The sequence below is a fragment of the Enterococcus sp. M190262 genome (assembly GCF_005843965.1).
Lineage (GTDB): Bacteria > Bacillota > Bacilli > Lactobacillales > Enterococcaceae > Enterococcus_D > Enterococcus_D gallinarum.
Genome location: NZ_CP040461.1, coordinates 1,562,672 through 1,678,014, shown reverse-complemented (window position 1 = coordinate 1,678,014; position 115,343 = coordinate 1,562,672). Strand labels below are relative to the sequence as shown.

114 protein-coding genes, 1 tRNA gene and 1 pseudogene (2 of these 116 running past the window's edge) are annotated in these 115,343 nt (G+C 40.1%); 31 read left to right on the top strand and 85 right to left on the bottom strand.

The annotated features are described in order from the left end of the window. Positions 1 to 483 carry the beginning of a vWA domain-containing protein gene (locus FE005_RS07910; RefSeq protein WP_138371606.1) on the bottom strand. It extends 2,979 nt beyond the left edge of the window, so 483 of the gene's 3,462 nt are visible here — the first part of the coding sequence; the start codon lies at positions 481 to 483; its stop codon lies beyond the left edge, outside the window. A gap of 353 nt (positions 484 to 836) precedes the next feature. On the opposite strand from FE005_RS07910, the gene FE005_RS07905 reads away from it, so the two are divergent. Next, positions 837 to 2,333 (top strand): helix-turn-helix domain-containing protein, encoded by a 1,497-nt coding sequence (locus FE005_RS07905; RefSeq protein WP_003127500.1) that lies wholly within the window; start codon positions 837 to 839, stop codon positions 2,331 to 2,333. Positions 2,334 to 2,463: 130 nt separating this feature from the next. Here FE005_RS07905 and FE005_RS07900 read toward each other — a convergent pair whose 3' ends face one another. The 5 genes from FE005_RS07900 to FE005_RS07880 all read right to left on the bottom strand — a co-directional run bounded on the left by FE005_RS07900 (position 2,464) and on the right by FE005_RS07880 (position 5,433). Then, the gene (locus FE005_RS07900; protein WP_003127498.1) at positions 2,464 to 2,790 is read right to left on the bottom strand and encodes a DUF1292 domain-containing protein; all 327 of its coding nucleotides are present in this window, start codon (positions 2,788 to 2,790) and stop codon (positions 2,464 to 2,466) included. A 22-nt stretch (positions 2,791 to 2,812) separates the two neighbouring features. After that, positions 2,813 to 3,244, bottom strand: a complete 432-nt coding sequence (ruvX, locus tag FE005_RS07895; protein ID WP_005471772.1) for a Holliday junction resolvase RuvX — start codon at positions 3,242 to 3,244, stop codon at positions 2,813 to 2,815. Beyond that, positions 3,244 to 3,510 carry an IreB family regulatory phosphoprotein gene (locus tag FE005_RS07890; protein ID WP_003127496.1) on the bottom strand — a complete coding sequence of 89 codons (267 nt, stop codon included), beginning with the start codon at positions 3,508 to 3,510 and terminating at the stop codon, positions 3,244 to 3,246. Before FE005_RS07890 ends, ruvX begins: the two co-directional genes overlap by 1 nt. A gap of 165 nt (positions 3,511 to 3,675) precedes the next feature. Next, positions 3,676 to 4,503 carry a TIGR03943 family protein gene (locus FE005_RS07885; RefSeq protein WP_029487208.1) on the bottom strand — a complete coding sequence of 276 codons (828 nt, stop codon included), beginning with the start codon at positions 4,501 to 4,503 and terminating at the stop codon, positions 3,676 to 3,678. Positions 4,504 to 4,506: 3 nt separating this feature from the next. Next, positions 4,507 to 5,433: a permease gene (locus tag FE005_RS07880; RefSeq protein ID WP_138371605.1), complete on the bottom strand. Its 927-nt coding sequence runs from the start codon at positions 5,431 to 5,433 to the stop codon at positions 4,507 to 4,509. Between the two features lie 195 nt (positions 5,434 to 5,628). On the opposite strand from FE005_RS07880, the gene FE005_RS07875 reads away from it, so the two are divergent. After that, positions 5,629 to 5,997 carry a thioredoxin family protein gene (locus tag FE005_RS07875; RefSeq protein WP_086269477.1) on the top strand — a complete coding sequence of 123 codons (369 nt, stop codon included), beginning with the start codon at positions 5,629 to 5,631 and terminating at the stop codon, positions 5,995 to 5,997. Between the two features lie 65 nt (positions 5,998 to 6,062). On the opposite strand, the gene FE005_RS07870 is transcribed toward FE005_RS07875, so the two are convergent. Beyond that, positions 6,063 to 6,740: a redox-sensing transcriptional repressor Rex gene (locus FE005_RS07870; RefSeq protein ID WP_060813607.1), complete on the bottom strand. Its 678-nt coding sequence runs from the start codon at positions 6,738 to 6,740 to the stop codon at positions 6,063 to 6,065. A gap of 215 nt (positions 6,741 to 6,955) precedes the next feature. On the opposite strand from FE005_RS07870, the gene FE005_RS07865 reads away from it, so the two are divergent. The 4 genes from FE005_RS07865 (at position 6,956) to add (ending at position 12,285) form a co-directional block, all read left to right on the top strand. Beyond that, on the top strand, positions 6,956 to 8,914 hold the full coding sequence (locus tag FE005_RS07865; RefSeq protein ID WP_138371604.1) for an ABC-F family ATP-binding cassette domain-containing protein: 1,959 nt from the start codon (positions 6,956 to 6,958) through the stop codon (positions 8,912 to 8,914). 67 nt (positions 8,915 to 8,981) lie between these two features. After that, on the top strand, positions 8,982 to 9,698 hold the full coding sequence (locus tag FE005_RS07860; protein WP_138371603.1) for a C39 family peptidase: 717 nt from the start codon (positions 8,982 to 8,984) through the stop codon (positions 9,696 to 9,698). 207 nt (positions 9,699 to 9,905) lie between these two features. Beyond that, complete coding sequence (ald, locus tag FE005_RS07855) at positions 9,906 to 11,015, top strand: alanine dehydrogenase (protein ID WP_138371602.1); 1,110 nt, start codon at positions 9,906 to 9,908, stop codon at positions 11,013 to 11,015. 253 nt (positions 11,016 to 11,268) lie between these two features. Continuing rightward, positions 11,269 to 12,285 carry an adenosine deaminase gene (gene add / locus FE005_RS07850; RefSeq protein ID WP_138371601.1) on the top strand — a complete coding sequence of 339 codons (1,017 nt, stop codon included), beginning with the start codon at positions 11,269 to 11,271 and terminating at the stop codon, positions 12,283 to 12,285. A 265-nt stretch (positions 12,286 to 12,550) separates the two neighbouring features. Here add and FE005_RS07845 read toward each other — a convergent pair whose 3' ends face one another. From FE005_RS07845 to FE005_RS07810, 8 genes are all read right to left on the bottom strand, one after another. Beyond that, on the bottom strand, positions 12,551 to 13,381 hold the full coding sequence (locus tag FE005_RS07845; protein WP_103300615.1) for a sugar phosphate isomerase/epimerase: 831 nt from the start codon (positions 13,379 to 13,381) through the stop codon (positions 12,551 to 12,553). A 70-nt stretch (positions 13,382 to 13,451) separates the two neighbouring features. Then, a complete protein-coding gene (locus FE005_RS07840; RefSeq protein ID WP_138371600.1) occupies positions 13,452 to 14,261 on the bottom strand; it encodes a restriction endonuclease in 810 nt (269 codons plus the stop codon). 335 nt (positions 14,262 to 14,596) lie between these two features. Next, positions 14,597 to 14,890 (bottom strand): hypothetical protein, encoded by a 294-nt coding sequence (locus FE005_RS07835; RefSeq protein WP_005471757.1) that lies wholly within the window; start codon positions 14,888 to 14,890, stop codon positions 14,597 to 14,599. A gap of 683 nt (positions 14,891 to 15,573) precedes the next feature. Continuing rightward, positions 15,574 to 16,647 (bottom strand): PotD/PotF family extracellular solute-binding protein, encoded by a 1,074-nt coding sequence (locus FE005_RS07830; RefSeq protein ID WP_138371599.1) that lies wholly within the window; start codon positions 16,645 to 16,647, stop codon positions 15,574 to 15,576. Continuing rightward, positions 16,644 to 17,480, bottom strand: coding sequence for an ABC transporter permease (locus FE005_RS07825; RefSeq protein ID WP_003127479.1), 837 nt, complete (start codon positions 17,478 to 17,480; stop codon positions 16,644 to 16,646). The genes FE005_RS07830 and FE005_RS07825 overlap by 4 nt, the downstream gene beginning before the upstream one ends. After that, positions 17,477 to 18,286, bottom strand: coding sequence for an ABC transporter permease (locus FE005_RS07820; RefSeq protein WP_138371598.1), 810 nt, complete (start codon positions 18,284 to 18,286; stop codon positions 17,477 to 17,479). The genes FE005_RS07825 and FE005_RS07820 overlap by 4 nt, the downstream gene beginning before the upstream one ends. A gap of 10 nt (positions 18,287 to 18,296) precedes the next feature. Then, positions 18,297 to 19,385, bottom strand: a complete 1,089-nt coding sequence (locus FE005_RS07815; RefSeq protein WP_003127477.1) for an ABC transporter ATP-binding protein — start codon at positions 19,383 to 19,385, stop codon at positions 18,297 to 18,299. Between the two features lie 16 nt (positions 19,386 to 19,401). Beyond that, positions 19,402 to 19,944 (bottom strand): helix-turn-helix domain-containing protein, encoded by a 543-nt coding sequence (locus FE005_RS07810; RefSeq protein WP_003127476.1) that lies wholly within the window; start codon positions 19,942 to 19,944, stop codon positions 19,402 to 19,404. Positions 19,945 to 20,305: 361 nt separating this feature from the next. Here FE005_RS07810 and FE005_RS07805 point away from each other — a divergent pair, with 361 nt between their 5' ends. Genes FE005_RS07805 through FE005_RS07790 form a run of 4 tightly spaced genes read left to right on the top strand, consistent with a single transcriptional unit; the run spans position 20,306 to position 23,251 of the window. Further along, on the top strand, positions 20,306 to 21,295 hold the full coding sequence (locus tag FE005_RS07805; protein ID WP_005471747.1) for an acryloyl-CoA reductase: 990 nt from the start codon (positions 20,306 to 20,308) through the stop codon (positions 21,293 to 21,295). Next, positions 21,292 to 22,044, top strand: coding sequence for a phosphopantothenate--cysteine ligase (locus FE005_RS07800; protein WP_138371597.1), 753 nt, complete (start codon positions 21,292 to 21,294; stop codon positions 22,042 to 22,044). Before FE005_RS07805 ends, FE005_RS07800 begins: the two co-directional genes overlap by 4 nt. A gap of 12 nt (positions 22,045 to 22,056) precedes the next feature. Then, on the top strand, positions 22,057 to 22,614 hold the full coding sequence (coaC, locus tag FE005_RS07795) for a phosphopantothenoylcysteine decarboxylase (protein WP_003127471.1): 558 nt from the start codon (positions 22,057 to 22,059) through the stop codon (positions 22,612 to 22,614). A gap of 1 nt (position 22,615) precedes the next feature. Then, a complete protein-coding gene (locus tag FE005_RS07790; protein ID WP_003127470.1) occupies positions 22,616 to 23,251 on the top strand; it encodes an ECF transporter S component in 636 nt (211 codons plus the stop codon). Positions 23,252 to 23,343: 92 nt separating this feature from the next. On the opposite strand, the gene FE005_RS07785 is transcribed toward FE005_RS07790, so the two are convergent. The 3 genes from FE005_RS07785 to FE005_RS07775 all read right to left on the bottom strand — a co-directional run bounded on the left by FE005_RS07785 (position 23,344) and on the right by FE005_RS07775 (position 26,651). Then, a complete protein-coding gene (locus FE005_RS07785; RefSeq protein ID WP_230321068.1) occupies positions 23,344 to 24,504 on the bottom strand; it encodes a hypothetical protein in 1,161 nt (386 codons plus the stop codon). A 251-nt stretch (positions 24,505 to 24,755) separates the two neighbouring features. After that, complete coding sequence (gene murB, locus FE005_RS07780; RefSeq protein WP_003127468.1) at positions 24,756 to 25,661, bottom strand: UDP-N-acetylmuramate dehydrogenase; 906 nt, start codon at positions 25,659 to 25,661, stop codon at positions 24,756 to 24,758. A 60-nt stretch (positions 25,662 to 25,721) separates the two neighbouring features. Then, a complete protein-coding gene (locus tag FE005_RS07775) occupies positions 25,722 to 26,651 on the bottom strand; it encodes a Gfo/Idh/MocA family protein (RefSeq protein WP_103300610.1) in 930 nt (309 codons plus the stop codon). Between the two features lie 90 nt (positions 26,652 to 26,741). On the opposite strand from FE005_RS07775, the gene FE005_RS07770 reads away from it, so the two are divergent. Continuing rightward, complete coding sequence (locus FE005_RS07770; protein ID WP_138371595.1) at positions 26,742 to 27,494, top strand: exodeoxyribonuclease III; 753 nt, start codon at positions 26,742 to 26,744, stop codon at positions 27,492 to 27,494. 106 nt (positions 27,495 to 27,600) lie between these two features. Beyond that, a complete protein-coding gene (locus FE005_RS07765; RefSeq protein WP_005471732.1) occupies positions 27,601 to 28,134 on the top strand; it encodes a 3'-5' exonuclease in 534 nt (177 codons plus the stop codon). 46 nt (positions 28,135 to 28,180) lie between these two features. On the opposite strand, the gene FE005_RS07760 is transcribed toward FE005_RS07765, so the two are convergent. From FE005_RS07760 to FE005_RS07740, 5 genes are all read right to left on the bottom strand, one after another. Then, entirely contained in the window at positions 28,181 to 28,702 is a 522-nt protein-coding gene (locus FE005_RS07760) for a GNAT family N-acetyltransferase (RefSeq protein WP_138371594.1), read from the bottom strand. Positions 28,703 to 28,707: 5 nt separating this feature from the next. After that, the gene (locus FE005_RS07755) at positions 28,708 to 29,235 is read right to left on the bottom strand and encodes a GNAT family N-acetyltransferase (RefSeq protein WP_138371593.1); all 528 of its coding nucleotides are present in this window, start codon (positions 29,233 to 29,235) and stop codon (positions 28,708 to 28,710) included. After that, entirely contained in the window at positions 29,228 to 29,701 is a 474-nt protein-coding gene (gene tsaE, locus FE005_RS07750; protein ID WP_003127460.1) for a tRNA (adenosine(37)-N6)-threonylcarbamoyltransferase complex ATPase subunit type 1 TsaE, read from the bottom strand. Before tsaE ends, FE005_RS07755 begins: the two co-directional genes overlap by 8 nt. Positions 29,702 to 30,476: 775 nt before the next feature. Further along, positions 30,477 to 31,460, bottom strand: a complete 984-nt coding sequence (gene pta, locus FE005_RS07745; protein ID WP_003127459.1) for a phosphate acetyltransferase — start codon at positions 31,458 to 31,460, stop codon at positions 30,477 to 30,479. Between the two features lie 141 nt (positions 31,461 to 31,601). After that, positions 31,602 to 32,291 (bottom strand): uracil-DNA glycosylase, encoded by a 690-nt coding sequence (locus tag FE005_RS07740; RefSeq protein WP_029487220.1) that lies wholly within the window; start codon positions 32,289 to 32,291, stop codon positions 31,602 to 31,604. A gap of 128 nt (positions 32,292 to 32,419) precedes the next feature. Here FE005_RS07740 and FE005_RS07735 point away from each other — a divergent pair, with 128 nt between their 5' ends. Together FE005_RS07735 and FE005_RS07730 are read left to right on the top strand one after the other, a co-directional pair. Then, positions 32,420 to 33,289, top strand: coding sequence for a Cof-type HAD-IIB family hydrolase (locus FE005_RS07735; protein ID WP_005471720.1), 870 nt, complete (start codon positions 32,420 to 32,422; stop codon positions 33,287 to 33,289). 38 nt (positions 33,290 to 33,327) lie between these two features. Then, entirely contained in the window at positions 33,328 to 33,849 is a 522-nt protein-coding gene (locus tag FE005_RS07730; RefSeq protein WP_003127456.1) for an LURP-one-related/scramblase family protein, read from the top strand. A gap of 5 nt (positions 33,850 to 33,854) precedes the next feature. Here FE005_RS07730 and FE005_RS07725 read toward each other — a convergent pair whose 3' ends face one another. Then, positions 33,855 to 34,421, bottom strand: a complete 567-nt coding sequence (locus FE005_RS07725) for an N-acetyltransferase (protein WP_005471718.1) — start codon at positions 34,419 to 34,421, stop codon at positions 33,855 to 33,857. A 93-nt stretch (positions 34,422 to 34,514) separates the two neighbouring features. Beyond that, positions 34,515 to 34,892, bottom strand: coding sequence for a VOC family protein (locus FE005_RS07720; protein WP_060813623.1), 378 nt, complete (start codon positions 34,890 to 34,892; stop codon positions 34,515 to 34,517). A 112-nt stretch (positions 34,893 to 35,004) separates the two neighbouring features. On the opposite strand from FE005_RS07720, the gene nrdI reads away from it, so the two are divergent. Together nrdI and FE005_RS07710 are read left to right on the top strand one after the other, a co-directional pair. Continuing rightward, positions 35,005 to 35,442 carry a class Ib ribonucleoside-diphosphate reductase assembly flavoprotein NrdI gene (nrdI, locus tag FE005_RS07715; protein ID WP_005471716.1) on the top strand — a complete coding sequence of 146 codons (438 nt, stop codon included), beginning with the start codon at positions 35,005 to 35,007 and terminating at the stop codon, positions 35,440 to 35,442. 54 nt (positions 35,443 to 35,496) lie between these two features. Next, a complete protein-coding gene (locus FE005_RS07710; RefSeq protein WP_138371592.1) occupies positions 35,497 to 37,143 on the top strand; it encodes a DNA mismatch repair protein MutS in 1,647 nt (548 codons plus the stop codon). A gap of 192 nt (positions 37,144 to 37,335) precedes the next feature. Here the strand turns inward: FE005_RS07710 and FE005_RS07705 are convergent, their stop codons facing one another. The 5 genes from FE005_RS07705 to FE005_RS07685 all read right to left on the bottom strand — a co-directional run bounded on the left by FE005_RS07705 (position 37,336) and on the right by FE005_RS07685 (position 43,200). Next, positions 37,336 to 39,165 (bottom strand): LTA synthase family protein, encoded by a 1,830-nt coding sequence (locus FE005_RS07705; protein WP_254697007.1) that lies wholly within the window; start codon positions 39,163 to 39,165, stop codon positions 37,336 to 37,338. 276 nt (positions 39,166 to 39,441) lie between these two features. After that, positions 39,442 to 40,266, bottom strand: coding sequence for an ammonia-dependent NAD(+) synthetase (nadE, locus tag FE005_RS07700; RefSeq protein ID WP_060813626.1), 825 nt, complete (start codon positions 40,264 to 40,266; stop codon positions 39,442 to 39,444). Between the two features lie 51 nt (positions 40,267 to 40,317). Next, complete coding sequence (locus FE005_RS07695) at positions 40,318 to 41,784, bottom strand: nicotinate phosphoribosyltransferase (protein WP_003127448.1); 1,467 nt, start codon at positions 41,782 to 41,784, stop codon at positions 40,318 to 40,320. Positions 41,785 to 41,984: 200 nt separating this feature from the next. Beyond that, complete coding sequence (locus tag FE005_RS07690; RefSeq protein WP_005471710.1) at positions 41,985 to 42,335, bottom strand: DUF1827 family protein; 351 nt, start codon at positions 42,333 to 42,335, stop codon at positions 41,985 to 41,987. Further along, positions 42,322 to 43,200, bottom strand: a complete 879-nt coding sequence (locus FE005_RS07685) for an HAD-IIB family hydrolase (RefSeq protein WP_029487224.1) — start codon at positions 43,198 to 43,200, stop codon at positions 42,322 to 42,324. Before FE005_RS07685 ends, FE005_RS07690 begins: the two co-directional genes overlap by 14 nt. Before the next feature lie 112 nt (positions 43,201 to 43,312). Between FE005_RS07685 and FE005_RS07680 the strand changes: the two genes are divergently transcribed. Beyond that, entirely contained in the window at positions 43,313 to 44,074 is a 762-nt protein-coding gene (locus tag FE005_RS07680) for a MerR family transcriptional regulator (protein WP_060813627.1), read from the top strand. A gap of 27 nt (positions 44,075 to 44,101) precedes the next feature. Here the strand turns inward: FE005_RS07680 and FE005_RS07675 are convergent, their stop codons facing one another. Both FE005_RS07675 and FE005_RS07670 read right to left on the bottom strand, forming a co-directional pair. After that, a complete protein-coding gene (locus FE005_RS07675; RefSeq protein WP_005471706.1) occupies positions 44,102 to 45,037 on the bottom strand; it encodes a LacI family DNA-binding transcriptional regulator in 936 nt (311 codons plus the stop codon). Positions 45,038 to 45,047: 10 nt separating this feature from the next. Then, positions 45,048 to 45,320, bottom strand: coding sequence for a hypothetical protein (locus FE005_RS07670; RefSeq protein ID WP_003127443.1), 273 nt, complete (start codon positions 45,318 to 45,320; stop codon positions 45,048 to 45,050). 187 nt (positions 45,321 to 45,507) lie between these two features. On the opposite strand from FE005_RS07670, the gene FE005_RS07665 reads away from it, so the two are divergent. Then, complete coding sequence (locus FE005_RS07665) at positions 45,508 to 45,759, top strand: helix-turn-helix domain-containing protein (protein ID WP_060813628.1); 252 nt, start codon at positions 45,508 to 45,510, stop codon at positions 45,757 to 45,759. Positions 45,760 to 46,153: 394 nt separating this feature from the next. On the opposite strand, the gene groL is transcribed toward FE005_RS07665, so the two are convergent. Together groL and groES are read right to left on the bottom strand one after the other, a co-directional pair. Continuing rightward, entirely contained in the window at positions 46,154 to 47,782 is a 1,629-nt protein-coding gene (gene groL / locus FE005_RS07660; protein WP_060813629.1) for a chaperonin GroEL, read from the bottom strand. A gap of 28 nt (positions 47,783 to 47,810) precedes the next feature. Then, a complete protein-coding gene (groES, locus tag FE005_RS07655; protein WP_003127440.1) occupies positions 47,811 to 48,095 on the bottom strand; it encodes a co-chaperone GroES in 285 nt (94 codons plus the stop codon). A gap of 232 nt (positions 48,096 to 48,327) precedes the next feature. On the opposite strand from groES, the gene FE005_RS07650 reads away from it, so the two are divergent. Next, a complete protein-coding gene (locus FE005_RS07650) occupies positions 48,328 to 48,972 on the top strand; it encodes a CPBP family intramembrane glutamic endopeptidase (RefSeq protein WP_103300600.1) in 645 nt (214 codons plus the stop codon). A gap of 133 nt (positions 48,973 to 49,105) precedes the next feature. Here the strand turns inward: FE005_RS07650 and FE005_RS07645 are convergent, their stop codons facing one another. From FE005_RS07645 to FE005_RS07610, 8 genes are all read right to left on the bottom strand, one after another. Continuing rightward, entirely contained in the window at positions 49,106 to 49,912 is an 807-nt protein-coding gene (locus tag FE005_RS07645) for an MBL fold metallo-hydrolase (RefSeq protein WP_003127437.1), read from the bottom strand. A gap of 53 nt (positions 49,913 to 49,965) precedes the next feature. Then, positions 49,966 to 50,820, bottom strand: coding sequence for a two-component system regulatory protein YycI (locus FE005_RS07640; protein WP_060813631.1), 855 nt, complete (start codon positions 50,818 to 50,820; stop codon positions 49,966 to 49,968). Next, complete coding sequence (yycH, locus tag FE005_RS07635) at positions 50,821 to 52,125, bottom strand: YycH family regulatory protein (protein ID WP_138371590.1); 1,305 nt, start codon at positions 52,123 to 52,125, stop codon at positions 50,821 to 50,823. It lies immediately after the preceding gene. Continuing rightward, positions 52,122 to 53,963: a cell wall metabolism sensor histidine kinase WalK gene (gene walK, locus FE005_RS07630; RefSeq protein ID WP_003127434.1), complete on the bottom strand. Its 1,842-nt coding sequence runs from the start codon at positions 53,961 to 53,963 to the stop codon at positions 52,122 to 52,124. The genes yycH and walK overlap by 4 nt, the downstream gene beginning before the upstream one ends. A 3-nt stretch (positions 53,964 to 53,966) precedes the next feature. Continuing rightward, positions 53,967 to 54,671, bottom strand: a complete 705-nt coding sequence (gene yycF / locus FE005_RS07625; RefSeq protein ID WP_005471699.1) for a response regulator YycF — start codon at positions 54,669 to 54,671, stop codon at positions 53,967 to 53,969. 156 nt (positions 54,672 to 54,827) lie between these two features. Next, positions 54,828 to 55,115 (bottom strand): DUF1905 domain-containing protein, encoded by a 288-nt coding sequence (locus tag FE005_RS07620; RefSeq protein WP_003127432.1) that lies wholly within the window; start codon positions 55,113 to 55,115, stop codon positions 54,828 to 54,830. A 379-nt stretch (positions 55,116 to 55,494) separates the two neighbouring features. Then, positions 55,495 to 56,364 carry a DegV family protein gene (locus FE005_RS07615; RefSeq protein ID WP_138371589.1) on the bottom strand — a complete coding sequence of 290 codons (870 nt, stop codon included), beginning with the start codon at positions 56,362 to 56,364 and terminating at the stop codon, positions 55,495 to 55,497. After that, positions 56,357 to 56,923: a DUF1836 domain-containing protein gene (locus FE005_RS07610; RefSeq protein WP_138371588.1), complete on the bottom strand. Its 567-nt coding sequence runs from the start codon at positions 56,921 to 56,923 to the stop codon at positions 56,357 to 56,359. Before FE005_RS07610 ends, FE005_RS07615 begins: the two co-directional genes overlap by 8 nt. Before the next feature lie 283 nt (positions 56,924 to 57,206). On the opposite strand from FE005_RS07610, the gene FE005_RS07605 reads away from it, so the two are divergent. Further along, positions 57,207 to 57,279 (top strand) — tRNA-Lys (locus tag FE005_RS07605). Positions 57,280 to 57,876: 597 nt separating this feature from the next. Here FE005_RS07605 and FE005_RS07600 read toward each other — a convergent pair. The 16 genes from FE005_RS07600 to FE005_RS07525 form a co-directional block, all read right to left on the bottom strand. Beyond that, positions 57,877 to 58,992, bottom strand: a complete 1,116-nt coding sequence (locus FE005_RS07600) for an AI-2E family transporter (RefSeq protein WP_138371587.1) — start codon at positions 58,990 to 58,992, stop codon at positions 57,877 to 57,879. A gap of 626 nt (positions 58,993 to 59,618) precedes the next feature. After that, positions 59,619 to 59,894 carry an LPXTG cell wall anchor domain-containing protein gene (locus tag FE005_RS07595; RefSeq protein ID WP_138371586.1) on the bottom strand — a complete coding sequence of 92 codons (276 nt, stop codon included), beginning with the start codon at positions 59,892 to 59,894 and terminating at the stop codon, positions 59,619 to 59,621. After that, positions 59,891 to 61,648, bottom strand: a complete 1,758-nt coding sequence (locus tag FE005_RS07590; RefSeq protein ID WP_138371585.1) for a WxL domain-containing protein — start codon at positions 61,646 to 61,648, stop codon at positions 59,891 to 59,893. Before FE005_RS07590 ends, FE005_RS07595 begins: the two co-directional genes overlap by 4 nt. Before the next feature lie 48 nt (positions 61,649 to 61,696). Further along, positions 61,697 to 62,437: a WxL domain-containing protein gene (locus FE005_RS07585; RefSeq protein WP_138371584.1), complete on the bottom strand. Its 741-nt coding sequence runs from the start codon at positions 62,435 to 62,437 to the stop codon at positions 61,697 to 61,699. Between the two features lie 142 nt (positions 62,438 to 62,579). Next, complete coding sequence (locus FE005_RS07580; protein WP_254697006.1) at positions 62,580 to 63,623, bottom strand: DUF916 and DUF3324 domain-containing protein; 1,044 nt, start codon at positions 63,621 to 63,623, stop codon at positions 62,580 to 62,582. A 517-nt stretch (positions 63,624 to 64,140) separates the two neighbouring features. After that, on the bottom strand, positions 64,141 to 66,237 hold the full coding sequence (locus FE005_RS07575) for a BglG family transcription antiterminator (RefSeq protein ID WP_138371583.1): 2,097 nt from the start codon (positions 66,235 to 66,237) through the stop codon (positions 64,141 to 64,143). A gap of 20 nt (positions 66,238 to 66,257) precedes the next feature. Next, complete coding sequence (locus FE005_RS07570) at positions 66,258 to 66,890, bottom strand: ketohydroxyglutarate aldolase (RefSeq protein WP_103300590.1); 633 nt, start codon at positions 66,888 to 66,890, stop codon at positions 66,258 to 66,260. After that, positions 66,883 to 67,776, bottom strand: a complete 894-nt coding sequence (gene dapA, locus FE005_RS07565) for a 4-hydroxy-tetrahydrodipicolinate synthase (protein ID WP_060815091.1) — start codon at positions 67,774 to 67,776, stop codon at positions 66,883 to 66,885. Before dapA ends, FE005_RS07570 begins: the two co-directional genes overlap by 8 nt. Beyond that, positions 67,773 to 68,387, bottom strand: coding sequence for an SIS domain-containing protein (locus FE005_RS07560; protein WP_003127416.1), 615 nt, complete (start codon positions 68,385 to 68,387; stop codon positions 67,773 to 67,775). The genes dapA and FE005_RS07560 overlap by 4 nt, the downstream gene beginning before the upstream one ends. 116 nt (positions 68,388 to 68,503) lie before the next feature. Next, positions 68,504 to 69,766 carry a PTS ascorbate transporter subunit IIC gene (locus tag FE005_RS07555; RefSeq protein ID WP_060815090.1) on the bottom strand — a complete coding sequence of 421 codons (1,263 nt, stop codon included), beginning with the start codon at positions 69,764 to 69,766 and terminating at the stop codon, positions 68,504 to 68,506. A gap of 23 nt (positions 69,767 to 69,789) precedes the next feature. Continuing rightward, positions 69,790 to 70,065, bottom strand: a complete 276-nt coding sequence (locus FE005_RS07550) for a PTS sugar transporter subunit IIB (protein WP_005471675.1) — start codon at positions 70,063 to 70,065, stop codon at positions 69,790 to 69,792. Beyond that, positions 70,058 to 70,522: a PTS sugar transporter subunit IIA gene (locus tag FE005_RS07545; RefSeq protein ID WP_060815089.1), complete on the bottom strand. Its 465-nt coding sequence runs from the start codon at positions 70,520 to 70,522 to the stop codon at positions 70,058 to 70,060. The genes FE005_RS07550 and FE005_RS07545 overlap by 8 nt, the downstream gene beginning before the upstream one ends. A gap of 367 nt (positions 70,523 to 70,889) precedes the next feature. Further along, positions 70,890 to 72,146 (bottom strand): CapA family protein, encoded by a 1,257-nt coding sequence (locus FE005_RS07540; RefSeq protein ID WP_138371582.1) that lies wholly within the window; start codon positions 72,144 to 72,146, stop codon positions 70,890 to 70,892. 299 nt (positions 72,147 to 72,445) lie between these two features. Then, on the bottom strand, positions 72,446 to 72,577 hold the full coding sequence (locus FE005_RS07535) for a FeoB-associated Cys-rich membrane protein (RefSeq protein WP_071870149.1): 132 nt from the start codon (positions 72,575 to 72,577) through the stop codon (positions 72,446 to 72,448). Beyond that, on the bottom strand, positions 72,574 to 74,721 hold the full coding sequence (feoB, locus tag FE005_RS07530; protein WP_138371581.1) for a ferrous iron transport protein B: 2,148 nt from the start codon (positions 74,719 to 74,721) through the stop codon (positions 72,574 to 72,576). The genes FE005_RS07535 and feoB overlap by 4 nt, the downstream gene beginning before the upstream one ends. After that, the gene (locus FE005_RS07525) at positions 74,718 to 75,185 is read right to left on the bottom strand and encodes a ferrous iron transport protein A (RefSeq protein ID WP_138371580.1); all 468 of its coding nucleotides are present in this window, start codon (positions 75,183 to 75,185) and stop codon (positions 74,718 to 74,720) included. Before FE005_RS07525 ends, feoB begins: the two co-directional genes overlap by 4 nt. A 357-nt stretch (positions 75,186 to 75,542) precedes the next feature. On the opposite strand from FE005_RS07525, the gene nrdH reads away from it, so the two are divergent. The 3 genes from nrdH to nrdF all read left to right on the top strand — a co-directional run bounded on the left by nrdH (position 75,543) and on the right by nrdF (position 79,184). After that, positions 75,543 to 75,767 (top strand): glutaredoxin-like protein NrdH, encoded by a 225-nt coding sequence (gene nrdH / locus FE005_RS07520; RefSeq protein ID WP_003127409.1) that lies wholly within the window; start codon positions 75,543 to 75,545, stop codon positions 75,765 to 75,767. Between the two features lie 98 nt (positions 75,768 to 75,865). Next, positions 75,866 to 78,025, top strand: a complete 2,160-nt coding sequence (nrdE, locus tag FE005_RS07515; protein ID WP_103300584.1) for a class 1b ribonucleoside-diphosphate reductase subunit alpha — start codon at positions 75,866 to 75,868, stop codon at positions 78,023 to 78,025. Positions 78,026 to 78,215: 190 nt separating this feature from the next. Further along, a complete protein-coding gene (gene nrdF / locus FE005_RS07510; RefSeq protein WP_003127406.1) occupies positions 78,216 to 79,184 on the top strand; it encodes a class 1b ribonucleoside-diphosphate reductase subunit beta in 969 nt (322 codons plus the stop codon). Between the two features lie 49 nt (positions 79,185 to 79,233). On the opposite strand, the gene FE005_RS07505 is transcribed toward nrdF, so the two are convergent. The 6 genes from FE005_RS07505 to FE005_RS07480 form a co-directional block, all read right to left on the bottom strand. Then, entirely contained in the window at positions 79,234 to 80,250 is a 1,017-nt protein-coding gene (locus FE005_RS07505; RefSeq protein WP_040013700.1) for an alpha/beta hydrolase, read from the bottom strand. A 157-nt stretch (positions 80,251 to 80,407) separates the two neighbouring features. Further along, on the bottom strand, positions 80,408 to 81,124 hold the full coding sequence (locus FE005_RS07500) for an MIP/aquaporin family protein (RefSeq protein ID WP_138371579.1): 717 nt from the start codon (positions 81,122 to 81,124) through the stop codon (positions 80,408 to 80,410). A 1-nt stretch (position 81,125) separates the two neighbouring features. Then, on the bottom strand, positions 81,126 to 82,946 hold the full coding sequence (glpO, locus tag FE005_RS07495; RefSeq protein ID WP_138371578.1) for a type 1 glycerol-3-phosphate oxidase: 1,821 nt from the start codon (positions 82,944 to 82,946) through the stop codon (positions 81,126 to 81,128). A gap of 3 nt (positions 82,947 to 82,949) precedes the next feature. Continuing rightward, positions 82,950 to 84,470: a glycerol kinase GlpK gene (glpK, locus tag FE005_RS07490; RefSeq protein WP_003127402.1), complete on the bottom strand. Its 1,521-nt coding sequence runs from the start codon at positions 84,468 to 84,470 to the stop codon at positions 82,950 to 82,952. A 138-nt stretch (positions 84,471 to 84,608) separates the two neighbouring features. Then, positions 84,609 to 86,048, bottom strand: a complete 1,440-nt coding sequence (locus FE005_RS07485) for a helix-turn-helix domain-containing protein (RefSeq protein WP_138371577.1) — start codon at positions 86,046 to 86,048, stop codon at positions 84,609 to 84,611. Beyond that, on the bottom strand, positions 86,038 to 87,348 hold the full coding sequence (locus FE005_RS07480) for an FAD/NAD(P)-binding oxidoreductase (RefSeq protein WP_138371576.1): 1,311 nt from the start codon (positions 87,346 to 87,348) through the stop codon (positions 86,038 to 86,040). Before FE005_RS07480 ends, FE005_RS07485 begins: the two co-directional genes overlap by 11 nt. Before the next feature lie 129 nt (positions 87,349 to 87,477). Here FE005_RS07480 and FE005_RS07475 point away from each other — a divergent pair, with 129 nt between their 5' ends. Continuing rightward, on the top strand, positions 87,478 to 88,275 hold the full coding sequence (locus FE005_RS07475) for a DUF92 domain-containing protein (RefSeq protein ID WP_103300579.1): 798 nt from the start codon (positions 87,478 to 87,480) through the stop codon (positions 88,273 to 88,275). Positions 88,276 to 88,314: 39 nt separating this feature from the next. On the opposite strand, the gene FE005_RS07470 is transcribed toward FE005_RS07475, so the two are convergent. The 3 genes from FE005_RS07470 to FE005_RS07460 all read right to left on the bottom strand — a co-directional run bounded on the left by FE005_RS07470 (position 88,315) and on the right by FE005_RS07460 (position 90,691). After that, positions 88,315 to 89,025: an MgtC/SapB family protein gene (locus FE005_RS07470; RefSeq protein WP_005471648.1), complete on the bottom strand. Its 711-nt coding sequence runs from the start codon at positions 89,023 to 89,025 to the stop codon at positions 88,315 to 88,317. A gap of 227 nt (positions 89,026 to 89,252) precedes the next feature. After that, positions 89,253 to 89,954: a glucosamine-6-phosphate deaminase gene (nagB, locus tag FE005_RS07465; RefSeq protein ID WP_003127396.1), complete on the bottom strand. Its 702-nt coding sequence runs from the start codon at positions 89,952 to 89,954 to the stop codon at positions 89,253 to 89,255. A 122-nt stretch (positions 89,955 to 90,076) separates the two neighbouring features. Further along, the gene (locus FE005_RS07460; RefSeq protein ID WP_138371575.1) at positions 90,077 to 90,691 is read right to left on the bottom strand and encodes a LysM domain-containing protein; all 615 of its coding nucleotides are present in this window, start codon (positions 90,689 to 90,691) and stop codon (positions 90,077 to 90,079) included. A 242-nt stretch (positions 90,692 to 90,933) separates the two neighbouring features. On the opposite strand from FE005_RS07460, the gene FE005_RS07455 reads away from it, so the two are divergent. The 3 genes from FE005_RS07455 (at position 90,934) to FE005_RS07445 (ending at position 92,663) form a co-directional block, all read left to right on the top strand. Then, positions 90,934 to 91,320 (top strand): YxeA family protein, encoded by a 387-nt coding sequence (locus FE005_RS07455; RefSeq protein ID WP_003127394.1) that lies wholly within the window; start codon positions 90,934 to 90,936, stop codon positions 91,318 to 91,320. Between the two features lie 352 nt (positions 91,321 to 91,672). Further along, entirely contained in the window at positions 91,673 to 92,044 is a 372-nt protein-coding gene (locus FE005_RS16995; protein ID WP_138371574.1) for a hypothetical protein, read from the top strand. A gap of 436 nt (positions 92,045 to 92,480) precedes the next feature. Next, positions 92,481 to 92,663: a hypothetical protein gene (locus FE005_RS07445; RefSeq protein WP_103300576.1), complete on the top strand. Its 183-nt coding sequence runs from the start codon at positions 92,481 to 92,483 to the stop codon at positions 92,661 to 92,663. A gap of 1,122 nt (positions 92,664 to 93,785) precedes the next feature. Here FE005_RS07445 and FE005_RS07440 read toward each other — a convergent pair. The 9 genes from FE005_RS07440 to FE005_RS07400 form a co-directional block, all read right to left on the bottom strand. Next, entirely contained in the window at positions 93,786 to 94,538 is a 753-nt protein-coding gene (locus FE005_RS07440; protein ID WP_138371573.1) for an ABC transporter permease, read from the bottom strand. Further along, on the bottom strand, positions 94,535 to 95,422 hold the full coding sequence (locus tag FE005_RS07435) for an ABC transporter ATP-binding protein (RefSeq protein ID WP_138371572.1): 888 nt from the start codon (positions 95,420 to 95,422) through the stop codon (positions 94,535 to 94,537). The genes FE005_RS07440 and FE005_RS07435 overlap by 4 nt, the downstream gene beginning before the upstream one ends. 15 nt (positions 95,423 to 95,437) lie before the next feature. After that, on the bottom strand, positions 95,438 to 97,102 hold the full coding sequence (locus FE005_RS07430; protein WP_138371571.1) for an ABC transporter ATP-binding protein: 1,665 nt from the start codon (positions 97,100 to 97,102) through the stop codon (positions 95,438 to 95,440). Positions 97,103 to 97,123: 21 nt separating this feature from the next. Next, positions 97,124 to 98,353 carry a radical SAM protein gene (locus FE005_RS07425; RefSeq protein ID WP_138371570.1) on the bottom strand — a complete coding sequence of 410 codons (1,230 nt, stop codon included), beginning with the start codon at positions 98,351 to 98,353 and terminating at the stop codon, positions 97,124 to 97,126. Positions 98,354 to 98,355: 2 nt separating this feature from the next. Further along, positions 98,356 to 98,601, bottom strand: coding sequence for a hypothetical protein (locus FE005_RS07420; protein ID WP_138371569.1), 246 nt, complete (start codon positions 98,599 to 98,601; stop codon positions 98,356 to 98,358). A 236-nt stretch (positions 98,602 to 98,837) separates the two neighbouring features. Next, entirely contained in the window at positions 98,838 to 99,314 is a 477-nt protein-coding gene (locus FE005_RS07415; protein WP_138371568.1) for a CPBP family intramembrane glutamic endopeptidase, read from the bottom strand. A gap of 651 nt (positions 99,315 to 99,965) precedes the next feature. Further along, positions 99,966 to 101,231, bottom strand: coding sequence for a sensor histidine kinase (locus FE005_RS07410; RefSeq protein WP_138371567.1), 1,266 nt, complete (start codon positions 101,229 to 101,231; stop codon positions 99,966 to 99,968). After that, positions 101,228 to 101,959, bottom strand: coding sequence for a LytTR family DNA-binding domain-containing protein (locus FE005_RS07405; protein WP_138371566.1), 732 nt, complete (start codon positions 101,957 to 101,959; stop codon positions 101,228 to 101,230). The genes FE005_RS07410 and FE005_RS07405 overlap by 4 nt, the downstream gene beginning before the upstream one ends. Positions 101,960 to 101,982: 23 nt before the next feature. Further along, on the bottom strand, positions 101,983 to 102,843 hold the full coding sequence (locus FE005_RS07400; RefSeq protein ID WP_138371565.1) for a helix-turn-helix domain-containing protein: 861 nt from the start codon (positions 102,841 to 102,843) through the stop codon (positions 101,983 to 101,985). A 181-nt stretch (positions 102,844 to 103,024) separates the two neighbouring features. Here FE005_RS07400 and FE005_RS07395 point away from each other — a divergent pair, with 181 nt between their 5' ends. The 3 genes and pseudogenes from FE005_RS07395 to FE005_RS07380 all read left to right on the top strand — a co-directional run bounded on the left by FE005_RS07395 (position 103,025) and on the right by FE005_RS07380 (position 106,037). Then, positions 103,025 to 103,375: a hypothetical protein gene (locus FE005_RS07395; protein ID WP_138371564.1), complete on the top strand. Its 351-nt coding sequence runs from the start codon at positions 103,025 to 103,027 to the stop codon at positions 103,373 to 103,375. Between the two features lie 204 nt (positions 103,376 to 103,579). After that, a pseudogene (locus FE005_RS07390) lies at positions 103,580 to 104,422 on the top strand (Rep protein); the annotation flags it as partial. Between the two features lie 391 nt (positions 104,423 to 104,813). Next, positions 104,814 to 106,037, top strand: coding sequence for a site-specific integrase (locus tag FE005_RS07380; protein ID WP_254697004.1), 1,224 nt, complete (start codon positions 104,814 to 104,816; stop codon positions 106,035 to 106,037). A gap of 31 nt (positions 106,038 to 106,068) precedes the next feature. On the opposite strand, the gene FE005_RS07375 is transcribed toward FE005_RS07380, so the two are convergent. From FE005_RS07375 to FE005_RS07360, 4 genes are all read right to left on the bottom strand, one after another. Then, positions 106,069 to 106,332 (bottom strand): type B 50S ribosomal protein L31, encoded by a 264-nt coding sequence (locus FE005_RS07375; RefSeq protein WP_138371563.1) that lies wholly within the window; start codon positions 106,330 to 106,332, stop codon positions 106,069 to 106,071. 99 nt (positions 106,333 to 106,431) lie between these two features. Next, entirely contained in the window at positions 106,432 to 107,727 is a 1,296-nt protein-coding gene (gene rho, locus FE005_RS07370) for a transcription termination factor Rho (RefSeq protein WP_003127377.1), read from the bottom strand. Between the two features lie 2 nt (positions 107,728 to 107,729). After that, positions 107,730 to 108,989: a UDP-N-acetylglucosamine 1-carboxyvinyltransferase gene (locus tag FE005_RS07365; protein WP_138371562.1), complete on the bottom strand. Its 1,260-nt coding sequence runs from the start codon at positions 108,987 to 108,989 to the stop codon at positions 107,730 to 107,732. Between the two features lie 130 nt (positions 108,990 to 109,119). After that, positions 109,120 to 109,989 carry a class II fructose-bisphosphate aldolase gene (locus FE005_RS07360; RefSeq protein WP_003127374.1) on the bottom strand — a complete coding sequence of 290 codons (870 nt, stop codon included), beginning with the start codon at positions 109,987 to 109,989 and terminating at the stop codon, positions 109,120 to 109,122. A gap of 390 nt (positions 109,990 to 110,379) precedes the next feature. Between FE005_RS07360 and FE005_RS07355 the strand changes: the two genes are divergently transcribed. Then, a complete protein-coding gene (locus FE005_RS07355; protein WP_003127373.1) occupies positions 110,380 to 110,838 on the top strand; it encodes a YehR family lipoprotein in 459 nt (152 codons plus the stop codon). Positions 110,839 to 111,215: 377 nt separating this feature from the next. Here FE005_RS07355 and FE005_RS07350 read toward each other — a convergent pair whose 3' ends face one another. The 5 genes in view from FE005_RS07350 to FE005_RS07330 are tightly spaced (at most 45 nt apart) and all read right to left on the bottom strand, a layout consistent with a single transcriptional unit that may run on beyond the window. Next, on the bottom strand, positions 111,216 to 111,575 hold the full coding sequence (locus FE005_RS07350) for a PTS lactose/cellobiose transporter subunit IIA (protein WP_003127372.1): 360 nt from the start codon (positions 111,573 to 111,575) through the stop codon (positions 111,216 to 111,218). Position 111,576: 1 nt separating this feature from the next. Further along, positions 111,577 to 111,876, bottom strand: coding sequence for a PTS sugar transporter subunit IIB (locus FE005_RS07345; RefSeq protein WP_003127371.1), 300 nt, complete (start codon positions 111,874 to 111,876; stop codon positions 111,577 to 111,579). A 45-nt stretch (positions 111,877 to 111,921) separates the two neighbouring features. Further along, a complete protein-coding gene (locus FE005_RS07340) occupies positions 111,922 to 113,172 on the bottom strand; it encodes a PTS sugar transporter subunit IIC (RefSeq protein ID WP_138371561.1) in 1,251 nt (416 codons plus the stop codon). A gap of 15 nt (positions 113,173 to 113,187) precedes the next feature. Next, positions 113,188 to 113,973 (bottom strand): tyrosine-protein phosphatase, encoded by a 786-nt coding sequence (locus FE005_RS07335; RefSeq protein WP_138371560.1) that lies wholly within the window; start codon positions 113,971 to 113,973, stop codon positions 113,188 to 113,190. A gap of 3 nt (positions 113,974 to 113,976) precedes the next feature. Further along, a protein-coding gene (locus FE005_RS07330) for a BglG family transcription antiterminator (RefSeq protein WP_138371559.1) crosses the window boundary here: on the bottom strand, positions 113,977 to 115,343 show its 3' portion. Its footprint extends 511 nt past the window's final position; 1,367 of the gene's 1,878 nt are visible here — the last part of the coding sequence; the start codon falls outside the window, past its right edge; its stop codon occupies positions 113,977 to 113,979.

Below are 115,343 nucleotides of genomic sequence, written 5' to 3'. Positions count from 1 at the left end.
CTCATTAGCGATAGAGAATGGATAAGAAGCGGCTTCTGATAAAAGTAACTTTCCTGCTTTTTCTTCAATCTGAATATTGAGTTGAAACTCTTTATTAGTATTTGGCAATGCGACATTCCATTCTTTTTCGACACCTCCCTGCGAAAAATCACTGCCTATCCATTTCTGTTGCTTCTCATCTGTATATTCTTGGTATTCCTGAGAAGTGTAAGAAGCAAGCAAATTGTTTTCAGCTGCATCCTTGGGATGCAGCTGAAATAAAAATCGTCTTTCTTGTGTTGACTCATTTAAGCGATAAAAGAGGATCAAATGATCATCTGTTTGCTTGATAGTCACTTCTCCATAATCATTTTTCAGCACCTCTACTACATCAACAACATCTTCATCATTTGCTACTACCTTGTTTATGTGTTGAGAATATAAGTAAGCGATGAAAAAGATGGCCAACAAACTAAGAAGGACAAGATGCTTTCCCATTTTCATTTTTAGTGCCTCCTTCGAAATTTTTTTAAAATTCAAATAGATAATAAAAAAAAAAGAAAAGATTCACTAATATTTCTAATTCTTTCCCCTTCAGCTTCTAAATATTCAATTATAGTTATTTATATCCATTCAACACACTAACAAGGAAGCAAAAAAAAATAGATATCGTTATTTAAAATCATGGATTATTTCTTTTCTCTCAAAAAGCATACTCGCTGAACGCTATTTTTGAGACAAGTGAAATAGAAATATTTCTAAACCTTGTATAGACTTGTTAGAAATCTGAGACACGTATTTATAAGAGAAGTTAAATACGCTAATAATAATAATTACAAAAAAAGGAAGGTGATCAATTGATTGAAAAAATTTTGTTAGATGATCATGCCAGAACGAAATTGAGTGTCTACGGCAAGTTGATGACACTCTCACCCGGGGAATACAGCATAGATCAGGTGCGGGAAAACTTGGATTTTTATTACGGCCCTGCACGCTTCAAAAAAATCTTGAGCGCAATCCAAGATGATTTAGAAAAATTTACTACCATCAAGCTATTACATAGTAAAAATAAGTTAACCGTCAATGAACAACTTGTTCAATACACCCAATACCAACATTACCTTTCAACTGAAAGTGTTCCTTATAAATTGTTGCTCAGTATGCTAATAGAAGAGGACGACGATCTCGCTGCTTTTTGTAACCGGCACTATATCAGTCGCTCGACCTGTTTTCGTCAAACAAAAAAGCTGGTTGAATATTTGAAGGAATACAATATCAACTTGAATTTATCGAATCTGACCTTGTCAGGTTCCGAAATGTTGATTCGTATCCTCTTTTTTAATTTCTTTTGGTTTGTATCATTAGGTGAAAGTTTGGACATAGTTCCTTATAGCCAAGAAGTGAGAGCATTGATTTATAAACATGAAGAAGCACAGCATAAGAACAAGTTTGACTTAGGAAAAAAACAAGCCAGTCTCCATTGTCTGATTTGTTTGCTGAGGATCAAAAACAGCCACTTTACTGATATCTATCACTTATCAAGGGATTCTTTCATTCCAAGTGGTACAGACCTCAACTTCTTTTACGATTTCTTCAAGATCGCCAATCTGCGTTTAGACCTCTTGGAGGTAAACTCTTTGTTCTATTTGTTTTATTATTGGCCGTTTCTGACTTCCAACCAAGACATTCGTCTGCCGATCATCCAACATTCTTATCAGCAACCAAGTAATGACCCCAAGGAGATTTTGGACGAATTCCAAGACCATTGTCAGACGTTTATCGGTACGTTTCATTTTGAAAATGAGCCAGCTCTATATTTGAACATCTACCTATCGATTGGTAACTTTAGCTTGTTCAAACAAAAAATCCCTTTGACCACATTGTTTATTTCTTCGTATATCAAAGAAAAGTACCCACTCTTACATATCTTGACAATCAAAATCGAAGGCTTCTGGAAAAAATTTTCCCAACGGAAAAATTATACGTGGCTGAAATCTTGTGTAAGTGAATTAGCTTTCATCCAAGCTTGTTTGCTTTATCCGTATTATTCAGAAATCGACGAAAACTATAAGTTGAAAGTTGGTTTTGTCAATGTTTCTGAGCATCTGATTTCCGCTGAGATCTTAAACCTAGGCAAAAAGATCCCATTTGTTGCTATCGAACAGCTGACACTTCCAATCACTGAAGAATATGACTTTATCATCTTAGGGTCACCTTTGCTGATTCCGAAGGGCCTAGATCCTTTTAAATATACGGTCCTTGATTATTGCCATTACAGTGATTTCGAAACTGATTTATATCAACGCCTTCTAGAAGTCCATCATCAAAAACTACAAACTTTGTTTTCTAGTTAACTGATTTATGTAAAACTGGCTGTGGTAAAATTCAAAAAAAAAACCGTCAGAAATGAGCTATTTCATTTCTGACGGTTTTTTAGATAAAAAAGCTGAACCCTTGACTATCAAAGGTTCAGCCATCAATTCTTTATTCAGATTCTTCTTCAGCCATGAATGTGTTAAAGACTTCTTCGATCATGTCCCATTCAGCTTCTGTTTCAATTTGTTCTAATTCGCCTTCTGTACCATCTTCGTTTTCAACGTAGGCATAGGCTTGTAATTCGACATCTTCTTCTTCTGGTACTCCAGCTGGATAAAGCAACACGTAGTTGCGTCCAAATTCTTCTTGTCCATCTACTGTCAAAAGAATTTCGTATAATGTTTCATTGCCTTGATCATCGACCAATGTAATGTGTTCGTGACCTTCATGGTCGTGGTTGTGATCATGATTGTGATCATGCGTATGTTCTGACATTTTTTTTCCTCTTTTCTGTAAACTAAAACAGTTGTTTTCCAGCACCATCTAAATAATTCTGCAAAATCATTACTGCTGCTAATTTGTCAATGACTTTCTTACGTTTGGCACGAGATGTGTTGGCTTGTTCAACTAGCATTCGTTCTGCTTGAACAGTCGTCAAGCGTTCGTCTTGGTAGTCAACAGGCAAATCAAAACGTTCTTCGATGGCCTTGCCGTAAGCTAGTGAAGCCTCTGCTCTTGGACCAATGGTGTTATTCATATTCTTGGGCAGTCCCACCACAAAACGAGTCACTTCATACTCTTTGACTAATTCTCCAAGACGATCATAGCCAAAGTCATTTTCATCTTCGTTGATTCGAATGATCTCGATCCCTTGCGCAGTCCATCCCATAGGATCACTAACAGCTACACCAACTGTTCGTGAACCGACATCTAAACCCATGACTCTCATTATAGGTTGATCCCGTGATTTCCTAAGTAATAACGAATCAAAACTTCCAAAATCTCATCGCGTTCATGACGACGAATCAAGTTCCGGGCATCCCGATAACGAGGAATGTAAGCCGGGTCGCCAGAAAGGAGATAACCGACGATTTGATTGATTGGATTATAACCTTTTTCTTCTAATGCACGATACACGATAGCCAGTGTTTCACTGATTTCTTTCTTGCGGCTATCATCAAAATCAAACCGTACTGTTTCATCTGTAAAACCCATTTCACGACACCTCTCTTTATATTGTTTTTTAGCACATTGTACGTTTCTATTGTACTCGACGTTTTGTAAAACTACAAACATCTGCACTAGTTTATCTTTATTATAACAAAGCTTTATGATATTTTTGTGAACTTTTTCAAAAAAACCGATATTTCTCTCATTTCGCTAGAATGATCGATAAACATATTGGTTAGCCGGTGCCTCGATGGTTTGTTCTTGGTCAACGACTACCATTGGCAAATCTCGTTTAAAGGGTTGATAGTATTGCGACTGGATGGTTCCTTCAATGTGCAGCCATTGGTCATTCTCGGTAACCGTTTGTTCAGGTAACTCAACACGTAATCCAAAAACACCTGAATCCGCTACACAGTGAATGATCCCAAAACGAAACAGAAAGATTTCATTACGATCATCTTGCGCTGCATGATAAACAAAACCGTCATAGCTGATTTTTTTCCCGATAAATTCACTTGGATACGTATAGATCAATTCCATGAGTTCCAAATAATTCTCGTCGGTGACAGCAATCGTTTGTTTATCGGCATACTTCGCTAACGAAGTCGTCATTTGCTCGTCATAATCATCTTTATTGTAATAAAGACTAGTATCTGGTTTAAGGTATTGGGTATTCATTTCGGGATCGCCGACAGACTCTTCACTCAGCGGGAAATTAAACCCTTTTGCTTCAACAATGGTCGTATCCAGACTGACTGTTGGGAAAAACAAACCAACAATGATTGGCAATGCTAATAAGAAATACGCAATGATGCGCTGAGATTTTTTTTCGAGTCCATGGTGATGCTCATCTTCATGTTCATCAGGCGTTTGTTTGACCCAAAAATACAACTGGACTAATGCCAAAAATAAAGCGACAATCATCGAAAGAATCGCTAGATAACGATAGTGGACATTGATGAACTGATTCAGTTTTCCTGATACCTGCAAGTACATCATCAACTCAAAATATCCAGATAAAATCAAAAAACGGATCATTGTTTACACCACCCATGCATAAATTGAGACTACAACAGCAATTAATCCCACCAATGTTGCAATAAAACGACCGGTAAAATATCGTTTCATCATCAGAAGATTCTTGATGTCCACCATAGGACCAAAGACCAGAAAACCCACGACTGGACCGGCGCCGAACAGACTAAGCAGCGAAGAACCGATAAACGCATCTGCTTCAGAGCACAGCGACATCGTCAATGCCAAAACAAGCATGACCAATACCGCCAAGAATTTCGTAGAACCCAAAGTCAACATCATTCCCGTTGGCAAATACGTCTGCATCGCTGCTGCAATCAATCCGCCAATGATCAAATACCGACCAGTATCGAAGAATTCATCAATACTGTGTTGCAACAAATGCCGTATTTGATGGGACCATTTTCGTTTCTCAGAACCTGTATCATGAGCATGCCCATGGTGATGTCCTTGATGGGTATCCTCTGAAGCTGTGATCAATTGGGTTTTCAAAATCTCTCGCTTACTGAAATAAGCCAGCCAAACACCTACCACCATTGCCACCAACAAGCTGCCAAGTACTCGCAAAAAGGCAAACTTCGCTGAATTGCCAAATGCGATGAATGTCGAAAAAATTACAATGGGATTCACAATAGGGGCTGTCAGCATAAAAGCAAAAGCCGTGTAGACTGGTACGTCTTTTTTGACGAATTGATTGACGATCGGAACGATTCCACATTCACAAGACGGGAAGAAAACGCCTAAACCACACCCCATTGCAATGGAGGCCAATTTATTCTTTGGCAGGATTTTTGTCACTCGTTCTGGCGTCAGAAAAACTTGCAGCGCCCCTGAAATCAAGCAGCCTAATAAGACAAAAGGCAAGGCTTCAATGACGATGGAGAGAAAGATCACGCTCATCTGCAAAACAGAATTAGGTAAGCTTTGTAACATATATTCAACCTTCTTTATAAAAAAATAATTGCGCTGGAACTACTATACGTTTTTTTGCCTCAATGCACAATGTTTTTTACAGTCTTTGCTGGCACCTTAAAGCTTGCTTTAGTTTTTATTCTTTTCCAGCAGTTTCTTTGACAAGTTGTCCCTCAAAACGTACATTAGACAGAGAATCTGCTTGGAGGAATTTGCATGATACAAATGAATACATTAGATGAACTGCTGACGAAGATAAAAGAAACCCCATTGGCACTTATTTATCTCTCACAGCCGGCTTGCAGTGTCTGCTTAGCAGACAAACCTCGTCTTAATAAATTAGCTTTAGAAAAGCATGTTCCACTTTATGCTGTCAATGTAGCGGAAGTCCCAGAGGCGGCTGGCCAATTTTCAGCATTGACTGCTCCTGTCGTCCTTCTTTATTTTCAAGGAGATGAACGCCACAGAGAAGCACGAATCATTGATTTTAATAGGCTGGCTGCTATTATTGATCGCTATAGGACTGCCTTGACCAAAACCGAGACCATCTCTTATGACGATCTTTTTGATCAACTGATGGAATAAAAAAACACTGTCTTTCCATCACCTACTAGACGCGAAGGTTGATGGAAAGACAGTGTTTTTGGGTTTTATTCTGATTCAGTCGTTTCGTGGTTTTCCGGTTCATCTGTCGTTAAGACGTTGCCAGAATGCAAGAAATAAATCAGTGTTTGTAATTCATTGGTCAAATCAACATTTTGGATCAGCACACCTTTTGGTGCAGTGATGCGTGCAGGCGTAAAGTTCAAGATTCCTTTGATCCCTGCTTTCACAAGCTCATTGACTAAGTCTTGCGAATGTTGTGCGGGAACCGTCAAGATCGCGACATCGATCTGTTGGATCTTCACTTGTTCTTTCATATCGCTCATTGGATAGACAGGAACGCCATCCACGATTCGTCCTACGATATCTTCATTCACATCAAATGCAGCACTGATCCGAATGCTATTGCTCTGATGGAATTTATATTTTAACAGTGCGCTACCTAGATTACCAACACCTACTAGCGCGACATTTGTCATATGGTCTTCATTCAACGTTTTAGCAAAAAACTGCATCAGGCTTTCCACGTCATAGCCATAGCCGCGTTTTCCCAATTCCCCAAAATAAGAGAAGTCGCGACGAATCGTTGCGCTATCCACTTGGACAGCTTCGCTTAATTCAGTAGATGAAACCTTCAACTTTCCAGCATTGTGCAAGATGCGTAAATAGCGGTAATACAAAGGCAAACGTTTCGCTGTTGCCTTTGGAATTTGATGATCTTTCAAGAAATACTCCCCCATTGTGAAAAATTCACGTGTGATGTAGCTATCATATCAAATAGTTTGCTCAAAAATCAATTTGATTGCTCACAATTTGAAATTTTTTTTATTTAATGATACAATCATTCTTTTTTCATAATCGCTGTTTATCACAAAATGTGATAGACTGATAGTATTGCAACCAAGGAGACAAGTGACTTCAAGAATAGGAATGAATACATATGATACTATTACAAGCAAATCAAATCGCCAGACTATTTGGCGCTGAAGTTTTATTTGAGAATATCAACCTAGAGATTGCCAGCCATTCCCGGATCGCGCTTGTGGGAAGAAATGGCGCCGGAAAATCGACCCTGTTAAAAATCATTGCCGGGATCGAAAGCCCCGATAAAGGAACGATCGCCAAAAATAAAACTGCGACACTAGGTTATCTTGCCCAAGACACTGGTTTAAACAGTACTGCTACAGTCTGGGAAGAAATGTTGACGGCTTTTGCCGGCATTCGACAGATGGAACAGCGGATGCGCTCATTAGAAGTCGCCATTTCAGAAACAGACCCGACAGCAGTCAATTATGATGGTCTATTAAAAGAATATGACCAGCTACAACATGAATTTGCCGAAAAAAACGGCTACGGATATGAAAATGAGATCCGTTCTGTTCTACACGGCTTTAAGTTCGACGGCACTTTTTATGAGCAATCCATTGAAACATTGTCTGGTGGTCAAAAAACTCGTCTAGCACTAGCAAAGATGCTGTTGCAAAAGCCAGATATTTTGATTTTGGATGAACCGACTAACCACCTGGATATTGAGACATTGTCTTGGCTTGAAAACTATCTTCAAGGGTATGCCGGTGCTCTTTTGATTGTATCTCATGACCGTTATTTCTTAGATAAAGTCGTCAATGAGGTCTATGAGCTTAGCCGACGGAAAATGCACCATTACAAAGGGAATTACAGTCGTTATCTGGTTTTGAAAGCCGAGCAGCTGCAAAGTGAATGGAAAGCTTTCGAAAAACAACAAGAAGAAATCAATAAATTAGAAGACTTTGTAGCGCGTAATTTAGTTCGTGCCTCCACAACTAAACGGGCGCAAAGCCGGCGCAAACAATTAGAAAAAATGGAGCGGCTCGATCGGCCTCAAGGAGATGAAAAATCCGCAAATTTCCTTTTTTCAATCAGTAAACCTTCTGGCAATGTGGTAATGCAAGTAGCCAACGCAGCCATCGGTTATCAAGAGACTGTTCTATCCGAGCCGATCGATTTGGATGTTCGCCGGAAAGATGCCATTGCATTAGTCGGCCCTAATGGAATTGGCAAATCGACATTATTAAAATCACTGATCCACAAGATTCCTTTGATTCGCGGTGACGTTCATCTAGGTGCCAATGTCTCAATTGGGTATTATGATCAAACCCAATCAGATCTCCATTCAACAAAAACAATCTTGAAAGAATTATGGGATGAGCACCCCACTACGCCAGAAGTAGAGATCCGCACAATTTTAGGAAGTTTCCTTTTTTCTGGTGAAGATGTTGAAAAACCAATCACATTGCTCAGTGGCGGCGAAAAGGCACGGGTCGCTTTAGCAAAACTTGCGATGGATCATGACAACTTCCTGATCTTAGATGAACCGACTAACCACTTGGACATCGACAGCAAAGAAGTACTCGAAAATGCCTTGATTGATTATGAAGGCACATTGCTTTTTGTTTCTCATGACCGCTACTTTATCAATCGAATCGCGACCAAAGTCATTGAATTATCTGAAACTGGCAGCAAATTGTATTTAGGGGACTATGATTATTACGTGGAGAAAAAACTGGAAGAAACAGAACTAGCTGCGATGCAGCAATCTGATGTTCAAGAGAAAACCATCTCACAAGGCAAACAATCTTTCTTCCAGAGCAAAGAACAACAAAAAGCCATTCGCTCATTGCAGCGTAAAGTCACTCAAATTGAAGCAGACCTAGCCAAAACCGAAGCAGAGCTTGAAGAAATCGAACAAGCGATGACTCGTCCTGACGCATTGAACGACCACGTCCGTTTGTCTTCGCTGAATCAAGCAATGGAGACTGTCCAAGCCACGCAAGAACAGCTGATGGAAGCTTGGGAAAACACGAGTCTGGAATTGGAAGAACTAGAAACAACTGACACGAATCAGTCCACAGGCGGATGACAACCTTCATTCCCTCTGCTTTACTTGAAGTAAGGCAAAAAAGGCACGATACTTCAGGAGGGAAGCTATGAAGAAAAAAGGGAAACAAAGAAAGCGTTATGTTTTTCTTGTTTTGTTGGGTTTATTATTGATTTTTGCTGCATTTATCCGACTTTCTCATGTGAGCTATTCCAGCCAAGATTATGAAAAATATCCCATGATGGATGACATGGATTTTGATCAAGCAGCTTACAATGAACAAGCGAACGAGTATTTACAAGAAAATGGAGTGACTACGCCTCTTTACCTACAAACAAATGAAGAATGGGCTGATTATTCCTATGGTTCAGATGGTACGCAAACTTTAAGCGATAACGGCTGTGCCCTGCTCTCTCTTTCAATGGTACTCGCTTATTTGCGAGAGGATAACGTTTCGCCGCTTGAAGTTTTGGATTGGGCACAAGATAGCTACTATGTCGATGGGCAAGGAACCGATTGGCGGATTTTCTCTGATTTTGCGGATTCCTTTGGTTACTCGTATCACGATTTGGGCATAGACACAGTGCAAGTAGCCAATTATCTGGCAGTTGGACAGCCAGTGATCGTCTCTGTGACCAGTGGAGATTTCACAGATACTGGTCATATCATGGTGCTGGCTGCTATGCAAGACGAAAATGTGGTTGTTTTAGATCCAAACGATACGCCGGAAAAAAAACATTATTTAACGTCCTATTCATTGGAAGAAATCGCTGCTCAAAGTTTACATTTTTGGACATTTACAGAGGACAAAAGTACCAATTTATAAAAAAGAAACTACCTATAAGTTGTCAGGAAGGAGCAAGCACGATTACCTCTTTCTTGACACTCTATAGGTAGTTTTTTTATAAATAGTCCTCATCAATGCATGTTGATAATGACCGCGCCTCTTGACAGCTACCTTGAGAAATCTTCGCTTTCTCCTTACAATGGATCCGCTTTCCTTTATAATAGAAGAAAGAAAGGTGTGACGCATATGAAAATCGGAATTCCTAAAGAAATCAAGAACAATGAAAATCGTGTAGCTTTGCCGCCAGCTGGCGTCTATGAATTGGTTCAAGAAGGGCACGAGGTCTTGGTTGAAGCAAATGCAGGTATCGGATCAACTTTTTCAGACGAAGCCTATCGAGCAGTCGGCGCAACGATCGTTGCTAACGCTGCAGACGTCTGGGCGGCTGACATGGTGATGAAAGTCAAAGAACCGCTGCCAGAAGAGTATTCCTACTTAAGAGCGGGATTGCTGTTATTTACTTACCTACATGTTGCTGCCAATCCAGAATTAGCAAAAGCGCTCATGTCCTCCAAGGTTCGAGCGATTGGCTATGAGAATGTCCAACTGGCTAATGGGACGCTGCCTCTCCTCTCTCCAATGAGTGAAATTGCTGGTCGAATGGCAGTTCAGATCGGCGCACAATTCTTAGAAAAAATCTATGGCGGCAAAGGAGTCCTCCTGTCCGGTGTCCCGGGTGTTCGAAAAGGTCAGGTCACGATTATTGGTGGTGGCGTTGCCGGAACCAATGCCGCGAAAATGGCGTTAGGGCTAGGTGCGCAAGTCACGATTCTCGATGTATCCATCCCACGCTTACAAGAATTAGACCAGCTATTTGACGGACAAGTTCAGACACTCTTCTCTAATCGTTTCAACATTGAAGCCGCTATTCAACAAGCAGACTTGGTGATTGGCGCCGTCTTGCTGCCAGGCAAAAAAGCGCCAAATCTAGTAACTCGTGAGATGGTGAAAACCATGGCAGAAAAATCAGTGATTGTAGATATTGCGATTGATCAAGGAGGCATTTTTGAGACAGAAGATCGTGTCACTACTCATGACGATCCTACCTACATCCAAGAAAATGTGATCCATTATGCTGTTGCCAATATGCCTGGCGCAGTTCCACAGACTGCTACATTGGCATTGAGTATCGCCACATTACCCTACGCTAAACAATTAGCTGCCGATCCTGAAAAGGCATTAAGAACAAACGCTACACTGGCGCGTGGTGTCATCGCATTTGACGGTCACTTCACGTTGAAGGAAGCCGCACAAGATCTGGCGATCGATGCCGTCGAACTCTCAGAGCTGATTTAGTTTTCTCAGCAAAAAAAGTGCCAACCCAACAAAATCGTACGCTGCCATGGGACAATCCTCCCATGGCAGCGGCTTTTTTGATACGAGCTTTTTTGACCGGAGCTTTTTTATAGAGGCTTTTTATAGAGGCTTTTTTGAGAGGGAGAGTGTTTATCATGAGAATTTCCTTTTTTCACTAGCACATAACCCGTATCTATGCTATATTCATACATAAAAAAATTCAGCGTACCCTGCGTATGCGAGGAGGAATGACGTGTTAACGAAAAGCCAAATCCAAGCCTTCCCTAAAGTAGAATTGCACTGCCATTTGGATGGATCGATTCGTCCAGAAACATTACTTAAGATCGCCAATCAGCAAAATCTGCCTATCCCACAAGAACTGTCGATACTTGAAGAACGGATGCAAGCCCCCCAAGACTGTTCTGATCTTAATGAGTACTTGGAACGCTTTGATTTCGTTCTTCCTTATCTCCAAAGTGAATTTGCATTAGAAGCCGCAGCGTTTGATGTCATGGAACAAGCGTTTGAAGATGGTGTCGCGTATATCGAAATCCGCTTTGCTCCTAGTCAGTCAATGGAACAGGGTCTTTCCTGCCCACAAACGATTCAAGCAGTAGCTAGAGGGATCGCTCGTGCGGAGTCCATCTATCCGGTAAAAGGGAATATCTTGATCATCGGGATGCGGCAAGAGTCTGCTGCTGCAATCTCCCAGATTTTTTCGGAGTCTGTTTCTGAAGAGAAAGTCGTGGGCATCGATTTAGCTGGTCCTGAAGAAGATGACTATGTTCCCAAATTAGCGCAAACTTACCAACTTTTCATAGACGGTCAAAACGTGCAATTGACATTGCATGCCGGTGAATGCGGCTGTATCCGTAATGTCTATCAAGCAATCGAAAGCGGTGCAAAACGCATTGGCCACGGTATCATTTTGAAAGGGGATAAGAAAGCCCAAGAATTTGTCTCCCGCAATCAAATCTGTATTGAAGGTTGTCCTACTAGTAATGTGCATACCAAAGCCATCACGGATTATCACCAATATCCTTTCAGGGAATGGCTGACAGCTGGGGTCCCTTTTTGCTTAAACACAGATAACCGCACCGTTTCTAAAACAACATTGACTGATGAATACATACACATGACCCGTCACTGCCAAATGTCGGAAAGTGAGCTGCGCTTATTGAATGAGACCGCCGTCCGCCATTCCTTTGCCAGTGAAAAAGAGAAAGAACAGCTGATCCATAGGATTCGTCATTGGCAGATCAACGAATAAAACAGCCTCAATTAGAACCGTATCATTCCCAACAAAAAAAGAAGCGACAGATTAACGTTTAACGGGACAGAACACAAACATCCTCATCGCATATTTTGAGCGTTAATTCAGAATATTGGCAGGATTATGCGCTAGTGTCTGTTTGTCCCATTCTAACTTATGCTGTCGCTTCTTTTAAATAAGCGTGCTCTCTAAATGTGTTCGCGATTAGAGGCAATCACTTCTTTGACGTCAAATGATTTTTTTGCCAATGGGTTCATTCGATTCAGCTTAGCCCCTCTATCATAGCAACCGCCCGTTTGATTCCTTCATCTTTTGTTCCCTCCAATACGACATAGCAATAAGGTTTGTATTGGTCAACGATTTGTAAAATGGCTTGATAAGGAATGATTCCTTCTCCTAAAGGGACAGAAACAATGCGGTCCTCTTCAATCACGTAGTCTTTTAAGTGGAGACAGACAATTCGTTCACCAAACTTCTCAAAGGCCTCTGCAACGATTTCTACTTGTTTACTTGCCGTTTCTGGAGTGATGAGATTGGTAGGGTCATAGACGATGCCCAGAAAATCAGAAGGAACTCTTGCGATCAATTCCTGAATTCGGTCATTGGAAAATAGGGGGTGATTTAATCCCGCTTCGATCCCAACCATTGTTTGATAACGTTCCCCGGTTTTTACCAACCGCTGGACAACAGTTACAAGCTCATCAAAAACTTCATCTGTGAAATTTTCTTCACTGTAACCAAGTGTGGGAATAACGGAACCCGTTTCCGAAGCAACCATTGACGCCCCAAAATAGCGTGCATGAAAAAGATAGCGTTCAAATTTCTGCAGAATCTTTTCTCGTTCATGAGGATCTGGATGAATCAAATTACTATAGCAGCTCAACAATGCCACTTGAACATTCTGTTGCCCAAATTCATTTTTAAAAAAGGTCCCCATTCCCGGATTGATCTGGGCAGCAGCACTAAGTTCCGGAAATGAAGCATTTAGTGCAAATTGAACATTTTTGATGCCTTTTTCAGCGATTTGACAAGCGAGATCTTGTGGATCACAAACCTTGGTTAAGTCGTGGCCACGAACAGCGAGATTAAACATCTTTTCATTCCTTTCTTCTACTAAGTGTCTGATTCGTTCAACAAATGAGCATTTTAGAGTACCAGTTATCCTAAGAAGAAATGCTATTATCTAGTTCTTTTGAGGACGTAGTAAAACTTTTACGTGTGTGCCTGAATGAAACACTTTCCGTATGGGCACACTCTGGAAACATCGTACATCCTTTGAAATAGCTATGTTTTTGCTTATTCCATTTTTGGACAATAAACCCTGATTCACATTCCGGACATTTGACTACTTGTTGTGGCAAACTATTTAAAAACATGTGCTTTTCCATTGTTTCTGGGATCAATGTGTTCAACAACTGCAATAACCCGTACCTGTCATACCATTCAATGTTTTGTGCTTTTTCATTCTTCTCGATCTCTAAATAAACATGGGGATTAAATAAAGATGTTGTGATAAAAAGTTTATTTGTCCAATTTTTATCTGAGATTCCTGAATATTTATTGACAAACTCTTTCGTGATCAAGTTGGGTGCTTTCGTGTTCAAGCGGTAATGTTTGGCTTGAACAGCAATCCGTTCCGCATCTTTGCTTAAAATCAAGTCTACATTGTCATCACCAGTGTAGACCTGTTTGCCTTGCAGATAGCTTTTTCTGGTGATCTCAACATCGTAGTTTGCTAGCCGAAAGACCGCTGCCAAAAATTGCTCAAAGGCATCCCCTTGCTGTTTCCGTCCTGCAGGCGTTGTGTCATACTCTCTGTCCATATGATTCAAAAAGTCCATAACGATCGATTCATCTTCGTTTTGTTCAAAAGAAAGCCCTTTTATTTCTCTGTGTTCTTTAGATACTACTTCGAATGATTGTTCTACTTTCCCAGTTTTTCGTGTAAATTTTTGCAAAAATTGTTGAATCATGCTTCCTCCTCCAGATTGTTTATCCACTTTGTCGCTATATTTATAATACCCCTAAACAAACTAGATTCATAGATTTTTATGAAATCCTGTCTTTGATAAGCAGCATTGCATATCTAGCTAGACTCTTTAAAAATTCTACTGTTACACTACTATTACCAGTAGAAGCGCAGAGACGATGTTCCATCAAAAAAAGAGTCCCTTTTTATTCACCTATTTATTTTGTTTGCTCAAAAAAATAGAGCCCTCCTCACAAAATTGCAAAGAAGGATCTATTTTTTAGCCATATCTATGTTTGATGTCACTTATCAGAAAAATAAGTGACCTTAAAATTTCTTTTATAGCAAGTTTCTTTTTTCCATTTCATCTCGATACAACTTGTACACTTCATTACTTTGTTTTTCATGACTTTTGTAAAAAATTCCATAAGAAAATATGGCTTGCATCGTATTATATTGATTTGACTTTGCAACAGAATGATACAAGTTTACAAGTTGTTGATCTGTCATCTTATTACTCTTCAGTCGTTTTTTAACGGCTTTTTGCGACAAGCTAAATAAAACAGAAGTAACCAATTGATAAATAACCCAAATAACTAAGATAACCAATACAAACTTTACTAAATCTGGCACAACATTCCACTCCTTAGGCAAACGGTTCAGCAAAGCGAATGATGGCTGTCATCAAACATTCGCTTTCCCATTCATTTGTTTTCTAATTCAGGAGTTGTTTCGTATCTACTTAACAAGTCACTAAATTAGCTATAAAAATTAGTATAAATTTAGTCTCCCAAAAAAACAAACTATTTTGCCCTTTAAGCCAAAGAAAATCAGATTCCAAAATCATCCAGTCTTCTTTGGAAAGAAGAGACAGCTTTTGCTTATATACACAACTGCATTTCTCCCACCTTTCATGGCGTTCTCAATCAAGGGTCATTTCATGCGATAATTTCTAGAAAAATTCCATATTATTATCTTCGAATTAGCTGATTCATTCTAAAAACTACGGCTATAAACCCATGACCCTTTTCAAAAAAAGTTACTGTAACTGACGCATTGTATTTTTAGTTTTTATAGGATAGCGCTTTGTTTGGGACTATTCCTTATTTCGACCTAGTACTGCTTAGTATTTCTTCTGCAGGGCAGCTGCTTCCAATTGTCTCAGCGACTCTTTTCTAAGACAAAAAAACCTGTAGACAAAGACTTTTGCTGTCTCTCTACAGGTCGCTAGGAAGCTGTAACTATTTTAAAACACAATGGGGAAAGATTTTTTAAAACTTGCTTCCTTCCCTTGTATCAGTCAATCAGCTGCATACTTACTTTCGATACATCTTCAACTCCAAAAATAGGTCATTATAAATGCCTAAATATTGGGCGCCTAGATTTTCATAGACTTCCAAATACTTCATCAGCTCATCTGAAGGATAGAACTGTTTGTCTTGCGTGATTTCATCTGGCAATAACGCGAGTGCTTTTTTGTTTGGTGTGGAATAACCGATATACTCAGCATTTTGGGCAGCATTTTCTGGTTCAAGCATAAAGTTCAAAAATGCATAGGCCCCTTCTTCATTTTTTGACGTTTTGGGAATAACCATATTATCAAACCAAAGATTGGATCCTTCGGATGGGATCACATAATGGATATGTTCATTCTCATACATCATATCGGCTGCTTCTCCCGAGAAAGTCACAGCGACAGAGGCTTCTTCGTTTGCCATATACATTTTGATTTCGTCTGCTACGATTGCTTTGATGTTTGGCGTCATTTTGCGCAATTTGTTGAAGGCTGCTTCAAGCTGTTTGTCGTCTTTACTGTTCAATGAATACCCCAAACTGTTTAACCCTAGACCGATGACTTCCCGCGCGCCATCGATCAGCATGATACTGTCTTTTAGTTCTGGTTTCCACAGATCATCCCATTCCTTGATTTCACCTTCAGCAAAAAATTTATCATTATAGACGATACCAAGAGTCCCCCAAAAATATGGGATCGAATAGCGGTTATCAGGATCAAAACTTAAATCCAAGAAGCGGGGATCAATATTGTCTAACCCTTTGATCTTGCTGTGATCAAGAGGTTTCAGCAAGTGTTCTTCCATCATTTTTTGGATCATATATTCACTTGGGATGGCAATGTCATAGGACGTTCCTCCTTGCTGAATTTTCGTAAACATCGCTTCATTGGAATCGAAGGTTTCATAATTGACCTTATAGCCGGTCTCTTTCTCAAACTTCTTCAAAAGATCTGGATCGATATAATCACCCCAGTTATAGATATTCAAAACTTTGGCGCCCGCCATTCCTGAAGAATGTTCCAACTCCCGTACACCAAACAGCAGTACCAAAATGATGGCGACAATTCCTATGACCAAAGATTGTAATCTTTTCATCGCAGATTTGCCACCTCCGCTCGCCGATTTTTACGTAGTTTTTTCGACACATTTTCTTTGCTGATAAAGTAGTACCCTACGACTAGAATCATTGAGAATAAAAAGACCAATGTGCTCAAGGCATTGATTTCTAGGCTGATCCCCTGACGGGCACGAGAATAGATTTCTACAGAAAGTGTGCTAAAGCCATTCCCTGTTACAAAGAACGTCACAGCAAAATCATCCAGTGAATAAGTGAAAGCCATGAAATAGCCGGCAATGACCCCCGGTGTCAGAAACGGCAAAATAATGTTCTTGATGACTTGCAGATTATTGGCACCTAAGTCACGAGCGGCATCAATCATGGAATCATTCATTTCTTGTAGCTTTGGTAAAACCATCAAAACAACGATGGGAATACTAAAGGCCACATGAGACAGTAACACACTAAAGAAACCTAGGCTAAAGCCGCGGAACAAATTTCCGATCATCGTGAAGAAAATCAGAAAACTGGCTCCAATGATGACATCTGGAGAAACCAGTAAGACATTGTTCAAACTTAACAACGCTGTTCGTGTTCGCCGTTTTTTCGTATAGTAGATCCCCATCGCACCGAACGTGCCGATCACTGTTGCTAAAAGGGCGGATAAAAATGCCAGCATAAAGGTATTCAATACAATGATCATCAGACGTGTATCTTGAAAGACGGACTGGTAATGTTCAAAGGTAAACCCAGTAAAGTCATTCATTGTTCCGCCATCATTGAAGGAATAAAAAATCAAATAAAAAATTGGGACGTACAATAGGATAAAGACAACGACAAGATAAAGATTTGACCAGCGGAATTTTTTCATTTTCGTTGTCCTCCTTTTTTCTTCTCACCTGTCAGGAGCATCACTAAGAACATAGCAATAATCAAAATTACACCGATCGTCGAACCCATGCCCCAGTTTTGTGTCACAAGGAAATGCTGCTCAATCGCAGTTCCTAACGTGATTACACGGTTTCCTCCAATCAAACGTGTCAGCATGAAGAGTGAAAGAGAAGGAATGAAAACTGCTTGTACGCCGCTTTTGACACCGTTCAATGACAAAGGCAGAATGACCCGGCGAAAAGTCTCATAGCTGTTCGCTCCTAAGTCACGGCTCGCACTAATCAATGAAGGATCCATCTCCTCTAGTGCATTGAAAATCGGCATGATCATAAAGGGCAGCTCAATATAGACCGCTACCGTTAAAAAGCTAAAATCGGTGAACAAAATCTGTTTTGGTCCGACACCCATGATTTCCAAAAAATGATTGACGCTGCCATGAATTCCAAAAATACCAATAAAGGCATAGGCTTTTAACAGCAAATTGACCCATGTAGGTAAAATAATCAGCAGTAACCATAAGTCTTTATGACGTAGTTTTGTCAAAAAGTAAGCCGTAGGATAACTGATGACCAGCGTGATCAATGTGATCAAAAAGGCATACCACACGGAGTTCAATGTCATGATCAAATACTTGCCGGAACCTAAATAACTTTGATAATTGACCAGTGAAAAATTCCCATCCATATCGAAAAAGGACTGATAGACGATCAATAATACTGGTGCGATAACAAATAGCAATAACCAAAAGACATAGGGTATTGCATAGAAACGACGCATTTTCGTCATGTGCTCCCTCCTAATCTTCGTAGCTCTCTAAACGAGCATCAAAATCTTCTTCTGATTCATTGAAACGCATGACATGAATGTCTTCAGGCTCAAAAAACAAACCGATCTTGCTGCCTTCTTTGGCTTTTCTAGTCGAATGGACCATCCATTCATTGCCTTGTTCATCGTAACAAATGATTTCATAATGTACGCCGCGGAACAATTGCGTGTCTACCTCAACGATCAATTTCCCTTTCTCAGCGGTGGTCAAACTTAGATCTTCTGGGCGGATCACGATTTCAACGGGTTCATTCGCCCGCATACCGCCATCCACGCACTCGAAGCGTTTGCCGACAAACTCGACTAAATTATCATCGATCATCGTGCCATTCACGATATTACTTTCGCCGACGAAGTCCGCCACAAAATGATTGATCGGCTCGTCATAAATGTCTACCGGTGTTCCACTTTGAATGATCTTTCCTTTATTCATGACGAAGATCTCATCACTCATCGCTAATGCTTCTTCTTGATCGTGGGTCACAAAGATAAATGTAATTCCTAATCGCTGCTGCAGTTCCCGCAATTCGTATTGCATGTCTGTTCGTAATTTCAAGTCTAAAGCTGACAAAGGTTCATCTAAGAGCAAAACTTTCGGCTCATTGACGATCGCTCGCGCAATCGCCACCCGTTGACGCTGTCCACCGGACATTTCACTGATCTCACGATTTTCGTAACCTGGAAGTTGGACCAATCGCAATGCTTCTTTGACTTTCTTTGTGACTTCGTCTTTCGGCAGCTTCTTGATCCGTAAGCCAAAAGCCACATTCTCGAACACGTTCATATGTGGAAACAACGCATAGTCCTGAAAGACAGTATTAACTTGTCGCTGATTTGCCGGAACATCGTTGATACGCTGGCCATCAAAGTAAACATCGCCTTCTGTTGCTTCGGAAAATCCGGCAATGATCCGTAAGATCGTGGTTTTCCCACATCCTGAAGGACCTAAAAGCGTATAAAAACGCCCTTCTTCAATATCAAAACTAACATTTTTCAAGACGGTTTCATCGTCATCAAATCGCTTGACCACGTTATTGAACGAAATAATTGTTTTTCCCACACTTTTTCCCCCTAAATCATAAATAAGAATCAGTTACAACGATCAAGGCGCGACTTTTTTGCCGGCCGATATTTCTCAATTGATGCGGTTCTGTTGCTTGGTAATAAATGGACTGTCCCTTACGTGCTTTGTATTCTGATTCCCCGAGGCTCAGTGCAATCGTTCCTTCCAAAACATAAATAAAAGTTTCCGCTAAAGAAGGTTCAAATGTCTTATACTCGCCGGCTTTCTCAAAAGTCAACACGACTGGCTCCATCTCTTTTTCATTCGAGTCTGGAATCAGCCACCGCAGTTCATAGCCATTTTCTTCATCATAATAACTCGTACTGTCTTCTTCTCGATAGACCACTTGATGGTCTGCATTTTCTTGACGGAAAAATTCTTCCGGGGTCACTCCAAGGACTTCTAAAATCGTAAAAAAAGTTTCCATTGAAGGTGAACTTAAATCCCTTTCTAATTGGGAGATGTACCCTTTGGATAAATCGGTTCGTTCCCCTAATTCTTCTTGTGTCAGATTTTTTTGGACCCGCAAATTGCGGAGCTTCTCGCCAATCTCCATCTACATTCCCCCTCGATCATAAATATAGTAAAAAAATCCTACAAAAAAGTTTGCTAATAGTAAACTTCAAGTTTAATTTCACTTTTTCCAGTATACAAACTTTTCTAAAAAAAACAAGTCTTTTTTTACCTTTTTTGAAGAGAATTTTTCGAAGCTTTCTTATTGACTAAATGAGCTGCAGCCAATGGGCAGCTGTCACACAATGCCTTTATTTAGCCATTTTCATTCAGTAGCTCTCAATGCCCTTCTCTCATTCTAACGAAGAAATTGGCTCATGAATAATCATCTGTTTCGCAACAATGATTAAAAATCAACCAGATTATGGTATCATGAGTTCAAACCATTAAAGGAGTTGCCTTGAATGATAGAATTTTCGTCTTATATCGTAACAAATGAACCAACATTTACTGCCACTTTAAAGACCTGCAAACTGACAGATTTACCTGAGGGAGACGTTCTTGTCAAAGTCGCTTATTCCGATGTCAATTATAAAGATGCTTTAGCAGCTAAAGAAAATGGCGGCGTTATCCGTACCTATCCGATGACACCAGGCATCGACTTGGCTGGTGAAGTCATTGAAAGTCAAAGTCCGGATTTTTCAACCGGCGACCAAGTACTGCTGACAGGTTACGGCCTAGGTGTTTCTCATCCCGGTGGCTTCAGCCAATACCAACGGGTACCGGCTGATTGGCTGATCAAACGACCAGAAACCTTATCGGCTAAAGATAGTATGCGTTATGGTACTGCTGGCTTTACTGCGGCACTGGCTGTCACCGAACTTGAAAAACTTGCCCTTGAAAAAGAAGCGCCGATCGTCATTACCGGAGCTTCCGGAGGTGTCGGAAGTATCAGCATCGCATTGTTGCATAAGTTAGGCTATACAAACATCGTCGCACTTTCTCGTAAAAAAGAGGCAGACTGGTTATTGGCACTAGGAGCAACCAAAATCACTGATCCAGCTGATTGGCAACCAGAAAAAATCAAACCGCTGGCGAAGCAGACAGTAGCGGCAGTTATTGATACCGTCGGTGGTTCCCTTCTTTCCGCATTATTGCCGCAAATCCGTTACGGCGGCGGTGCCTTTTTATGCGGAAATGCTGGGGGGATCAACATCGAAACGACGGTTTTACCCTTTATTCTTCGCGGCATCCGCGTGATCGGTATTGACTCGGTCAATGTTGACACTGCCACTCGTAACGAACTTTGGCAACGTCTAGCAACAGGCTGGTATGTCGCAGATCAGCTGCATAGTCATGAGATTACCTTTGAAACATTGCCGGAAACACTCGCATCCTTATTAGCCGGTACCCATCAAGGTCGGACAATCGTCAAGGTGGCATCAGAAACATGAGAATATTGATCACTGCCGGCGGAACTTCCGAAAAAATTGATTCAGTACGGGCGATCACGAATCATTCAACAGGTTCATTAGGCAAAGCCATCGCTGAAGCGTTATTAGAAAAAGGGATTGAAATTGATTATGTCACAACTCGTCAAGCAAAACAGCCAGCTAACGATTCACGATTGACGGTCCACTATATCGAAGGCACTCTTGGATTACTGAATTGTCTTGAGTCCTTATTATCGGCACATACTTACTTTGCAGTGATCCACAGCATGGCGGTCAGTGATTTCACACCTGCTAACAGTTGGTCACAAGAAGCATTCTTGACAGCGATCAATCAGCTGCTTCCACAATTTGACAACCAAGTATCTCCTGAGTTGTTAGAGACATTAGTAGCACAGTCAATGGAACAGTCAGGCAAACTCTCTTCGAATACTGATCATCTAGTGATGGTCTTAAAGAAAACACCTAAAGTGATCCAGCGAATCAAAGCAAAACAACCTCAGACAAAGTTGGTGGGTTTCAAATTATTAGTCGATGTTTCGAAAGAAACACTTTTTCAAGTAGCCCGTGATAGTCTAGCTAAAAATCAAGCAGATTATGTCTTGGCCAATGACTTGACTACGATCAAAGAAGATCAGCATATTGGTCACTTACTAACTGCCGATAAAAAAATCGGTACCGGCCATACTAAGCTAGAAATTGCCGCATTGATCGTAGATACATTATTGAAAAATGAAGAGCCCCTTGGATAAGGAGGAATTAAAATGAAACAAAAACATGTATTATTAGGTATTAGCGGAAGTATCTCCGCTTATAAAGCAGCGGATATCGCGAATGAGTTGACAAAACGAGGGTATGCAGTCGACGTGATGATGACTGCTAATAGTACGCAATTCATCACACCATTGACTCTCCAGTCATTATCTAAGCGACCAATCCATGTGGATGTGATGCAAGAACGCCAACCTGACCGGATCAACCATATCGAATTAGCGAAGCAAGCGGACCTTTTCTTGATCGCACCAGCCAGTGCCAACTTGATTGGTAAATTGGCTCATGGTTTAGCAGATGATCTGATCTCAACGGTCGCTTTGGCATTGACTGCGGAGGTACCAAAACTGATTGCACCAGCGATGAATACCAATATGTATCAAAATCCAATCGTGCAACGAAATCTAGCCATTTTGAAAGAGGTCGGTTATCAAGAGATCGCTCCTCGCGAAGCCTTGTTGGCTTGCGGGGATTTCGGCCGCGGCGCGCTGGCGACCGTGGAAGCGATCGTTGAACAAGCTGTTGCAGCATTGGAAGTACGAGGAGTCTAACATGAAAAAAATAGCCACTTTTGATTTAGTTTTAACTGCATTTTTCCTGGGGATCTTGATTCTTTTAGCATCCGTTCCTTTTCTAGGGTTCATTCCTTTAGGTCCGATCAATGCTACTACGATGCACATTCCCGTGATCATTGCTTCCATCATTTTAGGACCACGGATCGGCGGCTTTCTGGGAGGGGCTTTTGGCATCATTAGTATGGTCCGTTCAACGTGGATCATCTCGCCGCTTTCTTTTGTGTTCTCGCCATTTGTCCCAGTCTATGGCATGGATCATGGAAGTTGGAAAGCGATCTTGGTTGCTCTGATTCCTCGCATTCTGATCGGAATCGTCCCTTATTTTGTCTTTAAAGCCTGCCAGAAAATGTGGCAAAACAAGCGGCAAAGCACTTCGTTGCTGATTGCTGGAATCGCTGGAGGATTGACGAATACGATTCTCGTGATGAACCTCATCTACTTTTTATTCCAACAAGAATATGCCGCTGCGATCGGTAATGCCGGAACTGCCGTCTATACCGCCATCCTTGGCGTTATTTTGACACAAGGTATCCCAGAGGCGATCGTTGCAGGAATTGCGACCATGGCTGTTGCTTCTGTATTACTGAGATTGACGAAAAAGCCACGTTTTTGATTCATTTGAAAGAACTTCAAACAAAAAGAGCCATTGAAGCAGCTTGATAAGCTTGCTTCAATGGCTCTTTTTTTAGTGTTCCTTTATGCTGCTCATAAATTTTGGCTTACTTGCAATGCCTCAGCCAAACGCTGGTACTGTTCTTCGGTCAGTAAGTCTTCATAAATCAACAAAAAATCAGCGATTTCTTCATCCGTCATGCCCTGTAGATCAGTGGCAACCATCTCTAATAATTGGTCAAACTCCTCGTCTGTTAGCGTATAATTTGTCCAATCTTCATCAGAGAGGGGATCATCGCCGTAATAACTGTCATCCCAAAAAGAGTCTTCTTGGTAGGAATCAAAAAACTCTTGCTGATCAACGACATTTTCTGAAGCAGGTAACTGGACTTTTTCATCACTTTGTTTGCCGCTGATAGTAAACGTGATCCCAATAGCCAAAGGCAGCTCGCCAGATTGGGTCATGTTCATCACAACTTTTTGGTTTTGTTTCTTTGCATTGACAGATACAGTCAAATCAATACGCTCACTGTCTTTCAGCAGATCTTCCCACTGCGTAATCTCACTAGTGTCTGCCTTTTGTTTTTTGGCATAGTCAACAAAGTCCAACAGCTCTTGTTTTGTGAATGTATGCGTGATGGTGTCACCATCTCTTTTAAAAGATTCACGATCCAACGTTTTGACATACTCTGCCAATGTCTCAGAAGAAAATAAGCTATTGTTCAATAGCTGGTCCGTGTCAAGATCTGACATCTCATCTGGTGACAGACGAATATATTTATCTTTACCCGTCGTATCTGGCGTTTCGCTACTATCAAATGTATCCGATGCAAACGTATCCGATGTACTGAATGTATCAAATGCAAACAGATTGCCCATTGCCTCAACGATTTCTGCTGAAAGGTAGGTGTCATGGCTCTTCCCATCAATCAAAAGATTCAGTGGAACATCGATTTCTCCAGAAGACAGTGAGGCATCCAAACGAATATTTTTGCTTTTTGGATCTTCAACAAAATTTCCTGTGATCTTGGTTCCCGCCAACTGGGAAAAAATCATCCCTGCGATCATGCTTTCTTGTGAATTTTGGCTGTCCTCGCCAGCAAATTCAAATGTATCGATCGTCACGCTAAAGTCACCAGCATTCATATCTTTTTGTACTGTTAACCCATCAGCAAACTGATCCTGCGGTAATTTCGTACAACCGGTTAAAAAGAATAGCCCAACCAACAAGCCAATACCCAACCACTTTTTCATACTATCCCTCCATTTTCCCCTTTTCTTTATTGTAGCCAAGACGGAATGGGTAGACAAATAGTACAGCCTTCCCATTGCCTTTTTTAATAAAAAATGTGACAACTGCCCAAATAAACAACCGTTCTGAAAGATTCAAGTAATGCTATAAGTTCCCGATACATCGCAACGATGCCTTACGAAGCCTTGCAATACATTCATTCTTCAGATATCGATTTGTCATCAGACGTTGTCACAATTACGAACATGTTGAATTATTTTGCTTCTTCTCCGATAATACGCACTTCTGTCTCTAACTGGACATCAAATCGCTCCTTGATCACTTGTTGGATATGAGCGATCAGTTCCACATAGTCCGTCGCTGTAGCATGATCGACATTGACGATGAAGCCAGCATGCTTTTCAGAAATTTGCGCGCCGCCCCATTTCAACCCTTGTAAACCGGCGTCTTGAATCAACTTGCCAGTGAAATGACCAACAGGCCGCTTGAAGACACTGCCGCAAGAAGGATATTCTAATGGTTGTTTCAGCTGACGGAGTTCCGTCAACTCATCCATTCGTTTCTTGATTTGATCTTGATCCCCTTGCGCCAAATCAAAACGAGCCGACAGAATGATCGCATGTTGGTCTTGAAGCGTACTGTGGCGATAAGAAAACGCCATCTCTTCTTTCATCATAGTCACGACGCGGCCATCTGCGAGCAAGACATCACAGGACGCAAAAATATCTTGAATCTCACCATCATAAGCACCGGCATTCATAAATACCGCTCCCCCGACGCTTCCTGGAATCCCGCAAGCAAACTCAAATCCTGTCAACGATTCATGGAGTGCCACATACGTTGTATCGATCAGCTTCGCGCCTGCTTCGACGATCAAAGTGGTATCTTCTACCGTTATCTGATTCATTTCTGATAGCATGATCACAACACCGCGAATCCCACCATCACGAACGATCAAGTTGCTAGCATTGCCTAAGACCAACCAAGGAGTATCAGTTTCTCGACAATAGGCGACAATTTGTTCTACTTCTTTTGCTGATTTGGGAAAAGCCAGGATATCTGCAGGCCCTCCTGTTTTCGTATACGTATAATTCAATAAAGCTTCATCTTTTAGTAACGCAATTTCTGGAAATTGCTTGATCATTAATTCTTTATTCACAAGAAAGAGTCCTTTCACATTAAACATCTTCCTTATTTTAGCATGTTCATTGAAAAGTTGCTACTTCTCTAAAGAATCACTTTTTGCCCGATGATTGGCAGCGATCATTTCTTGGCAAAGCTGGTGACTTTCTATCACTTGCGCTTGTCGCAGATCGATAGCTGTTGGATCGGCGACTGCTGCAATAAATGCCGAAACTAATGGATAGAACCCTCGTTTGTTCAACGTTGTTTCCCAATCGCCAAACTCATGTTCCACCCTTTTCCCCTCCACATACTCCGTAAGAGCAGTCAAATTCCTCACATCATAGGTTCCGCTTTTGGCGGTGATCCGGTAATCTTCCGTATTGGCACCACTCTTGAGATCCATCGTCAAAATCGCCGTTGTATGTGCTGTTTCCAAGATCAGTGTGGCCGTCTCCAATCCATCCGCTGATTCTTTGATCTGACTAGTATGCGCGATGATCGGTTCATCCAATAAATAGACACCAGTATCCACCAAATGTAAGAAGAGATCATAGATCACATACTTGGTATCATGACTAGCAGCTTGCCGGTGTTTTGACAGATAAATCATCCGCTTATCCGGAATTTGTTTTAATTGATCGACCATCGGGGCAAAACGGCGATTGAAGCCGACCATCAACAACTTTTGTTTTGCTTTAGCTAGAGCAAACAATTCTTCTACTTCAGCAAAATTCTCGCTGACCGGTTTATCGACAAAGACATGGATTCCTTCTGTCAGACATTTTTTGATCAACTCATAGTGGCTGCCAGTAGCTGTATGAATGAAACAAGCCTCGATTCCCTGATCGATCAGCTCGTCTAAATTAGTGTACATATGCGCCAACCGATAGCGTTGCTGCAATTCTTTCTGAACGGATTCACGCCGGGTGGCAAAATAAAAATCCGCTTGATCCTGCAATGCAATATAACTTGGCAAGTATGCTTTTTGTGCAATATTTCCTAACCCGATAACACCGATCTTCATGACTGATTCCTCCTAAACGTTACGTCTTGCTTTAATCTTACACTTTTTTTCGGTAGAATGGAAAATATAGTTGAACCGAGGAGGACAAATATGAAATTTATTTCTTGGAACGTGAATGGCTTACGAGCAATCGTCAAAAAGAACTTTTTAGAAGCCTTTGAGACCTTCGATGCAGACTTCTTTTGTTTGCAAGAAACGAAGCTGCAAGCAGGGCAGATCGAGTTGGATCTGCCAGGATACACGCAATACTGGAATTATGCAGAAAAGAAAGGATACTCTGGTACAGCGATCTTTGCTAAAGAACCGGCACTTACTGCCCATTATGGGATTGGCATCGAGGAACATGATGCCGAAGGCCGGGTGATCACACTGGAATACCCCGAATTCTTTTTAGTCACTTGCTATACACCAAACGCCCAAAATGAATTGCGTCGTCTCGATTATCGCATGACATGGGAAGATGCTTTTCGTGCCTATCTGACCGATCTGAAACAGCAAAAGCCAGTTATCCTATGCGGTGACTTGAACGTCGCTCATCAAAACATTGATCTTAAAAACTGGAAAACCAACCAAAAAAACGCCGGCTTCACTCCTGAAGAACGAGAAAAATTTTCAACCTTACTTTCAGCAGGCTTTACGGATACTTTCCGCTACTTTTATCCCGATGCTGAAGGGATTTATTCTTGGTGGAGTTACCGGTTTAATGCGCGCAAAAATAATGCTGGATGGCGCATCGATTACTTCGTTGTTTCAGACGATTTAAATGACCGCCTGGTTGATGCAAAAATCCATACAGAAATCTTAGGCAGTGATCATTGCCCCGTCGAATTGCAGTTAAACTAATTGCTTACCATATTCTTTCGCTGTGTCCTATCGGCCATCCTGTCAAAAAAATCTTGTATCTTTTCATTTCAAAGATTTGTGCTAGAATAGCTTTGAGGTGAAGGCAATGAATTTTATCGCAATGGACTTTGAAACAGCCAATTATCAAAAGCACAGTGCTTGTTCATTGGCATTAGTCATGGTTCGGGACAGTAAAATTGTTGGAGAATACTACACGTTGATCCAGCCGGAGACAGATTTCTTTTGGAAAAATATCCAAATCCATGGCATTCATCCGGAAGACGTCGTCAATGCTCCTAAATTTCCTGACATTTGGAAACAAATCCAGCAATATTATAATCTCAATAGTCTGATCGTTGCCCACAATGCTGGTTTCGATACTGGCGTTTTAGCTGGATGTCTTGATTACTATGGGATAGAACAGCCAAATTATCTTTCACTCTGTACAGTACGTACAAGCCGCAAGCTCTATCCTGAATTCGAGAATCACAAGCTGAATACTGTCTGCCAGCAGCTGCAGATTCCTTTGCTGAATCACCACGATGCCCTTGAAGATAGTCGTGCCTGTGCTCAGATCTTATTACGTCAAGAAAACGATTTTGGGATCGACCCATTAAAAAAACTGGTACTCGTAAAATGAGTATCAGTTTTTTACTTTTCTTCTTACTTTCTTACTCTTTTGTCTTTCAGTTATTTGTTGAAAGCCAATAACGACAAGTACTATTCCCATTTACCGGATCGATCCATATATCTTCTAATTGACCACCATTTTTTTCAATGACCTTAGCAGATGCTTGATTGTGAGCATCGCATGTCACCAGTACTTTTTCTATTCCGAAGCTTTTGGCAATCGACAAGGATTGAGCAAGCATTGCTGTCCCATATCCTTTTTGGCGATACGTTTTTTTCACAGAATAACCGATATGACCGCCTTGCTGCAGCAAATAGTCGTTGAGCTCTAGCCGCAGATTCAAGATTCCGATGACTGTATCTGCTTGTTTTGCAAGATAAACCCGACTAATGACATGACTAGCAGGAACAGTTGCCGGTGATTTGTAGGCTTCTTGCAGTTCAAGCCATTTTTCGATTGTCTCCGCTGTTTCTAGCCCAGAACCTCCGTGGATAGTTTCATTGTCTTCTAAAAATGATGCGCGATAAGCTGTTAACTGTTCTTTGTCTGCTAGGGCCGGTTCAACAAGCAGGATCATCCTTCTCACTCCTCATCAACTAATTTTGCCATCATTAGAACATCAATTCGTTGCCCATCTTTTGTTTGGGCGGCTTGTTTCATACAACCTTCAATTTCAAATCCGTACTTCTGATATAAATGGATAGCTCGTTCATTGCGCACTTGGACCGTCAACTCCAAGCGTGTCAACAACCCTACTTCATTGACCCATTCAAGCAATTCTTCTAAAAGAAGTGACCCTAGGCCCATTCCCCAATAGTCTTTTAAAATCGATAGACCTATTTCTCCTACATGGGCCATGCGCCATTCCGAATAACCTTTGATAGAAGCCATACCAATAATTCGTTCTCCATCAAGGGCTAACAATAGGAGGTGATTGTCTTGTTCATACAAGCTTTCTAGTTGCTGTGCCAACATTGCTTCAGGCAGGGCGAGGCCTGTTTCATCCATGACCAAAAAGTCAGTTTCTTGACCAATCTTTTGACTGACTGCCAAGAGTTCTGCCGCATCTTCGCCCCGAGCCTCACGCAACGTCAAATGAATGTCACTCATTATCTGCCTCCCATTGCGCCAAAATACGCTGTTGGAAAGCCTCAGCTTTCGGACCAAATGTAAGCAATTTCACAAAACGTTTTTGCTCTTCTGTATTATCTTTTTCCAAAATCAGTTCCAAATAATCTTCCGGTAAAGACTCTTCCAGAAGATTTCCCCACTCGATCACAGAAAGACCATCACCTTCAAAATAATCATCTAATCCCAAGTCTGATGCGCCAAATTCTACCCGGTAAATATCCATATGATAGAGTGGCAACCGACCTTCAGTATATTCACGAATAATCGTATAGGTTGGGCTTTTGATCAGTTGACTGATCCCCAGACCTCGAGCGATCCCTTTGGTCAACGTCGTTTTACCGGCTCCCAGTTCCCCAGTTAACACCAAATTGTCTCCAGGCAGGGCCACTCTGCCAATCACTTCGGCAAATTTTTCTGTTGCATCTAAATCAGCGATCGTTATCATGTTTGATCCGTCCTTTATCTTTTCACTTGCTGTTAGTAGTTAGTATAGCTTGTTTTAGAAACAAAAGTAAAGAGCGTACCGTCGCAAGGAGTTTGAAAGAAAAGCCATTTTTATCATGCTGTGGGCAGTATTTTTGGAAGCGACGCCCCTCATCTTGCTTTGCCTGCAATTGTTTCCAAACTTGTTGCGCTAAGTAGACTTCCATGCCACTCTAAGGGCAATCGTTGTGATTCATACTAAGGTTACTACGCTTTCTTTGGTCCCCGCTGCTCATCATCTGCTCTCTGCTTCGCAAGCCAATCGCAGTGATTCAGGCTGAAGGTTACTACGCTCCCTTTGGTCCCCGCTGCTCATCATCTGCTCTCTGCTTCGCAAGCCAATCGCAGTGATTCAGGCTGAAGGTTACTACGCTTTCTTTGATCCCCGCTGCTCATCATCTGCTCTCTGCTTCTCAAGCCAATCGCAGTGATTCAGGCTGAAGGTTACTACGCTCCCTTTGGTCCCCGCTGCTCATCATCTGCTCTCTGCTTCGCATGCCAATCGTTGTGATTCAGGCTGAAGGTTACTACGCTCCCTTTGGTCCCCGCTGCTCATCATCTGCTCTCTGCTTCGCATGCCAATCGCAGTGATTCAGGCTGGAGGTTACTACGCTCCCTTTGGTCGCCTAGTACTGCTCATCATCAACTCTGTCTTGCTATGCAAGCCAATCGTTGTGATTCGCAGCAAAAAGCCGTTCCTTGACAAAAGGAACGGCTTGGTTGTTTGATTAGTTATCTTATTTATCCATCAATGTTTGTGCTGCTGTGATGATGGATAGTTTGTAGACGTCTTCTTCGTTTGATCCGCGAGAAAGGTCTGAGATTGGTTTGTTCAATCCTTGCAGGATTGGTCCAATTGCTTCGAAGTTACCAAAGCGTTGTGCGATTTTGTAGCCAATGTTTCCAGATTGTAAATCTGGGAAGACAAAGACCGTTGCTTTACCAGCTACTTCTGATTCTGGTGCTTTTAATTGAGCGACAGCTGAAATGTAAGCAGCATCGAATTGCAATTCACCATCGATTTCGTACTCAGGCGCCAATTCTTGGGCAATTTTTGTTGCTTCAACCACTTTATCGACTTCTGGTGCTTTAGCTGAACCTTTTGTCGAGAAGCTAAGCATGGCAACTTTTGGATCGATATCAAATAATTCCGCTGTTTTTGCTGAATCAACAGCGATCTCTGCTAATTCTTGTGCAGAAGGGTTCACATTGATGGCACAGTCAGAAAATAGGTATTTTTCTTGATCACGACCACGAACCATCAAAAAGGCACCACTTGTGCGGCTCACGCCTGGTTTTGTTTTAATGATCTGCAATGCAGGTCTAACCGTATCGCCCGTTGAATGGATCGCACCTGAAACCATTCCTTCAGTGATCCCCATGTAAGTTAACATCGTACCAAAATAATTAACATCTTTTAAGATTTCTTCGGCTTGCTCTTTTGTTGCTTTGCCGTTTCGGCGCTCAACAAAAGCTTCGACCATTTCATCCCACCGGTCATAGTTTTCAGGATCTAGGATCTCAAAATTAGCGATGTTGATTCCTCGAGCTTCCGCTGCTTTTTCAATCTCAGCAGGGTTACCAATCAAAACTGGTTCTACCAATTCTTCTGAACGTAGACGGCTTGCTGCACCAAGGATACGAGGATCCGTTGCTTCTGGGAAAACGATTTTGATATGACGACGCACGATTTTAAATTTTAAACTTTCGAATAGTTCCACGGGTAAAGACCTCCAGTTTTTTTATACCCTTACATTGTACAATAGTTGCAAAAAAAAGAACAGATAAAAATGCTGTACTAATCGAAAAAGATAATTTTTGTTACACAATTCACAGTCTGTCTCTTCTGCACTACTACAGTTTCACACCTGTACTATTTTTTCTGGTAATTGCCAGTTGATGGGTGTTTCACCTAACGCAATCAATGCTTGATTGATTTTTGAAAATGGTTTCGATCCAAAGAAACCACGACTGGCAGATAACGGACTTGGATGGGGAGATTCTATGATGATATGCTTTTTCGTATCGATCAACGCTTTCTTTTGCTGGGCTGGTTTTCCCCATAATACAAAGATCACTGGTTTATCCCGTTGATTCAGTTTTTCGATGATAGTATCTGTCAATCGTTCCCATCCTTTGCCTCGATGCGAATAAGCCTGTCCTTCACGAACTGTCAACACCGTATTTAGTAGTAAAATTCCTTGTTGCGCCCAAGGAACCAAATAACCGTGAGAGACTGGCGCGATGCCTAGATCACTTTGCAATTCCTTATAGATATTGCGTAAAGAAGGCGGAATCCGTACTCCGGGTTGGACTGAAAAAGATAACCCATGGGCTTGATGCGGACCATGATATGGATCTTGTCCTAAGATCACTACTTTCACTTCATGATACGGAGTCAGCTTCAGTGCTTCATAAATATGGTCCATTGCCGGGTGGATCTTCTGTGTTGCATATTCTACTTTCAAAAATTCCCGTAACTGTTGGTAATAGGTTTGATCGAATGAAGCTTGCAAAACTTCTTGCCAATCATTTTCTAAAATCTTTCTCATCGTCTCGCTCCTTTGCTTTTAGTTAAGGATAACAAAAGATCTGCCTAAGAAACAAGAAGACATTCTCAAAAATAATTGCTGATTTGTGGTACACTATTCTATAGAAACCATAAGAAAGGACGCTGACAATGATAAAATTAATCGCTTCTGATATGGATGGTACTTTACTAAACGCCAACATGCAGATTTCAGAAGAAAATATCCAAGCGATCAAATATGCCCAATCCCAAGGAGTCGAATTCATGGTGGCCACTGGGCGCAACCGGAAAGAAGCTCTGCCGCCTTTGCAAGAAGCCGGTATTGATTGTGCTATGATCACACTTAATGGTGCACAAGTGTTTGACAAATCAGGAACTTCTTTATTCACCGTTCCTATTTCTAAAGAAAAAACCCGTTCATTGATGGACTTATTAAGAGAAAAAGACATTTATTTTGAGATTTCCACGAGCAATGGCATTTATTCAGAAAGCCAGACGCGCCGAATCGAGAATTTTGCGATCCATACAGCAGAAGCAATGCCCCATCTGACCCACAAAATGGCCATTGCCATGACTGCTGCACGACTAGCTTTTCTTCCAATCAATTATGTCAAAGACTTCAATGAACTGTTTGCGATTGAAGATCTGGAAATCTTAAAAATCATTTGCTTCCATCAAGATGGCGCGCGTGTTTTAGGACCGATCACACAAGAAATCGATGGTTATGGCGACTTAGTGGTTACTTCTTCCGGACAAAACAATATTGAAATCAATCATCGCAATGCCCAAAAAGGGATCGCGGTGGCACACGTTGCTAAAGAGCGAGCGATTCAACTGTCGGATGTCATGACGATTGGTGACAACTTGAATGATGTCAGCATGATACAGCTTGCTGGTGTCAGCTTTGCTATGGGTAACGGGGAAATCGAAGTCAAAGAATATGCGAAGTATCTGACGGATACTAACATTGAATCAGGAGTCGGCAAAGCAATTATTCGGGCAATCGATGAGAATTTATAATTGACGCAGCTTTTCGGGATACAAGAGGAGGCGTAGATATGTCGGAATTTTTTATTCAAGACAGACAACTCAGCAGTATCACGCGAACGATCGTTAAAGACGAAAAGGGCAAATCGTTATTCTTGATGGTCGGGCGCTGGGGAACTAAAGGCGATGCACTTTCCCTCTATCGTTTGGACGGCACACTGGTCGCCAGTATTAAGCAAATCAGTTTTACCTTTGGCACACGATTTGAGATCTACAAGGACTTTGAAAAAGTAGGTACGTTACAAAAAATTTTCAACTGGCCTGGGGATTTTTATTATATCCAACAGCTCCATTGGGCTGTCCATGGGGATATCTACAATCATCGGTATGCGATCCATCATTTCAACAAGAAGATCATGGAAATGGATAAAGCAACACTATTGACTGGCGATTATTATGTGATCGATGTGGTCAACGATGAGGATGCGCCAGTTTGCATTTGTATTGCTGCGATTATGGATTATTGGCTCTACAATCGCAAACGCAAGACCCAGCAACATTTGGAGTTACGATTAACGAACGAAACCAGCTGAGATACTCAACTGGTTTCTTTTTGCATATGATCATATAGATGACCACTGATCTTTCGTTCAGCAACCACTTGAAAACCGTGACGTTCATAGAGTCGTTTGGCGTGTGGATTGGCTTTATCGACACTTAAACCAATTGTGGTATAGCCATCTCGTTGGGCAATTTTTGGCAGTGCAGCCAATAAAGCTGAGCCAACCCCTTTTCCGCGGAATTTTTCATCGACACAAATGGTATCTAAGTACCATTCGTTCTGCAACGTTTCTTGATCAACGAACAGTTTCATTTCTTTATCCAAACCGTAGGACTCCAGAATCTTCGTTAACGGTTCATCAATGGTAGGTTCATCTTTATCTGGGTAACCAAAAGCAACCCCAGCCACTTGTCCATCGATTTCATTGACCAATCCTCTGGTATAACCATAACGATAATCAGGCTCTAACATCGCTTCAGCCAAGATCTCGAGCGTTTTTTCTTCTCCTATTTCTGCCACAAACGGTAATTCCATATCTTTTAAAATGACTAAAACAAGTTTCGCCATAGCAAAACGATCTTCTTTTTGTGCAAATCGAATCACGTTTTCTCCTCCTTGTGTTTTCTTCAGAATAACAGCATTTTCTTGTCATCCCAAGTAAAAAAGTGTCGTTGCGTTTCGAATGAATCCTCGATACTATTCGTGTAGTTCCAGTGGCAACCCATCTGGGTCTTGGAAGAATGTCATTTTTTTATTCGTAAAGCTGTCAAAGCGAATCGGCTCACACGTAATTCCTTTTGTTTCAAGTTCTGCTACCACTTTCTCAATGTTTGTTACTCGAAAAGCCAAGTGTCGTAAGCCGGTTGCTTCCGGATAACTTGCTCGTTTAGGTGGTTGATCCACGATAAACAACTCAATCTCAGATGAGCCAAAAGCCAAATCGATTTTGGTATCGTTTTTTTCGGGACGATGGTGCTCACGGATCACCTTAAATCCTAATTTGTCGACATAAAATGATTTTGCTCGTTGGTAATCACTGGCAATAATGGCCACATGATGCATCTCAGAAAACATATGCTCACTCCTTTTCTATCTACTTAGTTTACCTATTTTTCCTTCCTTTGGCTACAAAAGACCTGCTCTATTTTATTTTGATTCTGTTATACTGGATACGGAAGGTGATGACATGAAACTACTTTATATTTCAATCTCAGGAAATACCCGGGCATTTGTCAAACGACTAATGGACTATGCCGCCCAGCAGCCAACAGCGCATCCTCTAGAATGGTCCGTCAAAGAAATTGATGACAATTCCATTTTCGAAGAAGAAAGCGAACCTTTTGTCGTGTTTGTGCCGACCTATCTTGAAGGCGGCAACGGCGTAGATAATGGGGATCAGGAAATTTTGACAGAAACCATGCGGGAGTATATTGATTATGCGGATAATGCCCGCTATTGTCGCGGTGTGATCGGCAGCGGCAACAAAAATTTCAATTATCAATACTGCCTGACTGCCAAACAATATGCTGAACAGTTCCAGATTCCATTTCTAGCTGATTTTGAACTGCGAGGAACAACGCAGGACATCGCACGCATTTACGATGTCTTGCGTAAAATCAATTAACTTGGAAGGAGCAGGAGCTAGATCCTGCTTTTGCTCCTAGAAACGGAGAAAAACATGGACGCAAAATATATGGTTATCTTGATTATCTTGTTCGTTAGTGCACTTATTATTGGCTTAGATACTTGGAACCGAATAAAATTAAGACGTCGCGTCAAACAAGAATGGGGAAAATTCCCCCGTCAGCCTCGCTTTGACAAAGAAGAAAGCCTCAAAAAGGCCTGGATGGTAGAGAAAGATTTTTATCCCCATGATAGTGAGATCGATGACATTACTTGGTATGACTTAGACTTATTCGAGGTTTTTGAAATGATCAACAGTACTTACTCCAGTGTAGGTTCTGAAGCTCTCTATCAGCAGTTGCGCAACTTTCAATTTAAGCCGGATCGACAGCTGACCGCGTTAATTGATTTTTTCGCAGCCAATCCAAAAATTCGCGAAGATACCCAATATACCTTTGCCCAACTTGGGAAACTGGATAATAACTTTTCCAAAAACTATCTGGCATCAGGGAAGAAAGAAAGTATTGGCAACTTGCCTGTCTTTATTTTATTGGGCTGTTTGCCGATTGTTGGGCTGATTTTGATAGCTTTTGGCTTTTTGCCAGGAATTGCAGTGATTTTGATAAGCGTCCTCTTTAATACGGTTTACTATTCGATCAAAAAAGCCACATTAGAAACAGAACTCAACAGTATGCGCTATCTAGTTCAGACAGTGGCCTGCGGCAACAAGATTGCCAAACTTGCCACACCATTACAAGAGCAAATCAAAAAAGAACTGCTGCCTCTGAAAAAAATCCCCCGATTCGGCGTTTCTTTTCGTTCAAAAAATGGCAGTGAAGGCGATATGCTTTTTGAATACATCAATATCATCTTTATGCTGCCTTTTATCTCGTACCATTACGTCGTTACCTTATTGGCTCGATACAATCAACAAGCGATCGCATTATGGGAATTGTTAGGCAAGTTGGAAATTGCTTGCGCGATCCTTAATTTCCGTACCTATATGCCGATCACTTGTATCCCTGAATTCAAAAAAGGAACGGTCAGCGCAAAAGGGACCTATCATCCCCTTCTGGCTGAAGCTGTCATGAATGATGTCGACTGGCAAACCAATACACTGGTAACCGGGTCGAACGCTTCTGGCAAATCGACCTATGTCAAAAGCATCGCTATCAATTGTCTATTGGCGCAAACTGTCCAAACAGCTGTTGCTGAATCCTTTACGATGGAACCTGGTCATGTGTTGACCTCAATGGCGGTCGAAGACGATTTGTTTGAGGGCGATAGCTATTTTGTTGCAGAAATCAAGTCGATCAAACGATTGTTGGAACAAGTTCAGCAAAAAGAACGCTGCTATTGCTTTGTCGATGAGATACTGAAGGGAACCAATACGATTGAGCGGATCGCTGCTTCTGCTAGTATCATTCATTGGTTGAGCCGTTATCCAAGTTTGGCTTTTATTGCGACTCATGATATTGAACTGACTGAAATATTGAAAAATGACTGCAGCAATATCCATTTTTCTGAACAAGTCACAGCCGATGACGGTATCTCTTTTGACTATAAGGTCAAACAAGGTCCTTCAACAAGCCGTAATGCGATTGCCCTACTGCGAGTGCTTGGTTATCCGAAATCAATCGTTGAACAGGCTGAAAATGAAGCAGCTTACTTCAATCAGCAACGGACTTGGCAAGATCTATAATGACCTACAAGAAATCTGTGATCCTTAGTAAAGACATGCTGCTTAAAACACATCGCTAGGATTGCTCAATAAATAAAGGCTATGACAAAAGAAAGACTTTTAGCGAAGAAACCAGCCTACTCTGAATAAGAGCAACGTGTTTCTTCCTTGATCCTTCTTTTGTCACAGCCTTTTTATGTTAGACAATTTTTCTTAGCCAAATAAATCTGTCTGTAAACTATATTGTTTTCCTTGTAAAATGTCATATTGAATCATCTGATAGTCTTCATAGAGCTGCCGTGATTTCGCATCTAAACTTAGCTCACTCCGCCACTGTTCGCCTTGGTAATATTGCCCGTGTTCAAAAGCCGGCAATTTTTCTTGCAGTGCTAGCAGCAACGCATAAAATCCATTGATTGGTTGCTGACTTTCATTCAACACGTTAGGTGCAAAGTAAAAGGGACTCGTTACCGGAACAGTGTCAGTTGAAAAGGTTCCATCAGAATCCACCATCAAGAATTCCGTTTCATGCAGCGCAGCAGTATCATTTTGATCTTTAATCGCATCCGAGTAGATGCCTGGCAGGTGATCCCCCCAGAAAACGACTACTGTTCTTCGATTCAGCTGCTTCAATTGTTCAATAAAGTCTTTTAGTGCGGTACTACTGTAAGAAACATCTTGCAGATAATTTTCAAGAGCAGTCCTATTTCCATCGCCTGCGGCTTGATAATCTAATGTCTGATACTTTCCTTCATAAGGCATATGGGTCTGCATCGTCACCAAGTGAACGAATTGCGGCTTTTTCTCATCTGACAAAAGAGACAGAACTTCTTTATAAGTAGAAGCATCCGAGATATAAGGATTGTTCTCGATCTTGTCCGTGTAAGTCATCGTGTCTTGATCCAAAAAGGTTTGGAAACCCATCACATCATAGACATCTTTACGTTTGTACATCGATGTATCATAGGGGTGGATCGCAGTCGCATCATATCCTTGTTTTTGCAAGAATGAGACCACTGAAGGCAATTGTGTCAATTTAGGCACTAACATCGTGTAGGGCGTGGTCATTTGCGGATTCAACAGCCCCATTGAAAAACTGGTCAATGCTTCAAATTCAATGTTTGCAGTCCCACCGCCATAATTTTGCGACAACATTTTCCCACTGATCGTTTGATCGGCTACCGCATAATAATCCTTTAACGGATCTCCCGTGATCGTCAGTCCTTTTAGATGACTTGGATCAGAAAAACTTTCACTCATGACATAAACGATATTTGGCGCTTCTTGGTCACGCGTTTTGTTTGTTTCGGCAGCTTCCGCGGTATATTTTTTTGCGATCTCTTTTATCGCAGCTTCAGAATAATCTGCTGGTTTCTCCATTGCCTCCACTCGTAGATTGAATAGAAACCCACCAATAAAACCGGTATTGTAATAATTCATTTTTTGTGAATAAGGAATCCATAATGCGGTCCGGTTATACGCTTTTCTAAGCAGATTATTGCTGTCATTAAAATGCGAAACATAAACTAAACCAACTGTACAAACGAGCATTGTCAGCCCTCTGAGGATCTGTTTCTTTTTTGATAATTTACGGCTACGATAAATACTCCAGATAATTGCTCCCAATGCGAGTATCACACAAAGCATCGCCAAAACGAAAGGTCCAGTTCCGATCATTGTATGCAGCAAGTCAAACTGAGTAATCATTTTCAAATCATCTGGATAAATTGGTTCTTGACGATAAGCCATCTTGAGGTAATTTGCATAACCCAAGATCCCGATCACAATACTATAGAACAGCGCTCCGACTCCTAGCGAGCCAGCAAGACTTGCCAATAATCCGTAGAAAAGCAGCAGCACCAGACAAGCTAAGAAAAACTTTTCTGTATGCCAAGAAAAAGCAAATTTTAATGCTAGCTCAACAGAAAGGTTGTTTTGACACCATTGTAGGTATAGATTACTAAAGATGATCAGAATAAAACTAGCGATTAGTTTTATTGCCAACTTCAAATTGGGATGAATCTTTCTTTTCACGAAGGACATTCCTCCTTTTCTAACCATAACCTGTATTTTATGCTTTGTGATTTAGAATGTAAAGAGCCGTTTGCTTGTTTTGTTTTTTTATTCTTGCCATTCTTCCTTGACGAGAGTTATGACTAAGACAAAAAAAACAAAAAATCCCGAACAATCTATGAATTCCAGAAGCCCTCGTTGAGCCATACAGCGAGGCCTCTCGGAAAAAATTCATTCATAAATCGTTCGGATATTTATTTTCTCCTAGATGCGATGGATCAAAAACCATCACAGAGTAAAAAAGATTTATTTCCAGAAGTCGTCAAAGATTGATATTGGCAGATGCCGTTTATGCTGTGTTTTGCGCCACCAATTTTCAATCGTTTGTTGCGCATTTGGTGAAACGGTCTTTCCTTCCAAGTAATCATCGATCTCATCATAAGTCACACCAAGTGCTACTTCGTCAGCGATCATTGGTTTGCCATCTTCCAAATCAGCAGTAGGAACCTTTTTGTACAGTGCTTCCGGCGCTCCTAATTCTTGCAACAATTGACGTCCTTGACGTTTATTCAACCGAAATAGCGGCAAGAGGTCAGCTCCGCCATCACCAAATTTTGTAAAGAAACCGGTGATGTTTTCGGCCGCGTGATCTGTTCCTAAAACAGCGCCAGCTTTTTCGCCTGCAACGGCATATTGAGTAATCATCCGCTGACGTGCCTTGATGTTGCCTTTATTAAAATCAGAAACAGGTAAGCCAGCTTCTTCGACGGCTGCCACTTGCGCATCAACGGCTGCTTTGATATTCACTCGTAATGTAATGTCCGGTTTGATAAATTCGATGGCTTTTTTGGCATCTTCTTCGTCAGCCTGTTCTCCATAAGGTAAGCGGATCGCAATGAACTGATAATTGGGATCATTCGTCTCACTGCGCATTTCTTCCATTGTCAACTGAGCCAATCGACCAGCCAGTGTTGAATCTTGTCCACCGCTGATCCCTAAAACAAGAGTTTTCAAAAAGGGATTTTTTTGAAGATATGCTTTTAAAAATTCAATGCTATTACGAATCTCTGCTTTCGCATCAATTGTTGGAACTACGCCTAACTCGCGAATGATTTCTTGTTGCAATGTCATAGAAACGCCTCCTAATTTTTTTGAAGATTGGTCCTAGCTTTCTAGGACCAATTAAATAATTTCTGTTTTGGTTTGCGTACGCACTTTTTCAATGGTCCGCATCTTGTGATTCCAGCACTCTTGAGAGAGATCGACTGGGTATTTTTGCGGATTCAAATCTCGTTTGTACTCATCCCATAATGAATCCAAACAATTTGTAGCATAGGCTTTGATGTGTTCAAGATCCGGCAATTGATAGACTTGCTGTCCTTCTACAAAAATGTCTTGCAGCAAAGGTCGAGCATCAAAATCTGTCACTGTTTTATTGATAAAGGTGTGAACCGGATGGAACATGAACAACTCTTTTTCTTCCTGGGGGTTTTCGTCCCAAAGAGTCACATAATCCCCTTCAGACTTGCCGTCTTTTTTACGTGTGATACGCCAGACTTGTTTCTTGCCTGGTGTAGAAACTTTTTCAGCATTACCGGATAATTTGATCGTATCGATCATTTCGCCTTGTTCGTTTTCAATCGAAACCAGTTTATAAACGGCTCCCAATGCCGGTTGATCATAGGCGGTGATCAACTTTGTACCGACACCCCAAACATCGATTTTGGCTTTTTGCATTTTTAGACTTAGAATCGTGCTTTCATCCAAATCATTTGATGCGTAGATCTTAGCTTCTGTAAAGCCAGCTTCATCTAGTTGTTCTCGGACTTTTTTGGAGATATAAGCCATGTCTCCACTATCGATCCGTACTCCTAAAAAGTTGATTTGGTCCCCTAGTTCTTTTGCGACACGAATCGCATTTGGTACACCTAAGCGCAATGTATCATACGTATCGACTAAAAAGACACAGTCTTTGTGCGTCTTGGCATACGCCATAAAGGCATCATAATCATTGCCATAGGATTGCACAAGAGAATGAGCATGCGTCCCGCTTGCAGGGATGCCAAAGATCTTGCCTGCTCGAACATTACTTGTGGCACCCGCACCTCCGATATAAGCCGCACGAGTTCCCCAAATCGCTGCGTCCAGTTCTTGCGCACGACGAGACCCAAATTCTAATAAGGGATCATCTCCGATCACAGACTTGATCCGAGCAGCTTTTGTTGCAATCAATGTTTGGAAATTAACCATGTTCAATAAGGCTGTTTCGATCAATTGAGCTTGTGCCAAAGGTCCTTCAACTTGAATGATCGGCTCATTGTTGAAGACGAGATCGCCTTCTAAAGCTGAACGAACCGTGCAGGCAAATTTGAATTCTTTCAGATAATCCAAGAAAGCCTCCGGATATCCGCCGATTTCTCTTAAATAATCGATATCTGAATCTGAAAAGGTCAAATTGTTCAAATAATCGACTAAGCGTTCTAACCCTGCAAAGATAGCATAGCCATTCTCAAAGGGCATGTCACGGAAATAGCACTCGAAGACTGCATTCAAATCCGCACGTCCTAATTCCCAATAGGTTTGCATCATGTTGATCTGATAGAGATCAGTATGCAAAGTGAAACTATCATCTTTAAATAATTTTTGCATCGTTTTGCTCCCTCATACTTACTTCTCCCTATTATAGCAAAAAAATAAAAAAAGAAAGTATTTCTTGTTTTTTTCCTCAAAAAAAGTCTGTGCCATAAGTTAGAAAAAGACCGAAAAACTTCATGATACGATGGGGTATTCCACCAGTTTCACTCGAATCATTGGGTCTTGCTTCAACTTATAACACAGGCTGCTAATGGTTAATCAACTGCTAATTGAACTAGGATGATATCTTTGCGAGGTTTCGCAAACTTGACTCCCGCTGCTTCCATCTTTTTACGGATATTAACATCTACAGTGACATCCTTGCGGTCAACTTTTAGTAAGCGATGAATCGCTGTATCCACTTCTCCGCGGCTGATCTTCTTTTTATTGTTGATCAAAACCAGTGTGATCTTGTCAAAAGTATCCACATACATGATCTGGGTTCGATCAAGAGAATAAAGTTTGTAGTATTTAATCGCGACTTTATCAAAAATAAATTTTGAGATGACCGGATAAAATGTCTCCAAATTCAAATTTTGGTTGACTGGTGTTTCAATCAATTTCATATACAACATCCTCTCGTATTAGTTCATCCATGATAAATTGGCCGACTCCGCCGTCAGCTGCACTAGGAATCATACGATCGCAAACGTTACGGATCGATTCACTCGCATTGGCTACTGCAACAGAGACATCTACCACTTCAAACATGGCTAAGTCATTCTCACCATCCCCGATCCCAAAACTCTTTGCATGAGGGAAAGCCTGCATAAAATTCGTGATCGCGGCTCCTTTTGTTGCTAAGGGATCAACGACTTCCAATGTCTGAACAAATGACTGAAACGCACTGACTGGTTCAGTCTGCAGCAATAGACGCAACTGTTCGATCTTTTCATCCGATGCTTCCATCAGTTCGATCTTTAGGACATTGATCGTCGGCCGTTCCTGAATGTAGGCTAAAAGATCCGGTGCATGAATGCAGTCATGCACAAAATAGGCTTGCTTGTATTCAGCAATCATCGCCCCTCTCTCACCGAGATCTGTAACTAATTTATTGGTCAATGCGGTCAATTGTTCTTGATAATCCGCAGGATCTTTGCAGATCACTCCTTGATCGGTGTGCAGAAAATAAAAAACATTTTCTTTCTCTAAAATAGCTGTCACCGCTTCTAAGGTAGCTAGCGGCAAACAATTGGCTAAAACAGGCGCCTGACCTTCCAACTTCAAGCCGGCGCCATTGCCAAAGATGACATCACAGGAGATTCCTTCTTCTATCATCAGTGCTTCTACCAGATCATACCCTCGACCAGTCACAAAAACAAAATGATCGCCTTGTGCTTTCAGATAGTTGATCGCTGTTTTATTGATTTCAGGGACAGGCTGACCCATTTCCTGAAATGTCCCGTCTATATCGGAAAAAACTATTTGCATCGAATCTTCCTTTCTTTGCTATAATTATAACATAATTTGACGAAGCAAAAAATTTTTTGTTGACATTGACGTTACGTAAACCTTTATGATGAGAGCATAAGGAGGGAGAAATTTGGAATATAGTATAACAGCACTGGCTAAAATTTCTGGCGTCAGCAGCCGTACATTGCGCTACTATGATCAAATCGGATTATTAAAACCACAAAGGATCAATTCAGCCGGCTATCGTATTTATGGGGGACAGCAAGTGGATCGTCTGCAACAGATTTTGTACTTTAAATCCTTTGGCCTCCCTCTAGAAGAAATCCGTCATTTGCTAGATGATCCCAAACAAGATGTTCAAACACTGTTGGTTGCTCATTACAACCGATTGTCTCAGGAACGAGCAGCGCTTGATCGCTTATTGACAACATTAGCCCAAACAATCAATTATTATGAAGGAGAACAGACTATGTCAGATAAAGAAAAATTCACTTATTTTAAACAACAACAACTCGCAGCCAATGAAGAAACCTATGGCGAAGAGATCCGTGCCGCTTATGGGGAAGAAGTCGTTGAACAAAGCAATCAAAAATGGCAGAACATGTCATTTGAAACCTACCAAGAATTGGAACAAACCGAAAACGAACTAATTCAAACATTGAAACAAGTGGTACAAGAGCCATTTGACGTGACTTCTTCTTTGGCAAAAACAGCCTTCCAGTTGCACAAAAAATGGCTGCAGCTTGCAGCGCCATTTTATTCTGCCGATTATCATCGCAGTTTAGGTGAAATGTACATTCATGATGCACGTTTTACTGACTATTACGATCAAAAAGCAGGCCAAGGCGCAGCCAGCTGTTTACAGGCAGTCATCGCTCATTACGCAGATTAATGACCAATAAAAAGGACTTGAGCCGCATTATGTGTGCTCAAGTCCTCTTCGTTTGATAAACGTATAAGGAATCCGGATGGACCCTTGTTCTTCCTGGATTGCTAACTTCAACGCCATTTCTCCACATTCATGCAAATGATAGTCGATGGTTGACAATTGAAGAACTTCACTAATAAATAAATTGTCTCTGCCAATAAGTAGTCGTTCGGAGGAAGAAGCCAATTTGATACCAGCAGCTACCTGATCCCCATTGGTAAAAATCGCTTGGACATTTTTATCAGCAAAGAAAGCGGCTGCCTCTCGCCCATCTTCTTCCGTCAAACAATCCCAAAAAATCAATTCTTCGGTAAAAGCTGGGAAATATTCCTGACACAAACGAACTGTGATCTTCGAATTGCTGCTCAGCTTACGACTTCTTCCAAGTGTAATTCCAATACGCTCGATACCATTTTCTTTCAAATAAGCAAACACTTCCCGAATGGATTGCTCACGATCGATATAGGTGCAACCATCTTGGACAGAGTCGATCTTTTCACAAAAAACGATACGGCCATAAGCACGATAGGGCAATAGTTTTTCGAGCGGATTTGCTCTCGATGTGATAATCAGAGCATCAAACCCTTTTGCCGCAAATTCCTGCAGGTACTTTTCTTCCATTTCTGGTTCATAGCGGGTAGGCAACAAAGTCACCTTATACCCACGGGAAAAAGCACTTGCAGTAATCCCGCTTAGAAGGATATCAAAATACGGATGATTGACAAATGGGAGAATCACTCCGATGTTCTTCGTTTTTCCCGAGCTTAGTACACGTGCAGTATGATTCGGGATATAGTTGACTTGTTCCATTACCCGCAAAATCTCCTGACGCTTCTGCTCATCCACATAAGGATTATTATTGATGACTCGTGAAATCGTTGAGACCGAATAACCGGTCAACTTAGCAATATCCCGAATGTTCGCCATGCGCTTCTCCTTAGACAAATAATTGTTCTTTCATATAGTCTATCACACTTGCCCCACATTCATAAAATTGGTAATAATCATTCTGATGAATGAAACTGATTCGTTGCGCACCAAAATATTCATCCTGTACCAGGTGTCCAATTTCTGCAAGCGGTATTTGTGCGACCTTTTCTCTAAAAAATCCCTTGGGCTTTGTGAGAATCAAGTTCATCCCATCAAATTCAAGTGCAACATAGCAGCGTTGTATTCCATTGTTTCCCTTTACTTCCATATAAGTGTGCATCTTCATACGCCCCTTTCATGAATAGAATAATCTATGAAACGCGTACCAGAGCAAGCACTTTGTTTTCTTTTTTTCTCCTTGTTTATTTCTGAGGTTGTGAATCATTTCGCTTATTTCTAGAATGTTGTTACAATAGAAATGGAGAAAGAAGTCATCAATCATTTTTCCATTCGAGGAGGAACGCAAATTGACATTAGAAGAAGCTTTTTTATTGGATACATTGCGTTGCCGATTCAAATTTTTGCGAGAAGGGCAAGCATTGACGCAAAAAGAGGTATCGCAGCAAATCGATGTATCGTTGGAAGACTATTTGGATTACGAAGCTGGTGATCGTCTACCAGACGTTATGACGATTTTGCATCTTGCTGCCTTTTATGATGTCTCAGTAGATTACATTTTAGGCCAAACAGAAATTATGCAGCGCTATCCGCTGTCTTGATAAAAAAGTGCTACATGAAACTGCTCCTTGCTAGTTAGAATAAAAATCAAGCTAGTAAGGCGCACGTTCATTTTGAGTAAAAGGACTACTTTTTAAGCAAAAATACCCACTCTTGTAGGAAGAGTGGGTGTCTCAAAAAGAGAATGAAAATGAAATAGATTTGATAGATTGATCATAAACTTCTTCACTGAATCATTCAACATGAAGTTAATTCCTATTTGGTGTAAAAATATGGAGTATCTCTTTTGAGCTATGTTAGCAGTGAATACCAAAATGATTAAGAATTCAATATACCAATGAGCAAGCAATGGATCATTGGTATTGGCTCCTTTCTATCATAGAAATAGAAGCATAAAGAAAAGAACCCCTTCGCTAAGGGGTTCTTTTAGTATAATTACATCATGCCGCCCATGCCCATGGATGGATCCATTGCTGGAGCTGCTGGTGCAGCAGGTTCAGGTTTGTCAGCAACGACTGCTTCAGTTGTTAACAGTAATGCGGCTACAGAAGCGGCATTTTGTAACGCAGAACGTGTTACTTTTGTTGGGTCAACGATTCCTGCTTCAAGCATGTTTACCCATTCGCCAGTTGCGGCATTGAAACCAACGCCAAGATCTGCGTGTTTCAATTTATCGATGATCACTGATCCTTCATATCCAGCATTTTCAGCGATTTGACGTACTGGTTCTTCTAACGCACGCAAGACGATTTTCACACCGGTTGCTGCATCGCCGTCTGCTTCGATGGCTGCTACTTTGTTGATGACATTGACAAGAGCAGTTCCCCCACCAGACACCATACCTTCTTCAACCGCTGCACGCGTAGCGTTCAATGCGTCTTCGATACGTAATTTCAATTCTTTTAATTCTGTTTCAGTTGGTGCACCCACTTTGATGACTGCAACACCGCCTGCTAATTTCGCTAGGCGTTCTTGTAATTTTTCGCGGTCAAAATCAGACGTTGTGTCAGCAATTTGATTTTTGATCAATTGCACACGAGCATCGATCGCTGATTTGTCGCCAGCACCTTCAACAATAGTTGTATTATCTTTGTCCACAACAACTTTACTTGCTTGTCCTAAGTTGTCGATCGTCGCATCTTTCAATTCTAACCCTAAGTCTTCAGTAATGACTGTACCGCCAGTCAAGATCGCAATGTCTTCTAGCATTGCTTTACGACGGTCACCAAAGCCTGGAGCTTTAACTGCTACGACATTGAATGTTCCGCGGATTTTGTTCAAGACCAATGTTGGTAATGCTTCGCCGTCTACATCGTCAGCGATGATCAACAATGGTTTTGATTGTTGTAAGATTTGTTCTAACAATGGCAAGATATCTTGAATGTTAGAGATTTTTTTGTCTGTGATCAAGATGTATGGATTTTCCAAAGCAGCTTCCATTTTATCATTGTCAGTGACCATGTATTGTGAAAGGTAGCCACGATCGAACTGCATTCCTTCAACTACATCTAATTCTGTTTCGATCCCTTTTGATTCTTCAATGGTGATCACGCCGTCATTGCCGACTTTTTCCATCGCGTCTGCAATGTATTTTCCGACTTGTTCGCTACCAGAAGACACAGCACCAACTTGTGCAATAGCTTCTTTTGAGTCAACGATGGAAGAAATGTTGTGTAATTCTTCAACCGCAACTTTAGTTGCCATTTCGATCCCACGGCGAATGCCTAATGGATTCGCACCAGCTGTCACGTTTTTTAGTCCTTCACGAACGATCGCTTGTGTTAGCAATGTCGCTGTCGTCGTTCCGTCACCAGCGATGTCATTTGTTTTAGATGCAACTTCAGAAACAAGTTTTGCACCCATATTTTCAAAATGATCTTCTAATTCGATTTCTTTTGCGATCGTTACGCCATCATTTGTGATCAATGGTGAACCATAAGATTTTTCTAAAACGACGTTACGACCTTTAGGGCCTAAGGTTACTTTTACTGTATCTGCTAATTTATCTACCCCGCGCAACATTGCTGCACGTGCATCTTCTGCAAATTTGATTTCTTTTGCCATGATTCATTCACCTCAACTAAATTATTTTTTATTCAACTACTGCAATAATGTCTTTTGCAGCAACGATCAAATATTCGTTACCTTCAAATTTCACTTCTGTGCCAGCGTATTTTTCGAACATAACTTGTTCGCCCACGTTGACAGCAACAGGAGCTTTTTCACCGTTTTCTAGCGTGCGTCCTTCACCGACTGCAATGACGGTTCCTGTTTGAGGTTTTTCTTTGGCTGCTGAAGCAAGCACGATCCCTCCCACAGTTTTTTCTTCTTCTTTTGCGACTTCGATAATCACGCGATCACCTAATGGTCTTAACACGATAAATCCCTCCAATTGTATTTGATAGATTTTCTATTAGCACTCTCACACATAGAGTGCTAACTCACAAAATTAATATTACTCATTTTCTGTTTTTTTTGCAAGCCTTTTGATTAAATTTATTTTGGCTTTTTCTTTTTATCGATCCATACTGCAAAAACCTAGGGAAAAATTTTGTTTCTAATGAGTCAGTAGTCTATAATAGAAAAAAAGGAGTGTGATGATTTCACTTATGTCTCTAAAAAAATACGCACTATCGACGATTTTGATTTATGGGGTCGCATTTTTTATTCCTGTCGCTTTTATATCTAGTGGTGCCACGATCCCTGCAACGACTGTTTCGTATATCGTCGGCGCAATCTTGATGATTTTTCTTTATTTCAAACAAAATGAACCCTTATCGTTTGAACGTAAGGAGCCAAAAGTATCGGCTATTATTATTTATGGTCTCACAGGAATCATTGCTGCCATTCTTTTGCAAAACTTCGCTGTCTTTATTGAGTCGCTATTTGGCGAAGTAGCGGCATCGGAAAATACAGAAAATATTATCTCTATTATTCTGCAAAATCCGATTTTTGCACTTGCCGCTATGGTCGGCGGGCCTATCATGGAAGAATTTGTATTTCGCCGTGCCCTTGTGGGAATCATTGCGAAATATTCAAATATCTGGGTTGGTGTCATTGTCAGCGCTGTTGCCTTTGCCTTTGCCCACAGCGACAATCATCTATTGGTGTATATTCTATTGGGTCTCTTTTTCTCTGGACTCTACGCGTTGACAGGGCGTATCTGGACATCCATGATTACCCACGTGGGAATGAATACACTAGTTATTATCATTCAACTATTGGTTCATGCCGGCTATATCAATGTGCCCTAAGCACTAAAAACAAAAAAAACGATGTTGAAAAATTTCAACATCGTTTTTTTATAAGATAAATTTCTAGCTTTGTAAAAACTGTCTGCATTCAATCGCTATTGCTTTTCTACAAAAACTTGCTAGCCAATCATCCTCAAATACTGAATAATTCGGTCGCTTTATCTGGATCAGTGTCATAAACCTCAAAGGCTTCACCGACACCTAAGTCGTGTTCTTTCATCGTATTGACCATGGTTAGATGGGCCAATTCTTTTAGATTGTTTTCTTTGCTCAAATGTCCTAAATAGACGCGCTTCGTATTATCCGTCAATATGTCTGCCATGACTAATGCCCCATCTTCGTTGGAGAGGTGCCCACGATCCCCGAGAATACGCTGCTTGAGGCTCCATGGATATGGACCCATCCGCAACATTTCTAAATCATGGTTGCTTTCGACCAGATACGCATCGGCTCCTTTGATAATCCCCCGGACATGATCACTGCAGTAACCAGTATCAGTCAACATCACAAAAGATTTGCCATCTTTATGGAACCGATAGAACTGCGGTGCTGCCGCATCATGGGAAACGCCAAAACTTTCGATGTCCATATCTCCCATCGTCAAAACTTTTCCCATCTCAAAAACATGTTTTTGTTCAACCGCAATATTGCCTACCATATTGTCCATCGCCTGCCATGTTTTCGTGTTGGCGTAGACATCCAACTTGTATTTGCGAGCCAAGACCCCTACGCCATGGATATGGTCACGATGCTCATGCGTGACTAAAATAGCATCCAGATCCTCTGGCTTGCGTCCAACTTCATCCAATAATGAAGTGATCTTTTTGCCGCTCAGTCCTGCGTCCACCAGGATTCGTTTTTTATTGCTCTCGATATATAACGAATTTCCTGAACTTCCGCTAGCTAAAATGCTTACTTGAAAGGCACTTTCCTTCATCATTGTTTCTGTCTTCCTCTCTCTTACTTTCAACGAGTTCCATTATACCTATTTTTCTATGGATTTTCTACTTTTTGTACTGCATTGTTTGTAATGATTCGATTACTAAAGGCATTGACAGTTTCGATCTGAATATTTTCATCCGCATCTGCTTTGACAGCAACGAACCAAGCCGGAATGTACACATTCCGATCACCAACAATCAAAATCCTTGTGTAAGCCAGCTCTGTCCATAATATCTTAGAATGACTAGGCAACTTATTATTCAAATAAAGCGTGTTGACGGCTTCTTTCTCTGAATAGAGAGTCATTTTCTCCCGCAGCGGGGTGATATTGGAAATGTGGGTCTGAGTATACTTAGCGATCTGCAACAGTTTATCTGACGATTCTAAAGTCATATCGATCCGGCTTGAGCTGTCATTGAACGGGATATTTTCATAGGACTGACTGGCAACAATGGTTGGGTATTCTTGATCTAATAGCGACAAGTTCTTCATATAGTGATATTCCTCTCCATAGAGGACTTGATCTTTTCGCTGAAGGTATTCATTGACCGTCTTTTCCGCCTGTGTGTCATCACTAATGTAGAATCCTCCGGAAGAAATATGGGTCAACTGCTGCCCTTTGACAGTAGTCGCCTCGACTAACCGCTTGTCCCCTTGCGCTTCTTTCAAAGCAGCAGCCAAATCGGTTTGTTCACCGCTTAAATAGTACCCGCTCAAATACTCGTCAGAAAGTTCTCCTGAATATTTGATGTCTTCTGAGGCTAGTCGCTGTTCAATCGGGATCGTCTGATTTGACTGCAAAACGTTCTGCTGTTCACTGCGGGCTTCACTGTAAATGTTGAACAAAAAGACATTCAACCCCAAAAACGCTAGGAAAAAAATCCATTCGATTCGCTTGAAATCCAATCAAACTCCCCCCGTTTCTGTCAATTTAGCCATTAATTCCTGATAATTGAACCAGTTATTCTTATACTTTACATACCAAGTTGGTGTCAAATCGACGACAGAAGCCCCTTTGATGTCGCCCCATTGATAGCCAACAATAATCTGCTGCAGCTGATCCGTCTCTGCCCCTGCAGAAAGCAAGTCACTGCGAACGGTTAAGCTTGAAGGCAGCTCCACCTCGGTCTCAGAAGGAATCGGCACTTGGATCGCATTTAAACTAGATTCGATTGCCATCTCTCGATTCCCTAATTGCCCACTGTTAGAAAAAGTTACTTTCATCAATCCCTGAGCACCACTGCTGAAGACTGGATACCCTTCTACAAAAATACGATAATCTAGTTGATTGCTCAACCGATCAAAAAAGCGTATCGTTCCGAAATTGTTGCCCAAACGACGAATATAGTCCGCACTTTGCATAAACAGATCCGTTTCATCACTTTCTGAAACAGTGGTTTCAAATTTGACTACTTGATCATCATGCAAAACCGCCATATTCTGTCCACCTTCATAATAATAAGTATCCACACTATCATCATTGACTTTGACATCTTTTGGCGAAGTAAAAAATGCTTCTCGAAAGAGATTCGCCGATTGCAAAGAGGAAACATAGCTGTATTTTTTCAGCTTGATCGTGTCCTGTGTATAGAACTGATTGCTTTTTCCTGATTCTTCCTGGCGCATCGCTGTCCATTCTCTTGGATTATCTTTCAAAATGCGATTCACATCATTTTTATCCCAGTCAATCTTGCCTTCAATGATCCGTGATTCTTCCAAATTCACAAACTGGATTTTATTCTCTTTCAAATCGATTTGAATACGGGAGAAAGCCATTTTGTTGGCTTCGTTGTCACCTAATGCCAATTCAACATCAAAGGTCTCCGCGTAATCATTTAGTAAGAACGGCGTGTAATACGCCAACGTCACTCCCTCATCCAATGTTGCTGCCTCTGAAAAAGACTTGGAATCATAATTTTGTACCGTCAGATCATTGACTTGAGCATCCGAGAGCAGTCCCTGAACATCACGAATCAACGTTTCAGAATTGGTTTCCTTGACTTCATCTTGGTGGATCCAGGTTAAATACAATGGCAAAAATAAGTCACTTTTTTGTTTGTAGGTCTGAATACTCGTATTGACTGTATCTGTAGCTTGTTCGACTGAACGATCGTAACCGGTGGGATTCAGCCAAATCATGTAGGAAAAGTAAAAGCTTAGGGTAACCATAACGATCAGACCTAAACGAATCATTTTTTCTGAGACTTTCATTCCCACCAATCCTCCTCATACGGTTCATATGGCAACATGATATAAAATGTTGAACCGCGGTTTTCTCGGCTTTCTGCCCAAATGGCTCCCCCATGAGATTTGATCACTTCGCGGGAAATGGCTAATCCTAAACCAGTACCACCTTGTTGCCGGGCGCGGGCTTTATCAACACGGTAAAAGCGGTCAAAGATTTTGGTAAGATCCTTTTTAGGGATGCCTAGGCCTTGATCATTGATACTCAAAACGATATTGTTATGGGTTTCCATCAATTTGACTGTGATCACACCGCCATCAGGTGAATATTTGATAGCATTGTTCATAATATTGTCGATCACTTGAATCATCTTATCCGTATCGACTTCGACCCAAAGTTCACGTTTGGTGAATTCACGACGAATCACATATTTTTTGTTCTCATTCGTCACCATCATATCAAATCGATCCAATACAAAGCTGACCAACTCATTGAAATTGATGTATTCCAATTGCAGTTGCGCATTGCCACTGTCCATTCGTGAAAGACTCAGTAGGTCATTGATCATTCGAATCATCCGATCCGTTTCATCTAATGTCACTTTCAAGAAGTTCGGTGCGATTTCTGGATCTTGCCAAGCCCCTTCGCTCAATGCTTCAATATAGCTGCGCATACTGGTCAAAGGTGTTCGCAATTCGTGAGACACATTGGATACAAACTCTCGCCGCTCTTGTTCATTTTTCTCTTGTTCTGTAACATCATGCATCACCGCTACTAAACCAGAAATAAATCCAGACTCACGGCGAATCATTGAAAAGTCGATTCGTAAAATCAAATTCGTTCCAACGATGTCATTGTTCGGCCGTTCGATCAGCATTTCATCAGGACTTTCTAGCAGTTTACGCAAGGTGTATTCTTCATCGATTTGGAGCAGAGTCAGAATCGATTGACCGACTGCTTCTTCAGAAGTAACATTCAATAACGACATCGCCATCTCATTGATCGTAATGACTTTCCCACGGCGGTCAGTCGCTACGACGCCATCGGTCATGTGGGAGAGGACACTATCCAGTCGATTTCGTTCCGACTCCATTGCTTCTTGTGTTTCTTCGATACGTTCTCCTAGCTGATTGAATGTTTCAGCCAGCTGTCCCAGTTCATCTTGACCATGAACTGCTACTTTGCGGCTATAATCCCCTTTGGCAATCCGAATGGCTTGTTCCCGCATTTCCCCAATCGGCTGAGTGATGGATCGGGAAACAAGTAGGGCAACAACAATCGAGATCGCTGCAGCAATTAAAGAAGCCGTCACAAAAATCACGGCAGTATCACTGACTTCACTGTATTTCTGTTCCAGATTGCTTCGCAGGTACAATGTACCCAAAACCGTATCCCCTGTAGGCGACTGGATCGATTGGACAATGTTGTAGACCCGCTGTCCTGTCGATTCGTCATACAACACTTCACTACGGTTCGTATCATAATCTCGGTAATCGTTTTTTTCACCCACTGAACCTCGATCATTGATATTGGTGGTTGCCCGAATGATTCCTTGTTCATCTACGACCCGCATCTCTAAAATCTCAGAAGAGTTGGTACTGGAAAGGATCCGGTTCAAAGAAGAATTCATTGCATCCCAATCGAGGCTGTCTTCGGCGTCCATTCGACTAAGTTCTGAACCTAGAGTAACGACCAACGTGCTAGCTCTTGCCTCCATGTCGCGCTTAAAGGCATCGATCGTTGTTTTCTCTAATTCGCGAATAAAATACGCCCCGATAATCTGGATCGAAATCAATAAGATCAAGATAAAAGTCAGGGCGATTTTGAAGTTCACTGATCGAAAAAAGCGAACCTTATTTTTCATAGCTTATTCCTGTTCAGGGTTCCGCAAGTAATAGCCGACTCCGCGACGAGTGACCAAATAATTCGGATGACTTGGGCTATCTTCGATTTTTTCCCGTAAACGGCGAACGGTAACGTCGACAGTCCGCACATCACCAAAGTAATCATATCCCCAGACGGTTTGCAGCAAATGTTCCCGTGTCATGACTTGACCCAAGTGTTTCGCTAGATAGTGCATTAGTTCAAATTCACGATGGGTCAATTCGATTGCTTCGCCATTTTTAGTTACCATGTAGGCATCTGGATGGATCGTCAAATCACCGATCGTCAATTCTGCATTCGGTGCTTCTTCTGCTTCTTTCGCCGAAGCAGAACCGCGACGTAAATTAGCTTTGACACGAGCTACTAATTCACGGTTGGAGAAGGGCTTAGTCACGTAATCATCGGCACCCAATTCCAGTCCTAACACTTTGTCGATCTCAGAATCTTTGGCGGTAACCATAATGATCGGCATATCGTGATTTTTTCGAACTTCACGTGCCACTTCTAATCCATCCATTTTCGGCAGCATCAAATCTAATAAAATCAGATCCGGTTCAACTTCTGCCACTTTTTCTAATGCTTCTTCACCATCATAAGCTGTATATACTTCGTAGCCTTCTTTTGTCAAATTGAATTTGACGATGTCCGAGATCGGTTTTTCATCGTCCACGACTAGGATCTTTTTCAAAAAATGTCACCTCATTTTTTATTCTTTCCTACTTATTATACATGATTTAGGATGTGTTTTCATCTTTCCTCAAATCTTAGCCTTGATCTATGCTTATTCTTAAGAAAATTTTGTATCGATGTTCTTTCTTTTTCACACTCATGATTGCTAACTTATTCATTCCGTAATAGGTTTCACAACAACTTTTACAGTATCGCCAATGTCTTTTTTGATCTGTTTGCGAATCTCTTTCTTGATTCCTAAAATATAACAAATACTTCCGTCTTGGTTTTTCAACCCCATATTAACGATACTTCCTTGATAGTCAACGCCATCAAATGTTGCCTGAACTTTCAGCCGCCCTTTATTCCATTCAGCCCGCAAATCGTAAGGAAAAATCACGTATGCTCCACCTTTACCAATCTCAGAAGAATAAATGGTTGATTCAAAAACATATTCTTTCATTGTCACTCACTCCTTTTTTATAAACAACTCAAGATACTGCCTTAAGTAATCCGGATAGCATAAAGCTCCATCTGTAAGCATCCGTCTCCTTGAAGAACTGTTGCTTTGTTCTATGAAATCATTATACTGCTTGTTTTGTTCAACGAAAATAACTTAGGTGTAACTAGGAGTAAGTAGGCGCAAAGGAGAGCAACGAAGAGCAAAAGAGAGCCAAACCCTTCATGTCACTGACCATTGCGGCATCTCTAGAGAAACAGGTTTCTTTTCACTCATCGGCACAAAAAAAGGTATGAAAGTTGAAAAGACAACTTTCATACCTTTTAACATTCATTAATGAATGATTGTGAGCGGCTCTTAGAAAACGATCACAGTCACTCGATCAAATCCCCGTTTCGTCTAACAGCTGCACTCCGACGCCTAATAATCCAGGTCCTGTATGCACAACCAGTGCCGGTGAAATCTGTCCAAAGAAAATTTCTTTCACTTGAGGAAATTCTTGTTCAAGACGAGTTTTCATTTCTTTAGCTTCTGCCAGCGCATCCCCCTGAGCCACGGCTAGGCGAAATTGTTTGTGATTTCCAATGTACTGTTTCACCAGTTCAACGGTCTTGTCCAAACTCTTTTTACGTCCTCGTGATTTCGCTACTGTGTAATAAATCCCTTCGTCATTACAAGAAATGATTGGATTCAATTTCAAGGCATTTCCGAGAATTGAAGCAACCAAACCAATTCGGCCGCCTTTTTGCAAGTACTCCAATGTCGCTACATTGAAAAAGACCTTATTTCGGACAACTTCTTGTAGCAGCTGTTCTTTGAGCTCTTGCCATGTGATTCCCTCAGTCAGCAACTCAGCGGCTCTAATCGCTTGTAATCCAGCACCAATCCCGATATTTTTCGTATCTAAAACAAAAATATCCAAGTCATTCCGTTGTTCTCCCATCAAGCGAACAACATTATAAGTACCGCTCAACCCACTAGAGATGGTGACTGCCAGAACTTGTTCATAGCCATCGGCTTTGATCCGATCAAATATCTTGTTGATGGTTTCGCCATCGGGCAATGACGTACTAGGAATTTCTTGCGGCAATCGTTGATAGATCTCTTCCGCTGTAATATCCACTTTATCCGTATACGTCCGATCCTTGTATATGATCTGCAATGGCAACATATACATACCATATTGTGACATGATTTCTGCCGGGACATCGGTTCCCGAGTCGACAAGCAGGGCAATTTTCTCTTTATTCATGGGATTCTCCTTTGTGCGTTTCCAAGTAATTTACTTCTAGTTCAATCGTTTTTTCTGCCAATAATTTATTTGCAAACGAACGGGTCGCCCCTTTGATCGCGATCAGTTCTACTGGAATCGGATCGGTAGACACCGCTTCTTTTGACCCTGCTGCCTCTTGGCAGACTGTCCAAATGGCTTTTTCCTGTTCTTCACAAAATAAATTGTACGCATTTCGTATCCCGACTACTTTTCCTTGAAACAATATTCCCGTCTTGATTTCTGGGATTGTCAACACTTGCTTCAACATCGTAATGGCAATCAAAAATGCCAAATGTTTTTGGTTATACCGTTTTTTCTCTGGGGGTGGGATCATCCCTTTTTTGACGTAATTATTGACCATTGATGATGTCAGCAGTGAATGTTTTTCCGACTGGATTACCGGCGACAAGTACTGATCGATCAACGTAATGACTTGATCCATATACAGTTCCAAAGTTGGCAGCTCTTCCCACCGCGGCAAATGAAAGGAAATCAGCGACTCGCTCCAATCAAACAAATCTGAACGTAATTTTTCCATAATCTTCTCCATCTTAAATAGCAGAATATTGGTTTATCAAAAACTTTTTATCTGGTTTTGATAACTAGATAAATTTTACCATATACTGGTATTGGATTGTAGTCCTCTGCTCAAAATTTAGGAAAACAAAAGAATTTGATTTTTGAAGGGGATAAGTATTACGGAGTATGTACTCTATGGGTAGTCTTCTTTTGAAACGAAAGATAAAAAAACGGATTTTTTTTTAACAGAACGATTGATTTTTAAAAGTCGGAGTGCTAAGATAATAAAGTAATTTTGATACGGGCCGTTAGCTCAGTTGGTAGAGCAGCTGACTCTTAATCAGCGGGTCGCGGGTTCGAGCCCCTCACGGCCCATTGGGTGCCAAACCCACGAGACTAGTACATTCTTGGCGCTTTCGAGCGTTTAGAAAAGAATGTGCGTAGTCTCATTTTTTGTTTCTTTTTTATGCTCGCGTAAAAAGGTATTGAATGTTTGTCCTTTCTTTATTACTAGCAGAATGATAATATCAGTATCCTTAACCAGTAGTCGTGGTTTTGCTAAAAATTGGATACTTGCGTCATATTTTGGGTGACTCTTTCTTCAAAGTACATAGCTTTATCTTCCTCAAGTTGTTTAATTTCTTGTCATTTAGAACTAGAAAATGAAGTCAATTTCCCTAAATCTAGTTCTCTAAATCTATTCTATTTTCATTATCTCAACAATGAATCGCTGTTTTAAATTCATCCACAAAAAAAGTACGTTCTCAAAATAAGAAAACGTACTTCTATTTCTTTATTATCACGAACAATTCTTCTCGTTCTTCACTTCCATCTACCCATTGTTTTTGAATCATATACTGATGCTAGCAAACTTAAAAAATACGCAAAAAATGCTATCTCTCTCCAGTGAATTAAGACAATTCATTGTTAGAAGTCAATTTCTAAGAAATTGCGTTAGTAGCTATTCTTTTCTCAAGCAGCTAACCACTCAGATACCATGATTTTGATGATGGCAGCAATAGGTACTGCTAAAAACATTCCAACAATACCAAAATATGCTCCACCAATCGTTATGGAAACGATAATGATGATCGGATTGATATTTAATGCGCCACCCATGATCCTTGGACCAATCACATTTCCATCAATTTGCTGTAAAATCAATAGAGCCAGCAGAATTGTGATTGCTTTACTGAGTCCTCCTGTAAATAATGTAACTACCCCAGTGACCAACGATGCAAAAATCGCACCAAAATATGGAATCATGTTACAAATGCCTAAAAGCAGCCCTAACGTGATGGCATACTTTACTTGAAAAAGAGACAGGATGATGGTGGATAAAATCCAAATGACACATGCATCTAAAAATTGCGAGCTAATAAATTTATAAAAAACCACATGCGTCGTATGGATCCATCTCTTCGAATTTTCAAATACTGTTTTTGACATTAATTTTTGAGATACCAAAGAAACAAAGCTCACTATCGAATCTTTGTAAATTAAAACATAGATAGAAACCACAATCGATAAAAAACTATTCAAAACGAAGCTTGACAAATTCATTGTAAGTCCGCCTAATGACGAAACAACTTGTAGCCAGTTTGCAGAAAGATTCTCCGTTGAAAACTTCTTCGTGAGCTCTGATAAAAAACGCTCAAAAGGAATTTGACTTAATATTCCCCTTTCCTCAAGTTCTTGTACATACCTAATCACTGATTCTTGAATTTGCGGCATGGCAGCGATCAAATCGGTGATATTTTTAATGATTAATGGAATCAAGTAACTTAACATGATAAATAAAAGAAAAAGAATCGACAGATACAACACAACAATACTCAAGGGATGGCTAGCTGATTGGATAGCTGGAAGCGGAATTTTTTCCAATAACATTTTAAAACGATTTTGTAATCCACTCAGCAAGTAAGCAAAAATAAATCCTATAACAAACGGAGCCAAAATATGCAAAAATCTTCCTAAGTGATTGAGCACGATTTGATAGTTTAGAATGATTAATGTTGCAATGATAATACTCATCCAAAAAATGAATCTACTTCCCCACTGATTCCAATTGACATTTAACTTTTTCATCAAGTCACCTCAAATTTCTGTTCTTTTATTGTCTCATCTTCCTATGAGATTTTTTCAAGAGTTCCTATCAATAGAACGATAGGATAAAAATAATTTCATATTTGATAGATAAATCAAATTCAATGACTCGACTCTTTTCGATGATCTTCACCTGTCACTTCTTATTGTATGTGCTTTTAACCAAGTATCTGTTTTTTTCGATCAACTCAAAGAGAAATATTCTTCGCTGACAGTTTGCTATTCTTACCAACCTTTCTAGGGTTTATTTCGTAATAAGGTATAGCAAGAATGGCTGCTGTGATGGTAGCCCTAGTATTCGTTCCCTTTATCTGTTTGACGATATTCAACCAGCTCAGATGTCCGCTTTTGCGCATTCATTTATAGATAGTTAATATTTATGTGATCATTTCTATCTGCAATTAATCATACTAAAGAATCGGTTCTTTAAATAGCCCTTTCTCATAATAAAAAAACCTGAGATAGAATGATCATCATTCTATCTCAGGTTTTTTGCCATACGACAAGTCATTCCTTATTGATGAAGGGCCTGCCGATGGTATAACCAATTTTTTTGCTGTTCTTTGCCTCGAAAGATGTCCCTCTTTTACAAACACGCTGTGAAATCTTCAATTTGTCCTTCTACACTTTTTTTCTCTGTTTTTTAAGTACCACATCACAAAGACAATGACTAAGCCTACCATTCCTATATAAGAAAAGGTGCTTCCAGTTTGTGGGAGTGTTCTTGGATCATCCAAGTCTGGTTGGGTGGGTTCTTCCTCTTGGTAAAAGCTCACAACCGCACGATTCTCATTTGTTGTCGCATGTCCAATCACTGTGCTCCTTGAAAAGACGGGGATAAAAATGCAGAGACCGACCAAAAACACGACCACTCTCTTTCTCATCGAATGCCTCCTATCGTCGGATCCCCGACTAGTTCCCAAGTAATTGTTGCTTGATACTCTCCCTTGTCCACAGGTGTATTGGCAGGCAAATGAAGTGACACACCGGTTAATGTCTGGTCTTTTACTTCTCCAATTTGAATGATTGTTCTTCCGTATTCATCTCTTGTTCCTGATCCATCTCTTGCCGCAATCATTTGAGGGGTGGTTCCCAACAGGATATCATTTTTGGGAATGGAAATACCTGTATGAACAGATTCGATCACTTTCAACTCCTTCAAAGCGATGGCTGCTTCTCTTAACTCCTGATTTCTTTCATTTATAAAAGGGCTCATCGACGCATAAAGGCTCCACTGGGCAGTATCACTGTAATCACTGACCATAATCGTTGGAGCAGACTCTCCTTGCGCTGGAATATTTTGTCTACGGCTCGTTTTTAGGACGTCGCCAAAATCAAAATTGCCATGAGCAATTCCCGCCAACTCCAGTCGTCCAAGTCCAACTGCAAAGGATACCTCGTACGTCATTGAAAAACGGTATCCATTTTCTTTTGTTTGTGTCACTTGTACAACTGCTTTGCCTTCTTTGCCTGGTAATAGTGCATCAGAACGGATCAAATCAAACGAAAGCTCTTCTTTTTCCTGTTCCGTAAATTCTTCATGGAAATTGAAAAATTCTGTCATTCTCTGAAGGATTTCTTCTGTTGAACCGCTAGCTGCAAAAGTTAATTTATTCGTCGTTAATTGATTCACTCGCAACAATTGGAAGCCGCTTGGTGTCATCATATACAGAGCCTCTGGCCAGCCCATCGCCTCTCGAACAGGTTCTTCATTTCTCGTGACCCATGTATTGGCTCCATTGTAATTCTGATTGGCTACTGCGAACCTATTTACGCTTAATCCGATCACATCACCAAAGTCAATCGGACTATTGTTTAACACATTGTTCCAAGCTTGTACGACACTGCTTCTTGATTGGTTTACTGTAAAAAAAGGAAGCAGCGTTTGGTTGGTGTAATCGTTGCGATAAATCGTATAACGTGGTCTTGATGTAACTTGATTCGGCCAAGAATTGCCAAATCCTTCTGATGCAACAAGAGATGGTCCGTTATCATTGATATGAAGACTGATTACTCCAGTGCTAGCACTGATTGCTGCTTCTCGTGAAAATATCGAGTGGCCCCATATCACTTCCACCGGTACATTTATCTGAGTCGCTGCTTGTGTTTCTACATGTACGACGGTGATTGGGACTTGCAGATTTCCCAGGAAAGTGGTGTTCGGTTGATTCAAAAGAGTGACTTTAAAGTCCTCACCTGCGACTTCATCTCCATTCAGCCTGACGTTTGTCACTAACTCATTCAGTCGTTCCTCGACAAATTTCCCACCTAGTCCTATCTTTTGAGGGACTGCTTCGGCTATGAGCACAGTTTCGTCAGAATAACCGCTATGTTCACTTGGTTGAATCGTTTTAGACTCTTCCGTTCTGTCTGGAATCGTGCTTAATTCAGGATCAATGTTCTCTTCATCCAACCCTGAATCAAGCAAATCTAAGTTTCCCTCTGATTCATCAGCCGCATGATCTTCTGCATCTACAGGTTCAAAAAATTGATGTTCATCTGAATCAAGAGTGGAACTTTGGTCTTCTGCCCTTTGCCTCTCTGACGCATCAACGGTTTCCGCAAATAGGATTGTCGAGGGAAGCAAGTGCCCTGTAACAAGTAAACTTGCTATGGTGATAAGGACATTTCTTTTCATTTGATCGCGCCTTTCCCTTCAAATTAATCCAGAAGAATTTAGGGTGATTTATCCACCTATTCCTGTAGTCGGATCCGCAACCAGCTCCCAAACAATCGCAGTAGAATATTCAGTATTGTTTGCTGTGGTATTGGCTGGTATACGCAATACAACACCGTCAGTATGCTCTCCTCCATTTGATTGTCCTAATGCTAATGCCCAAGCACCTGACCCTTGCGCGGCATCTGCTGTGGCTAGCGTTTGTGCCGCTGCTCCGAGGACGATCTCATTTTGATTGACTATTGGTGTAGCAGCCGTTGCATTCACATAACGCAGCCCGGATAAAGTAATCGTTGCCCCAATCAATTCATGACCACTCGCATCTGCCAATTGATTCGGCTGTGATACCTGTAATTCCCATCCTAGCCGTTCACTTCCTCGGCGATCTTCTGTCGCGACAAAAGGCACACGCGAGACTTCTTCACCGTTTACCCACACATGATCGAGCCGCGCTTTTTGTTCAATCGCACGCGAGACATTTTGAATCTGACCAAAATCAAAGTTTGATACATAGTTGATCCGTAAAAGTCCCGGATAAGGATTGGTTGGTTCTTCGGGAGTAACCTCATTTCCTGGATTCTCCGGGTCAGGAACGACTGGGTTTGAAGAGTCATTTTCCAAGATATTCACTTTTCCTTCAGTCGTAATATTCGCTGCGTCATCATAAGTTGCCGCATCCCCCATTTTGCTACCCAATCCAAGACTAGCTGCTAAAAGTACAATTGATAATGTTCGTGTCGTTTTTTTCATTTTCTTTCCTCCGTTATCCTTTTAAAGTTCATTTTACGGGGTGTTCCTTCATAGTTTCACAAGATCCTGCTCATTCATTTCATTACGATTAAGCATTTTATGCTCTTTAATTTGCTGGATGACTCCGATAAGCCAGTCCTTTTTATATCATGGGTCGTTTTCTTCTCTTTTTTCTCCGAGTCCGCCTTCGAGTCCACCACATCACCAAAAGAACGAGGATCACGCCAATTCCGACAAATATCCCATATGACATGTAGGATGTCGTCCGCTCTAGATTGACCGCACTTTGATTTAATTGCCGGGCATCTGCATTCGTAATGGAAAAAGATTGTTCAAAGCGATACTCTTTTTCATCAGCTGTTACTTGCATCTTTAGAACATAATTCCCTGCTTCAATTGGCTGATTTCCAGCAGGGATGCCAAAGTTGAAATTAGAATTTGGTGCCATTCGCAACTCGTATGCGTCATATGTATAGATAGGGGTTCCACTTCCTTCTCTATAAATGCTTGACTGAATAGACATGTCGCGAACAATCACAGCAGCTCTATTTTGTAGATTTGCTTCAATGTGATTCCGATAATTACGCTGACTCGCGGTCACCTCATTTAAAGACAATTCATTTTCAACTGCTGACCCGCCTACTCGATTTAAAAGAATGCCTACCGTATAGGCGACTTCATGAGTCACAGTTTGTTCACTCTGCTGATTCTTTTTTTCAGTAAAACGAATGCCTCCAAGGATATCCCCTTCCCATTCTTCTTGTGGTAAGGAGATAATCAGTGTTGTGAGTACCGAAGAACCTGCAGGAATCAGGAGTTCACTCTCTTCAATTGCGACCAGTTGATCCATTCGATGAATGAGAGAAGCATCATACGCTTCTTCCCCTAAATAACTGGGGATTCCATTTTGATTCGTAGAAGCTGGATTTACGGTCACATTCACGCTGATTTCTTCTTCAGAAAGGTTATACACTCGAATTGAAACAGTGCGTTGCTTTCCTGGCTCGTCAATGATATGGTAATAGCCATTCTCATTCACATTTCCATTCTCATCTAGTGGTTGGATTGAGAACGTATTAACGTTTTCTGCAAAAACTTCTTTTTGGAAGAGACCAATAGTCAATAGCGCCAAAACTGCTATCATGACAAATCGTCTAATTTTTTTTCTTAAATTGTTGTTTTCCACCACACCCCTCCTCAGTCTAATCTTTTGATAGTATAACTTGACGGTAAAGGCTGTCCCAAATTCATATCGACCTTCATTTTTAATAAAAAAGGATTGAATCTAAAAAAAAGCAAGAGCAATCAATAATACGCAATGATTGCTCTCGCTCTTTTTATATGAAAAATGTTAATTTAATTATTAAAAATGATCCTTCTGGATGTTATAAGCGGGTTTACTGCATGATTCAGCGGAATAACTTAAATAGTGCCTCATTCAATAAGGATAGGATTCCCATGTCCTTATTAGATGTAAATAACCTACCTCAAGCGTATACGTCTGATTAAAAGCACGATCGATTTATTGCATGATCTCTCATCAAGTAACCTAAATGCTCTTTGACTGTTCAGTGGTATTATCTTATCTACATCTTCGTGTGTCAGTTGTAGTGGAAAGAGTCACAAACAACACTGATTATTGAAGCAACCCAATAAGTTAGATTTTTGGGGGTTGATCACTCTGGTGTAGTTATTCAGTCCAATTACATCGGAACCATATGCTTATTTTTCAAGAGAAAAGATGCGATCCAATCAAAGATTTGTTGAGGATCGGCTTCTTGTTCGAGTAAGTTGAAAAAACTTTCCTGTTCCAACAAAGCGACGAGCTCGGCAATGGCAGATAGATGTTTGCTGTGATCAATTGCTGAGAGGGTGAAGATGTATTTAATCGACGCTTTTTTGTTGATTATCACTGGTTCTTGTAAGACTGTGATGCCTAGGCCTAGCTTTAACGCGCCTTCTTCTGGCCGTGCGTGAGGCAATGCTACTTGATCCATGATAATGAAAAAAGGGCCTTCTTTGCGAACGTTTTGGATGATCGTATCAATATAACCACGTGAGATCACTTGATCCTTGATCAGTGGCGTTGCTGCCAAATAGAATGCCTCTTCCCAAGAGCGTACTTTTATATTAGTCAAAATGTACTGTGGGTTAAGCATATCAATCAACGCAACGGGCTTTCTTTCCTCGCCTAGGGTTGCTGAATAAGCTGGATTGACTTCTCTTCTGGTAAGGAGCAATTGCAATTCTTTCTTCAAACTTTTATCATCTTCGATTGTCGCATGCTTTTTGATAACAGCCATAAGTTCTTCCACCCCAATCAGAGAAATAGCTTCGCTGGGCTGATGGTAAACTTCTTGAATCAATTGATTTCTTTCTTCATTGGTCATTATTGGATTTACCACATAAACTGGCTTTTTCAGTGTATAAAGACTGACATTGGGTACCGTAGTAAAGATCAGGTCACATTCAGGGCGCTCAAGCAATAGTTCTTTGGTCTCAATGGGTCCAATAAAAATAATGTCCGGAAAGATCATTTTTAATTCATTATAGATCATGGCAGAGCTGCCGATTCCATTCGGACAAACAATCACACCAATTTTTTGATTGACTTGATATTCATCAAAGTCATTAATCAAAGAAGCAAAGTGAATGGTCAAAAAAGAGATTTCATCTTCTGGGATTCCGCGTTCAAAAAGATTTCCGATGGGACGTAATGTTTCTTGAACAATCTGATACAAATCTTCGTATTCTTTAATAATCTTTTTATGTAAGGGATTGATGATCGGCAATTGAAAAAACAAGCGATAATAGGCTGGTCGAAAATGACTATACAATTGATTGATGACCTTTCGCTGGTCTTTAAAGCGGATACCAGACAACAGTTCAAAGCGTTTGATGATGCGCTCGACCAATTCATGAATAATCGAAAAATCCGCTGATGGGTAGGTAGTATCCCCTAGCGCCATCCCCAGCAGCCACCCACAGACATACAATTGGGCTGATTTATTTGTGATGGAAAATTCTGCTAATAATTCTTTTGCAAACAAATATTCTTTCATCTGAAAAAATGTTTGGTAATTATAGGTTTCATAAAAAACTAACCACTGCTTGTTTAAGCGAGGAAGCATCATCGTAAATAAATAAGAAAACTCATTCAAGCGATTTTCTACTAACTCTAACGAAAAAGTTTTTAGTTTTTCCCTTGCAGCAGCTTCAATCTGCGAGAAGCCATCAATTTTTTCATTGACCAAGAAATAGTGATAGACAAACTCCTCCTGATTATCCCCAAAATCATGAAACATCATCTTCATAAAAAAATTGCGCAGATTTTCTTCATTCCCCATCAACCCATAGCCGTTTTTTCGCGTATAACCAATGGTGATCATTGACAGAGCCAGTTCTTTTTCTAATTTTTTTATATCTGCCATAAAGGTGGTCTTGCCGACACGCAGCGCAGATAAGAAATGATTCACAGAGAGATAGTCTGATTCATAATAAAACAACATCAGAAAAATATATTTTTTCCGTTCTTCACTATTCATCTCATACTGAGTATAAACAGCACTGTTTAGGAAATCATTCAGAAAAAAAGCTTTTGCTTTTGGTGCTAATTGAATAAAATAAGGATCTGATCGAATCAACGGTTGTTTGTTGGCTTTTAATAGTTCATTGATTTTTCTAATTGCATAATCCAGTTGATTTTTTGACAGAGAAAAGAAGCGCATCATCTCCTCTTGCTCCATCAATGGTTTTTGAATCATTTTCTGTATCAGCTGTAATGTGCGTTGATCGATCATGATCCTCACTCCCCTCTTTGTTAATCCATAAATGTGTCAATCTCCTTGCGCAAACGTGTCGCATTCTTCGCGATTTCTGCTTGCGAGCCTTTTGTCAATAATGTTCCAACTCCCATACATTCTACACCAGCATTCAACCACTCTGTAACATTTGTCAAAGAAACGCCACCTGAAGATAAGATCGGGACAAACGGCAATGGTGTTTTGATCGTTGAGACGATCCCAGGCCCATGTAAAGAAGACGTTGGAAATGCTTTGATCATATCCGCCCCTGCTTCAAGAGCTTCTAAAACCTCAGAAATCGAGGTACAGCCTGGCATATAGCTGATCTGATAGCGATTGCTTATCTGTGCGACTTCCTTGGAAAAAGCTGGTGAGATAATGAATTCAGCATCATGTATAATCGCATCCCGGGCGGTTTCGCTATCCAATACGGTTCCAGCACCGACAACGATTTCATCTTGATAGATTTCCTTTAACTGCTTGATGATTTCTCCGGCATTGTTATTCGTATAACTGATTTCCAAGCAAGTTATACCACCGGCTTTACAGCCTTCAACAATTTCAACGGCTCGTTCCACTGTTTCGACCCGTACGATGGCCATGATTTTTTCTTTATGGATCCGGTTGAGGATCGCGAGCTTCTTATTCATTGAATCCCTCCACTTTTCGATATTCCGCTAAAACTTGATGAATCTCTGGATAGTCCTGTTCACCTACTGGCAGCACCGGCAGCTTAGGATCACCAACAGGAATCCCCATCCAACCTACGCTGTATTTGAGGACACTGGGTACTGTACCGAACTTTAAGATACGGCGAAAGTCTTCAATACTTAATTGATAGTTTCTTGCCTGCTGGATCTTCCCCATTTTAAATGCGTGATAAATAGATAAGTCAGTTGTCGTTAAGACATTTGAAGTCGCTGCGACTGCCCCATCAGCTCCACATTCCAATGCTTGCAAGATCAAAGAGTCAGAACCTACTAAAATAGAAAAGTCATCTCGTCCATTCAAGTTGAGATAGCTTTTGAGGTTTTCAATATCCCCGCTGCTATCTTTGATACCAATAATAGTGGGTATTTTCAGCAATGCTTTAAAAATGGTTTCATTGATCGAAATGCCAGTATTCTTAGGAATGTTGTAGAGAATCAATGGGAGCTTTGTCTTTGCAGCAATCATTTTGTAATGTTGGATCACTTCTTGATCCGTAAGCTTGATCAAATAAGGAGTGATAATGGAAGCCGCTGTGACTCCAATGGTTTGAAATTCATTCACTAAATCAATGACAGCTTCTGTCGAAATCCCGCCTGCTCCTGCAAATACTGGTACCCGACCTGCAGTCTCTTCCACAACGATCGTTGCCAATTCGAGCTTTTCAGCATGAGACAATGCATAAAACTCCCCGTTGGTCCCTAAAATAAATAACCCATGGATCCCTTTCGCAATCAATTGATTGACTAGCCTTCTAGTGGCTGCTCGATCGATTCCCTGCTCGTCTAAAGGAGTGACCATGGCTGTAATGATTCCTTCGATCTTCATTCTTCGACACTTCTTTCTTGCATGATAGCACTCCCTAAGCTTCCTCCAGGATGCCAGGCATAATAATCATCAATATCAATGGCAGCTTCTTGCTGCAGTAAAATCGACAAGCTTTGTAAAACGATGATTTCTGCCAATATCGAGATTCGTGGGGGCTTGTTCAACGGATCTCCTTCATTCGTGATGCCAGCAAACAAGAAGGCATCGGAATGTTTTTGCAGCCATGAGTCGATACCTCCACTCACTCCGATGACTTTTATTCCTAAAGCTTTCAGAGTAAGAAGCGATTTTTTCAATTCTTCTGTTTCGCCGCTATTGGAAATAGCAATCACGACATCCCCTTTTTCGGCTTGTCCGGCAGAGCCGTGGATCGTTTCAGTTCCATCTAAAAAATAGGTAGGAGTGCCTGTGGAAGAAAGCAAAGCTGCTATATATTCCGCAACATGACTTGGCTTACCGATGCCAGTCACATGCACACGCCCCTTCTTTTTTTTCGCAGCAACGATCAGTTCAGCTGCATCGATCAACTGTTGTTGATTGATCTCATTCAAATAAGCTGTAAGCTCATCTTTGGTTGTTTGCAAAAAATAAGCTAAATTCGTTGTTTCCATAGAAAATCCTTTCTGTCACTGATTCGTTTTCACTGAATCTTTGCACACTTTGAGATAGTTCTTTTTGCGTGCAAAGATTCAGAAGTTCAGCTGATGACAAATGTCTTAGCGATCGATTACTGACCAAACAAACTTAATAGTTTATCTAATAAGATTCCCATGACGTTGTAGTCGATATTTGGGAATGTCGATCCCTCGATGCCTAAGCTACCATACACCGGGTAAAGAACTGTTGGTAAAAAGGCGAGTAACAGCCCGATGACAAAGGACCCTGCAATCGCTCCCCGCCAACCGCCAGTAGAGTTTCCAAAAACGCCGGCTGTTCCTCCGGAGAAAAAACAAATATGGGCTGCTGGAATGATCACGACTGGAAACTTGAAGACTACCATAACCAGCACCCCCAATAAGCCAGCGACATAAGAGGATAAGAACCCTACAATGACTGCTGTTGGTGCAAACGGGAAAACAGTTGGCACATCCAATGCCGGACGAGAATTTGGAATGAATTTTTCCGAGATCGAAACAAATGCCGCCGTAATTTCGGACAAGAACATGCGAACACCAGTCATCAAGATCGACATCCCCGCAGTAAAGGTAAATGCCTGCACGAAAGGAAAGACCAGCCAATGAGTCGTTCCTGCTAATTCTTGAGTGACATCTCGCCCCGCTTTCAATGCGGAGATATAGAATAGCACTAGCATAACTGCCGCAACGCCCATCAAGAAGTCTCTAAAAAAGGATAACCATTTCGGAAAATTGATGTGTTCCGTTGTTTTATCTTTGTGTTTACCAAATAGCATCCCAATGTAACCAGACAATGCATACCCCACCATGTTAAAGTGTCCAATGGCGGTCTCATCACTGCCAGTAATGCGCCGCATAAATGGTTGGCACAGCTGAGGTAACGCAGCAGAGAAAAAGCCGAGTAATGTTCCGCCAATTAATATCGCTGGAATATCAGCAAACTGATGAGCCTTTAGAATCAATGACAACACACAAGCGAAAAACAAACTATGTCCTGTGGTAAAGAAAATATTTTTAAATGGTGTGATTCGAGCAATGACTAAGTTCATCAAAAAACCGAGAATCAATGTACAACTGGTCACAAATGCAAATTCTGTTTGGGCTAGTGCAGTGGCGGCCTCTGGCGATGCAACGACCCCTACGATGTTGAACCCTTTTTGGAATAGGGTATTGAAATTCTGTAGTGCGCCAGTCATGATCGAACCGCCGGAACTGAATACTAAGAAACCGATAATGGTTTTAAAGGTTCCAGTCAACACTTCGGTCATTGATTTTTTTTGGGCCAATAACCCAATCATTGCAACTAAACCTAAAAGTACGGCTGGCGTACTAAGAAAACTGATAATTAAATCCATGAGCGTTTCTCCTTCATTGATTTTTAGACTAATGCGGCTGCGATTTTTTCTTTGATTTCTTTCTTATCAACGATGTTGTTGATCCCAATAATGGTTTGCTGTAAATTTTTTTCTCTTAATTCATTGGCAACGTCTGTCAAAGTAATGATCAAATCTCCCGTAAAGCCGGAGACAGCATCTAAAGACGCATGTTCCACCTCGATTGGAAAGTCGTTTTCCCGGATGACTTCATTCACTTTGATTTTTAACATCAGACTTGAGCCTACGCCTGCTCGACAGGCAATCAATGCTTTATGCATAGTTATTCTCTCCTTCAAATTTTTTTAGAAATGCGATTAGCTCTTTTTTTTCGGTCATCCTTCCTAATAATTCCAGAAAGTCTTTGTTGCCCAGCAACTCAGCCAGTTCGGATAACAATGAAATATGGGATTCATTGTCTGGTGCGCTAAGAGGAAACAAAAACTTGACGGGGTCATTTGATTCATGACCAGAAATGACGGGTCGTTCTAATCGAGTGAATCCTAATGCTAATTTCTTTGCACCCTTCTCTATGGGTGCATGAGGCAGCGCAATTTGTTTCGTAATAACAATGTAAGGCCCAATCTCATGATAAATGGAAAGGATGGATGAAATGTATTCATTCTCGATGACATCGGCAGTCAATAGCGGCTGTGCGGATGCTTTGATTGCTTCGTCAAAATTTTCTACTGAGATATCCAATTGGATATAGTCTTCTTTTAATAATTCGCTTAACAAAGTTAACCACCTCTCGTACAAAGAATTCTCGAGTCTTCTTGTATGCGTTTACTATAAGCAATATCACTGGTACCGGCAATAGTGATTGCGTTCATCTCTTCTAGAAAAAAGCTTGAAAAACTGAACTGTAGCCAATGAAATTTGCTGAATTTTGCTGTTTTACCAACTTACAACAGCTATCCCTCTCTCAGTTTTTGTCATTCTGTTCAACTTATAGGTGCCATTACTAGAAAAATTGGACTAAATGCTTCTTAAGATCTGCTGCACATTGATCTAAACACTGAATAAAACAGAAAAAAGCAGACATCTTGATTCAAAAGATGTCTGCTTAATACATGTCATAGGTTAGTGAGACAGATTCAGCTGCTTATTTCCATTTTAAATTTAGCAGCTCCATCATTTCATGATACGCGGTTTCGATTCGCTGGCGTTTGTCTTCGGGTACTTTATCCGCATACTTCCCCCCAGGAAGATATTCTTCTGCCAGTACAACTTGAAAATCATAGGCTTTGGTAGTGCCAAACTCTGGATCGTCATATCTACGATCAGGGATCGGCTCTTTAGAGACCCATGTTGGATGCAGCTTGATATCACTCAAAAATGTACGATCACCTTCTTTTGTGAGCTCGACTTCTGGAATGACCCCTCGCTCGGTCCAATAGTTGTTGACTGTTTCGTAGCGTTGATTGGATAGCAAATTTCCCATTGAATAGAGAATAAATTTTTTCTCGCCGTCTTTTTCGATGATTTCTGTTGGTTCAGCGACATGTGGATGACCGCCAAAAATGATGTCCGCTCCGAGGTCGATCATTTGTCGATAAATCTTCTGCTGTTCTTCTGTAGGTTCTAAGGAATATTCTACACCGAGCTGCGGCATAACAACGGTGATGTCGGCTACTTTCTCTGCCTCTTTGATTTCAGCTGCTACTTTTTCCATGGATAAATCTTTTAAATAGGTCGTATATTCTTCCGGTGCCAAGCTAGCTTCATTGCCATTGAATCCGTAAGCATAAGCTAGCATCGCTACTTTGATGCCATTGGCTTCTTTGACGAATATCCCTTGATCATTTACATTGACACCAATCGGCTCCAATCCAATCTCTTGAAAAGCATTAGCAGTCGTTTTAAGCCCTTCGATTCCAGTATCCAAAATATGATTATGGGCTAGATCAATCACATCAAAACCAGCTGTTTTGATACTTTCTACTACATTCGGAGGCGCATTAAAGGTAGGATAACCGCCTAGTTCTTTGTTGGGATTGATGGTGCCTTCAAAGTCACCAAAAGCAATATCGGCAGAAGCGATCAACGGTTGCACCTGCTCAAAGTCATTGTCAAAATCATAGCGTTTCCCATCAAATGCACTCATATAAACTGGTCTGTGATAGAGCATATCGCCACTTGCTGTCAGAGTGATTTTCGACGATTGAGAGACCGTTGTTGTTTCTTGGCTGGAAGTAGACAGTGCCACTTGTTTATCTGGGGAGCTTGTTGACGAATCAGTCCCAGTACGCATGGTGTGAATCAGCCAATAACTAACGGCAATCGTAACAAGCAGTAAACTTATGCCCAATGCCCATAGAAGCTGTCTTTTCCGTTGTTCAATCCTTCGTTGTTGCCTCATTGCTGCTCTCCGCCTTCCCAATATTAGCCTTCTTTGTCAACATTTTCTCATTACCTATCACGTTATGCATTGCACGGTTTCTTGCTTTTCTGCTTTGAATGAGCTAAAATCGCTAATTTCCTTTCGATAAAAGAACTATATATAGCAAATAAATATTATATATATAATTAATCATACTAAAGAAACAGTTCTTTTGATAGCCCTTTCTCATAAAAAGAGCAGCTAGGCATTTCTGCCTAACTGCTTTACTCATACTCGCTAGTTACCTAATAAAACTGGCGTTAGATTCATGGATGATTTTAGATTTTCTCTTCATGCTTTACCGGACAGCTTTGGTGGCAATCAGAACAACTGCCTTTTTTGACCATTCGATAAAGCACTTTTCCTGCATAGCCAAAGATCACTAGACTTAAAAGAATCGTTGCAATCATTTTTCGCCTCCTACTACTTCTCCGACTACTTGTAATAGTGGTGAATTTTTTTGTTGGGGTCTCTTTATCAGAGCAAACAGCAACAAACCAAGAACAATCAACGCTGCCAAGGTTCCTACTGTCAGTTGCCCTCCTTCAAAGAAGATATGCCCGAATTGGTAAACAATCAGACTTGCACAATAAGCCAGTCCACACTGATAACTAATAGCCAACCAAGTCCACTTGCTATCCCCCATTTCACGATGGATCGCGCCGATGGCCGCAAAACAAGGGGCACACAATAAGTTAAAAATCAAAAAGGAGTAGGCGGCTACTGGGGTGTAATCGCCTCGCAGCACTTGCCAGATCTCTGTACCGGTTTCAGAAACCCCACTTTGGCCGTACAAAATCCCAAAAGTCCCGATGACATTTTCTTTTGCCACCAATCCTGTAATGGTCGCCACGGCACCTCGCCAAGTGCCCCAGCCTAGTGGCGCAAAAATCGGTGCTAACAAACGGCCGAAAAAGGCTAAGATGCTTTCTTCTTCCCCCACTCGATCAAAGGTAAAGTTGTAGCTAGAAGTAAACCAGATAAAGATACATGCAACGAAGATGATCGTTCCGGCTTTTTTGATGAAAGCTACGGCCCGATCAATCGCACTTTTCAACACGGTTCCTAGTTGCGGCAAATGATAGGCAGGCAATTCCATGATAAAAGGCGCTGGATCGCCGGCAAAGAGAGCGGTCTTTTTCAATGCAATGCCTGATAAAACAATGGCTCCCATCCCAATGAAGTAAGCCGATGGTGCGACCCATGAGCTTTCGGGAAAGAACGCCCCGGAAATCAGTGCAATGATTGGCAGTTTGGCAGAACAAGGCATAAAAGTCGTAACCATAACGGTCAAACGACGATCTTTTTCATTTTCGATGGTCCGGCTCGCCATGACTCCTGGAACCCCACAGCCAGTAGCGATCAGCATCGGAATGAAGGATTTCCCAGATAAGCCAAACTTCCGGAACAAACGATCCATCACAAAAGCGATTCGTGCCATGTAGCCACAATCTTCTAATAAAGCCAAACAAAAAAAGAGCACAAAAATTTGAGGGACAAATCCAAGGACAGCCCCGACACCTGCCACGATCCCATCTTGGATCAATTCTTGCAGCCATTGTGCCACCTGCCATTGGTTCATCAACTGCTGTAGAATATCCGGAACCCAACTGCCAAATAACACATCATTGACCCAGTCTGTGCCCATCGTGCCAATCGTTTGGATGGATAAGAAGTAGATTCCCCACATGAAAAAGGCAAAAATCGGTAGTGCCAGTAGGCGGTGGGTCAACACACGGTCGATTTTATCACTTAAGGACAAGCGGTATTCCTCTTCCTTGATCGTTGCTAAAGCCAACAACTGCTGAATGAATTCATACCGTTCGTTTACTATAATCGCATCACTGCGCTCGTCAAAAATCATTTCCGTGATTTTGATAATTTCCGCTAATTCTTTTTCATTGCTCGGCGTCAAAGTGACTTGTTGACGAATCAATTCATCGCCTTCAAACAGTTTGATGGCAATCCAACGTCGTTTGCTTTCAGAAATCTCTTCGGGCAAAAGGGCCTTGATCTCTGCTAAGGCAGCCTCCAAACGGGAATCATAGACAACCACTGAGTCGCCATTCCCAGCTTTTTTCTTTGCGGCATCAATCAGCTTATTCAATCCATGTTGTTTTAAAGCACTGAAGCCAACAACAGGTACGCCTAGACCATAGGACAGCTTCTCAAAGTTGATCTGGATCCCTTTGCGCTTTAAAAGATCGATCATATTGATTCCCACTATTGTAGGCAGACCCATTTCCAACAATTGTAAAGTGAGGTAGAGATTCCGCTCCAAGTTCGTTCCATCAACGATATCTAAGACAGCATCGATGGGGGCTTCTGCCAAATAATTTCTCGAGATCACTTCTTCAGGAGTATAAGGAGACAATGAATAGATACCCGGCAAATCCTGGATCGTGATTTCTTTGGCTTTACGGAGCTTTCCTGATTTTCGTTCGACTGTCACTCCCGGCCAGTTCCCAACGGTTTGCTTGGCCCCCGTCAGTTGGTTGAAGGTGCTAGTTTTGCCGCTATTGGGATTGCCGACTAATGCGAATTGATAGGTCATTCCTCTACTCCTTTTTCAACAAAGACGAAAGCTGCTTCTTGTTTTCTCAGCGACAATTCATACCCTCTTAAGCGAATCTCGATCGGATCACCTAGTGGCGCTAGTTTCACGATATGAATCGGCACATTCTTGGTGATCCCCATATCCATCAATCGCCGCCGCAAAGCACCAGTCGTTGCAATTTTTACCACCTTGCCCTGCTCTCCTACATGTAATTGATCTAGAGAAGTCAAAACCGTCTGCTGTTGTCTTTCGGACACGTCAATCTGCTCCATGACGCTGGCATCCAATGCGATCCGGTTGTCCCGATGCAAGATGATGCCGCTTTTGCGGTTTTTTTGAACCATGAGAATGTCAACGCCTACTCGAAGACCCAAATCATTTAAATGCGCCGTGACGTTCTTTGGTGTCGCGATCGCTTCGATTTGGTATATTTTGGAAGCCTCTGTTTGCGCCATTTTCATGATTTCTTCCTCCTCTTGTGAAAGATTCCTATTATTTATCCGTTCAATTGAGAATGATTATCATTATAATAGAGCGATTTAGGACTAAAGTCAATCTGTTTCACAGATGAACTTGAAAGTTCGTTCACAATTCGAATTTTTTTTACTCACATCCATTGCATATTCTCGGATCTTTTTGGCTAAAAATCGCGATTTCCTAGGAAAAACCGGCTTTTTTCGGTTGTATAAAAACCAGATAAACACTATAAATAGTGTATGTAATTTTCACAAGCACTAGATATAGTGTTTTTTCGTTGACTTTCTCCTAGACTTATTTATACTAGATTTATAACTACTACTGACTCGGAGGAAATCATTATGAATATTAAACTATTTTCAAAAAACAACTGTATGCAATGTAAAATGGCAAAACGCTTTTTAAGCGATAATCATATTTCTTTTGAAGAAATCAATATTGACAACCAGCCTGAAGCAATTGAGTTTTTGAAAGAACAAGGATTCCAAAGCGTTCCGATCATCACTTCTGATGCACAAACAATCATTGGCTTCCGTCCGGATCAATTACGTCAATTGGCCAGCTAAGCAGTAACTTAACCAATGTGTTTTTGGAGGATTTGTCAGTCGTCAAGACCTGCAGATCCTTTTTTATACGATCAAAACAAGGAAAGAGGTTGCCTTTTATGAGCTTAAAAGAAATCAAGGATGTAAGCTATTTTAAATTGAATAATGAAATCAACCGCCCCGTTGATGGACAGATCCCTCTACACAAAGATAAAGAAGCACTAGCGGCTTTTTTCAAAGAAAATGTTGAGCCAAATACGATGACTTTCGATACAGTTACTGACAAAATCAATTACTTGATTGAACATGACTACTTAGAAGAAGCTTTCATTCGTAAGTATCGTCCTGCGTTTATCGAAGAACTTTATCAGTTTCTATCTGAACAGCATTTTACCTTCAAGTCCTTCATGGCAGCGTACAAATTTTATTCTCAATATGCATTGAAAACCAATGACGGAACAGCCTATTTGGAAAGTTATGAAGACCGTGTGGCATTCAATGCTCTCTATTTTGCAGATGGCGATGAAGAATTAGCTTTGGCTTTGGCTGATGAAATGATCTATCAGCGTTATCAACCGGCAACGCCTTCTTTCTTGAATGCTGGCCGCAAACGCCGAGGTGAATTGGTCTCTTGTTTCTTGATCCAGTTGACCGACGATATGAACGCGATCGGTCGGGGGATCAATTCCGCATTGCAACTTTCTCGGATCGGCGGCGGCGTAGGGATCACGTTGTCTAACTTGCGGGAAGCTGGCGCGCCTATCAAAGGTTACGAAGGAGCTGCTAGCGGTGTGATGCCGGTCATGAAATTGTTCGAAGATAGCTTTAGCTACTCCAATCAACTAGGACAGCGTCAAGGTGCTGGTGTCGTCTATCTCAACGTGTTCCATCCAGACATCATCAGTTTCTTATCTGCCAAAAAAGAAAATGCGGATGAAAAAATCCGGGTCAAGACTCTTTCTCTTGGTGTGATCGTTCCTGATAAATTCTATGAATTGACCCGTAAAAATGAAGATATGTATTTATTCAGCCCATATAGTGTCGAAAAAGAATACGGTATCCCGTTCTCTTATATCGACATCACCAAAGAATACGACAATTTAGTCATGAATCCTAAAATTCGTAAAACCAAAATCAAAGCCCGGGATCTTGAAAACGAAATTTCGAAATTGCAACAAGAATCCGGCTATCCTTATATCATCAATATTGATACGGCCAATCGTTCCAACCCAATCGACGGCAAGATCATTATGAGTAACCTTTGTTCCGAGATCCTCCAAGTGCAAGAACCTTCTGTGATCAACGGCAAGCAAGAATATGAAGTACTTGGTACCGACATTAGTTGTAATCTTGGTTCAACAAACATCGTCAATTTGATGGACAGTCCTGATTTTGGAAAATCCGTCCGTGCCATGACTCGCGCGTTGACTTTTGTTACAGATGCTTCTGACATCGACGTTGTTCCTTCTATTCAAAATGGAAATGCGTTGAACCATACGATTGGTTTAGGTGCAATGGGCTTGCATACCTATTTTGCGAAGAATCAAATGGAATATGGTTCTCCTGAATCATTAGAATTCACAGACTTATACTTTATGTTGCTCAACTACTGGACACTTGTAGAAAGCAATAACATCGCCAAAGAACGGGGCGAAGTGTTCCATAACTTTGAGAAATCAGCTTATGCGGATGGCAGCTATTTCACAGACTATATCACAGGGGATTACCAACCAAAATCAGACAAAATCAAAGCGTTATTCGACGGTGTCTTTATTCCTTCTGGAGAAGATTGGGCCGCATTGGCAGAAGCAGTCAAAAAAGACGGCTTGTACCACCAAAACCGTTTAGCCGTTGCGCCAAATGGTTCTATCTCTTATATCAATGATACAAGTGCGAGTATCCATCCAATCACACGAATGATCGAAGAACGGCAAGAAAAGAAAATTGGGAAGATTTACTATCCTGCACCTTACTTGAGCAATGATACGATTGGTTACTATCGCTCAGCCTATGATATGGATATGCGTAAAGTTATCGATGTTTATGCAACTGCACAAAAACACGTGGATCAAGGAATGAGTATGACCCTCTTCATGCGCTCAGATATTCCAGAAGGGCTCTATGAATGGAAAGAAACCAGTAAACAGACAACCCGTGACTTGAACATTCTGCGTCATTATGCGTTCCATAAAGGGATCAAATCGATTTATTATGTACGGACCTTTACGGATGACGCAGAAGAAATCGGCAGCAATCAATGCGAAAGCTGTGTGATTTAATCACGCACGCTAAGCTAAGCACTGACTAAGAACAAAAAAACTACCTGATTGAATCAAATGTCTTCACCAAAGCATGATCGAGATGGATTAGAGATCCTCCCGAAAGGTTGAAGGCATTTGCGACTGACAATCAGGTAGGCTCCTTTTGTTCTTGTCTCTGGTATCAAGACTACTATTGGAGGAACCTAAGATGGGCAAAACTTATTATGAAGCAATCAACTGGAATGCGATTGAAGACATCATCGATAAATCAACTTGGGAAAAGCTGACAGAACAATTCTGGCTAGATACGCGTATTCCATTATCCAATGATTTAGATGATTGGCGGACACTTTCAGATCTAGAAAAAACAACGGTTGGTTATGTATTTGGCGGGCTAACACTGCTCGATACGGTTCAATCAGAAAGCGGAATGGATCAGCTGCGTAAAGACGTACGCACGCCCCATGAAGAAGCTGTTTTGAACAATATTCAATTCATGGAATCTGTCCATGCCAAAAGTTATTCTTCTATCTTTAGCACATTGAATACAAAAGCCGAGATCGATGAAATCTTTGAATGGACCAATACGAATCCCTATCTGCAAAAAAAAGCAGAACGTATCAATGAGATCTATAAGAACGGGACTCCCCTTGAAAAGAAAATTGCGAGTGTTTTTCTAGAAACGTTTCTTTTTTATTCCGGTTTTTATACACCGCTCTATTATTTAGGCAATAATAAATTGGCTAACGTTGCAGAGATCATTAAACTGATTATCCGTGATGAATCGGTACATGGAACGTATATCGGCTACAAATTCCAATTAGGTTTCAATGAGCTTCCTGAAGAAGAACAACAGCGTTTGAAGGACTGGATGTACGATTTGTTGTATGAATTGTATGAAAATGAAGAACGGTACACCGAAGAATTGTATGACGCGATCGGCTGGACGGAAGAAGTCAAAACCTTCTTGCGCTACAATGCAAACAAAGCATTGATGAACTTAGGCCAAGATCCCCTGTTTCCAGATACGGCCAATGATGTCAATCCGATCGTAATGAATGGTATCTCTACCGGAACCAGCAATCACGATTTCTTCTCTCAAGTGGGGAATGGCTATCTATTAGGAACGGTAGAAGCAATGAAAGATGATGACTATTTCATCGGTCTAGGAGATTAAAAAAAGTTGACCTTTTATTAGGGTCAACTTTTTTTCGCGTTTTGAAGCCTTACAGCATCACATTTTTAAGGAAGTCGAGAGTTTCATCCAAACATTTCTTTGATTCTTCTAGCGAATAATCAAATTGGTATTCATGATTGACTGCCTCAGGAACATCTTTGTAAAAGAGAGATTTAACTGGCACATCTAGCTCTTGAAGCTTCTGATCAAAAGCGATTCCTTGATCCTGGAAAGAATAGGCATTGCCATCCGTGATATAGGTTGGCGGAAATTCTTTGGTCAATTTATTGACTAATGACACTTGCTGCAATTCTTTACTGTTTTTCCAATCTTTGGTTCCTAATAAAGACCACGCGACTGTTTTAACAAAGAATTTCATGAAGCGATCATCAGAAGTTTGATGAGCCATTTGCTTCAAGTCAACAGGTCCGCAATAAGAAATGAATCCTTTTATATCTCCTGATGGGATCACTTGCGTCATCTTCATATCTTTGGCGTAATCCGAATTGGTTTGGATCGCTAAGAATTGCCCAGCAATCTGTGAGCCGGCAGAGTCTCCACCAAAAATGACTTTTTTAAAGTCTAACATTGGATATTGCGCTGCCTCTTTCTTGATCGATTGATAGGCTTGATTGATTTGTTTGACTTGCCCTGGGTATTCTAGACTAGGAGCCCACTCATAGTTCAATGAAACCACTGCCACTTGTCCGCGATCTGCTAAGTAGGTCGCAAATTCTTTGGCCCCTTCCTTATCACCACCGACGTAACCACCACCATGCACCCAGAAAACAACTGGTACTTTCGAAGCACCTTGGGGATAATAGAGGTCAAATGTACTACGATCATAGTCAGAAGTATAGGTCAGATCATTTTTTACCGTCACATGAGGCAAACTTTTTTGATACGCGGTTTCATCTGTGATCTTCACCTCGTCATTAAACATTTTTCCAATCAGATAGGCCCCTGGACGAGGCGACACTTGAAAAGCAATCAGTACGACTAGTGCTAGTGTTACTAGAATACCGACAAGCCATAAACAAACACGCAAAATTTTTTTCACATACATGCTCCTTTGCTCTTTTTTCAGCTTCTTTATTTAACCACTTTTGCTGGAAGAATTCAATCAAACGCTGGAAGAATTCAATCAAACGAAGGAATTTATCAAAAAAAAGAAACGATAGCCATCTAGCAGATCGCTATCGTTTAAAAGATCAATGAGTCAATTAGAGCGGTAAAATCATGAATAGTCCGGCTGCCAATGCTGCACCGATAAAAGGTCCAATGATTGGTACAAACGCATATCCCCAGTCAGATGTTCCTTTATTTTTGAGGGGCAAAATTTGATGGGCGATCCGCGGACCTAAATCTCGAGCTGGGTTGATGGCATATCCTGTCGGTCCGCCTAAAGAAAGACCGATCGCCAAAATCAAGATTCCGACTACGATTGGGTTCAAGCCATCCGTAAAGGTATTTGCACCAAATGCCAACAAGCCAAATACTAAAACAAACGTACCGATCACTTCGGTCATCGTATTCGCGGCTAAGTTACGAACGGCAGGTCCAGTGGCAAATGTCCCTAAAATAGCGCCTTGATCTTCTGTTTCATCCCATAACGGCAAGTAATTGAGCCAAACAAGAATTGCACCGACGATCCCGCCTGCTAACTGTGCCAACATGAAAGGTACCGCCAATCCCCAAGAAAAATTACCCGTCATTGCCATTCCCAACGTTACAGCAGGGTTCAAATGGGCAGGTCCCATGAAGCCAGAGGCATAAACAGCAATCGTCACAGCTGTTGCCCAGCCTGTCGCGATCACGATCCAGCCGGAAGCTTCTGCTTTACTCTTTTTAAGGTTGACTGCCGCACAAACACCATCCCCCAGTAAAACTAAAATTGCCGTTCCCAGAAATTCACTAAAGATTTGTGTTGCATCACTCATATCATTCTCCTCCTTTTAAGGCACTCAAATCTGATTCCGCAATTACTTGATCCAATTCTTCGGCATACATTTGCTTGTCTGCAGCTGTCCATTCAAAATAATCCGCCATTGCATCGATCACACCAACTTTGATCTGATCCAACGTATCTCGCATAAAGAGAACATGATTGGTTCGTCGCAATAAATAATCCACAGGGGTCAGAACCAGTTCTTCTTGCAAGGCATAATTCAATGCCGTGCTTTCTTTTTCGTCCAGCCCCGCAAACGTGGTTTTATAGGTAAGGACTATCGGTAAGTTTGAACCGTAAAGATCGGCCAAGTATCGCGCATCTTCTGGGGAAAAACCGGCAGCTTCGGCGGTTTTCGCCAATTGCGCCAGTTCGTCCTCGACATTGGTCGGATCAATTTCGCCGCCAGATACCGGATAACGCGTGGAATCCACTAATTCAAACTGCTGCCCTTTTGCAGCCAGTAATTCATTGATTCGTTTGACGGCGCCTTCAGCCATTAACCGATAATCTGTAATCTTGCCTCCGGCCAGTGTCAACAGTCCGTCTTGAGACATTTCCAAGCTGCTTCCCCGAGAAACTTGTGAAGGATCCACACTGCTGGCTTCTAGACGTTCCTCTGCTTGTTTGATCGCCTTTTCGACTTGCGGGCGTTTGCGGTGATCGTCCAAATACGCTTCTACAGTTTGCACGATTTGATCAAAGCTTTCATCCGAAAGTTTGCTCTTAGCTCCGCCGTTGTAATCAGAACCGCCATTAGCCGTAATCAGCGGGCGTAACCCCGCCCAGCTAGCTTCAATATCATCCAGTTGGATCGCAGCTTCTGGAAAGCGATGGTTGATGATCTCTAAAAGATAATCGACGTCTTCTTGCGTAACAGTCGGATGGGCAAAATCGCCCGTGTAATCCGTATCTGTCGTACCAAAATACGTCTTGTTCTCCCTAGGAACCACAAAAACCATCCGACCATCATTCTTGCCAGTATCAAAATAAGTTGGCTGAGGTACTTTCAGCTTTTCACGATCCACCACTAAATGGACACCTTTGGTTGGGCGCATTTGCGGCGGTAAGTTATCATTGCTATCTAATTCTCGAACGATATCAGACCATGGTCCAGTGGTATTGATCACAACTTTCGCATGGATGGCGAATTGTTCTTTCGTTAATTGATCTTCTACTTGAACACCATTGATTTTTCCTTGTTCATCATGAAGCATACCGACAACTTTGGCTTTGCTGATCATTGCAGCACCATCTTGATGGGCCCGTTTGATATTTTCGATCACTAAACGGGCATCGTTGTTGCGGAAATCCAGATAGACTCCGCCTCCGGTCAAGTTCTCATGTTGCAGTTGCGGTTCTCGTTCCAATACTTCTTCTTTCGTCAACGTATAATTGGCATATTTACTATCTGTTACATTTGCCAGACGATCATACAAATCCATGGCAATCTTGACAGAAAAAAGATTGAAGGTTGCACCGGGCTCATCGTAGATAGGTAAAAGCATGGGATCTGGTTTAGGAATATGGGGAGCGATCTGTTGCACGATCGCTCGTTCCCTCACTGTATCTGCCACAACTTCGACATCAAATGTTTTCAAATAGCGGATGCCCCCATGAACCAGTTTCGTCGAACGAGAGGAGGTTCCTTCAGCAAAATCCTGCATTTCTACCAAAATCGTTTTCATGCCGGCAGCTGCCGTTTGCACGGCGACTCCAGCACCAGTGATTCCGCCACCAATGATCAATACATCATAGGTCGTATTTTTTGCTTCTGCTAGGGCTTGTTGCCGATCTTTATAAGAAAAAGTCATGGCTTACTCGCCTTCTTTCTTCACTTTGAATTTAAACATCTGAGTCGCTGCCACTGCTTGTTTCCATCCTTCATAAAGGTTCTCACGTTCATCAGCTGGCATTTCTGGTGTAAAGAGTTGACCATCTTCTGCCATTGCTTTCAATTCGTCGAGGTCTTTCCAGAAGCCGACGGCCAAGCCAGCTAAATAAGCCGCCCCCAGTGCTGTCGTTTCAAGATTGGCTGCCCGTTGTACTTCAATATCTAAGATATCTGCTTGGAATTGCATCAAAAGATCATTTTTAGCAGCCCCGCCATCCACTTTCAACAATGGGATATCGATCCCTGAATCTTTTTTCATGGTATCGATGACATCCTTCGATTGATAAGCGACAGCCTGCAAGGTCGCCCGCACGAAGTCTTCTTTCGTTGTCCCGCGGGTCAAGCCAAAAACTGCTCCCCGAGCATCAGAATCCCAATAAGGTGCACCTAATCCCGTAAAGGCTGGTACGACATAGACTTCATTGTCGCCAGTCGCTTTTGCCGCTAATTCTTCAGATTGCGGAGACGTCTCGATCATACGTAAGCCATCCCGCAACCATTGGATCGCTGAGCCGGCAACAAAAATACTACCTTCCAATGCGTAGTATACTTTACCATTGATTCCATAGCCGATCGTGGTCAACAGATCATTGTCGGATAATTGTGGTTCCTCTCCGGTATTCATAACGATAAACGCCCCTGTACCGTACGTATTTTTGATCATGCCTTTTTCAAAAGCCATTTGCCCAAAGAGAGCAGCCTGTTGGTCCCCTGCCATCCCAGCAATCGGTACTTCACTGCCATAAAAATGATAGCTGCGAGTATGCCCGTAAACTTCGGAGTTGCTTTTGACTTCCGGCAACATGGATGCTGGAATATTTAACAAATCCAAAATTTCTTGATCCCATTCTAAACGATGGATGTTATAAAGCATGGTCCGACTCGCATTGGAGTAGTCCGTCACGTGGACTTGCCCATCTGTCAGTTTCCAGACAAGCCACGAATCAATGGTACCGAATAGTAGATCCCCATTCTCTGCTTTTTCTTGTGCACCTTCCACATTATCAAGCAGCCAGCGGATTTTCGTAGCAGAGAAGTAAGCATCGATCACTAACCCTGTCTTTTCATGGATCATGTCTGTATGTCCGTCGGCTTTCAATTGGTCAGCAATCGGAGAAGATTGGCGCGATTGCCAAACGATCGCATTGGCGATCGGTTGACCGGTATTTTTATCCCAAACAACTGTTGTTTCCCGTTGGTTGGTAATCCCGATTCCGGCGATTGCTTCAGGTCGAATCCCAGATTCGATAAAGGCTCCCGCGATAACTGATTGAACAGAGTTCCAGATTTCATTGGCATTGTGTTCTACCCAACCAGATTTTGGAAAATATTGGGGAAATTCCTTTTGCGAACTACCGACATTTTGTCCGTTGCGGTCAAAAATAATTGCTCTTGAGCTTGTAGTTCCTTGATCGATTGCCATAATATAGTTTTTCTCTGCCATGTTTCTCTCTCCTTTTAAATGGTTGATTTATTCTTTTGATACCGTTTTCTTACATTTATCTTACTCGAATTACCTGTAGTGATCTCGTCAACTTTTTAGAGATTTTCTAAGAAATTGACGAAATCTGGAAAAACGCCATTAGTTGAAGCGTTCGCGAATCATCTTTTTGATTTTTTCTCGATCGTAAGTCGTCCCTAACTCACTGATCCGATATGTAGGAATCGATGTTTCAATCGGATAATTCGTCAAGATCAGATCATAGTCTTGTTCTTTAGCATAGCGCTCAACGACGACCCCATTCAAATTTTTTAAGTACAGCAGCCACATATAAAAGACTGCCTCTTTGAAAAGTGCATCCATATTCAACGCGATGCCTACCCGAAATTCCCGATTGATTTGGTAATCAATGATCGTCAGGACACTCAAATATTTGACCATGGTCATCATATACAATGTATTTTCTTCTGATGCTTCCAGCTTCATTTCTTGTACAGCAGTATTCAATAAACGTTCACTGATCTGGCGAATATTACGACTTGAGAGTTTTGCTTCTAATTGCCAAATATTTTCTCGATCAAAAACTTCGACATCTCCTTTGAAAAAATACAAACGACTATGGATCTGAGAAAGATGAAAATAACAATTGGCTTCGATTTCTTGCGGGACAGCCGGTCGATACAAATGCAGGATATGTTCCAAGATCAGCGTATCGGTAAGTGCTGTCGGCGTAAATCGGGAGCGTTGCAGCATGTACTGGCGAAAATCTTGTTCAGAGAAAACGGAAAAGGAAAGCAAGAAAACAAAATGGAGCATCGCCTCTTCTTCACGAACTTCCAGTGCATAATGCCCAAAACTGCGAAAGACAAGTTCCCGCAGTTGCTGATACAATGGATCTTTCTCATAAAATGCCATGTTTTCCCGTAGTCTTTGAAACGATTGTCCGGGCGCTTTTAAACGATACTTCATGATCTTCAGCCACAAACTGACCCGTTGCTGTGCTTCTTCGGTAAAGATCAGATTGAGCCCACGAGCGATCAGTCCCACAAATTTTGTATCAATCGGTAATGGCTGACTCTTGAAAGAATTTAAGTACCAAAGCAGCTGAAAATAAAAATAGCGAATCTGAGCTTCTTCCCCCATGAGTTTCCCCTGCCAAATCTCTAATCCAAATTCTGCCAACACTTGATTCAATTCTTTGATTTTGCGAAACAGGGAGGATTCACTAATCATTAATTTTTGCGCTAACGGAATCGTGGCGATTTCTTGATTGATCAATACATGTTCCAGCACTTGAAATTTGATCGACGAGTGGTAGAACACATATTCAATCTGATTCAACGAGAACTCTGGGCTCGTTTCTAGAACTAATGATGAACCTTGATAAAAAAGATGGCATTGATCAGAATAAGGAGCTAAATATAGAAATAACTCATCAACATATTTTTCTAAGGATGGTTTGCTGATCCTAAGGTAAGCAGCCATCTCATGAAGCTCTAGTTCACCTCCAACTAGAAGCAGCTTTTTCAGTAGCTGTAATTGCTTGGCTTCTTTTTTTTCTAATAATTGTTCAAATTTCATTGGCAGCACTTCCTAAAGCAATCGCATTGGACAGTTCAAAGACATCAGTAAAATGAGGATGAAAAAAGAAATCTTTTTGCGCTAACTCTGACAATGTGCTCTCCTTTTCAATGGCAAATGCCAGCAGGTTGATTTTTTCTAAGAGATTGTACTTTGACAGTAACTGAGCGCCCAATACTTGCCCGCTTGTCTTGGCAATGATCAGTTTCCCGTGGATCGGTGTGTCATCTACTAATGAAGCTTTAGCGGTAAATTTTTTGACGGTAATTTCTTGTTCATAAAAGAAGCGATCTGATTCAGTCATTCCTGTACTAGCCAGATACCAGCCAAACAGATGGGTTCCCACTGTCCGTAAGCCGCCGCGAAAAGGTTCTTTTTTCTCTTGCAAATTATGCGCAGCAGCGATTCCGGAACGAACTGCATTGTTTACCAATGGCATATAAGCCGTATCCCGTGTAATTGGACTGTAGATCTGAATCAAGTCACCGACAGCAAAAATACCCTTTTCGGAAGTTTCCAAATAAGCATCCGTCCAAATCGTATGATCACTGTGCAAGCGCAGCTGCTGAAATGCTGGGTGCGGCCGCGGTCGGACATTGACGGTCGTCAATGCAAGCGCGCTGAGCAATGTCCGATTGGCGGTCTCCACTCGGAAGCCTGTTTCCGTGGATTCAATGGCAATGGTAGGTTCTGCCAGATAAAGCTGCAGATTTTTTATTTGTGCTAATTCATCTAAAAAAGGAGCCAGAAACGATTGATCAAAATATTTGAATAAAGGATACGTCATTGATTCCACTAGTTGGACTTGTTTTCCTAGCGCCGTTAATGTGTTGGCTGCTTCCATACCTGCTTGTCCAGCCCCAACGATCGTAATCGTTTCTGCCTGATCTAATTCCTGAATAAATTGCTTGGCAGCGCCGTAATCTTTATAGGTCAATGCGGCTTCATTCATCGGTAAGAGAATTTCTGATTCTTGTGCAGATCCTGCTGCTAAGATCAACCGATCATAAGCGATTCTGCGCTGATCTGTTTGAACGAAATGGTTCTTAGGATCAAGTTTCAACATTGTTTCTTGCAATGCTACTTGAATGTCCAGCTGCTCAAGCTGTTCCTTGGAGCAAAAGAATGCGTCTTGCAACGAAGGAATCTTGCCTTCTAAATACAGGAGCATCCCGCTGGGAATAAACCCGATATGGGCTTTTTTTTCAATCAATACGATTTCAGATTCTGGATAGATTTTGCGTGCTTCGATGGCGCAGCTGATCCCTCCGAATGAACCGCCGATGATCACGATTTTCATACACTCACCTCTTAGTCTAAGCTTAAATGAAACGCTCTCATTTGACGAGTAAAATGCTGTCAGCAACGAAAAAAAGCTACATACAAGTTTGCTTTATGCTAAACTGATGAAAAAAGCGAGGTGGAAGCTGTGGTCTTTTTCTATCAATTTTTACTGGGACTGATCTGTAGTGCATTTGTAGCAGGATCCGCTTTTATTTTGCAGTGGTTGTCTTTATCCGGTGCTTTAGCAGCTGCCTTAAGTGGGACGATCATCATTGCTTTGGGACCTTGGTTCAGTATCTTTTTAGTTGGTTTCTTTTTTGCCAGCTCTGGGATCATCAATCACTTAAAGAAAAAAAACTCAGCCGATGATCTGGTGATCAAAGGTGCGCGCCGCGATGCCATCCAAGTGCTGGCTAATTTATCGCCTAGTTTATTGGCATTGATCGGTTACGCCTCTTTCAACAATGAGAACTATCTCTGGGCATTTATTGTCGGGATCGCTAGTTGTACCGCCGACACTTGGGGATCAGAGATCGGTGTTTTGAGCAAAAAGGCACCCCGGAATCTCTTAACGGGAAAAAAATTACCTGCGGGTCTTTCTGGCGGTGTCAGCCTCCTAGGTACCATTGCTTCTTTTGCGGGCAGCGGCGGTATCGTTTTACTTCTGGCGATCTGTCTCTGGCTCAGCGGCCAACCGCTCTCTTTGACAGCATTGATTTGGGTACTCTTGTTAGGATTTAGCGGTAGTATAATCGATAGTTTATTGGGAGCAACGATTCAAGTACGTTACCAATGCACGGTTTGTCATCAATTTACCGAACAAAAAAGCCATCACCAGCAGCCAACGAAAAAAGTGCATGGCTATGCTTTGATCACAAATGAAGCAGTCAACTTTCTTAGCAATCTAGCGATTGTCGGGATCGCATGTTTCTTTCCTAACTAAAAAAGTACTGCCAAAGGTGTGACCTTTGGCAGTACTTTTTTAACTAACATCAACCAACCGCAGCTTAGTGATATTTTTATAAACTGATAATTCTTCGATAACATCAGAGAAACTCAGCCCCCACGGTAAGTTGATCGTATAAATATTGGTATAGATCCGATAGTCTTCCATGAACTTCACATCAAAGTTGACATCTTCGATCACGATTTTTCGATCAAGAAAATACTCTGTCAAAAATTCCTTTGTTTCCGCACGATGAATGTATTGAATCTCCAATTTTTTGGCTGTCGGGACTCGCACAATTCGCTTGATCACCGTCAGTGCAAAAAAGATCCCGGCAAAACTAGTAATCGAAATGGCATAAAATCCCATGCCGATCGCAATCCCTAAGCCAGCAATCGCCCATAATGAAGCAGCTGTCGTCAATCCAGTTACCGAGCGTTTTGTCACGATAATCGTCCCGGCACCCAAAAAACCAACCCCACTTACCACTTGTGCGATCAATCGAGCTTCATCTGAACGAATGACCCCTGCGAGATCTGGATGATTCAACGCATCACGCATCGCCCCACTAGCGATCTCTACTTGGATCAATGCAATGACACATGCCCCCATACAGACTAAAATATGGGTCCGTAATCCCGCTGGCCGACTTTTGTACTGTCGCTCAAAACCGATAGCGCCTCCCATGACCATTGCTAAAACGAGTCTAAGAATAATTTCTGGAATCGATAAGACCATATCAACCATTGAAACACCCCTTTTCAACTATACCATCTATTTTTAAAAATGAAAAAAGGAAGGTCCAAATTCCGCAACCCATCTTTAAGCTGTATTCCATGAAAAATAAAAAAACCGAAGAATCATCGAAAATACCAACTTTTCATCCGACTGGATGAAATGGGGAAGTAGCTGGTTTTTCCGATGTTCATTCGGATTTTGTCGATTAGATTGGACGCTCTGCCAACTAATTGATGTTAGAGATTGGCTGCCGCTGCTTCATCTACGATGACTGTGACATCTGGATGATTTTGCAAAGCAGATGCAGGCAGATCCGTCGTTACCGGACCTTCAATCATCCCTTGGATTGCGTCCGCTTTAGCTGGTCCAAAGGCCATCAAAATAATTTTTTTACCTTTCAAAATTGAACCGATGCCCATTGAGATTGCAGTAGTGGGTACATCTTCTACCTTGTCAAAATAGCGTTTGTTGGCATTGATCGTTGATTCAGTCAAATCAACGACTGATGTTGTGCCATCAAAAGATGCCCCAGGTTCATTGAACCCAATGTGACCGTTCTGACCAATTCCTAAGATTTGGATGTCAACTGGATGTTCCGCGATCACTTCATCGTATCGTTTGCATTCCGCTTGCAAATCTTCGGCTTTTCCATTCGGTACAAAGGTTTCCTTGAATGGTTTTTTGTCAAATAAATGAGCATTCATAAAGTGGCGATAACTTTGATCATCTTCGCCGCCAAGTCCGACATATTCATCTAAATTAACAGAAGTCATGTTTGAAAAATCGACATCGCTAGCTGTCATCTCTGCATACAATGTTTCTGGCGTACTGCCTGTCGCCAATCCAAGAACTTTAGCGCCGTTTTCAACGCCTTGCTGAATCAATTCAAATGCCTTTTTCCCACCTTCAGCTGCATCTTTCACGCGAATAATTTCCATGATACGCTCCTCATTTCGTTTTGGTATAGTCCAATGATACCACACTCTCATTTTTTTGACAAGAATTAGTCTAGACCATAACAAAAAAACAGCTGCATATTTCATGCAACTGTTTTTGCTGATTACCAGTTTGTGTAAACGTCGATTCCGCTGTGACCAACGCCTGTATCATAGACTTTGTAGGCACCCAAAGAAGATTGCCCTGTTGAGCCTTTGGCTTGATTGTCACTAGCTACAACGATATAACCATCTGCATCACGGATCGTTCCGTCAGCGGCAACATGTCGGCCAGGAATATTTAAGCCGCCACCAGCTAATACTTTTTGTGAATAATAAGATTCTCTGACACCATTATAGTAATTGATACCGTCCACTGGGTTCAAGACTCCTGAACCAGTACTTGGTGTACTTGCAGCGCTAGTGCTAGCAGTGTTTGATTGTGTAGCTGCCGGCGCTGTTTCAGTTTGCGCTTGCGCTGTTTCTGTCGTTTCTTGCGCGCGTGTCATCGGTTGTGCATCACTAAAAATCAGCAATGTTTCGCCATCAAAAATCAAATTAGGGTCTTGAATGGATTCATTCAATGCTAAAAGGTCATCCACTGTCGTACCATATTCAGTTGCTAATCCTGACAGTGTGTCTCCTGGAGCAACCACATGGGTTTGTTCCTCTGCAGATGCAACAGTGCCTCCGATAAATAAACCTAGTCCTGCAACAGCTGTGAATACAAATTTTTTCAAATGAAAAAACCTCTCTTTTTGTGTATTTGTACCTCTCCCCAGGCACAAATAAAAGATTAACATTACAATATTGCAAAATGATTTCAATTCTATTTTCTTCTATCACAATTCCTCGACAGAAAATTACAGCTATATTTTCATGTAAATAATCAAAAGCTTACAATAGTGTTATCTTTTTCAATGAATTTTTTAAGCTAGTCCGTGTTATAGTCGTCTCAGCAAAAAAGAAATGAGGGTTAATTATGAAAAAAATGATGCTTGCTCTTCTTGTAGTCGCACTTGGTGTAGGAGGCTATTTTAGTTATAAATACTATTCTGAGACCTATCAAGGAGTCACTGCCTATGCACGCACACCAAAAGAAACACCTGAAAGGAAACAAACAGTAGACGGTTCAGGAAAAAAAATCGAAGGCTATTCTTCTTATAAATATACGTTTGAATTTGTTAAAGAAAATGGCGAAAGACAAGAAATGACCTATGAATTGTCTGGTGAAGATATCCAGCCTTATGCTCCTAACACACTAGTTAAAGCAGAGATCAGTCAAAAACGTATCATCTCCGGACCGAATGAGGTCGCTGAAAAAGATGTGCCAGCTGATGTATTAAAAAAATTAAATGCACAAAAATAACATTTTTCATTGATAAAATTGATTTTTTTCAAAAACCAAAAACTTCTGAACTCAAGAGTAACTGTCTTCTCCACTCTGCTTTCAGGAGTTTTTTTATTTATACATTGTTTTAATAATAATATTCAATCCCTCTTATAACCTTACTGTGACGGGGTTTATCAAGGTGCATTCCTCCGTGACAGAAAATCACCGCAATTTTCCTCAGTCTGTAAACCAAGATTTCATTTCTTAAGCAAAAACAATCATGCCTAATGCTCGAATCATTGAAATAACAAATCCTACTGTTGACCTCTGAATAAAAATTTGCTAAATTATTTTCTGCCTTTTGGTAATTTTTTTTAGGAGTGTGAACATGCCTTTTGTTGTATATTTTTTTCTTTCTTTATTAATCATTTATATCCCTTTTCCCACAGCACTTTTGTTCTTTCAACAGCTTGCCGAACAACATGATACCATCACGGCTTTAAACAAACTATTATTACTTTTTTGTGTCCTACTCGATTATTACATCAGCTATCATCTACTAAAAAGATGCCAAGTAAAAGCGAGTAGTTATCTTATCTTGATTCTCATGAATCTTGGTGAATTACTCATACATATCTACCTTTACCAGCGTTACGGAACTGTCAATTTAACGATTATCTTACTTTTTCAACTCTTTCTATTGTTCTGTATGTTTGTTTTTCCTTGCTTCAAAAAATTTAGATGTTACATATTTGAATAAACAAAGGTTTATTGATTACTTGATGAGTAGTGAAGAAACTTTTAGTTCCAGTAGTTTCTTCACTTTTTTGTTTTAACAGTTGTTTGAAAAAAATAGAACCATCCAATTGTAAGAAAACTCGAAAAAAGAGTTCGATAACTTGTGGGACTGAACTATCTTTTACTAATAGGCCTAAAGCCCTATATATTTTTAGAAAGTTATAATTTAAACTAATCTAAAAAGGATGTGTGAATATGTTAAAAGTATTAGTCTTTTGCATAGCCGTAGCTATAATCATTGCCCTGTATTCGAATAAAAATCGCTCGAAGAAATAGAAGTTCTTTCTATTTCTTTTTTATTTCGTCGGATAGTGAAATTATTTATTTCGACTTTCTTTGGCATTATTTTTTCACATTGAAAATAAAGTATGATATGCTGTTCAAAAGGAGTGAGCACTTTGAAAAGAAAAACTAGTTTCTACCTTTACCTGCTAGCCGCTTGTGTAAACTTTATAGCAGCTTTTTTATTTTTAGCTTCAATTGGTGCCATTCCAAAAATTGCAGGGCTTTTATTTTTTGCGAGCTTTTGTGTCCACCTAATACGAGCAATAAAACTTAAAAACTCTGAAAAGCAAAACTGATTCTGATTTCATCTCGTTAGTTGCCTGATTTGGTGAATAACTGATTAAGTATCAATTTTTTTTGATATTATTTATTTATCATGGTATTCTTTTTATAGAGGTGATTAGATGAAAAAGAATAGTGTTTGGTTAAAACCTTGGAAAATTATGTTGATTGTTCTCGCTTTTTTTGCTGGTTCCTTTATTGCAAAAATGGTCTTTTCTTTATTTTTTGTACACATGTAATAACTTTGAGCCGCCCATAATCCTTATCCAAAGAACGCTTTCTTTTAATGAGGCCGTAAAGTATTCAAATGGTTTGGTGTATCCTTAGCAGTCTTTTTTTATTCTCGCTTTCGCTACTTACGAAGTTGACAAGAAGAAATAAACAGATTACATCAGCAAAAGGTAACTCTTGAGTTGCCTTTTTATTTTTTCAGATCAGAATAATTAATTGCGATGATCATCTCTTTTAATAGAAAAATATTTGGTGAATCGACTATTTTCATTTGAAGTTACTTTCATCCGATAACAACATCTAACAGACTACAAGATTTGTTCAGAATATTCAGACTAAAGTATCGATTATTGCTTTATCCTTATGGATGTTATTATGACAAAATTACACGAATAAAAATGGCTCAACCGCCTATATATTTCAAACTTATTTGAGAACTGATCCAGTGACTGGAAAATAAAAAAAAGACAACTCATCGAGGTTTCAAAACTCGGCAAGAAGCTACAGCTTGATTTGTCTCATTTAACTCTATAAACAATATATGCGACTATCATTTTCGATAGTAATGTACCATTTGATCATTTTTTCAATTAGCATTCATCTTCAAAAAAAGAGATGTCTCCAGTGAAGGAAAACATCTCTAAATCGTTGATAAACCAACGTTCTAACCTTGTTAGAATTATTCCGCAGCGTTCGCGTCTTTGAGACCGTATTGAGAGCTGGATTGCTTTCTGGTGGTACCTGATAGTCAGAAAACAGCTTAGATATGGGATTATTGACAAATTACAAAATCTAATACAACCCAGTAAATTTTGATTGAGAAGGTCAAAAGTATGGTCAAAAAATACTCGCCAGTGTATTGAATCTCTATCAGAATATATTTCAAAATAGAGTTTCTGATACTTCTAAAGGTCCCTTTTTTTTATTGCATTAATCATCACACAAATCGCTATTCCAATCATTATTCCCATGATGAGTAGCTGATATAATAAAATTAGTCCTGAAAAGTCATTATCATCAATTAAAGTATAGTAACCAGGTAACAATTTACGAATGGCCTCAATACTAGAAACAAATTTCAGGAAAACATAGACAGATAAAGATAAAAGGACTGCCCTAAAAGTTCCGAAGTTTACTGACACCAGCATTGCTATAGAAATAAACAGAATAAGAAATAGTACCCCACAAACACTTACAAGGAGCAGGTGACTATGGTAGCTTTCAATATTCCAACTGATTCCCAATCCATTTTTTGATCTCGCTACAAAAACAATATAGTATAGACTGGAAAGAGCCATATTAAGGATATAAAATGACAGTAGTACCTCTACAATCGAAATAAATTTCCCTAAAACTAATGATTTTATTGATTTGACTCGTGTGATTTCTAACATGAATTGCCCATCAGAAATTTCTCCACCTAGAATACCTGCAGCTAAGAAAGTGAATAAGACAAGTGGAATACCGAGCATCATTAATAAGGCCCACATACTTGTAGAAAAAGAGATAAGATCCAATTTCCCATTTATATCTATGAAACTCCAATTGAAATAAATTCCCAAAGAATAGACTAAAGAAAAATTACTGAGTAAAAAAATACCAATAAAAATTTTTCTTTTCCACATTTTAAAAAGCTCTACGTTGATAACATCCCTCATTTAGAATCACCTCTAAATAAATCTACCAAATTATCATTCGTTACCTGAATATCTGTAATCTCCCCATTATTTTGATAGATAATCTTTAAAGCCCTATCAATCAGTTCATTCTTTGCCTCAAATAAAACATCGTTATCCTTTATATCAGCAATTGATCGCAACTGATCAAGTAATAGCTTATTTGGATTATTCAACTTGATAACGTATTTTTTACCAGAGTTTTTCGTCACTTCGTTAACTTTCTGATTAGTAATATATAAATACCTATCACTAATTTGCTCAACTTCATTTAATTGATGTGACGATATCAATATCGTAATATCCAAGTCCTTTCTCAAATTCGAGATGAAGCCAAGTAAGTGCTCAATTCCTACTGGATCTAAACCCACAAACGGTTCATCTAATATTAGGAAATCTGGTGTCCCCATTAAAGCCATTGCTAATCCAAGTCGCTGTTTCATTCCAAATGAATAACCCTTCACTCTCTTCTTAGAATTTGGTAAATCAACCAAATCCAATAGTTTATTAATTTCTTCTGCAATTTCAGTCTTAGTTTTTCCTTGCCAATGATTTGCATATTTCCCGACAGTATACAAGTTGTCATATCCACTCAAATATTCAAATAATTTACAATCTAACAGATAACCAAATTCCCTTCTACTTTTACAGGACTTCAAATAATTCAAGTTTCCCTTGTACTTAATTTCGCCAGCTTCAAAAGAGGTTAGTCCAAGTATCACCTTCATTAAAGTAGTCTTACCTGATCCATTTACTCCAAGTAATCCAACTATTTCCCCTTTCGTTATCTCAAATGAAACATTATCCAAGACTGTTTTAGTGTCATATTTCTTTACTAATTGATTGACAGAAAGTAATTGTTCCATAAAATCCCTTCCTTATCAGGAGTTTTTCAATTTTTTAAAGAGTCCATCATGGTTCAAAATTTCCGAATAGCTACCTTGTTCAACGACTGTGCCGTTATCAATAAAAATCACCTCATCAACAGAACTCAAAATATTTTCTCGAAGATCATGCGTGATAAAAATAATTGTATAGTCTACTGCTGACAGAAGACATTCCAAAATATCTCCTCCAGTTTTATAGTCTAATGCCGAAGTTACTTCATCCATAAGAAGTAAATTTGATTGACCTGCAATTAGTCTTGCAATAGAGATTCTTTGCTTTTCACCACCAGATAAAGAATTACCATTTTCGCTAAATTTGGAAATTCCTTGTCGAGCTCTAACTCTACTAAGATCAGCTATACGGATAGATCTTTCTATTTCCTTCTTACTCTGTTCGCGTAAAAGCGTAATATTATTTTTTAGATTGTCATTAAAGATATACGGTTCCTGATGGGCAAATGAAGCCTTTATTATCTCATCTGATTTACTTAAATTTTTGCCATTATAGATTATCTCTCCCCTATAACAATTCAGTAAACCACCGATAATTTTTAGCAAGGTAGTTTTCCCACTTCCACTCTTACCAACGATTGCATATTTTTTACCCTTTTCAAAAATCAAATTGATATTATCTAAAATTGTTATACCCTTTTCTGATTCATAACTAACATTTTTCAACTGAAGTTTTTCAAATGGTTCATCCAAAATTTTGGGCATTTCAGTAGGAGAATCTATTTTGTCTACATATTTTTCTAACTTAGTCCGTATAGTTTTACTTCCAATTATCTCTATTACTGACGTTCCAAAAACTTGCAAGGGTTGAATTATCATATTTGCCATTTGAGTAACTGCTACCATCTCGCCCAATGATAACCTGTTTGATAAAACTAAAAAGCCGCTTGTACATAAACAAATAATCAAATTGAAATACTGAAGCGTTCCCATCATCAAATTATAAACACCATTTTGATTTTTTAGTTTTTGTTGATTATTCTCCATCTGTTCTAAAAAACTGCGGTTCCTTTTCTCAAATCTTTCCTCAACTTGAAAGGATTTGATCACTGTAAATCCTCCAAAAATATCCTTAAGGTCATTCAGATAATTACTTTTCAATCTTGAAGTTTTTTCAGTCAATGCATCTATTTTCTTACCTAGTAAAGAAGGAATTATTAAGGAAATAACAGAACAAAAAAATACCACAAAAGCAACTAATGGGCTTAGTAATAACAGATAACCAAAAGCAAAAAAGAGAATAAAAGAGCTTTGAATTAGTTGTAAGATATTGTCCAGAAAATATTGTTCAAAAACTTCTAGGTCGTAATTAAAAAGATTAATTTTCTCACCCACAGTAGATTTTTCATACTGAGTTATATTCATGTGAAGAATACTTCTGATTATTCTACTTTTAACCGAAATATGGATTTTTTGAAGTAGGTGAGACTCAGATTTCACACTTAAGAAATGAAATAAAAAGTTAATTATCAAAAATATAAAAAATAAACACAGGGTGATATAAAACATTTCCCAATTTTTTTTGGAAATTGCATCGATAAAATTTTGAATAATCGGAGCAAAAGAAATTCCTATTAAGCTAGCTATCAGTGAAAGAATTGAAAATTGTATCACTAATATTTTTTCCTTCATAATTATCTTAGTCATTTCATACCCCTAAAATTATGATTAATTGTTTGGAAAAAGATTTGTAGTTAAATTTTCGTAATAGTTAAAAAATAACTCACAATAAGGATCTTTTTTGTATATATCACGATGCTTCATATAGGCTCTCGCACGACACCCTCCTCCACACAAATATTTGTATTCACATCTATCACAGCCTTTTACATTGTCTACCGATATAGAGGAAAATAGTTTATTATTATTCTCGCGCATGTGAACAATCGTATTGTCTTTAATATTTCCCAAACAAAACTGCTCCTCCATAAGCATATGACACGGATAAACGTTTCCGTCAGTACCAATAGAAATCATAGTCTTTCCAGCTCCGCAATAGTTTTCTGCTTGTAGTGTTTCTCCTTTAATTGCACTATCCTCTAGACTTAAATCACTATCAATCATAAAATCACTGATACTTCTAATGTCTTTAGCATTTGGAAGAAATCTTTTCATTTCCCCTTCAAAACAGGCTGAAAGAATACTAAAACTAACAGATACTCCCATCTTTTCAGCCAAGTTTACATATTCCAAAAGTTTATCTGCATTTAAATGATGAACTGTGGGAATGAGATTTACGTTATTTCCATTTTCCTTTAACAATGAAACGGTATCCATTATTCTATTGAATATACCCGAATCTCTAATAAATGAAGGACATTCGGCTGAATATGAATCCACAGAAACAGAAACTGTATCGACGAATTTAGACATTTCAGCAATAATTGCCTTGTTATAAATTGTCCCATTTGTAATTAATACAATATTTGGTATCTGGCATTCTACTTTCGCGAATCTCAAAATTTTAATAAGATCCCGTCTTAGTAGAGGTTCTCCTCCTGAAAAAACAAGGTTTTTAATTCCAGCATCTTTAAGCTGTCTTATTCCATTAAGCATATCTTCAAGAGTTAAATCTTCATCACGATTTCTTTTCTCATCATAAGAGTAGCAACCCACACAGTGTAGATTGCATCTGTTTGTCAAATGTAAGTAAGCAGTGACAACTTGATCTTTCTTTATAAATGGACTATCTGAAATAAATTCATTTTCAATTAGATAGTTAAAGAAATCTGATTCCTCAGCAGTTAATTGATTTTTTTCTGAAACTTGATGACTTATTACATCTTTATAAAATGCCAACCCTCGTTGATCAATTCCTGCAACAACACCATTATCAAAATTGAAAAGCATATCAATATCTTTTACCCTTGCATAAGCTACATCAGGATTAATATACATTTCTATCCTCTTTTCATTTTTTTGACTATAATTCTAAAAAGTTCAATGATTACAAACGTTAATAAAAATATCATTAATATGGTCGAAAAATTATTGCTGAAATTTACATCTGCAATTGTTAAATTTCCTGATTTCCCAGCAAATTCTTCTGTGTTTGCTTTAATTTGATTGACAACTTCCTCTGATACTATTAAACCAATAGAGAAGAATAATGCGAATGAATAGCCAATCGATAAAACTACGTCCACGAGGATATCTCTCTTGATACTCCCGACACTAGGTACAATAAACACGACAGAAAATGAATAAAGGACTATCGGGATAAGAACAATTAAGAAAAACACTGATAATAAATTGAAAGTTTTAATTTGTAAGATGTTGTATATCCACAATAGTAAAAATAAAATTGGAAAAATAAACTTCACTATCCTTTTAAACAATGGGCTCCCCCCTTTTTCTTTCTTATTTCTCCTACTCAGTACCTCTAAGCAGCAATCAAAATTAAGTTATAAAATGCATGTATAGCTGAGGTATATAACAGTGATTTTGATTTTAAGCGAAAGATACAAAAGAAAACGCCTAATGGAAATCTGTAAATCAAATTATCCACTGGTGATTCTCCAATATGCCCAATCACTGAAAAAATTACCGAACTGATAATAATACTAGAAATAATTCCCCAAGACTCTAGTAATCTTTTTAAAATGATATTTCGATACAAGAACTCTTCACAAAAAGCTGCTATCATATAGTGAATCATTAGAAATAAAGTAATTTGACTACCAAACTTATCTTTATTAGTAACAAAGTAAAGCAATGAAAAAAGCAAAACCCCAACAGCAGTATAAGCTATTTCTCGCTTTCTACATTTTAGATTTAAGAGATTCTGCTTGCTTCTTGATAAAACTAAGATATATATCAAAGGAATAATAAACAGAGATACTAAAATAGGTAAAGTCATACTAATAAAAATCGTTGATTCAATCGGGAGAATACTACCGAGCAAGATAAATACTAACAAGCAAATTCCGGTTAGTACCGAAATAGTAATACTGAAAAACAGACTGTTTAGCTTTTCATATTTTAAACTTTCATCCTCAATTGGATTATTCGTAAGAATTCACACCTTTCAATATAGCGATGACACCACTTTCTAACGTAATGTCATCGCTATAAAGTTGTTACGCTTCGTTTGATTCGAACCCTATTGAGTCAGAAATAGTGACTAATAAAGTTCAGTCGATTGCTTTTAAACATCACTTTTAATTTCTTTGATGTAGTGACCCACAGAGGCACAGAATAGTGCACCTACAGATACGCAACCTGCCTTTTTACTCTTTTTCGTTGAAAAGAATAGCATAACGAATTCCCCGTTTTCTTAAAGTATTTGTCCGAAGGTTTAGAACTTAATTCCTCGTCGACACACAAAGTATAGTACCTATATTCTTCTTTTTAGTTTTTTCGTTGTAAACTGCTGATTTTTATGTAGTAATCTGTAAAAAAGTATTATTGACTCCTTTTTTAGATGCAAAAAACCTCCATAGGAACCTTATGTAGATTCCTATGAAGGTTTACTATATTATTTTTGTGAATTGGTTTAGGAAAATTTAGTTTATTGTGCAATACTCTGCCCTACTGGAATGATAATCAAAACTTTAAACTCATATTCATTCCATGAAAAATCAGAATAGCCCTCTAATTTCTGAACTCGTTCTCTAATACTATTTACCCCTAATCCATATCTTCCCTTTCTTTTCGCTGACCGGATCAGCTTACTAGAAATATTTAGATTATTTATTCTAGCCGGATTAGTTACTTTCATAATAATTTTATCATCACGATAATGGATAGAAACTTTTATCTCTTTTGTCGGGGAGTCTATTCTATTACATTCTTCTATCGCGTTATCCACTATATTTCCAAGAATTGCACAGATATCGACTACCTTGTCCTCAAAATCAAGATCTGTCGGAATTTTTAAATCCAATGAGTATAAAATATTTCCAGTGTCCATTTCGTGTATCTTACTACTTAGTACAGTGTCAATGGGCCAACAGCCAGTATAAGTTCGGAATGAAGACGAAGAAGTCAGCGTGATATTTTCTAATAGCTTCTGTGCTGTATTAACATTTCCTTGTGCTAATTGGAAATTTATACTTAATAATGTATTTTTTAAATCATGTTTTAAAATACGAAATTCTGATTGCTTTCTTAATATTTCGTCATAGTACTGATTTTGCATTCCAGATAATGTCTGTTGCTGTAATAGGTAAGTTTTTTCGGTTAGATAGTTGTAGAAAAAAATGTTCATAATATTTACTATCAATAATCCAATACTGACCCCTATACTCTCAAATTGCGAAAAATGAAAAGGATACATCAGTGTACCTATAGATAACAGTGGAGTTATAGACAACATGATATATTCTTTGGTGGCCAATCCAATTTCATTTGTACTCTTAAAGTAGTGAAGAAAAAAGATTATTATTAATGCCAATACTGTAATGGATATATAAGATAAAATAAACTGTAAGAAAACAATATTAGCGGGATTATTCTGTGTCACAACCAGTAAACTATTCTGAAATAAGAATAAAAAAATTACATAGAGGTAATGATACATCTTTTTGGGGATTGGTCCGTAGAAACAAAACATTACTAATCCAGCTACAACAATAAAAAAAATATAGGTTAAGTCAACCCTTAGATTTTGACTATTTATTGAAATCTTTGTAAAGAGAATCAATAGCATGCATAGGGTATAAAAAGACATCTTTTTTATTTTTAATTCTAAAAAGCTACTCAAATAAAACGCAACATACCATCCCTGTAGTGCTCCTAAAAAAATGGCCAAGATAAGCATAAATAATTCTTTCATATTCCTAATGACCTTTCAATGAAGTTTCTATAGCACTCCACAAATTTTTTCTTTTTCCCTCTACTAACTACCTCTTGATCTCCATTTGTCAAATGAACAATAGTATCCTCTATCCGCTCAATATAATTTAGATTTATTATGGTGCCGTAATTTATCTGTATAAAAACGGAACTACCCAGATTAGCTATGATATCTTTTAAACGCGCATAGTAAACAATATCTTTCTGATTGTTACACATGGTGATTCGAAGCTTTCTCCCCTTCTCAGAGGTAATTCGAATTATTTGATCATATCGTACTTGATACTGCGTACGATTAGCCTTTACAAAAAGGTATTGATTATCATTAGAGATTTTATCAATTGCTGCATCTAAGAGAATACGTATTTCATTTTCTTTAACTGGTTTTAGTAAATATCTAAATGGTGAGACTTCAAAACTCTGAAGAGTATAATTATCAAAGCTCGTAATATAATTTAATAATACTTGTTGATCACTCTTCCTGATGAGTTTAGCGGTTTCAATGCCATTAATTCCATCCATTTCGATATCTAAAAAAATCATTTGATAAACTATTTCTTGATTTTGGATTCCTCTTAACAAGGATTCTCCACTATTATAAATATCGATATCCACTTCCAAATTTTTATTTATCATGTATTCATCAATCATTTTTTCTAGGAGTGTGCTTTGGAGCACTTCATCATCACATATTGCAATCCTGTACATAGCCAACCTCCCAGCAAGAGTTTTTATTTAAACCAGTCTTCCAATTCATCCGTGCTGACTTTATTATAAATTCGGATTAGTGCCGGACGTAACGTTTCAAATGCTTCTATCAATTCTTCCCCACCAAATCTTCCAGAAAAAGATTTCTTCGTTAGTTCTTCGGACAATCGATTGATAAGTTCGACAGTTTTTTGTTGATCTGCCAAGATATTTATTAGTTGTCCCACTAAATACCGGTCTTCAAAATTACTATCCACAAAAAAATCGTACTTATCGACTTCTCGATTCACCATATTAAGCATATCATCTTTTTTTTCATAATTAAATTCACCGGCTACATCCATATATTCGATGATACCACTCGTAATAACGGTAACTGCTTCCTCTCTCTTCTGCTTTGTAATTTCATCGGCAATCGGTAAATTTTTTATCTGATTACGTACCATTTTTTTAATTTCTTCTTTAATGACTTCTTGTTGCAGTTCATAAAAATAATCATCCATAAACTCCTCACATGGATAACCAACTTCATTTTCCCATGCCGGATTTTTAAACTCCCCAGTGTAAAACTCTTCTTTGATTGCTGTCACAACTTCTGGATGTTCTTGCACAATCCTGTTCTGTCCTTTTAGCTGCAAATAGTCCGCAATATATTCTTCAATATCACCAAAGTAAAACCAGCCTACTGGTTTCCCACTGATACTAGATAACTGGTTAATGACACTTTCAGGGGCCAGTGCATAGCCTTGAACATAGGAGCTAATCGTTGGTTTCTTTATCCCTAAGCGATTGCCCAACTCTGTAAAGGACAGATTCATACTCTCTTTGATTTCTTTGATTCGTTGTCCTACCTTCACTTTATCAGGTTGTAATAAGCCAAACATAGATTACTTCCTCCTTGTCATTTTCCCCTATTATATCACTCGTATAAAATTTCGTATATCTTTTTTGCTAAATCTCTTGACTTCGTATAAACAAACGTATAAAATACAAATCATAGATGGCCGTCTATATTTTTTTAAACCAAACGTATAAATTATCGTATATTAAAAAAGGAGGACTATTATGCCAATTAAAATCAATGATCTCACTTTACCAAAAGAAAAACTCGAAAAAGAATACCAAGTCGTCAACGTCACTCGCTGGCAAAAAGATGGAGAAATTCTAGGTTGGAGTTACGAATGTATCCTACCTAAACTCCGCTACGAGAAAATCAGTGTCAAAGTCAAATCTGAAAATCCCGTGATTACACCGGAAGAACTTACTCAACAAGGTTTAGCCATGGTTACATTTACCAATTTAGTGATTGCACCTTGGGGGCGCTCTAACGGTCAATTCGTCAGCTATGGTTTATCGGCCACGGCAGATGCGGCAACCTTGATTCTGAAAAAACAAGGTAACCCTACGCAAAACTAGTTTTCCTATGGGTTTGTTGGGTGGTTAGGACGAAACGGCGGGGCAGCGCCATAGAGCCGCTTCTGTCCGCTAAGACCGCCCAATAAACACATAGGCTGGAAGGACTGCTTTGCAGGACTTCCCCTTAACTTGATTTATAGAACAACATCAGGCGAAAAATGATGGTTCTTTGACAACTGAATACACATCAAGGAGTGATGATTTTTGAAAGCTTATAATCAGAAAATCATTGAAACTCCCACGTACCTTGAAATTTATGATTATGAAGCAATCATTACTCCTAAACAAAAAGCAGACAAAAATGAAACCAACCCAAAACGAAAGAAAGAATTAGCTTGGCTTTATGAAGAAGAAAATACGACTACTGATAAAAGAAAAAACTATGATGAACTATCCGCTCAAGGGCAATACGACAGCTTAAAACGAAAACAAAAATACTATCAAAATATGCGCTTTGAAATCGCCAGACTCGTGGATATGAACTTTGACAATCAGACAAAATTTTTAACCCTCACTTTCAGAGAAAACATTCAAGACATTGCCTATGCGAATAATGAATTCAAAAAATTTATCAAACGACTAAACTACGAACTCTATCACACAAAAAAAGCAAACCTGAAATACCTTGCCACGTGGGAAAAACAAGAACGAGGCGCCATCCATTATCACATCATCCTGTTTGACTTTCCTTTTATCTCTATCAATCGCCTTACTACCATCTGGGGACATGGATTTGTCAAAATCAACAAGATTGATGTGGATAGCATCGAAAATCGCGGGCGCTATATTAGTAAATACTTTGATAAGGACTTAGATTTGAAAGAGCATAAGAAGAAGGCATTCTTCAAATCCCGTAACCTCAAAGTACCCAGCGTCACAAAGCAACTCGTGGATCAACCTTTTGATACCACAAATCAAGACGTACTTTATACCAATGAGTATCTTGTAAGACGTCCGATATTTTATAGTGCGATTAATGAAGGCGGTAATCCAGAACAAGTGATGGATTTTCAAGAAAGCACTGTTCGCTATACAAAAATAAAAAAAAGAATCTCGAAAGTAGGTAAAAATATGACTGTTAATGTACCGATTGAATTCAATCAAGAAGTAATTGAAGAGCTTGTTCAATTAACGAAGCAAAGGATTATGGAAGAACAACAACAATCAAAAACAAAGGAGTTACCTCCTTACCCAACACGAAAACAATTAAAACAACAATTAAAGATTGGCGATACACGCCTCAATAATTGGATTGACCATGGATTGAAAGTCATTCCTTTTGGTAAAGAAACCCGCTTTGATCGTGAAGATGTAAAACTTTATTTAGACAGTCTAAAAATCTAACCTTGACTTACTTGTTTTCGCTGACTATGATACCGATAAGAAAGGAGAGCCCCTTTTCTTTGATATACTGGCGAGTGAATCAAAGGAGACAATTATGATAAAAAAATATAAAAAGAAAAATGGCACAATCGCCTATATGTTTAAAGCATATCTTGGTATTGATCCGGTTACAGGAAAAAAGAAATATACCACTAAGCGTGGTTTTAAATCACCACAAGAAGCCAAGAAAGCTTATAATCGCTTGATGGTACAAGTAGAAGAAAATGATGTGGTGACAAATTCACAACGTCTTTTTTCAGAATTGGCAGATGAATGGTTTGAACAATATAAAAATACCGTTCGTGAGAGTACCTATGTTGCTCAAAAGTTAGCTTATAAGAAACATATCTTACCACTTTTCGGTAATTTAAAAATCTCAAAAATTTCGATTCCTTATTGTCAAAAACAGGTAAACCACTGGTATAGCTATTACAAAAAATATTCCAACTTGATTGGTTTGACTTCATCTGTTTTCAAGTATGCTCTGAGTTTACGGCTCATCCGAAGTAATCCCATGGATGCTGTGATTCGTCCTAAACGTAAGAAACGGATTGACGAAGAGCGCTATTCTGCACCCTACTATGAAAAGGAAGAACTATTGGAATTCCTTGAAATTGCCAAAAACTATCCTGATCCAATTTATCCGATTTTTCGAATCTTAGCTTTTACAGGATTACGAAAAGGTGAACTGTTAGCCTTACGATGGAAAGACATTGATTTTGAAAAAAGAACACTCTCTGTTAAACAAACGTTAGCCACATGCGATAAATGGGAAATCAAATTCCAAGTTCCCAAAACAGAAAAGAGCCTTCGAACAATCTCGATAGACTTTGAAACCTTACAAGTAATAAAACGATGGCAATTAAGGCAAAAAGAATATTTTCTAAAAATGGGAATTAAACCGGCAAAAAATGGTGAACAGCTCCTATTTGTATCAGAAGAAAACAAGCCACTTTATTTAGACTATGTAAATCACAACTTGAAAATCATCATAAATGAGAATAACTTAAAACGTATCACACCTCATGGCTTTCGTCATACTCATTGTAGTCTGCTATTTGAATCCGGAGCTTCTCTTAAAGAAGTTCAAGTTCGATTAGGACATACAGATATTAAAACGACTATGGATATCTACACCCATGTCACAAAAAAACAGACGGAAGAAACGGCAAATCGTTTTGCGGATTTCATGAGTTCCACAGAGGAAAAACAAGGTAGTTTGCAGAAGGTCAAAAGTATGGTCAAAAGCGAAAAAAAGCAGATTATCCCTATCAGATAGTCTGCTAAACGTTGATTTAACAATGTTTTGATTATTCCGCAGCGTTCTTGTCTTTGAGACCGTATTTTTTGTTGAAACGGTCCACACGTCCATCTGCTTGTGTGAATTTTTGACGTCCAGTGTAGAATGGATGTGAATCAGATGTTACTTCGACACGGATCAATGGATACGTGTTGCCATCTTCCCACTCAACAGTTTCTTGTGAATTCTTTGTTGAACCTGATAAGAATTTGAAACCAGTAGTTGAGTCCATGAATACAACTGGATGATAATCTGGATGGATATCTTGTTTCATTTCTTCTTCTCTCCTTTGCCCTGGTCCATTTGCTGTACCAGAGTTGATTTGTCGATTTTACAACATGACTATCTTACCATGTTTCGTTTTTCGATGCAATTATCTTTTTAGATTTCTTTTTGGCCGTTTATCGCCAAAATGTACGTCATGAAAAGCAGACAAGAAATCCGCATTGGTTTTTGTTTTTCTTAAAAACTGTAGGAATTGTTCCGTGAATTCTAATGAGTCACCAGTCATATTATTGCGCAAGCGCCAAGTCTCTTCTAATTGTTCGCTGCTCATCAAGAGCTCTTCTTTTCTGGTACCGGATTTCTTGATATCGATGGCTGGGAAAATACGACGCTCGGCTAGACTGCGAGAGAGCTGCAGTTCCATGTTTCCGGTTCCTTTGAACTCTTCGTAGATGACATCATCCATTCGGCTGCCGGTATCAACTAACGCAGTGGCTAAAATCGTCAGACTGCCACCTTCTTCGATATTCCGAGCAGCTCCGAAAAATTTCTTCGGTTTGTATAATGCGGCTGGATCGATCCCGCCACTCAATGTACGGCCGCTTGGTGGCACGACTAAGTTATAGGCACGCGCTAAACGCGTGATACTATCCATCAGTATCACAACATCACGCTTGTCTTCAACTAAACGCATGGCACGCTCCAAAACCAATTCAGAGACCCGAGTATGGTTGCTAGGCTGCAGATCAAAGGTCGAAGAAACAACATCTCCTTTGACACTTCGTTCCAAATCCGTCACTTCTTCCGGGCGTTCATCAATCAATAAGACGATCAACTCTACATCCGGGTGATTGTCAGTGATCCCGTTAGCGATTTCTTTTAAGATACTAGTCTTCCCGGCTTTCGGCGGGGCAACGATCAATCCCCGTTGACCAAAGCCAACCGGCGCCAGCATGTCGATCATCCGTGTTGACAGACGACCAGGGGTAGTTTCCAATTTCAAATGACGATTCGGATAAAGCGGCGTCAATGCAGGGAAGTGCGGCCGTTCTTTTGCTTCTTCCGGATCTTTGCCATTCACAGATTCTACATGCATCAAACCATAATAACGTTCTGACTCTTTTGGCGGTCTCGCTTTCCCCGCTACTTTGTCGCCATTTCGCAAACTGAAGCGGCGAATCTGAGAAGAAGAAATATAGATATCTTCTGCACTGGGGCCATAATTGATTGGACGCAAAAAGCCATAACCTTCCTGTCCAACGATATCAAGGATACCTTCCATATAAAAGAAACCCTGTTTTTCTGCTTGGGCCCGAATAACAGCCAGTGATAATTCTTTTTTGTTCATTTGGCTGTAATAAGGAATTCGAAATTCTTTGGCAAACGTGTAGATTTCTTTTAGCGTTTTGTTCTCCAGTTCTGCCATTGTTAGATAGTCGCTCATAGTTACTCCTCTACCATTTGAATGTCAGCCCCTAAGGCTGTAAGTTTATCGATTATATGATCATATCCCCGTAAAATATATTCGACATTGAAGACTGTGGTTGTTCCCGTAGCCATCAGTCCAGCAATTACTAAACAAGCTCCTGCTCGCAAGTCTGATGCAACAACTTCTGCGCCATGAAGCTGGCTCGGTCCGTTGAGCAAGATCAAATTGCCTTCCGTTGTTGCTTGCGCACCCATCCGTGCAAGTTCTGGTATGTGATTGACACGTTTTGCATAGATTGTATCCAAAATTTCTGACGTGCCATTTGCTTTCAAAAGTAAGGGAGTGATCGGTTGTTGCAAGTCGGTAGCAAAACCAGGGTATGGGTATGTTTTTACATTGGCTGGCTTTAAATCTTTCGATGGATAAACATAGATTTCATCTTCACTGATATCCATGCGCACACCAATTTCTTCTAATTTAGCGATGTAGCTTTCAAGATGCTCATAAATGACATTTTTGATGGTGATTCCTTCACCGGCTGCTGCCGCCAAAGAAAGATAAGTGCCTGCTTCAATCCGATCGGGAATAATCGAATGGCGGCAACCGTGTAATTCTTGGACGCCTTCAATGCGGATCTCGTTGGTGCCTGCCCCACGGATCTTGGCTCCCATGTTGTTCAGCAAAGTTGCCACATCAATGATCTCAGGTTCGCGAGCGGCATTTTCGATGATCGTCTTGCCTTTAGCTTTGACAGCTGCCAACATGACATTGATCGTCGCTCCGATAGATACCATATCCAAGAAAATCCGTTCTCCGGCAAGCCCCTCTTCACTTGTACGCAAATACATCGCGCCATGCTCATTCGTAACCGTAGCCCCTAACGCCTCGAATCCCTTGATATGCAGATCGATCGGACGAGGACCTAGGAAACAGCCGCCAGGTAAGCCCACGACTCCTTCACCGAACTTGCCTAATAATGCGCCCATGAAATAATAAGAAGCGCGTAAACTATTGATTTTGCCGCTTGGCATCGGAATCGAAACGATCTCGGTTGGATCGATCGTCAGTGTGTTTTCTTCAAAGTGCGTTTGAACACCCATAATTTCTAAAATTTCAATCAATGAGTGCACGTCTTGAATATCCGGCACCCCTTCTAATACGACAGGAGAATCAGCCAAAATCGCCGCAGGAATCAACGCTACTGCACTATTTTTTGCCCCGCTGATCGTCACTTCTCCTTTTAAGGGACGATTGCCTTGAATGACAATTTTTTTCATCTATATCCACCTATACTTTAGAGTTTGTGTGTATCATGCCAATTTTAGCATAGAACAGACAAAGAAAAAAGCAGGATTTCCCCACAAAAAAAGAACGATCACTTGTGATCGTTCTTTTGAACTGAAAGAATTAAGCTTTACCAGCTGAACCGAACCAGTCAATGTGTTCTTCTGCATCTTTGATGATTGCAGCTTTACCTGGTGCCAATAGTTTACGAGGGTCAAAACCTTTACCTTCTTGGTCTTTACCAGCTTCGATGTATTCACGTGTTGCTTTTGCGAATGACAATTGGAATTCAGTATTTACGTTTACTTTAGAAACACCCATTGAAATTGCTTTTTCGATTTGTTCTTGAGGAATACCAGAACCACCGTGTAATACTAAAGGAACATCAGAACCTACAGCATCAGCGATTGCTTGTAAGTGGTCAAAAGCAAGTCCTTGCCAGTTTTCTGGGTATTGTCCATGAATGTTACCAATTCCGCAAGCTAGGTAATCAATACCAGTTGCAACCATTTGTTTACATTCTTCGATGTCTGCTAATTCACCAGCTCCGATGATGCCATCTTCTTCACCACCGATTGAACCAACTTCACATTCAACAGAAACGCCTTTAGCATGTGCTTTTTCAACAACTTCTTTAGCCAATTTCAAGTTTTCTTCGAATGGTAAATGAGAACCATCGAACATAACTGAAGTATAGCCAACTTCGATACATTCCATTGCTGCATCGTAGTCACCATGGTCTAAGTGAATCGCAACTGGAACAGTGATGTTCATTGATTCAACTAGATCACAGATAAGATCTTTAGCAAGTTTGTATCCGCCCATGTATTTTGCAGCACCCATAGAAGTTTGAATAAGAACTGGCGCTTTTTTCGCTTCAGCAGCTTCTAAAATCGCTTGAGTCCATTCTAAGTTATTTGTATTGAATCCACCTACTGCATATCCGCCTTGACGAGCAGCTTTTAAGAATTCAGCTCCTGATACTACTGGCATAAAAAATTCCTCCTAAGTTTTAAAAAACTTTATTTGTTAAGCAATGCTTAACCGACACTGCTATTTTAGCAAACATTTGCAGTATTTGCTACTAAAAGATGTAATTCTCTTTTCAATAAAAGATTGCACAAATTAAAAATTCTTTGCTTTTCATTTTCTTTTCTGAAAAAACTTTGTGAAACTAGCCTCTCGTCTTACATTTGTTTGCATACAATAACAAGAATACTTCTGAAAATTCGAGAAAAAATTCACGAACTTTTTCAACAATTTATCATTTTCCCGCTGACGATATGGATTGCCTATCGGACAAAAAAAAAGACTATTTGTTTTTGAGCATATGAATAGCTCTGGCAAGTGGAGTATACTATCATGAAAAAAAGGAGGGATAGAATGAAAAAAACAGTAGTGGGATTTATTGCGTTGTTGGGTATATTCTTTTTAGCAAGTTGCGGAGCAAATGGAGCGAGTCAAAAAACCAAGACATTCACGAATGAACAAAACGGAGTTCAAATGGAGTTGGTCTTCAATTACGAAGGTGACGAAGTGAAAAAGCAAACCGCCAACAATATCATGCCTTATTCTTCTGTTGGCGTATCTACGAAAGAGGAAGCAAAACAATTATTGGATCCGATCGCCAAACAGTATCAGGCAATCAAGGGTATCGATTATTCGCTTGATTACGGAGAAGATGCAGCAACCGAATCATTGACGATCGATTACAGTAATTTAGACTACGATGCGGCAAAGCAATTGCCAGGGGTCACATTTGAAGGTGATACTTCAAATGGCATCAGCATGGAACGAACGGAAAAAATGTTACTAGACCAAGGGTATACCTTGAAAAAATAAACTATTCCTTTGAGAAACGAGCGAATGTGGAATGGTCCTAGAAAGATCATCCCTACTGGCCCCTGAAAAAGGGGCTTTTTTAATGAAAACCAGTTTTCCCCCATTTCTTCTTAACGGAAGAAATGGGGGAGCTGTTCTTCGTATGTTTCTTTTACTTTTTTGCTTCTTTGAACGAGTCCATGCATCCCATACTCTCAAAGGGGTAGTGCCATTTGCTTTGGTAATCCACTTTTCTTGCCTGCTCCGTTTTGAGACCAGCTTTTTTTATCTTTTTTCCTAGAAAAATGTTCCACCTGCCATAGACCAAGAAAAGACGTCCACGATTTCACTCGAATCGTCTCATCGTAGACGTCTTTCTTGTCTTTCTTCTTTGATTGTTATTCTTTTGTGTTCAATGAAGAAATATGCTGATCAATCATCTGCTTTAGCCCATTTACTTCTTCATAAAGTAAATTGAACTCTTTGGCCAACTCACTCATAATATCTGCACTCATTAACAAGTCCTCAGCGTGACTCAATAACAACGACATCCAAACTTTATCACCTTGTGCTTCTTGCTGTACCAATTGCCGATGAGCAATATGCGCTTTGTGATAATGACTCTTGCCGCTTTCAATCGCAGATAGTGCCTCTTTTGTTTGCTCTTTTCGCATTTGTTGAATACTTTCGAAAAAGCAACTTCTTGCCATCCCAGCTTCGGAAATAATTTGAAAACAAATTTGTTCTTTTTCTTCCATCTTACTCTCCTATCAATTCCAGCGCTTGTTCTAGTGCTTTTTGTCCGTCCATCATACCGTAAGTTCGCATATCAATAGAAGCTGTTGGGCAAGCCACTAACCCTTGAACTTCTGCTAAACGATAAGAAACCTGTGGACCTAATAACACACAATCTGCATCTTTAGCCACACTAGCTACCGATTCGATTGAAAATGCGTCAATCGATACTGGAATAGCTTTTTTTTGAGCTGCTTGTTTCATATTATTTACTAAGACACCAGTAGACATTCCACCAGCACAAACTAAAACGATCTTTTTCATCTTAAATCCCCCACTTAATTTTAATTTATAGGCTGTCAGTACTTGTTATGCTTGCGCAATTTTTCCTTCTTCTGCCAGTGCTGCTTTATCTTGCCAGCGCATGAAAGGAATATAAATCAGCACACATAACACAAATTGGATCAGCTGAGCGATAATCCCTTGCCAGCCATTCGTTAAGAAACCGCCAAAAATGATTGGAAATCCTGTTGGGATATTGACGCCATTATGATAAGGCATAAAGCCAACAATCGTTAATAAATAAGCTGATAAAACAGAAACAGCTGGTGTTACCATAAGTGGTATCAACATCCTTATGTTCATCACCTGCGGAATCCCAAATTTGATTGGCTCTGAGATCCCAAACATAGAAGGAATCAATCCAATTTTCCCAACAGCTTTGAGCTGTTCTGATTTGCAACTGAAAATGGCTAATAAAGCTACTGCAAAGGAACGAGCGCCGCGATTGTTGAGTATAAAACCAATGGTAAACAAATGTGGCAATGGTTGACCAGCACTATAGGCAGCCAAGTTGTCTAGCATAGGTTGATAAAAGACCAGCATCAACACTGGATAGACTGCCAATACACCATGGATACCGAAAAACCATAGGAATTCAATAAATGCCACAATAATCATGCAAGCAAACACATTGGCACCCAACAAGGTTAGCGGTGCTTGAACCCACGTGTAGATCATATCTGTTAACGTTCCATATGGAGTAGCTGCTATTGCAACATAAATAATCCCCATGATCGTGGAAACAATCACTCCAGGAACGATTGCAGCAAAGGACTTATTGACAATTGGCGGGACTGAGTCTGGCATTTTGATTGTCAGATTCTTTTCCACACATAGAATATAAATCCTTGCACCTAGTATCCCGCCGAACATTGCAACGAACATTCCACTAGAACCCAGCGTCGAAAACTCGATCACTTTGGTCTCTTCGAATGTTGCGATGGGACTTAAAATCAAGAATGAAACTAAACTCATAATGCCAGCGTTTAATTGATCTGCATTCAAATGTTCCGCCAGTTTATAGCCAACTAAGAAGGCAACATAGACGGAAATGACATCGATGGTCATCGCATTGATTTGTGTCAACAATGATTTAAGACCTATTTGATCCATTATTTGTTGTGTATTGCCAATATCGATGGCATTGATTAAAGAAGCAATCGAACTGATCATCATAATCGGCATTAACCCCATCATGGCATTAGAGATCGCTTTCATATAAACATTATTTTGCACCTTAATTGCTCCCGCCAACACCTTATTCTTAAACGTTTTCATAATATCCTCCTATCCTTAATTTTGTAAGTATTTTTCTCTTAACAACCGGATTTTTTGTTGGGAAAAACCAAGTTTGTTGACCACATAGTCCTCAACTCCACCATAAGCACCGATTCGCGCCAATGCATTCTGCAAAAAATGACGATCAGCTTCTTTAAAATAGCGCATCGCCTGAACAAAATCGGGATTATCGGTCTCTTGAAGCAACAGCTGCAGGCTTTTCTCATTTTTTTCTTTTTTGTATACATTGGTTAAGAGATAGTCATGCATCACATCTGCTTCACTGACGCCAAGTAGTAATTGAATGAGAGCGACGCCATAACCAGTGCGATCTTTCCCTCCACGGCAATGTTGGACGATTGCCCCCTCTTCAGCTAAGTGAATTTCTAAGACTTCTCTATAAACGTCTTGACACTGTTTATTTTCAACAAATTCTTCATTCTGACGGATCATTAATTCTTTTGCCAGAGCCGCCGTCATTTTTTGGGGAGAAAGCACCCTTTCTTCCCCATGTTCTGAAGAAGCTAACGCAGCGATATCCGCAATGGGTGTCAAATAAAGAATCTCTGCATTACCGATCGGCCGATCTTCATTATTCAGTCTTTCCTTTTTATTTCGATAATCAATGATCTTACTGATTCCAAGTTGTACTAACTTTTCTTGATCTGCAGCTGTAATCTTGCTTAATTCATCAGAACGATAGAGTCGCCCACGTATGAGACGCTTTCCTTCTTTGTTACGGTAGCCGCCAAAATCGCGAAAATTGTATGCTCCTGATAGTTTGATTTTTTTGTCTGTCATAATCTACTCCTTTAAGTGATGGATAAATGTGATGAAGTCATTCGTCGCAATCAGTTCGTTCACTTTCTCAGATGATGTACATATTTTGATCAAATGATCGTTTAGCGACTTAGCCTTTAAATGGTCTTGCTCAGCAATGACTAGTAAGAAGACCAAACGAACCGATTGTTTATACCAAAATATTGGTTTCTTCAAATGGGCAACAGCAATCACTGTTTCCGATCCAATCAATACATTGGGATGTGGAAAAGCAACCATCGGCAAGAAATCGGTTCCAAAAAAAGCTTCTCGTTCAAATACCAAAGCTTCAAAATTATTTGGCATCTGATATTGTTCGTTAATGCAATGACATAAAAAATGCAACACTTCTTCTTTTGTTTCAAAGTCTTGGTCACAAATAAACAGCGGTTCCTTAAAGAAGGTCAAAAGTTTTTCAACGGTAAAAACAGTCGACAGTGCATCAGCTATTTTTTTGATCATTTCAGGCCGCATAAAATAGTCAAAACTCATTACAGGAATGGTTCCTTCATAAGGTAGATCGATCGATGAAAAGATAAAATCAAAGTCTTGTTCTTTTAGGAACTGAGCAAATTCATATTGATTACAAACCGTTACTTCTTTAATGTAATTTCGGAAATAGAATTCAAACTTTTCTTTTAAAAATGCATTGGCTGCTCTCCCCAGATCGTTTACAACTAAAATATACTTACGCTGCGTTTGTGAACTCTTCTTATTCAGGGCGACATCAAAGTGCATGGCTAAATAGCTAAGTTCATGATCGCTGATACGCTTATTGAAATGCGCAACGATTACTTGTCCAGCAATAATAGCTAAGTCGTATCCTACATTGCAATGGACTTTTACGTCATCCAACAGCGGGTTTTTCAGCTCAATTCCTAATTCGATTCGATCAATCAAAGGAACAAAGTGAAGCATCAGCATCGTCTGTAAGTCCAAATCTTGACTGAAGTCAATTTGTCTTCGGTTTTTGACTCTTTTTAGAACTTGCCTCACTAAGTCCGAAACTTCCTCTGAGACAACGTTTTTTTCATTTTTGGGAATGACCCGTTTCCCCACGATCTGACCAAGCACATAGTTTCGCTCACATTCTGTAAAAAGAACACCGCATTCTTCTTCGATCCGCTTGACGATTCGCTTGCCTAATAATGATTGTTCAGCATTGGTTCTTCCTCCAATAGGCAGATTGCGATCTAAGTAGCGGCCGCTTTGCATTCGCATTACAGCGATTGCTAGGTGATTGACTAAGTTCGTCACTATAGCTTCTGAAATCGGATAGGCTTTTTGAGAAAACTCAGCTAAAATGATTACTTGAATCTGTCGATGCAACTGCGATGGCGTCCCTTCACTAG

Excerpts from the sequence above, each read along its gene's own strand:
- FE005_RS07900 (WP_003127498.1), bottom strand. The coding sequence starts at position 2,790 with ATGTCAGAACATACGCATGATCACAATCATGATCACAACCACGACCAT.
- ruvX (WP_005471772.1), bottom strand. The coding sequence starts at position 3,244 with ATGAGAGTCATGGGTTTAGATGTCGGTTCACGAACAGTTGGTGTAGCT.
- FE005_RS07890 (WP_003127496.1), bottom strand. The coding sequence starts at position 3,510 with ATGGGTTTTACAGATGAAACAGTACGGTTTGATTTTGATGATAGCCGC.
- FE005_RS07885 (WP_029487208.1), bottom strand. The coding sequence starts at position 4,503 with ATGATCCGTTTTTTGATTTTATCTGGATATTTTGAGTTGATGATGTAC.
- FE005_RS07880 (WP_138371605.1), bottom strand. The coding sequence starts at position 5,433 with ATGTTACAAAGCTTACCTAATTCTGTTTTGCAGATGAGCGTGATCTTT.
- FE005_RS07875 (WP_086269477.1), top strand. The coding sequence starts at position 5,629 with ATGATACAAATGAATACATTAGATGAACTGCTGACGAAGATAAAAGAA.
- FE005_RS07865 (WP_138371604.1), top strand. The coding sequence starts at position 6,956 with ATGATACTATTACAAGCAAATCAAATCGCCAGACTATTTGGCGCTGAA.
- FE005_RS07860 (WP_138371603.1), top strand. The coding sequence starts at position 8,982 with ATGAAGAAAAAAGGGAAACAAAGAAAGCGTTATGTTTTTCTTGTTTTG.
- ald (WP_138371602.1), top strand. The coding sequence starts at position 9,906 with ATGAAAATCGGAATTCCTAAAGAAATCAAGAACAATGAAAATCGTGTA.
- FE005_RS07845 (WP_103300615.1), bottom strand. The coding sequence starts at position 13,381 with ATGTTTAATCTCGCTGTTCGTGGCCACGACTTAACCAAGGTTTGTGAT.
- FE005_RS07840 (WP_138371600.1), bottom strand. The coding sequence starts at position 14,261 with ATGATTCAACAATTTTTGCAAAAATTTACACGAAAAACTGGGAAAGTA.
- FE005_RS07830 (WP_138371599.1), bottom strand. The coding sequence starts at position 16,647 with ATGAAAAGATTACAATCTTTGGTCATAGGAATTGTCGCCATCATTTTG.
- FE005_RS07825 (WP_003127479.1), bottom strand. The coding sequence starts at position 17,480 with ATGAAAAAATTCCGCTGGTCAAATCTTTATCTTGTCGTTGTCTTTATC.
- FE005_RS07820 (WP_138371598.1), bottom strand. The coding sequence starts at position 18,286 with ATGACGAAAATGCGTCGTTTCTATGCAATACCCTATGTCTTTTGGTTA.
- FE005_RS07810 (WP_003127476.1), bottom strand. The coding sequence starts at position 19,944 with ATGGAGATTGGCGAGAAGCTCCGCAATTTGCGGGTCCAAAAAAATCTG.
- FE005_RS07805 (WP_005471747.1), top strand. The coding sequence starts at position 20,306 with ATGATAGAATTTTCGTCTTATATCGTAACAAATGAACCAACATTTACT.
- FE005_RS07800 (WP_138371597.1), top strand. The coding sequence starts at position 21,292 with ATGAGAATATTGATCACTGCCGGCGGAACTTCCGAAAAAATTGATTCA.
- coaC (WP_003127471.1), top strand. The coding sequence starts at position 22,057 with ATGAAACAAAAACATGTATTATTAGGTATTAGCGGAAGTATCTCCGCT.
- FE005_RS07790 (WP_003127470.1), top strand. The coding sequence starts at position 22,616 with ATGAAAAAAATAGCCACTTTTGATTTAGTTTTAACTGCATTTTTCCTG.
- FE005_RS07785 (WP_230321068.1), bottom strand. The coding sequence starts at position 24,504 with ATGAAAAAGTGGTTGGGTATTGGCTTGTTGGTTGGGCTATTCTTTTTA.
- FE005_RS07775 (WP_103300610.1), bottom strand. The coding sequence starts at position 26,651 with ATGAAGATCGGTGTTATCGGGTTAGGAAATATTGCACAAAAAGCATAC.
- FE005_RS07770 (WP_138371595.1), top strand. The coding sequence starts at position 26,742 with ATGAAATTTATTTCTTGGAACGTGAATGGCTTACGAGCAATCGTCAAA.
- FE005_RS07765 (WP_005471732.1), top strand. The coding sequence starts at position 27,601 with ATGAATTTTATCGCAATGGACTTTGAAACAGCCAATTATCAAAAGCAC.
- FE005_RS07760 (WP_138371594.1), bottom strand. The coding sequence starts at position 28,702 with ATGATCCTGCTTGTTGAACCGGCCCTAGCAGACAAAGAACAGTTAACA.
- FE005_RS07755 (WP_138371593.1), bottom strand. The coding sequence starts at position 29,235 with ATGAGTGACATTCATTTGACGTTGCGTGAGGCTCGGGGCGAAGATGCG.
- tsaE (WP_003127460.1), bottom strand. The coding sequence starts at position 29,701 with ATGATAACGATCGCTGATTTAGATGCAACAGAAAAATTTGCCGAAGTG.
- FE005_RS07740 (WP_029487220.1), bottom strand. The coding sequence starts at position 32,291 with ATGAGAAAGATTTTAGAAAATGATTGGCAAGAAGTTTTGCAAGCTTCA.
- FE005_RS07735 (WP_005471720.1), top strand. The coding sequence starts at position 32,420 with ATGATAAAATTAATCGCTTCTGATATGGATGGTACTTTACTAAACGCC.
- FE005_RS07730 (WP_003127456.1), top strand. The coding sequence starts at position 33,328 with ATGTCGGAATTTTTTATTCAAGACAGACAACTCAGCAGTATCACGCGA.
- FE005_RS07720 (WP_060813623.1), bottom strand. The coding sequence starts at position 34,892 with ATGTTTTCTGAGATGCATCATGTGGCCATTATTGCCAGTGATTACCAA.
- nrdI (WP_005471716.1), top strand. The coding sequence starts at position 35,005 with ATGAAACTACTTTATATTTCAATCTCAGGAAATACCCGGGCATTTGTC.
- FE005_RS07710 (WP_138371592.1), top strand. The coding sequence starts at position 35,497 with ATGGACGCAAAATATATGGTTATCTTGATTATCTTGTTCGTTAGTGCA.
- FE005_RS07705 (WP_254697007.1), bottom strand. The coding sequence starts at position 39,165 with ATGTCCTTCGTGAAAAGAAAGATTCATCCCAATTTGAAGTTGGCAATA.
- nadE (WP_060813626.1), bottom strand. The coding sequence starts at position 40,266 with ATGACATTGCAACAAGAAATCATTCGCGAGTTAGGCGTAGTTCCAACA.
- FE005_RS07695 (WP_003127448.1), bottom strand. The coding sequence starts at position 41,784 with ATGCAAAAATTATTTAAAGATGATAGTTTCACTTTGCATACTGATCTC.
- FE005_RS07690 (WP_005471710.1), bottom strand. The coding sequence starts at position 42,335 with ATGAAATTGATTGAAACACCAGTCAACCAAAATTTGAATTTGGAGACA.
- FE005_RS07685 (WP_029487224.1), bottom strand. The coding sequence starts at position 43,200 with ATGCAAATAGTTTTTTCCGATATAGACGGGACATTTCAGGAAATGGGT.
- FE005_RS07675 (WP_005471706.1), bottom strand. The coding sequence starts at position 45,037 with ATGGCGAACATTCGGGATATTGCTAAGTTGACCGGTTATTCGGTCTCA.
- FE005_RS07670 (WP_003127443.1), bottom strand. The coding sequence starts at position 45,320 with ATGCACACTTATATGGAAGTAAAGGGAAACAATGGAATACAACGCTGC.
- groL (WP_060813629.1), bottom strand. The coding sequence starts at position 47,782 with ATGGCAAAAGAAATCAAATTTGCAGAAGATGCACGTGCAGCAATGTTG.
- FE005_RS07650 (WP_103300600.1), top strand. The coding sequence starts at position 48,328 with ATGTCTCTAAAAAAATACGCACTATCGACGATTTTGATTTATGGGGTC.
- FE005_RS07645 (WP_003127437.1), bottom strand. The coding sequence starts at position 49,912 with ATGATGAAGGAAAGTGCCTTTCAAGTAAGCATTTTAGCTAGCGGAAGT.
- yycH (WP_138371590.1), bottom strand. The coding sequence starts at position 52,125 with ATGAAAGTCTCAGAAAAAATGATTCGTTTAGGTCTGATCGTTATGGTT.
- walK (WP_003127434.1), bottom strand. The coding sequence starts at position 53,963 with ATGAAAAATAAGGTTCGCTTTTTTCGATCAGTGAACTTCAAAATCGCC.
- FE005_RS07620 (WP_003127432.1), bottom strand. The coding sequence starts at position 55,115 with ATGAAAGAATATGTTTTTGAATCAACCATTTATTCTTCTGAGATTGGT.
- FE005_RS07615 (WP_138371589.1), bottom strand. The coding sequence starts at position 56,364 with ATGAATAAAGAGAAAATTGCCCTGCTTGTCGACTCGGGAACCGATGTC.
- FE005_RS07610 (WP_138371588.1), bottom strand. The coding sequence starts at position 56,923 with ATGGAAAAATTACGTTCAGATTTGTTTGATTGGAGCGAGTCGCTGATT.
- FE005_RS07600 (WP_138371587.1), bottom strand. The coding sequence starts at position 58,992 with ATGAAAAAGTTAAATGTCAATTGGAATCAGTGGGGAAGTAGATTCATT.
- FE005_RS07595 (WP_138371586.1), bottom strand. The coding sequence starts at position 59,894 with ATGAGAAAGAGAGTGGTCGTGTTTTTGGTCGGTCTCTGCATTTTTATC.
- FE005_RS07590 (WP_138371585.1), bottom strand. The coding sequence starts at position 61,648 with ATGAAAAGAAATGTCCTTATCACCATAGCAAGTTTACTTGTTACAGGG.
- FE005_RS07585 (WP_138371584.1), bottom strand. The coding sequence starts at position 62,437 with ATGAAAAAAACGACACGAACATTATCAATTGTACTTTTAGCAGCTAGT.
- FE005_RS07575 (WP_138371583.1), bottom strand. The coding sequence starts at position 66,237 with ATGATCGATCAACGCACATTACAGCTGATACAGAAAATGATTCAAAAA.
- FE005_RS07570 (WP_103300590.1), bottom strand. The coding sequence starts at position 66,890 with ATGAATAAGAAGCTCGCGATCCTCAACCGGATCCATAAAGAAAAAATC.
- dapA (WP_060815091.1), bottom strand. The coding sequence starts at position 67,776 with ATGAAGATCGAAGGAATCATTACAGCCATGGTCACTCCTTTAGACGAG.
- FE005_RS07560 (WP_003127416.1), bottom strand. The coding sequence starts at position 68,387 with ATGGAAACAACGAATTTAGCTTATTTTTTGCAAACAACCAAAGATGAG.
- FE005_RS07555 (WP_060815090.1), bottom strand. The coding sequence starts at position 69,766 with ATGGATTTAATTATCAGTTTTCTTAGTACGCCAGCCGTACTTTTAGGT.
- FE005_RS07550 (WP_005471675.1), bottom strand. The coding sequence starts at position 70,065 with ATGCATAAAGCATTGATTGCCTGTCGAGCAGGCGTAGGCTCAAGTCTG.
- FE005_RS07540 (WP_138371582.1), bottom strand. The coding sequence starts at position 72,146 with ATGAGGCAACAACGAAGGATTGAACAACGGAAAAGACAGCTTCTATGG.
- FE005_RS07535 (WP_071870149.1), bottom strand. The coding sequence starts at position 72,577 with ATGATTGCAACGATTCTTTTAAGTCTAGTGATCTTTGGCTATGCAGGA.
- feoB (WP_138371581.1), bottom strand. The coding sequence starts at position 74,721 with ATGACCTATCAATTCGCATTAGTCGGCAATCCCAATAGCGGCAAAACT.
- FE005_RS07525 (WP_138371580.1), bottom strand. The coding sequence starts at position 75,185 with ATGAAAATGGCGCAAACAGAGGCTTCCAAAATATACCAAATCGAAGCG.
- nrdH (WP_003127409.1), top strand. The coding sequence starts at position 75,543 with ATGAATATTAAACTATTTTCAAAAAACAACTGTATGCAATGTAAAATG.
- nrdE (WP_103300584.1), top strand. The coding sequence starts at position 75,866 with ATGAGCTTAAAAGAAATCAAGGATGTAAGCTATTTTAAATTGAATAAT.
- nrdF (WP_003127406.1), top strand. The coding sequence starts at position 78,216 with ATGGGCAAAACTTATTATGAAGCAATCAACTGGAATGCGATTGAAGAC.
- FE005_RS07505 (WP_040013700.1), bottom strand. The coding sequence starts at position 80,250 with ATGTATGTGAAAAAAATTTTGCGTGTTTGTTTATGGCTTGTCGGTATT.
- FE005_RS07500 (WP_138371579.1), bottom strand. The coding sequence starts at position 81,124 with ATGAGTGATGCAACACAAATCTTTAGTGAATTTCTGGGAACGGCAATT.
- glpO (WP_138371578.1), bottom strand. The coding sequence starts at position 82,946 with ATGACTTTTTCTTATAAAGATCGGCAACAAGCCCTAGCAGAAGCAAAA.
- glpK (WP_003127402.1), bottom strand. The coding sequence starts at position 84,470 with ATGGCAGAGAAAAACTATATTATGGCAATCGATCAAGGAACTACAAGC.
- FE005_RS07485 (WP_138371577.1), bottom strand. The coding sequence starts at position 86,048 with ATGAAATTTGAACAATTATTAGAAAAAAAAGAAGCCAAGCAATTACAG.
- FE005_RS07480 (WP_138371576.1), bottom strand. The coding sequence starts at position 87,348 with ATGAAAATCGTGATCATCGGCGGTTCATTCGGAGGGATCAGCTGCGCC.
- FE005_RS07470 (WP_005471648.1), bottom strand. The coding sequence starts at position 89,025 with ATGGTTGATATGGTCTTATCGATTCCAGAAATTATTCTTAGACTCGTT.
- nagB (WP_003127396.1), bottom strand. The coding sequence starts at position 89,954 with ATGGAAATTATTCGCGTGAAAGATGCAGCTGAAGGTGGGAAAAAGGCA.
- FE005_RS07455 (WP_003127394.1), top strand. The coding sequence starts at position 90,934 with ATGAAAAAAATGATGCTTGCTCTTCTTGTAGTCGCACTTGGTGTAGGA.
- FE005_RS16995 (WP_138371574.1), top strand. The coding sequence starts at position 91,673 with ATGCCTTTTGTTGTATATTTTTTTCTTTCTTTATTAATCATTTATATC.
- FE005_RS07440 (WP_138371573.1), bottom strand. The coding sequence starts at position 94,538 with ATGAGGGATGTTATCAACGTAGAGCTTTTTAAAATGTGGAAAAGAAAA.
- FE005_RS07435 (WP_138371572.1), bottom strand. The coding sequence starts at position 95,422 with ATGGAACAATTACTTTCTGTCAATCAATTAGTAAAGAAATATGACACT.
- FE005_RS07430 (WP_138371571.1), bottom strand. The coding sequence starts at position 97,102 with ATGACTAAGATAATTATGAAGGAAAAAATATTAGTGATACAATTTTCA.
- FE005_RS07425 (WP_138371570.1), bottom strand. The coding sequence starts at position 98,353 with ATGTATATTAATCCTGATGTAGCTTATGCAAGGGTAAAAGATATTGAT.
- FE005_RS07415 (WP_138371568.1), bottom strand. The coding sequence starts at position 99,314 with ATGACTTTACCTATTTTAGTATCTCTGTTTATTATTCCTTTGATATAT.
- FE005_RS07410 (WP_138371567.1), bottom strand. The coding sequence starts at position 101,231 with ATGAAAGAATTATTTATGCTTATCTTGGCCATTTTTTTAGGAGCACTA.
- FE005_RS07405 (WP_138371566.1), bottom strand. The coding sequence starts at position 101,959 with ATGTACAGGATTGCAATATGTGATGATGAAGTGCTCCAAAGCACACTC.
- FE005_RS07400 (WP_138371565.1), bottom strand. The coding sequence starts at position 102,843 with ATGTTTGGCTTATTACAACCTGATAAAGTGAAGGTAGGACAACGAATC.
- FE005_RS07395 (WP_138371564.1), top strand. The coding sequence starts at position 103,025 with ATGCCAATTAAAATCAATGATCTCACTTTACCAAAAGAAAAACTCGAA.
- FE005_RS07380 (WP_254697004.1), top strand. The coding sequence starts at position 104,814 with ATGATAAAAAAATATAAAAAGAAAAATGGCACAATCGCCTATATGTTT.
- FE005_RS07375 (WP_138371563.1), bottom strand. The coding sequence starts at position 106,332 with ATGAAACAAGATATCCATCCAGATTATCATCCAGTTGTATTCATGGAC.
- rho (WP_003127377.1), bottom strand. The coding sequence starts at position 107,727 with ATGAGCGACTATCTAACAATGGCAGAACTGGAGAACAAAACGCTAAAA.
- FE005_RS07365 (WP_138371562.1), bottom strand. The coding sequence starts at position 108,989 with ATGAAAAAAATTGTCATTCAAGGCAATCGTCCCTTAAAAGGAGAAGTG.
- FE005_RS07360 (WP_003127374.1), bottom strand. The coding sequence starts at position 109,989 with ATGCCAGTAGTATCAGGAGCTGAATTCTTAAAAGCTGCTCGTCAAGGC.
- FE005_RS07355 (WP_003127373.1), top strand. The coding sequence starts at position 110,380 with ATGAAAAAAACAGTAGTGGGATTTATTGCGTTGTTGGGTATATTCTTT.
- FE005_RS07350 (WP_003127372.1), bottom strand. The coding sequence starts at position 111,575 with ATGGAAGAAAAAGAACAAATTTGTTTTCAAATTATTTCCGAAGCTGGG.
- FE005_RS07345 (WP_003127371.1), bottom strand. The coding sequence starts at position 111,876 with ATGAAAAAGATCGTTTTAGTTTGTGCTGGTGGAATGTCTACTGGTGTC.
- FE005_RS07340 (WP_138371561.1), bottom strand. The coding sequence starts at position 113,172 with ATGAAAACGTTTAAGAATAAGGTGTTGGCGGGAGCAATTAAGGTGCAA.
- FE005_RS07335 (WP_138371560.1), bottom strand. The coding sequence starts at position 113,973 with ATGACAGACAAAAAAATCAAACTATCAGGAGCATACAATTTTCGCGAT.